Here is a 113,755-nt window from a genome sequence, read left to right as displayed (position 1 = left end):
ACCGCCATCTGCGGATCCGACCTGCATCTGTACGAACTGCTCGGCCCCTACATGCACGCGGGCGACATCGTGGGCCATGAGGCCATGGGCACCGTGCAGGAGGTTGGTTCCGGCGTCTCCCGCGTGAAGGTCGGGGACCGGGTCGTCATCCCCTTTAACGTCTCCTGCGGCACCTGCTGGATGTGCACGCGCGGACTCCAGTCCCAATGCGAGACCACCCAGAACCGCAGCCACGGCAAGGGGGCAGCGTTGTTCGGCTACTCCGAACTCTACGGGCGAATCCCCGGCGGCCAGGCGGAGTACCTGCGGGTGCCCTACGGGGACTATGCCGCCATCGTGGTCGGCAGCGAACTGCCGGACCACCGCTATCTGTTCCTTTCCGACATCCTGCCCACCGCGTGGCAAGGAGTGGCCTATGCCGACGTGCCCGATGGCGGGACCCTCGCGGTGTTCGGGCTCGGCCCGGTGGGGCAGCTGGCGGCCCGCATCGGCGTCCACCTGGGGCACCGGGTCATCGGCATCGACCCGGTGCCCGAACGACGGGCCATGGCCGCCCGGCATGGGGTGGAGGTCCTGGACTTCTCCTCCGGGGTGGCCGGTGAACTCCGGGAGCTGACGCAGCGCGGCCCCGATTCGATCGTCGACGCCGTGGGCATGGAAGCGCATGGTTCGGCCACAGCGAAGACCCTCCAGGAGGCGACGGGGCTGCTGCCCGACAAGATCGCCCAGAAAGCCATGGAGACCGCCGCGGTCGATCGCACCGCGGTGCTGCACACCGCCATCGACGCGGTCCGGCGTGGGGGGACGATTTCGCTCAGCGGCGTCTACTCGGGCAAGGTCACCCCGATGCCCCTGCTGGATATGTTCGACAAACAGATCCAGTTCCGTGAGGGCCAGTGCAACGTGCGCCGGTGGGTCGATGAACTGCTGCCGATGGCCGAGGACCCCGCCGACCCGTTCGGCCTGGATGACCTGGTCACGCACACCGTCCCGCTGTTCCGCGGTCCCGAGCTGTATTCAACGTTCCAGAAGAAGGACGACGGCTGCATCAAGGTGGTGTTGCAGCCCTGACCGCCCGGGTGCCACATGGCCGTGGCCCCACGTTCCCTCGGGGGAACGCGGCGCCACAACGGGCGGGCATCGCCTAGTCGAAGGAAATGAACTCCACCAGGTCCCCGACCCGCTCGCGCGGGTAGCTGCGGGCGATGTCGGCCTGGCTGAGCATGCCCACGAGGTCGTGGCCGTCGATCACTGGAAGCCGACGCAGCTGGTGCTTCTGCATCGTGGAAATGGCTTCCTCAATGTCGTCGTCGGCGCCAATGGTGACGGGCTTGCCCCCGCCGAGCTCGCCGGCCAGCGCCGTGCGGGGGTCACCGCCGGTCGCCAGGCATTTCACCACGATGTCGCGGTCCGTCACGACGCCCTTGAGCCGGTTGTCGTCGCCGCAGATGGGCAGGGAACCCACCTCCAGCTGCACCATCTTCTGTGCCGCCTGCTCAAGGGTCTCGTTCTCGCCAATACATTCGGCGGAACCTGTCATGTAATCTCGCGCAGTTGCCATGTCTGCAACCCTCGTCCGGGGTAGTGTGCGGAGTATTCCAGGACTGGCTCGGGACTCCGGGCTAGCGGGAGACCAGCTTGAAGAACGTGCTGGGCTCCCCGCTGCTCTTCTGCTCCTGGTACAGCAGGGCCAGGTTGGACGCATCGAACTTGTCGAACCAGTCCTCCCAGGAGATGTGCGCCAGCTCGTCCTCTCCGGTCCCGCCAGGGAAGTCGAAACGCAGGATGCCGGGATCGTCGGCGTTCCCGGTGGCGCGCACGCACGCAGGGGTGCCGTCGAGCTTTTCGGCCCACGCACGGATTTCGTCATGGTCCGTTGTGGTGGTGGATTCTGATGACATCTGATCTCCCAACTGCCCCGGGGCTGCCGTGAGGCGGGTATGCGGCCTGAGCGTGTCGGCGCTGTGGTGGTTGTCCGCCACCGCGTGGCGGGATGCCAGCCGGAGCTCTGGAGGGGCGCCGTTTCCGGCTGCCAACACCTTTGACGTTACGGGCGGTGCCCCACGGTGTCCACGAATTGCGTCTCCTCGCAGGCGATGGCGTCCCCGATGCCCCCGGGGGCGGGCAGGCTGGAGAGGTAACCGGCAAATCCGTGCGCGGTCCGGCCCCGGAGCCGGGCGGAGGTGACAACTTGTGGTTCCCCGCTGGACCGTACGGTGGCGCCACAGGCACGAAGCGCCCGGACCAGGCCGACGTCCTCGTTGCCGGGAACCGGCTGGAAACCCCCGGCGTCCCGGTAGGCCGAGGCCCGTACCCCGAGATTGGCCCCGTGGATGTGCGGGTGGCACTCGGCCCGGACATAGGCGGATCGCCACGCGGCGAACCGGGCTGGCCCCAACTCGGCGATGTCGGGTTCAACGGTGCCGACCAGGGCATCGGCACCCGCATCGGCTGCCTCCGCGAAGAGCTCGAGCCAATCGGGAGGGACGCGGGTGTCGGCGTCGGTATTGGCGACCCACCAGCGAGGCAGGGACGGTCCAGGGCAGCCCGCGGTGGCCGCGGCCACCCCCAACGCCCGGGCTGCCCCGACGCAGCGGGCATCGGTGGTGACCACGCTGATCCTCGTGTCCGCTGCGGCTGCCGACGCCGCGATGGAGGCCGAGCCATCGGTGCAGGCATCGAGGACGACGATGAGCCGTGTCCGAAGGCGCTTGTGGTTTTCCGCCCGGTCCATGGCGGGCCGGATGTGCGCCAGTGCGGAGCCGAGCAGCCGTTCCTCGTCATGCACCGGAACAACCACGACGATCCGCTCGAGCGGTTCGACCCTGCTATTCAACGGGCTATTCATCGGTGCCGCCGGGGGAGCGGAGGATTTCGAGCAGGAAGTCCTCTTCGCGGTGGTTGACGATGGTCGTCCATCCAAGCGCATGGGCCAGCTCGTGCGCTTGCACTCCGTCGAGTTCCCATCCGTCGATCGGGTGGAGCCAGTGGCAGAGCAGCAGGTCCCCGCCCGGAGCCAGCGCTTGGGCGGCCGCGTAGAGCAGTTCCTGCCATTCGCTCCGGCCCAGGAAGTAGCCGATCTCGGAGAGCACGACCAGATCGAGCGAGCCCTCGGGCATCCGGGGCCAGCCGGAGGGAAGATCGGCACGCAGCAGGGAGACGTTCCCGACTGCCTCCAGGCGGGTGCGGGCCGCCTCCAACGCGACCTGGCTGGCGTCGATCCCGAGTACGCGGGAACAGCGGCGCGCCAGCTCGGCGGTGAGGACGCCGATCGAGCACCCTGCCTCGACGGCCGCGGCATACTGCTCGCGGGGAAGTGAAGCGAGGGTGATGGCCCGTTTGCGGCGTTCGTAGCTGCTGTCCAGGTAGTCCCAGGGATCGCGGTTCCGGCGGTAGAGGTCGTCGAAGACACTGGCTGCCGAGGTGGAATCCCGTGGTACCGGAGGTGTCCAGCGGAATGTCTCGGCCGGTCGCCGGAAGTGTTCCAGGAACCCCGCACCGAGCAGCACCTCGTCGCCCGGGGCCGGGGAGAGCGCGCTGGTCTGGGAGCGATGTGCGGCGAGGGCATCCTGCTTGGCCTCTTGCGCGCGCGTGTCCAACGGCAGCCTCAGCCAGTGCCGCCACTCCGGATGCATCGGCGTCGCCCAGTGCCAGTACCAGATGGGGAATTCCAGCAGGCCCAGGTGCCGCCGGGCCGCGACCTGTGCTGCGCAGGACCCTGCGGCGTCGTGGTCCGTGTGGGCATCGAAGCGATACGGCGCCGCGAGCACGGTACGCGCGGCGGGCGGACGGCCGGACACCCCGGCGGGTTCGTCGACGGCCGAGGTGACGGCCGACTCGAGGACGTCGGCGTGGCGGGCCAGCCCCCCGTCGGGCAGGCCGAGGTGCTCCCATGACAGGCCGGTCGGATCGGATGCTCCATCGCGCAGCAGCCGCAGGGCGGCATCCAGTTCCCGGGTGCGCAGGGCGGCCAGTTGCCCCGGGGCGTGCGTGGGGGAGCCGGGATGGGAGGCCTCCCCGGCGGATAATACGATGACGTGGACGGTCGCCCCCTCCTGCAGGGCGGTGTGCACCAGACCCGCAGCTCCGAGCGATTCGTCATCGGGGTGTGCCGCGACGACGATGAGCCGTTCCCCGGCCCCCGGCACGACCCCGGCATCCAGCGGCGGCAACCGGCCCGCGCCGGCAGCGGCCCAGGCACTCTCCGGGGTGCCGGAATCCTCATGGCTGAAGGTCACCATGGACAGGTCCCCCCGGCAGGTCCCGCCCCGGAATCCTCCACCAGCAGGCGTCCCAGGGCGGCGTCGTCCCGCGCGGCATGATGCTGGCGGATGTACACCTGGAGATCGGAGACGCGCCGGGCATGTTCGGCATCGAAGGCCAGCGGGCCGGGGCCCATCGCCTGGCCGCAAATGGCCAGCATGCGCTCGCAGAGGGAGGCGATGTGCCCCCGCACCCGGTGGGCCTGGCGCCATCCCACCCGGCCGGTATCGACGGAACGGGCGGCGTCCGCCAGCAGCGAAGCACCGGAGGCCAGCAACCGGTCGGCTTCGCCCAGCCAGGCCAGGGCCAGCTGGTCGGGCTTGCGGCGTCCTGCCGCTGCGTGCAGGCTCCGGAAGAGCCCGACCGCCCCGCCGAACCAGCAGGAGGCGACGGCCAGGGAGCCCCAGGCGAATCCCTCCCGCTGGAGGTACCACCCGGTCTCGCCGACGGGGTGGGCGACGGCGTCGTCGAAGCGGACCGGGCCGCTGGGTACGCCGGACAGGCCGTGGCTGGCCCAGGTCCCGGGCACGGGCACGACGCCGGCCTGGCGCAGGTCGAGCGCGAAAGCCCGCCTGCCATCGGGAACAGTTGCGGTGATGACGGCGGAATCGAGGCTACCGGCAAGCGAGCACCAGGGCTTGTCACCGGAGAGCAGCCAGCTGCCGTCGTCGTGCCCTTCGACTGCGTCCAGCCGCGCTCCGGGGCCCTCGGCGGCGAAGACGCCCCACATAATTCCGGGCTCCCACCCGACGCCGGCCTGGTCGAGGATCGCCGCGGCGTCCAGGTGGGGCTCCAGGGTGCGCGCGGCGGTGAGGTCCAGTGCGGCCACCGAGGCCAGCAGCTGCCATAGCGCGGCGGTTTCCCCGTGTCCGGGAAGCGGCGGGGTGCCCGTCTCCGCCCGGAGGGCGTCCAGTATGGGCGACGGGTCGCCGGCACAGCGTCCTGCCGCTGCCAGCACGGCGGACGCGAAGGCGGTTTCGGGCATGGCGCCAGCGGGGGTGAACTGCACGGTCTGGGGGTCCACGGCAGCCTCCTGCACTCGACGTCTACTCAAACGCCACCTTAGCGGCTGTCGTCTCGGCTGCGGATTCGCCCTCGGAGAGCAGGGCCAGGACCGCCCGGTCCTGCTGACGGCGGAAATCCGCCACCTGGCCCTGTTCGAACAGCGCCACCACCCGCGGGTTGATGTAGGAGGTGCGGGCGATGGCCGGGGTGTTGTGCAACCAGGCGGCGGCATCCTGCACGGCGGCGGTCACCGCTTCCGGGGCGGTGGTCCCCGCGCGGTAGGCCAGGGCCAGGGAGCGGGCGGCGATCACCGTACCCTGCCAGGTGCGGAAGTCCTTGGCGGTGAAGCCATGGCCGGCAATCTCGCCGAGGTAGCCGTTGATGTCCGTGTCGGAGACGCCGTGCCAATCCTTTCGGCGGCCGGTGGCAACGGCGTAGCAGATCGCCGGGGCGGTGCGCGGAGTGTGCGGAATGGCCTCGAAGAACGCGGGTAGCTGCTCGTCCCGCAACACCACGTCCCACTCGCCGGAGGACTTGCCGGTGAAGTGCAGGTGGACGCGGTCGCCCTCCACACGGACGTGGCGGCGTTGCAGCGTGGAGACACCGAAGGAACCGTTCTCCTGGGCGTAGGTGCTGCCGCCGATGCGCAGTCCGGCGTGGTCCACCAGGCGGATCGCCGCGGCCAGTGCCCGATGGCGGGGGTCGCGGTCCTGCTTCAGATCGCGGGTCACGGCGCGGCGGATGGCCGGCAGCGACTGGGCGAAGGAGAGCGAGCGGGTGAACTTTTCGCTGTCGCGGATTTCCCGCCAGCGCGGGTGGTAGAGGTACTGGGTGCGTCCTGCCGCATCCACCCCCGTTGCCTGGATGTGCGCGTTCGGCTCCGAGGCGATCCAGACATCGGTCCAGGCCGGCGGGATGACCAGATCGCGGATGCGCTCCAGCGTGATGGCGGAGGTGATGCGCCGCCCATTGGCCGAGATATATGTGAATCCGCGTCCTGCCTTGCGCCGCGTGATGCCGCCGGTGCCGGGCTGGACGCGCCGGAGCCGCTGGCCCACCTAGGCTCCCTTCTTGGCCGCGGTCCTGGCGCCGGACTCCTGGGAGGCTGGCTTCTTGGCGGTCGACTTCCTGGCCGTCGACTTCTTCTCGGTCGTCTTCTTCTTCGGGCCCGACTTCCGGGAGGAGGCCTTGTCAGGTGCCGCGTCGTCCTTCTTCGCGGCCTTCTTGGCGGCCGGCTTCTTCGTCGCTGGTTTCTTCGAGGCCGGCTTCTTCGCGGCCGGCTTTTTGGCGGCAGCCTTGCCGGAGGTCGAGCGCTTGGTCTCGACGCTGCGCTTCAGGGCCTCCATGAGGTCGATGACATCGCCGGAACCCGAACCTGCCTCCTCCTGCGCCGCCTCCCGGTCGCCGAACGTCGCATCGGTATCCAACGTGTCGCCCTGCTTGAGCTTCTCGTCGATCAGCGTGCGCAACTCGACCTGGTATTCGTCCTCGAACTCCTCCGGGGTGAAGTCGTCGCTGAACTGGTCCACCAGCGCCGCGGACATCTTCAGTTCCTTGTCGCTGATCTTCGTCGTCGTCTTCGTTGCCGGGAAATCGACCTCGCGGACTTCATCGGCCCAGAGCATCGCCTGCAGCACCAGGACCTTGTCGCGCACCCGCAGCAGGCCCAGCCGGGTCTTCTGGCGCAGCGCGAACTTCACCACCGCGGTCCGTTCGGTGTCCTCCAGGGTCTGGCGCAACAACGTGTAGGCCTTCGGCGACTTCGAATCCGGCTCGAGGTAGTAGCTGCGCTCGAGCATCATCGGATCGATCTGCTCGTTCGGGACGAACTGGACGACCTCGATCTCCCGGCTCTTCTCCGACGGCAGCGACTCCATGTCCTCGTCGGTGAGCACCACCGTGCGCTCGCCTTCCTCGTAGGCCTTGTCGATGTGGTCGAAGTCGACCTTCTTGCCGCAGACCTCGCAGCGGCGCTGGTAGCGGATCCGCCCGCCGTCGGCGTCGTGGACCTGGTGCAGGTCCACGTCGTGGTCCTCGATCGCCCCGTAGGCCTTGACCGGCACGTTGACCAGGCCGAAGGCGACGGCGCCTGTCCATATAGCCCTCATGCCCCCAGTGAAGCACCGGCAATGGCAGGTGACCAGCCATCGGGTTGCCGGTGGACGAATCCGCGCGCCGGAGGGACCGGAGCCCGTGCCGGAGGGACTGGCCAAGCAGTGGCACGACGGGCAGAGTGGTGCTGGACGGAAGGGAAGCCCCATGTCACCACGTGCGAACGAGCAGCTGGTCGACGTCTCCGGACGGCGGCTGAAGGTCAGCAACCTCGACAAGGTCCTGTACCCCGAGACGGGGACCACCAAGGCCGACGTCCTGCGCTATCTCGCCGGGGTGGCCCACGTCCTCATCCCGCAGGCAGCCTGGCGCCCGGTGACCCGGAAACGCTGGGTCCACGGGGTGGGAACCGCGGACAAGCCCGGCCAGGTGTTCTTCCGCAAGGACCTGGAGGATTCGGCACCCGAGTGGATCCCGCGCGTGGAGTTCAAGCACAAGGACCACACCAACATCTATCCGCTGGCCAACGAGCCGGGCGTGCTGGCCTGGTTCGGGCAGCTGGCGGCGCTGGAACTGCACGTTCCGCAGTGGCGGTTCACCCCGCAGGGCCAGCAGGGAACCCCGGACCGGCTGGTCCTCGACCTCGACCCGGGGGAGGGCGCCGGGCTGCCCGAATGCGCGGAAACGGCGTTGCTGTGCCGCGACCTGCTGGCGGACATGGGCCTGGACAGCGTCCCGGTCACCTCGGGGTCCAAGGGCATCCACCTCTACGCCCCGCTCGACGGCAGCTACACCTCCGCACAGGTCTCCGAGGTGGCCCACGAACTGGCCCGCGCCCTCGAAGCCGACCACCCCCAGCTGGTGGTCTCCGACATGAAGAAGTCCCTGCGGACGGGCAAGGTGCTGGTGGACTGGAGCCAGAACAACGGCGCGAAGACGACCATCTGCCCGTACTCGCTGCGCGGGCGGTCCCATCCCACAGTGGCCGCGCCCCGGACCTGGGAGGAGATCGAGGACCCGAAGCTGCGCCACCTGGACTACCAGGAGGTCCTCGAGCGGGTGGACGACGGCCTCGACCCGCTGGCCGGGCAGGCCTGGACCGGCAGCACCACCCCCGACCGCTTGGAGAAGTACCGGTCCATGCGCGACGCGTCGAAGACCCCCGAACCGGTGCCCGCGGAGCCGGCATCGGCCCGCGACGGCGAGCCGAGCTTCGTCATCCAGGAACACCATGCAACCCGCCTGCACTGGGATTTCCGGCTCGAGCACTCCGGGGTGCTGGTCTCGTGGGCCGTGCCCAAGGGGCCCCCGCTGGATTCCGGGCAGAACCGGTTGGCCGTCATGACCGAGGACCACCCGCTGGACTACGGCTCCTTCGAGGGCACCATCCCGAAGGGCGAGTACGGTGCCGGCGAGGTCACCATCTGGGACGCCGGGACCTGCGACCTGGAGAAATGGCGTGAGGGCAAGGAGGTCATCGCCGTGCTCCATGGCAGGCCCGACGGCGGACTGGGCGGGGTGCCGCGGCGCTACGCCCTGGTCAACGCCCCTGGCATGGGAGACGAAAAGAACTGGCTGATCCACCTGACGAAGGACCAGCCCGAACCGGGCGATGCCGAGGGCGCCCCGAAAACCACGGAGGCCACGACAACGCCGGAGGACACCGGATCCCGCCGCAAGGCCACGGGCCGGGGGAGCGGGCGCACCTCGACGGCACGCGCCGCCGACGCGGCGCCGGACACCGGGGACCTTCCGGCCCCGATGCTCGCGACCAAGGGCACGACGGCGGACCTCGACTCCGCCGACGACTGGGCCTATGAGATGAAATGGGACGGAATCCGGGCCATCGCCGGGGTGTACGGAGGACGCGTGGCGTTGGCCAGCCGCAACGGCAACGACCTGACCGCCGCCTACCCCGAACTGCAGGAACTCGCAGGGCTCGCCGGGGACGGTGCGGTGCTCGACGGCGAGATCGTCGCTCTGGATGCCTCCGGCCGACCCGACTTCGGCAGGCTGCAGCAGCGGATGAACCTGACCCGCCGCCGCGAGATCGAGGCCATTGCCGCCAAGGTCCCGGTGCACTACATGGTCTTCGACGCGCTGCGGCTGCCGGCCAGCCAAGATGGGAACGGGGACGGGGATGTCCGCCAGCTGATGCGCTCGCCGTACGCCGAACGCCGCGAGGCGATGTTCGACGCGGTCACCGAAGGCGAACACATCCACCTGCCGGTGGCGCACACCGGCAGCCTGGCCGAGGCGATCGGCACCAGCCGGGAACTGCGCCTGGAAGGCATCGTCGCGAAGAAGACCGACGGGCGCTACGTGCCGGGCAAGCACAGCCGCGGCTGGGTCAAGATCAAGCACGAGTCCCACCAGGAGGTCGTTGTCATAGGCTGGCGTGCCGGGGGCGGATCGCGCCAGGGGACCGTCGGGTCGCTGCTGCTGGCCGTGAACGACGACGGTGCCCTGCACTATGCCGGCCGTGTCGGCACCGGGTTTTCGGCCGATGAGCTGGACGAGGCGAAGGCCCGGCTGGGACGCATCACCCGCAAGACCCCTGCCGTCGACGATGTCCCGACCGCGGATCGCCGGGACGTGAGCTGGGTGAGCCCGAAACTCGTGGGCGAGGTCAGGTTCAGCGAGGTCACCGGGGACGGGCGGCTGCGCCATCCGGTCTGGCGCGGCTGGCGGCCGGACAAGGACCCAGGCGACGTCCACTGGGAATGACGGCTCCCGGACGTGACGTCCACCACCACAGGCTGGGCGGCGAACGAATCCATTGCCCGCCACCCGGTGGTGCCATAGCGTGAAAACCGGAAGCACCACCTGTCCACCGGGCAGTCCACGACGACGGAGGCCATTCACATGGAACAGCGCGACCCGAACCCGCAGGACGCAGCCGCCCAGCTGGAGCTGGACAACCCCGTGACCCGCCACCCGAAGATCTCCCCGCCCAAACAGGACCAGCCGGAACCGGGACTGGACACCCGGCTGGAGCCACGCGCCGACCACGGCGAGGACAGCTATGTCGGCACCGGCCGGCTCGTCGGGCGCAAGGCCCTGGTGACCGGAGGCGATTCGGGCATCGGCGCGGCGGTCGCCATTGCCTTTGCCCGTGAAGGGGCCGACGTCGCCATTGCCTACCTCCCGGCCGAGGACGAGGACGCCCGCCACGTGATCTCCGTGATCGAGGCGGAAGGACGGATCGGCGTGGGGCTGGCCGGAGACCTGCTGGACGCCGACTACCGCAACTCACTGGTCGACCAGGCAGCCGAGGCCTTGGGCGGGCTGGACATCCTGGTGAACAACGCCGGCAAGCAGATCGCCATCGAGAAGCTCGAGGATCTGGACGACGAACAGGTCATGCAGACCTTCCAGGTCAACATCCTGGCGCAGTACACGCTTTGCCGGGCCGCCCTGAAGCATTTCCCCGATGGGGCCAGCATCATCAACACCACCTCCGTCCAGGCCTACGAGCCGTCCCCGACCCTGCTGGACTACGCCGCCACCAAGGCCGCGATCAAGGCCTTCACCAAGGGGCTGGCCATCCAGCTCGCCCCCCGCGGCATCCGCGTCAACTCCGTGGCGCCCGGCCCGATCTGGACGCCCTTGCAGGTCTCGGACGGCCAACCCAAGGACAAGCTGCCGAAGTTTGGCCACAACGTGCCCCTGGGCCGGGCCGGGCAGCCGGTGGAACTCGCCCCTGCGTACGTCTTCCTCGCCTCCGCCGAGTCCAGCTACGTGGTCGGGGAGACCCTGAACGTCAACGGCGGCAAGCCGACGCCATGAGCCACGGAACGACGAGGGCGCCCGGACGGCCGGGCGCCCGGCTCGCCACGGTCCTGCTGGCGGCCCTCGCCGTGATGGTCCTGCTCACCGGGTGCGTCACGCAGCAGGGCGGGACCACCGGCAAACTCGGCCGGGCGGCGGCCGAGGTGGAATCCTCGCTCACCAGCGCCGAACTCGGCCTGGACCAGGAGCGCGCGGGTTTGACCCTCCCCGGCGCCGTCGACACCCTGTTGGAGAACATGCTCAAGGACGTCAACAAGGCGGCAGCGAAGATGGGCAAGCTGTCGCCGAAGACCACCACCGAACGCGACCAGCAGCGCCGCGCCCTGGAACTGGCCGGGGAAGCCGAGCAGGCCCTGGCCACGGCCCGCGCGAACCTGCAGCTGCCGGGCACGGCACCGGGAACGTCGGCGGCCTCCGACATCGAGCAGCTGGCGAAGCTGGCTGACACGATCGGGCACGCGACCGAAGGCTGGTCCCGATGAAGCGGCTCATGGGGGTTGCCCTCGGCATCCTGACCGCGATCGGCGGCTTCGTCGACATCGGGGACCTGGTCACCAACTCGGTGGTCGGTGCCCGCTTCGGCATGGGCCTGGCCTGGGTCGTCATCGTCGGGATCATCGGCATCTGCGCCTTCGCCCACATGTCGGGCCGGGTGGCGGCGGTCAGCGGACGGCCACGTTCGAGATCATCCGCGAACGGCTGGGGGCGCGTGCCGCCGGAGCCAACCTGCTGGCCTCGTTCTTCATCAACCTGATGACCGTCACCGCCGAGGTCGGCGGCATCGCCCTGGCCCTGCAACTGGCCAGCAGCATCACCTACCTGGCCTGGGTGCCGGTGGCGGGGTTCTTTGTGTGGCTGGTGGTCTGGCGGGTCAAGTTCAAGATCCTCGAGAACGTGGCCGGCATGCTGGGCTTGTGCCTGGTGGCCTTCGGCGTGGCCCTGTTCCAGCTCGGGCCCAACTGGCTGGAGCTGGCCGGGCAGGCGCTCAATCCCACGGTGCCCGGCAGCGAGAGCCCCTGGACCTACTGGTACTACGCCGTGGCCCTGTTCGGGGCGGCCATGACCCCCTACGAGGTGTTTTTCTTCTCCTCGGGGGCGATCGAGGAGAAGTGGGGGCCCAAGGACGTGGCCCAGTCGCGGATCAACGTCCTGGTCGGATTCCCCCTTGGCGGCCTGCTGTCCCTGTCGATCGCCGCTTGTGCCGCCGTCGTGCTGATGCCCCAGGGGATCACCGTCTCCTCGCTGTCCCAGGTGGTGCTGCCCGTGGCGGAGGCCGGGGGCAAGATCGGCCTGATCGTGGTCCTGGTCGGCATCCTGGCCGCGACCTTCGGGGCGGCGCTGGAGACCACCCTCTCCTCGGGCTACACCCTGGCCCAGTACTTCGGCTGGACGTGGGGCAAGCTCCACCGCCCCGCCGAGGCAGCGCGGTTCCACGTCGCGATGATCGCCACCCTGCTGGTCGGCGTCGCGATCCTGGCCACCGGCGTGGACCCGGTCATGGTCACCGAGTTGTCCGTGGTGTTCTCCGCGGTGGCGCTGCCGCTGACGTACATTCCGATCCTGGTGGTCGCCAACGACCCGGAATACATGGGCGACGCCGTCAACGGGCGGTTCCTGAACGGCCTGGGAACGATCTACCTGGTCATCATCCTTGTCGCGGCCGTCGCGGCGATCCCGTTGATGATCATTACGGGGGCTGGAGCATGACAACCCAGAACACGGCACCGGCCGGCAAGGTCCTGGACGCGGTCCTGCACCTGCTCGACCGGCAGATCTACGACACCGACGGACTCGTCGTGTCCGTCGTCGACGATATCGAGATCTCCCTGCCCGACGAGGGGAAACCCATCCTCCCGGGAGCCCCTGCCCCGGAGATCACGGACCTGCTCATGGGCCCCACGCTGGGGACCCGGCTGTTTGGCGGGCAACCGCCGCTGGAGCGCATGATGCGCATCCCGTGGTCGGATGTCGCCCGGGTGGGAACGGTCCTGGTGCTGCGCAACCGGGCCGAGGGCCTTCCGGTGCGGTGGGTGGAACATTGGCTGCGCGACCACGTGATCGCCCGGATCCCTGGAGGCCGCCATGATCCTGAGTGACCTGCTCGGCTCCGAGGTGCGCGATGCCCAGGGGCAGAAGGTGGGCCTGGTCTCCGACGTGCGTTTCGTCCTGGACGGCCCGGTGGCCGGTTCCGGTTCCATCGCCGGTGCCCGACTGGTGGGCCTCGTCGTCGGGCGACACCGCGCCTCCAGCTTCATGGGCTACGAACGCCGTGGGGTGAACCGGCCGTGGCCGTTGGCCGGGATCCTGGGCCGCCGGGACCGCGCGTCCTTCCTGGCACTGTGGTCCGATATCGAGTCGATGCGGCCCGGCCACGTCGTGCTCCGCGCCGGATTCACCCGCCACGACGCCTCGCTGTAGCCCGAACCGCCTGTTGCAGCGGATCAGCGCGTAGACGGTCAACGGACGGGTCAGAGGGTCCAGCCGGTGATGGCCTCCGCGTCCTCGCCGTGGAGGCGCGTGTGGTCCTTGGCTTCCTCCAGCCGCTTGCCGTACCGGGCCCGCAGCTCCGGGTACCGCTCGTCCAGGCCCGGAACACGGTCCAGGACGTCGAGGGCCAGGTGGAACCGGTCGATCCGGTTGAGCATGGCCATGTCGAAGCCGGTCGTCGTCGTTCCCTCCTCGAGGTAGCCGCGGACATGGAAGTTCTCGTGGTTGGCCTGCCGGTACGTCAGCCGGTGGATCAGCCACGGGTACCCGTGATAGGCGAAGATGACGGGCCGGTCGCGGGTGAAGTAGCGGTTGAAGTCCTCCTCCGTGAGCCCGTGGGGATGGGCCTGGTCGTCCTGCAGGCGCATCAGGTCCACCACATTGACCACCCGCACCCGCACGTCCGGGGCGTCCTCGCGCAGCAGGGCGGCCGCGGCGACGACCTCGGCGGTCGGGACGTCGCCGGCGCACCCCAGGACGACCTCCGGCTCCTGGCCGGCGACTTCGGTGCCGGCGAAGTCCCAGGTCCCGATCCCGGCCGCGCAGTGCTCCCGGGCCTGCTCGAGGGTGAGCCACTGCAGCGCCAGCGCCTTCCCGGCGACGACGACGTTGACGTAGTCCCGGGTGCGCAGCACGTGGTCCATGGTCACCAGCAGCGTATTGGCATCGACCGGGAAGTAGGCCCGCACGACCTCGGGCTTCTTGTTCAGCACGACGTCGATGAAGCCGGGGTCCTGGTGCGAGAATCCGTTGTGGTCCTGCTGCCAGACGTGGGAGGAGAGCAGGTAGTTCAGGCTGGCCACCGGCTGGCGCCAGGGCAGCTCGCGGTGGGACTCGAGCCACTTGGCATGCTGGTTGAACATCGAGTCGACGATGTGCACGAAGGCCTCGTAGCAGTTGAAGACCCCGTGGCGGCCCGAGAGCAGATACCCTTCCAGCCAGCCCTGGCAGAGGTGCTCGCTGAGGACCTCCATGACCCGGCCGGCGCGCGCCAGGTGCTCGTCGACGTCGTACAGTTCCGGTTGCCAGACCTTGTCGGTGGCCTCGTAGACGGCGGAGAGCCGGTTGGAGGCGGTCTCGTCGGGGCCGAAGAGCCGGAAGGTGTGGGGGTTCAGCGTGATGACCTCGCGCATCCAGGCTCCGAGGTTGATCATGGCGCTGCTGCGTTCGGTGCCCGGTGCGGGGACGTCCACGGCGTGGTCGGCCATCGTCGGCAGCACGAGGTCCTCCAGCAGCAGGCCGCCGTTGGCCACGGGGGAGGAGCCCATGCGCAGGCGGGGCGGCGGGGCGAGCCGGACGGTTTCGGGCCGGGGCGCGCCCGCTGCGTCGAACAGCTCGTCGGGGCGGTAGGAGGCCAGCCAGTCCTGCAGGACGGCCAGATGCCCCGGGTCCTCGCGCACGTCGGTGACCGGGACCTGGTGGGCGCGCCAGGTGCCCTCCACCTGGAGCCCGTCCACCACGTCGGGTCCCGTCCAGCCCTTGGGGGAACGGAACACGATCATCGGCCAGGCTGGCTGCTCGGCATCGTGTCGGCCTGCCGTGTCGGAGTGGTCGTCGCGGGCCCGCTGCTGGATCGCCCGGATGTCCGCCAGGCAGCCGTCGAGGGCGCGGGCGAAATCGCGGTGGGCGGCGGCATGGTCGGATGGGTCGGCCACGGTGACCAGACGCGGGGCGTAGCCCAGCCCCTCGAAGTAGCGGCGCAGCCGGTCCTCGGGCATGCGGGCCAGCACCGTCGGGTTGGCGATCTTGTAGCCATTCAGGTGCAGGATGGGCAGCACGGCGCCGTCGTGCACCGGGTCCAGGAAGGCGACGGACTTCCACGAGCCGGCCAGCGGCCCGGTTTCGGCCTCCCCGTCGCCGACGACGCAGGCGCTGACCAGGTCCGGGTTGTCGAACACCGTGCCGAAGGCGTGGGCCAGCGAGTAGCCGAGCTCGCCGCCCTCGTTGATCGACCCGGGGGTTGCGGGGGCCGCGTGGCTGGGGATGCCGCCGGGGTAGGAGAACTGCTGGAAGAGCCGGCGCATGCCCTCCTCGTCCGGGGTGATCTCGGGGTAGATCTCCGTGTAGGAGCCCTCCAGGTAGGTGTTGGCCACGTTCGCGGGCCCGCCATGGCCGGGGCCGGTCACGAAGAGCATCTGCTGCCCGGCGGCGATGATGGCCCGGTTCAGGTGGGCATAGATGAAGTTCAACCCCGGCGTGGTGCCCCAGTGGCCCAGCAGCCGGGACTTGATGTCCTCGGGTTCGAGTCGGCGGCGCAGCAGGGGGTTCCCGCGCAGGTAGATCTGACCCGCGGAGAGGTAGTTCGCCGCCCGCCACCAGCGTTCGAGGTCCTGCACCTCTTCCGGGTCCATCTGCGGTCCGTCGGGCGTGGGGCGCTGGGTGCTCGTCTCCATGCCCGCACTCTACGGGCCACGGCCGGCCGTGTCAGCGTCCTGCGTGGCTGTCCGGCCGGGCTCCTTGCCGTGCCCCGTGCCGTGCCGTGTCGCGAGCCGTGTCGCCCTGCCACGCCGGGGCGCCAACCCGTCGGCCGCAGGTGGGATCGTGGTTCACTGGCAGCAGGACACGATGCGGAAGGGGCCGGGATGGGATCCGAACAGCGGGCCGCAGGCGATGGGTACCACCTGCTGGAACTGCGCATCCACGGGGTCCTGAACACCCCGCCGTACCAGATGCTCGAGACGACGCCCGACCGCGTGGTGGTCAGCCGCGGCGACCGGCTGGCCGGCTTCTCGACCTACCGCACCCCGCGCCCGGCCACCGCACCGCAGGATCGCCGCGTCGAGGCCTACGCCTGGGGGCGGCTGGCCCGCTTCACCGGGGTGCCGGCGCTGGGGGCGATCGGCGACGCTCTGGTCAAGGTCCTGTGGTTCGCCCTGGCGCCGTTCGGCCTAGCCAACACCGCGTATTGGTCGCGCAGCCAGATCGGCACCGGCAGCGTTCCCGACCAGGACGCGGGCACCGGCGGCCAGCACCGGTGGATCGCCCACACGATCAGCACCGGACGCGGGGCCGGGACCATGCGGCTCTACGGCCTGCTGCTCAGCCTGCTGTTCATCACGACGGCGGCCACGGTGGCGTGGGACATGATCGCCCGGCAATGCCTCGATGCGGCCCAGCCTGAGGGCAGCCCGGCCGCGACCTGCCCGGGCGCCGCTACCGTGCTGGCGCCCTTCGCCGGCTGGAGTGGCGGCGCGCGCGAAGCGGTGCTGCTGGTGCTGCCGCTGCTCTCCCTGGCCGCGGTGGTGGTGCTGCCCCTGCTCGGCCGGACCCGCTACCTCACCGGCCCCTCGCGTCCGGGGCGGGTACCGCCGGGCACGGCCCCGGTGACCCCCGGTGCCCCCTTGCTGGCCCAGCGCGATGTGTGGCTGGTCGGGTCCGGGATGGGCCGCTTGCGGCGGATCCATTCCGGGGCGGCACTGTCCTGGCTCGCGGCGATCGTGGCGTTCGACCACTCCGATGCCCTGGGATCCGCCGACGGCCCGACCGGCTGGCATGCGGTGGCCTGGCCGCTGGCCACCGGCGTGGCGGCGCTGCTCACTGTGGGCGGGGCGGTGTGGATCGTGAAGCCACAGGCCCAGGTCGCCGGGGACCGGCCGCGCCGGCACGTGGCCTACCTGGCGGCCGGGGCGCTCGTCCTGGCCGGGGTCATCGGGCTGGGCCTGGCCGATCCGGCCGGGGGACGCGGCGGCCGGGCCGGGGCGATGGCGGCGACGGTCATCGTGCTGGCGGTGGCCCTCGCGCTGGCGGTGCTGCTGGCGCAGTCCGAACAGGCGGCCCGGTCCCTGGGCGGATTCGAGGCCCCGGGGCAGCCCAGCCGGGGGCGCGAGGTGCTGGGGTGGAACGGCAGGGGCCCGTTCGTGCTCGGGTCCCTGGCCGCGGGGTTCGCGCTGCTGCTCTCCTTCGCCGTCGTCCTGGGGGCCGGATGGGTGCTCCGGGGGCCCACACCTCCCTTGGTCTACGTGCTGCAGGGGGCCGGATTCCTGGTGCTGCTGGTCGTGGCCCTGTCGTGGTTGGCGTTGCGCCAGGCCGGTATCCACCGGCGGGCCGTGCCGCTGAAACCGGGACACGTCGCAGCGATCCGGGAGGAGCTGCTCGCACAGGCCGGCCACTGGACCACCGGGCCGATGATCGAGCACGCGGCCGAGGCCGTCTACCGGGCCCGCCGCAAGGCCGCGTTGCTGCGCCGCATGGAGGTGTACCTGGGCTGGCTCGGGTGGGCCGTCTTCGTGGGAATCTGCGTCGGATGGGCCGCGCTCGTCCCGTCGTTGGGCGGTGCCCCGACTGAAACGGGAGGTGCTTGGGGTGTCCTGCGCGCACTCGGGGACCTGGGCCTGTGGGCCGGCATGATCGCCGTCGTCGTCCTGTACCTGCTCTCGCGGCGTTCCGAGGCCAGGCCCCTGGGGCTGCTCTGGGACCTGATGTGCTTCCTGCCCACCCAAGCCCACCCGTTCGGCCCGTCGTGCTATGCCGAGCGCGTGGTCCCCGAAGTGGCGGACCGCATCGTCGACTGGTTTGCCGACACGACGGCGCAGCCCGGACAGGAGCAGCCCGGACAGGAGCTCCGCACCCGGGAGCGGCGCCTGGTCATCTCCGCCCACTCGATGGGGATCGTCCTGGCCGTCGCGGCCCTGTTCCAACTGGGCGCCCGCGGCCTGGCCGAGTCCGACCGGGAGCGGATTGGCCTGCTCAGCTACGGCTGCCAGCTCCGGCGCTACTTCTCCCGTTTCTTCCCGGCGGTGTGCGGCCCGGATGTGCTCTCCTTGGTGCCGTCGGGCCCGCCCTCGGCCACCGCACACGACCCGTGGCCGACTGCCCCCGCCGGGGAGCCGGACGGGAAGGAAGGGACCACCGGGCCAGGACCGGTCCTCGTGCGTCCTGGCTCGCTGGGAAGCGTCATGGGGGACCGGTGGCTGAACCTCTACCGCCCCACGGATCCGCTGGGGTTCCCGGCGCGGTACGTCGGCGGCGGGCCCGGCGCGGACCGCAGGGCGGCCTCCTACCGGGAGCGCGGCTACCAGTTCATCGCTGCCGGTCACGGCCATTACCTCGAATCCGCCGCCTACGTCCGGGCGTTCGCGGACCTGCGGGGCCGGCTGGGGTGAGGGCCGGAGGCGCGGACGTCCCGCCCACGCAGAAGAAGGCGGCCGGGATGCACTCCCGGCCGCCTTCTGCAAAGGTGATCGGCATCGGAGCAATCTTGGGGGGAAAACAGCTCCGATGCCGATGAGACGACTCTAGGGGAGCGGCGGGATCCGCGCGATGGGGAGTTCTCCCCATGCCCGTCGCTGGACTTGCCGGCCCCCCGATGGTATAAGCGCTGGAACTTCACGGTCCGTAGGTTTTCGGCCCCCGTCCAATCCGCCGGCGCCGCGGCTCCGAATGACTCCATGACAGCCCACCCCATCGGGGGACGGGAACCATGGCGGCTCCGGCCGCTCCAGCAAGGAGAAAAGTCATGAAGACCATGAACCGCAAGTATGCAGCACTCTTCGGCCTGCTCGCCGTGGGGTCCCTCAGCCTCAGCGCCTGTGCCGGTGGCAACGACGCCGGATCCGGGGAGTCCTCGTCGATGCCGATGGAGTCCTCCTCGTCCGCCCCCATGTCGGAGTCCTCCGGGTCGTCGTCCTCGGCCATGTCCCAGGACATGGACCCGGCGGCCAACCTCGTGGGCCCGGGCTGCGAGGCCTACGCCAAGATGGTTCCGGACGGAGCCGGCTCCGTCGCGGGCATGGCCCAGGACCCGGTGGCCGTGGCCGCCTCGAACAACCCGATGCTCAAGACGCTCACCAAGGCCGTCTCGGGCGAGCTGAACCCGAAGGTGGATCTGGTCGACACGCTCAACAGCGACGAGTTCACCGTCTTCGCCCCGGTCGATGACGCGTTCGCCGCGATCCCCGAGAAGGACCTCAACGCAGTGGTCGAAGACGCGGACATGCTCACCAAGGTCCTGACCTACCACGTGGTCCCCGGCCAGATGACGCCCGATGAGATCACCGGAACCCACAAGACGGTCGAGGGCGACGAGGTCAAGGTCACCGGCAGCGGCGACGACCTGAAGGTCAACGACGCCTCGGTCATCTGCGGCGGCGTGAAGACCGCCAACGCCACCGTCTACCTCATCGACCAGGTGCTGATGCCGCCGGCCAAGAAGTAGTTGCCGGAAGGGCGATGGCCAACGGGCTCCTGCGGTTGCGATCGCCGGAGCCCGTGGTGCTTCCGTCCCGGGACCCCCGGCGGTCACGGCCAGAACGCGACACGGCCCGGCCGATGGAAGGGTCCTGTTTTCGGCAGGACGCGCGGCATGCAAGACTTGCATCCATGAGATTGCCCTGGGCCAGGACTGCGGACGACCCCGCACCCGCGGACCCCGAGGTGCTCATCCACCGCATCGCCGCCGGCGACCAGGCAGCTTTCGAGGTCCTGTACGACGACGTCTCGCCCCGGGTCTTCGGGCTCATCCTGCGCATCCTGCGCGACGAGTCGCAATCCGAGGAGGTCCTGCAGGAAGTCTTCGTCGAGGTCTGGCAGCAAGCCGCCCGTTTCGACGCGGACCGTGGCCGGGCCGTGTCCTGGATCATGGTCCTGGCCCACCGACGGGCCGTCGACCGCGTGCGGGCCAGCCAGAGCAGCCGGGAACGCGACCTGCGCGAGGGCATCAAGGGATTCGAGGAAAGCTACGACGACGTCCAGGACACCGTCGAGGCCCACCTCGAAGGAGAACGCGTCCACCGGGCCCTCGAACAGCTTTCCGAAGCCCAGCGGCGGGCCATCGAACTGGCGTATTTCGGCGGTTTCACCCACCAGGAAGTGGCCAGGCTGCTCGAGGTCCCCGTGGGAACGGTGAAAACGCGCATACGCGATGGCATGATCAAGCTCAGAGACCAGTTAGGAGTGGCGTGATGGACCGGCAACTGCACCTGCTCACCGGTGCCTACGCGCTCAATGCCCTCGACCCCGCCGAACGCGAGGATTTCGAGAACGGGGCCCTGGCCTCCCAGGACACGCTCCACGAGGTGCGCACCCTGAGCGAAACCGCGGCCCGGCTGGCCGAACAGACCACCCCGGTGGCACCGCCGCCGCGCGTGAAGGCCAACATCATGGCCGCTATCCGCGACACCCCACAACTGCCCGCCACCAGCGAAGCCCCCGCGCACCCGGCCGCCCGGACCCCCCGCACCCCGGAGGCAGGCGCCCCACCCCGCGCGGACGGGGTCGCCGACCTCGACGCCGCCCGCAGGCGCCGCACCGCCCGGACCACCTGGCCCACCAGGATCCTGGCAGGCGCCGCGGCGGCGCTCCTGCTGGCCGCCGGAGCGCTCACCGGCGTGGTCGTGAACCAGAACCAGCAGCAGGATCAGCTCGAGCAGCAGCTCAGGGCCCTGTCGGAACATCAGGAACAGATGCAGCGGATCTTCTCCGCCACCGACATGAAATCGGCGACCCAACGCACGGACGACGGCGGCGAGGTGACCGTCGCCTACTCGGCATCGGCCGGACTGGCCGCCCTGACCACGCGCGGGCTGCCGTCACTGCCGTCCGACAAGGGGTACGAACTCTGGCTCATCGGCGAGGGCGGGGCCACCCCCATGGGCATGCTGGACACGACGGGCACGACGCCGAAGACCACGCTGGTCGAAGGCGCGATGGACCAGGCCACGCACCTGGGCATCACCGTCGAGCCGGCCCAGGGCTCCGAGCAGCCTACGACGGCCCCCATCCTGCTGCAGCAGCTCTAGGCTGCCGGCGCCTCCGGAAAAAACCGGCTCGCTATCCAATCCACGCTCCCCGCGGTTCCGAACTACCGGTGACACACGCCCCGGGGCACAGCCGGGGCGGCGCACCCAAGGAGCCGGACCATGTCCACCACACACACCACCGCCACCCGCCGCACCCACGTCCAGCTGGCGGCCCTCGTCGTCGGGGCAGCCTTCCTGCTGGTCGGCGTGCTCGGCTTCATCCCGGGCATCACCACGAACGTGGGCGAGCTGACCTTCGCCGGGCACCAGTCGGGCGCCATGCTGCTGGGCCTGTTCCAGGTATCGGTCCTGCACAACATCGTCCACTTGCTGTTCGGCATCGCCGGGCTCCTGTTCTCCCGCGGGCCCCTCTCGGCCAAGCGCTACCTGGTCATCGGCGGCATCATCTACCTGGTGCTGTGGATCTACGGACTGCTGATCGGACACGGCAGCCCGGCGAACTTCGTTCCGCTGAACGACGCCGACAACTGGCTCCACCTGGTCCTCGGCGCGGCCATGGTCGCCCTGGGCAGCATCCTGGGCCGCACCAAGGCCTGAGCCGATTCCGCGCATCCGGCCGCGCCCAGGGGATCCCCGGCAGGCCGGATGGCGCGATCATGGAAGCAGGCCCACGCCCGGGGACGGGCGCCGGCCGCCGCAGACCGAGGAAGGCCCATCATGGACACGCACAGCACCACCCCGGAACGCACCGCGGGCGCCGGCCGGAACCGCGGGCCGCTGCGGCAGTGGCGCTTCGCCCTCGCCGGGCTCGTCTCCGCCGCCCTGCTCTTCGGCGTCGCCGAACTCGTGGCAGCCTTCTTCGCCACGGCAGCCTCCCCGATGGTGGCGCTGGGCCAGACGTTCATCGACATCACCCCGCCATGGCTGAAGGACTTCGCCATCGGGCTGTTCGGCACCAACGACAAACTCGCCCTCTTCGTCTCGATGGGGATCGTCGCCGCGCTCGTCGCCGCCGGCACCGGCCTGCTGGCCCGGAACCGCCCCGCGGCGGCCACCGCCGTGATCGTTCTGCTCGGCGTGGGCATGTCGGCCAGCGTCCTCTCCCGGCCGGCCACGGGCGTCCTGGACGTCATCCCGACCCTCGTCGGCACCGTCGCCGGGATCCTGGCACTGCGGTACCTGGCCGGACGTGCCGCCGCCGCGACGGCTGCCCCCGTCCCCGTTGCCCCCGCCCCGTCCGGCCCCGCAGGGCGGGGCGAGCGCCCGACCGGGGCACCGGCGTCGTCCTCCCGGCGCGGTTTCCTGCTCGGATCCGCCGTCGGTGTCGTCGGAGCGGCAGCCATGCTGGCGGGTGGACGGGCGCTCTCGGCCGTCCTCAACACGGCCCAGGCCACCCGCGAGGCGCTGCGGCTGCCGCGGCCGGTCAAGCAGGCCGTCAACCTGCCCGACGGCGTGGGCGCCGAGGTGAAGGGCATGCCGCCTTTCGTCACGCCCAACGGGAAGTTCTACCGCATCGACACGGCCCTGGCCGTCCCGCGCATCGACCCGGCCGGCTGGAGTCTGCGGGTCCACGGCATGGTGGAGGAGGAATTCACGATCACCTTCGACGAGCTGCTGGGCATGGACCTCGAGGAGACGTGGCTGACCCTGACCTGCGTGTCCAACCCGGTCGGCGGCGACCTGGTCGGCAACGCCAAATGGCTTGGCTACCCGCTGCGCAAGATCCTGGAACGCGCCCGTCCACAGCAGGGCGCAGATATGGTCCTGTCCACCAGCATCGACGGCTTCAGCGCCTCCACCCCGCTGGAGGTCCTCAGGGACCAGCGCAACGCGCTGCTCGCCGTGGGCATGAACGGAGAACCGCTGCCCCTCGAACACGGCTACCCGGTGCGGATGGTCGTCCCGGGGCTGTATGGCTACGTCTCGGCCACCAAGTGGGTCGTGGACCTGGAGGTCACCCGCTTCGCCGACAAGAGCGCCTACTGGACCACCCGGGGCTGGTCCGACCACGGCCCCATCAAGCTCGCCTCCCGCGTCGACGTCCCGCGCGCCTTCGCGACCGTCGCCCCGGGAACCGTGCACCTGGGTGGCACCGCCTGGGCGCAGACCACCGGGATCAAGGCCGTGCAGGTCAAGATCGACGACGGCGAGTGGCAGGACGCCGACCTGGCGGCCGAGGCCACCGTCGACACCTGGCGCCAGTGGTCCTTCCACTGGCAGGACGCACCGGAGGGAACCCACTCGGTCACGGTCCGGGCCATCGACGCCGACGGCATGGTCCAGACCGCCGAACGTGCCGACCCGGTACCCAACGGGGCCAGCGGCCTGCAGCGGCTGCAGTTCACGGTCGGCTGAGCCCCTGCCCGCGGCCACCGCGGGGGCGCCAGCAGGATCCGGCCCTAAAGCATTGACCTGCGTGGGACAGTGCATAGGCTGGAGGAACGACCTGCCGAAAGGAGTACCTGATGGCCGACAGGATCAAGGACGAGCACCTCTACGAGGAACTACGCGACGAAGGGAACTCGAAGCAGAAGTCCGCGCGGATCGCCAACGCGGCAGCGCGGGATGGTCGCGATGAGGTCGGCGAACGCGGCGGCGAATCCGGAAGCTACGAGGACTGGACCGTCGAGGAGCTGAAGGACCGGGCCAAGGAAATCGGACTGACCGGATATTCCGACCAGAAAAAGGACGAGCTGATCAAGTCCCTGCGGAACTCCTGAACGTTCCAACGATTCGAGTGTAGGGAGAGGCCATGTCAGAACACCACAGTTCCCGCTGGCCGCGGGACACCAAACCGGCGGGGATGAAGCTCGCGCTCTTCGGGGCCGTCGTCATCGTCGTCTTCGGTGCCTACCTCGTGGTCCAGGCGTTCAAACGCGCGCCCCTGGACAGCCCCGTCTGGCTGGGCGTCATTCTGGGCGTCGTGATGCTGGCCTACGGACTCTACCGCCGCATGCGCGGTCCCGGCGCCCTGGATTTCCCCGAGGAAGGTGGCACGAATGTCGACAACAAATGAACCGACCCCCTCCGGCAACGGACCGGCGGACGACCAGGCGGCCACGCCTGACCCGTCGTACCTCGGAACTGACGAGGCAACCGGCGGACACGAGGAGGAACACCACACCTTCGCCGGCTCCGCCGACGGCGAGCTCGTCGATGTCGGCGAGGACGGCGAGACGATCCGCACGCTGGACGAGCGCCAGACGCCTGACGGCAGCGGAAACGACGCCGACGATCCGGACCAGCGCCCCGATGACGATGGGCAACGCTACGACGCCGGCTGACCAGGCCGCCTGATCGGGCCGCCTGACTTGGCCGCCTGACCACTCCGGCGAACCTGCCGCAGACCGCCGTCCCCTCGTACTGGGGGCGGCGGTTTCCGCGTGGGGGACCGCCGTCCCGGACTTCCCGGCGGGTGCCGGAACGGCCCGGCCGCGGTGCGGTCGGCCACCCCGGGCAACACACCGCGCAAGAGGTGTCTGTGGCGCAAAACGCATTCAGGGCATAGTCTCAGGGCCAGGGCCCGATCGGACCGGTAGAGTTCGGGCACCGCCGACGTCGACGGGGAGGCTCGAGCAGATGCCAGAACAATCGAACCGCAGCGGCTTGCGGCGCGGCGCACGCCGGGCAGGGGTCGCAGCGGCGGCGCTGGCCCTCCTGCTCTCCGGCTGCGGGCCGGCCGATTCGACGCCGGTGCTCACTTGGTACATCAACCCGGACGACGGTGGCCAGGAGGCCATTGCGCAGAAGTGCACCGCGGCAGCCGACGGAAAGTACCGGATCCAGACCACACTGCTTCCCTCCGACGCCGCCGCCCAGCGCGAACAACTCGCCCGCCGGCTCGCGGCCGGGGACACCTCGCTGGACATCATGAGCCTGGATCCGCCGTTCATTCCCGAACTGGCCGAACCGGGCTTTCTGGCACCCGTGCCCGAGGACACCGCGCGCAAGACCACCGAGAACACCCTCGACGGCGCCCTCGCCGGGGCCAAATGGAAGGACACGCTGGTCACCGTCCCGTTCTGGGCGAACACGCAGATCCTCTGGTACCGCAAGTCCGTTGCGCGGGACGCCGGACTGGACATGTCCCAACCGGTGACGTGGGACCAGCTCATCCAGGTCGCGCAGGACCAGGACAAGTACCTCAGCGTCCAGGGCGCCCTGGCCGAGTCCATGACCGTGTGGGTGAACGCCCTGGTCGAATCCGGCGGCGGGCATATCGTGGAGAACCCGGAGGCGCCGGCGGACCAGATCCGGCTCGGACTCGAATCCGAGGCGGGGCGCAAGGCGGCCGAGATCGTCTCCACGATCGGCAAGAAGGGGCTGGGCGGGCCGGGCCTGCCGACCCAGGCGGAGAACGAATCGATGCTCCAGTTCCAGGGCGAGAAGGGATCGTTCATGGTCAACTGGCCGTTCGTGTGGCCGGCGACAAAGGCCAGCGTCGAGGCCGGCACACTGGAGAAGTCGCTCTTGGAGGACATCGGCTGGGCGCTCTACCCGCGCACCGACGCCAACCGGGAGTCGCGTCCGCCGCTGGGTGGCATCAACCTCGGCGTCGGCGCCGCCAGCAGGCACCCCGACCTGGCGTACGAGGCCATCGAGTGCATCGTCACCCCCGAACACCAGGTCGAGTACTTCGTGACCAACGGCAACCCACCCTCGGATTCGACGGCCTACGACGATCCGTCCATCAAGGAGAAGTTCCCGATGGCAGAGACGATCCGGCAGTCGCTGCGGCAATCGGCCCCGCGGCCGCAGACCCCGTACTACAACGAGGTCTCCACCGGGATCCAACAGCACTGGGCGCCGCCGTCGGGGGTCGACCCGGACACGACGCCGAAGGAGACCACCGACTTCATCATCGAGGTCCTGCGAGGGGAGAGGCTGCTATGAGGCGATCGGGGATGAGGCGATCGGGGATGAGGCGGTCCAGCACGGCGGTGCCGGTCCTGACCGGGGAGGTGCGGCCATGAGCACCTCCGTGGGGACCCGGGCGGGCCAGCGCAGGCGGGCACCCGCCGTCGTCCTCTCCGAACGGCGCCGTGCCGAACGCCGTCTGGGATGGTGGCTGGCCGGACCCGCGTTCGTGGTCATGCTGCTGGTCACGCTGTATCCGATCCTGCAGGCCGTTTGGGACTCGCTGTTCAACTTCCGGCTCACCGCCCCGGAGGACAAGAGCTTCATCGGGCTGAAGAACTACGGGGTGATCCTGACCGATTCGCTGTTCTGGCGGGATCTGGGCGTCACCTCGCTGATCACGGTCATCACCGTGGTGGTCGAGCTGGTGCTCGGCTTCGCGCTGGCGCTGGTGATGCACAAGGCGCTCAAGTCGCTGCGCGGCTTCGTGCGCACGGCCATCCTGGTGCCCTACGGCATCATCACCGTGGTCTCCGCCTTTGCGTGGTTCTACGCCTTCGACATCAACTCGGGCTTCGTCAACAACTGGTTCGACTGGGTGCCGGGCATCGGCCCGGACCTGAACTGGTTCGCCGACACGTGGACGTCGCTGTTCGTGATCATGGCCTCGGAGATCTGGAAGACCACCCCGTTCATCTCGCTGCTGCTGCTCGCCGGCCTGGCCCAGGTCCCGGACGAGCTCACCGAGGCCGCGGAGGTCGACGGGGCGACCTGGTGGCAGCGCATGCAGCGGGTGATCCTGCCGAACATGAAGGCCGCGATCATGGTGGCCGTGCTGTTCCGGGCGTTGGATGCCTTCCGCATCTTCGACAACGTGTTCATCATGACCAACGGCGCCTACGGCACCGAGGTGCTCTCGCTGCTGGCCTACCGCACCTCGATCGGCCGGCTGGAGATCGGGCTCGGCTCGGCGGTGTCCGTGCTGCTGTTCCTGTGCGTGCTGGTCATCTGCTTTGTGGCGATCAGGCTGTTCAAGGTCGACCTCGCCGGATCCCAGGGAGGCAAGTGATGAAAGCGACCACCGCCAAGACGCGGATCATCTGGATCCTCATCACGATCGTCGTCGCGGTCTACGCGCTGTTCCCGGTGTTCTCGATCCTGGCGACCTCGTTCAAGGAACCCAGCGACCTGTCCAACGGCAAGCTGCTGCCCACCGAGTGGTCCGGGGTCAACTACGAGCAGATCCTGGTCGGCGACGCCCAGGAGCTGTTCCTGACCTCGCTGCGCAACTCCATCGGCATCACACTCATCGCCACGGCCATCGCCGTCGTGCTGGCCACGCTGTGCGCCTACGCGATCGCCCGGCTGGACTTCCCGGGCAAGAAGCTGGTGCTGACCACGGCCCTGGCCGTGTCGATCTTCCCGGTCATCTCCATCGTCACCCCGCTGTTCAACGTCTGGCGCACCATCGGGCTCTACGACACGTGGCTGGGGCTGATCATCCCGTACCTGTCGCTGACGCTGCCGATCTCCATCTGGACGTTGGCGGCCTTTTTCCGGCAGATCCCGTGGGAGCTCGAGCAGGCGGCCCAGGTGGACGGGGCGACGGCCTGGCAGGCGTTCCGCAAGGCGATCGTCCCGCTGGCCGCGCCGGGGGTGTTCACCACGGCGATCATCGCGTTCTTCATCGCCTGGAACGACTTCGTCTACGGCATCTCGCTGACCTCCACCGAGGCGGCCCGGCCGGTGCCGGCGGCGCTGGCGTTCTTCACCGGCGCCTCCCAGTTCGAATCACCCACCGGCGCGATCTCCGCGGCCGCAATCATCGTCACCATCCCGGTGGTGCTCCTGGTGCTGGGCTTCCAGCGCCAGATCGTCTCCGGGCTGACCCAGGGCGCGGTCAAGGGCTGAGGCCCTGGCCCGAGAAAGCAGAGGACATCCCATGGCATCGATTTCGCTGAAGAACCTGGTCAAGAAGTACGACGACGGGTTCCCGGCCGTGAACGACGTCTCCATCGACATCGCCGACGGGGAGTTCGTGATCCTCGTCGGGCCCTCGGGCTGCGGCAAGTCCACGCTGCTGCGCATGATCGTCGGGCTCGAGGACATCACCAGCGGGGACCTGTACATCGACGAGAAGCGGGTCAACGACAAGGCACCGCGCGACCGCAACCTGGCCATGGTCTTCCAGAACTACGCGCTCTACCCGCACCTGACGGTGTTCGAGAACATCGCCTTCCCGCTGCGCCTGGCCAAGGGCAAATTCCGGGAGGAGGACGTGCAGGAACGGGTGCGGGCCGCAGCGACGACGCTGGAGCTGACCGACCACCTCGAGCGCAAGCCGGGCAACCTCTCCGGCGGCCAGCGCCAACGCGTGGCCATGGGCCGGGCGATCGTGCGGCAGGCCGACGCCTTTCTGTTCGACGAGCCCTTGTCCAACCTGGACGCCAAGCTGCGCGGGCAGATGCGCGCGGAGATCTCGCAGATGCAGCGCCGGTTGGGGACCACCAGCGTCTACGTCACCCATGACCAGACCGAGGCCATGACGCTCGGGGACCGGGTGGCGGTGCTCAAGAAGGGCGAGCTGCAGCAGATCGCGTCCCCGCGGGAGCTCTACGAACAGCCCATCAACCTCTTCGTGGCCGGGTTCATCGGTAGCCCCTCGATGAACTTCCTGCCCGCCACCGCCGAGGGCACCACGTTGAAGACCCCGATCGGGGACATGGCCGTGCCCGAGGCGCTGGCCGCCCGCGCCGCCTCCCGGGACGTGGTGTTGCTGGGCATCCGCCCGGAGTACTTCGAGGATGCCAGCCTCGTGGAGGAATCCAAGCTGGATCGCGGCACGGTCTTCAGCGCCGAGCTCAGCCACACCGAATGGCTGGGCAACGAGCAGTACGGCTACATCCACTTCGAGCCCTCGCCCGAGGTCAAGGACCTGCTCGACGGGCTGGCCCGGGACCTGGACGCCGACGAGCTGCGCCCGCAGGTCGTGGTCACCCTGGACGCCGCCAGCCGGATCCGCGGCGGACGCACGGCCGAACTCTGGCTGGACACCCGCCGGCTGCACGTCTTCGACCCCGCGACGGGGGAGAACCTGACCCGCGACGCCGAGGCGGGGGCGGCCCTGACCGAGGAGGCGAACCGCGAACGCGCCGAGGAAATCGAGCGGGCCAGCCGGGAGGCCGCCGAAGCCGGCTGAGCGGCCCCTGAGCGGGGCGCCCACCAGGGCACGAGTGCCCTTGTGGTCCCCCTCGGTCCGGCCTACGGTGGGAGTACCCATCCGGCTCGCCCGGGGCCGGATCGGCTTTCGAAGGAGAGGGTCATGGGGTACGCGAAAATGGCGGACGGCCACCAGGGGATGATGTCGACCCACCACCGCATCCAAGGCGGGGCGATGGCCACCGGAGGACTGCTGGTCCTGCTGATCTGCGCGACGCTCAATGCCGCGGTCATGGGCAACGGGGACACGGCGGGGTCCCTGTGGGTCGGGGTGCTGATCGGGCTGTACATGGTCGCCTACGGCATCGTGAAGCGACTGAGCCTGACATTCCTGCCGCGGCCCGAATCCGATCCGGGCAGCGGCCGGGAGCACAGCCGGGCCGATTAGGCCCGTCAACCGGCCGGCCAGTGACCGGCTGCCCTTGCGGGAATAGAACACCCTCCCACGCGGTTTTATATGCAAACGCATTGAACCGAGTGGGAGGAAGTCGTTATGGCCACATCAATCGTCGTCATTTCCGGAGGGCTGGGAACGCCCTCGACATCGCGCATGCTGGGCGACCAGCTGGGCCGGGCCGCCGCCGAGGCGCTGGCCGCCGACGGCGTGGAGGCCGAGGTCTCCGTGATCGAGCTGCGCGACATGGCGGTGGACATCGCCACCACCATGGTCGCCGGGTACGCCCCGCCGCGGCTGGCCGAGATCATCGAGCAGGTCGGTGCGGCCGATGCGCTGGTCGCCGTGAGCCCGGTCTTCACCGCCTCGGTCAGCGGCCTGTTCAAGTCGTTCCTGGACGTTCTGGACCCCACGGCCCTCGATGGCAAGCCCGTCCTGCTGGCCGCCACCGGCGGCTCGGCGCGCCACTCGATGGTGATCGACTACGTGATGCGCCCGATCTTCAGCTACCTGCGGGCCACCGCCGTGCCCACCGGCGTCTTCGCCGCCCCCGAGGACTGGGGCGGGGACACCGGCAGCGGGCAGCTGGCCGCCCGCGTCGCCCGGGCCGGTGCGGAACTGGCCCGCGCCGTGCAGGGGACCTCGGTCTCGGCGGCACGCCCGGACCCGATGGAATCGCTGCCCTTCGAGCAGCTGCTGGCCAACATCGAGCCCACCGGCTAGCTCTGTCGGCGGCCGGATCCGGCGTGCGGATCCGGCAGCGGAAAAGCGTGAGGGGCGGACCGAATGGTCCGCCCCTCACGTCTTCTCAACGGCTGGCGCCAGGCGCGCCCGCTGGCCCATGCGGCCCTTGGGCCGGGTCCGCGAGCCAATCCAGCACCGCCGTCGTGCCTTATTTGCCGCTGAAGCCGTCCTTGATGTCCTTCGCGGCGTCCTTGACGTGCTCGCCGGCCTGCTTCGCGCCGGCGCTGGCCTGGTCGCCCGCGCCCTCAGCCTGCAGGCTCTCGTTGTCGGTGGCGTCGCCAGCGGCTTCCTTGGCCTTGCCGGAGAATTCCTCGGCCTTGTTCGAGATCTTGTCGTCGAGTCCCATTGCGCATTCCTTTCATCGGTACTGCTCAATTGGCGGTTCGCCAGAACCGTCGTGCTGATCGGCCAACTAGCCGTGCACGGTGCTTTAACGCTAACGACGTGCGCTGGATCCGTCTAGCGACCGGTACCGCCGGGCGCGGCCCCGGCAGGAGTGCCCGAGATGCGGGGCCGCCATGGCGCCGATGCAGGCGCCTTCCCGGAGAATCCGGAGGGCCTATGACCCTCGTCACGCATTGGATCGTATACGATGTGAGGACGAGAGGGGACCGACGGCACCGCACCGGGCCGCCACCGCCCACAGGACCAGGAAGGCTGGCATCGACATGCTCAACGACGAGACCATCACCTCCATCGCGGACGAACTGGTGGAGGCCGGCCGCAGCCGCACGCCGGTGAAGCGGCTCACCGCCCGCTACCCGGAGATGACGATCGAGGACTCCTACAAGGTGCAGGGCCTCTGGCGCCAGCGCAGCGAGGCCAACGGGCGCCGTCTGGCCGGCCGCAAGATCGGTCTGACGTCCCGCGCGATGCAGGCGGCCACCGGGATCACCGAGCCGGACTACGGGATCATCTTCGACGACATGGTACTGGAGAACGCCGCGGTCATCGACTGGAAGCAGTACACGCACCCGCGGGTGGAGGTCGAGCTCGCGTTCGTGCTCAAGGACGACATCACCGGTCCCGGCGCGACGATCTTCGACGTGCTGCGCGCCACCGAATACGTCGTCCCCGCCCTGGAGATCCTGGACTCGCGGATCGAGATGGAAGGCCGGACCATCGTGGACACCATCAGCGACAACGCCGCGATGGGGGCCATGGTCATCGGCGGCCGCCCCGTCGCCCCCGACGCCGTGGACCTGCGCTGGGTCTCGGCCATCCTCTACAAGAACCAGGTGGTCGAGGAGACCGGCGTCGCCGCCGGCGTGCTGAACCACCCCGCCTCCGGGGTCCACTGGCTGGCCAACAAGATCGCCCCGCACGGCGACGGGCTCAAGGCGGGGGAGATCATCCTCGCGGGATCCTTCACCCGCCCGATGTGGGTCAACGCAGGCGACACCGTCTTTGCCGACTACGGGGAACTGGGGACGATCACATGTCATTTCGCGTAGAGCCCGATCCGTCCTTCCGCGATGCCCTGGCCGCGGCCAATCGCCCGCTGGCCGGGATCTGGGTCTGCTCGGCCTCCCCGCTGGTCGCCGAGATCTGCGCCGGTGCCGGGTTCGACTGGCTGTTCATCGACGCCGAGCACTCGCCGAACTCCCCGGAGTCGGTCCTGGCCCAGCTGCAGGCCGTGCGCGGCTACCCGGTGGTCCCCGTGGTGCGCCCGGCGGTCAATGACACGGTGCTGATCAAGCAGTACCTCGACGTCGGGGCCCAGACCCTCATCGTGCCGATGGTCCACACCGCCGAGGATGCAGCGGCGGCCGTGGCCGCGGTGCGCTACCCGCCCCTGGGCGTGCGCGGGGTCGGCTCGGCGCTGGCCCGCTCCGCACGCTGGAACCGGATCCCCGGCTACCTGGGCCGCGCCTCGGAGACGATCACGTTGATCGTTCAGGTGGAATCGGCCGAGGCCGTGGCCAACGCCGCCGACATCGCGGCCGTGGACGGGGTCGACGGGATCTTCATCGGCCCCTCGGACCTGGCCGCCTCGATGGGCGTCATCGGCCAGCAGGACCACCCCGAGGTGGTCGCAGCCGTCAGCACCACCATCGCCGCGGTCAAGGCCGCCGGCAAGTTCGTGGGGGTCAACGCCTTCGGCGAGGCCACGGCCCGGGCCTACATGGATGCCGGCGTCGATTTCGTCGGGGTCGGGGCCGACGTTGCCCTGCTCGCCCGCGGGACCGAGGCGCTGGCGGCGAAGTTCGTCCCCGACGAGGCTGCCGCCGAAGGCGGAGACGCCCCCGCCAGCTACTGACCCGGGCCGCGGCGGCGCCGGTCTCAGACGGTGCGGCCGCCGAAGTCCTCGGCGATCCGTGCCGCCGCCTCCTGCAGCACCGGCACCAGATCGGCCTCGACGTCGGGGGCGTCCCGGCGGCCGGACTGGATCGAGACGTTCAGTGCGGCGATGACATCGTCGCCGCGGCGCACCGGGACGGCCAGCCCGCGCAGGCCGACGTCGAGTTCCTGCGAGACGAGCGACCAGCCGCGGGCGCCGACGGCCTCGATCTCCGCGCGCAGCTTCTCCACGCTGGTGATGGTGTTGGAGGTGTAGCCGACCAGCTCGGCCCCGGCAAAGAAGCGTTCGCGCGCGGCCGCGGGCAGTGCGGCGACCAGCACCCGGCCCATCGAGGTGCCCCAGGCCGGCAGCCGGTTGCCCAGGTTCACGGTCACGCTGTGCAGGCGCGGGGCGGCTACCCGGGCGATGTAGATGACGTCCTGCCCATCGAGGGTGGACAGCGTCGCCGTCTCGTCCAGCCGGTGCGCCAGCTCGGTCAGGTGCGGCCGGGCGATGTCGGGCAGGCTCAACGAGGACAGGTAGCTGGCGCCCAGGTCCAGCACCCGCGGGGTCTGCGTGAAGGCCGTCCCATCGGTGCTCAGGTAGCCCAGGTCGGTGAGCGTGAGCAGGAACCGGCGGGCCGCCGCCCGGGACATCGAGGTCGCCGTCGCCGCCTGCGAGACGGTCAGCGTCGGTTGGGCCGAGGTGAACGCCAGCAGGATCTGCAGCACCTTGTCCGCCGACTTCACGAAGTAGTCGGGCACCGCGTCGTCGGTGTCGGCAATCATGGCATCCTCGCTCGTCGTCGTGATGTATCAGCCCGCCCGCAGCCGGTTGTGCTCGAACTGTGAGGCCAGGCGGACCGGCGCGTTGGGGGCACCGTAGCCATCGTACCCATCGAGGCGCTGCACGACCTCCAGGAACAGCCGGCCCACGGTCCCGGTGTAGAAGTGCAGGAACGCGCCGTGCTCGTCGCGGTCGTAGAGCAGCTGCAGCCCGCGCAGCGTCGCCAGCATCCCCTCCTCGAGCCCGAAGCGCGCGGCCAGGTCCTCGTAGTAGTTCTCCGGGATCGGCAAAAACTCCATGCCCGATGCCGTCGCTCGCCGCGCCAGGGCCACGATGTCGGTGGTCGCAAACGCCACGTGTTCGGCATAGGGATGCCGGCCGTCACCGTTCCCGCCGCCGTCCAGGGCCTGCGGGACCAGGTTCAGCGCCAGCCGCACGGCCCCGTCGTCGCTGCGCATGACCTGGCTGCGGACCAGGCCCAACGGGCTGGGGACCTCGGTGGCCGGGCGGGTCGAGAGCCGCAGCGCCGATTCGTAGAACAGGACCGCCTCGTCGAAGGCCTGCCACGGTTGGGCCAGGTTCACGTGGTCGATCCCGGTGACCAGGCACGACGCCGGATCCCCGCCGGCGCCCTCGTCCTGACCGGTGCCCGCTGCCCGGTCCGCGGCCGCCGCACCCGCGCCGCCGAATTCGTCGGCCCAGGCCGGTTCCGCGGTGTCGGCGCCGAAGAAGACCTCGGTGCCGTCGGGGGCGAGGACCCCGCGCAGCACGGCCTCGTCGGCGGTGTTCTGCCGGGGGACCGGTGCAGCCCGCAGGCCACGCGCCCGTTCGATGCTGGTGTCCGGGTCCGCGACCTGGAAGCCCAGTGCCGAGATCGATGCCGCGGCGCCGGTGGCACGTTGGCCGTTGATGACGATGCGGGCCGCGCCCTGCGTCCACAGCTGGACCAGTTTGCGCCGGTGCTGGCCCACGAAGGCGAAGCCCAGGTGGGCGAGCAACGCTGCGACGGATTCGGCGTCGTCGGTGCGGATCTCGGCGAAGTCCATGCCGGTCGGCGCCGCGGCCGGGGCGAGGGTGGCCAGCCGCATCGGGAACCGGTCCGCCGCGGCGTCGAGCCGGGCCGCGGTGCGGTCCTGCAGCCACAGCAGCGAGCGCATCGCGTCGATGGCGGTGCGCTGGACGTTGGACTGGCGGAAGGTGTCGTTGAAGATCTCCAGTGACACGGCGCCGTCGTACCCGCTGTGCACCAGGTGGGCCATGAAGCCGGCCAGGTCGAATCCGCCCTGGCCGGGGAAGAGGCGGTAGTGCCGGCTCCAGGAGAGGATGTCCAGCGAGAGGACGGGGGCGTCGGCGAGCTGGACGAAGAAGATCCGGGACGGATCGAGCTCGGCGATCGCGGCGGGGTCGTCGGCACGCGAGAGGATGTGGAAGGAGTCGAGGCACGTGCCCACCGCCGGGTGGTCCGCGAGTTCGACGATGCGGTAGGCGTGGCGGTAGGTGTTGACGTACCGGCCCCAGGCCAGGGCCTCGTAGGCGAGCCGGATGCCGTGGCGTTGGGCCAGGTCGCCCAGGCGGCGCAGCTGGTCGGCGGCCACGGCGTCGTCGTCGATGGTGGCGGTGCCGACGTTGCTGCAGACCAGCATCGTGTCGATGCCCAGCCGGTCCATCAGCGCGAACTTGGCCTCGGCGCGGCGCAGGTTGGCGGCCAAGGTCGCCTCATCGACGCCCTCGAGGTCGCGGAAGGGCTGGTACAGATCCAGGGTCAGGCCGAGCCGGTCGGCCAGGGCCCGGATCTCCTCCGGGGACATCGGGCTGACCACCAGGTCCTGCTCGAAGATCTCGATGCCGTCGAAGCCCGCCCGGGCGCAGGCCAGCATCTTCTCCTCCAGCGTTCCGGAGAGGCAAACCGTGGCGATGGAAGTCCGCATGGCCTAGAGCCCCTGGCCGATCAGGTCCAGGAAGTGCGCGCGCATCGCCGTGGCATCGGGTTCGATGCCGGTGATGTGGGCGAAGGCACCGACGGCCTGCCCGACGGCCATGTGCCCGCCGTCCAGCGTGCGGCAGCCGAGGGCCGCGGCGGTGCGGATCAGCTCGGTGTCGACCGGGCGGTAGATGACGTCGGCGACCCAGTGGCGGGCCTGTAGGGCGGCGGTGTCCAGCGGCAGGCCGGGGTGCTGGTGCATGCCGATGGGCGTGGCGTTCAACAAACCGTCCGCGGCGGCGAGCAATCCCGGGACCTCGTCCGGACCGTGGGCGGTGACTGAGGCGTGCGGGAAGTGCCCGGCCAGTGCGGTGGCGCGGTCCGCGCAGCGGGTGGCGTCGGTGTCCACCAGCGCGAGATGGCAGGCGCCGGCGTCGAGCAGGGCATAGGCGACCGCCGAGCCGGCACCGCCGGCCCCGAGCTGCACGACGCTGTCGAGGGTGGCATCGGGCAGGCCGGTGCGCAGGGCGAAGCCGAATCCGGAGAAGTCGGTGTTTTCCCCGTGGAACCTGCCGTCGCGGATCAGCACGGTGTTCACCGCGCCGAGGCGTCGGGCGTGGTCGGAGAGCGAGTCGAGCTGGTCGATGACGACCTGCTTGCAGGGGTGGGTGATGTTGAAGGCGTTGAAGCCCAGGTCGCGCCCGGCGCGCAGCAGGTCCCCGACGGCCGTCGCGTCGCGGCCCAGGGTGAGCAGGTCCACCGGGCGGTAGACGTAGCGCAGGCCGTGCGCGTCGGCGGCGGCCTCGTGCAGGGCAGGGCTGAGGGACGGCTCGACGCCCTCGCCGATCAGGCCGACCAGATAGGACTGTTCGATGGTGCTCAACGCTTCTACCTCGCTGGGGATGGGACGGCGCCACCGTTGGCGGTGATCTGGCTCCTATCCTAAACCCGTGTACGTAAAACGTACAGTTGTGCGTTATCCGTACGCTATGGAGCGTGGCTGTCTCCACGGCGGTCAATCGTCCCCGACCCGGAGGCGAAGACTCGGCTCGGCATGTCGTCGACCACCAGGCCTCGACTCTCCGTCTCCGGCCCGCATATCCGTGGGGCCGCATTGAACTGGTCCCCGCGTGCACCTTGACGGCTTCATGAACCGTGCCACGCGGGCAACAGTGGACCACGACGACGGATCAGGCAAAGCGGGCGTGCCGGCTGCGGGCCTTGACGTTGATGGCCCGCTCGTAGTGCACCAGCAGCTCCTCGCAGACCGAGGCCCAGGAACGCGCCTGCACCGAGGCCAGCGCCGCCGCCGCGAAGGCCGCGCGTTTGGCGTCGTCATGGGCCAGGTCGGCCACCCGCTCGCGCAGTCCGGCCAGGTCCCCGGGGCGGTAGAGCCAGCCGGTGCGGGAGGAGTCCACCAGGTCGAGCGGCCCGCCGCGTCCGACGGCGATGGCCGGAAGGCCCGAGGCCATGGCCTCCTGGATGGTCTGGCAGAAGGTCTCGGATTCGCCGGGGTGCACGAACAGGTCCAGGCTGGCCATTATCGTGGCCAGCTCCTCCCCGTCGAGGAAGCCGGCGAAATGCGCACCGGGCAGACGCCGGCGCAACGTCTCCTTCAGCGGGCCGGAGCCGACGATGACCAGCCGTGTCCCGGGCAGGTCGGAGAGCACGGCCAGGTCCGCGACCTGCTTCTCGGTGGCCAGCCGGCCCACATAACCGACGAGTCGCTCGCCGTCCGGGGCCAGTCGGGACCGCAGGCCGGCATCGCGCCGGGCGGGGGAGAAGCGCTGCGTGTCGACCCCGCGCCGCCACATCCGCAACCGCGGCACCCCGGCCTGCTGCAGTTCGGCCAGGGAATGGCGGCTGGGGACCAGGGTCACCGTGGATGCCTGGTGCATCGCCCGCACGTGGTTCCACAACACCGGCTCCAGCCACGGCACACCGTAGCGGGCCGCGTAGGCCGGCACCTGGGTCTGGTAGACCGACACGAGCGGAAGCCCCAGCTGCCCGGCGGCCTGGATGGCCCGCCAGCCGAGCACGAACGGGCTGGCCACATGCACCACATCGGCGCCGAACCCGGCGATCAACCGCCGCAGGCGTGCCACGGTTCCCGCGGCGACCCGCACATTGGCATACCCGGTCAACGGCAGCGAGGGCAGGCGCACCACGGTGAAGCCCTCGACCCTGTCGACGTCGGTGCGGGGCACCGTCCCCGTGTGGTCCCCGCCGGTGCCGCCGGCCGGGGCGATGGCCATCGCCTCGTGGCCGGTCCGGCGCAGGTGCGCCAGGACCTGGAGCACCGAGTGGGTGACTCCGTTGAAGTGCGGGAGGAAGGACTCTGCGACCACGACGACTCTCACACCCGATAGCCTGTACCGTCGGCGTGAGCGGCGGCTGAACCGCGGATGTCGTGCCGGTGAATCCCGGCAGTCGTGCAGCCGGCACCGAGGGGGCACCGCCGTCGTGCATCGGTCCCGCGTCGCGTCGTTCGCCCCGATCGGGGGCGGCAGGTGGCACGATTGAGACGATGAAAAAAGCGCAGCAGCCCGGCCCCGGCCAGGCACGGACCACCGGGAAGACGACATCGCGCGGCCATGCGGCCGTGGACTCCCTGCGGCATTCCTGGCGCGAGGGCATCCCCATGCCGCTGTGGCTGCAGGGGGCGCTCGAGTTCATCCAGTGCGCCTTCTTCTCGGCCGTGCTGGTCGTCGTGCCGCTGCTGGCCGTCTGGTTCACCGGCGGCTTCGCCGCCCGGACCCTGGATTCGGTGTTCCGCATGTGCGGGCAGGTCTGGCTGCTCATCCACGGCGTCCCGCTGGAGCTGAACCTCTCCGCAGGGGAGGGGTCGCCGGCCATGGTCACTGGCCTGCTGACGTTCACACCGCTGGGGCTGACGCTCATCCCGTTCTTCCTGGCGTGGCGGTCGGGCCGGCGCATTGCCCGCGCCTCCTACACCGACCAGCTGTGGCAGGGCATCGCCGGTGCGTTGTGCGCCTACCTGTTGGTGGGATTGGTGACAGGATTCGCGGTGCCCACCGAGGAGGTCGGGGTCAACCTGGGGGCCGCGTGCCTGATCCCGCTGATCCCCGCCGGACTCGGGGTGATCGTGGGCGCCCGGCGCGAGGCCGGCTCGTGGGGCCGGCTCATCGGGGTGGACTTCGCCGCCTGGATCGCCAGGACGAGCCAGCATTCACGCTGGGCCGGGTCGTACCTCTGGTCGGTCATCCGGGCCGGGCTGGTCGGCTACGCCGCGGCCTTTGGGCTGGCCGCACTGGGCCTGACCGCCACCCTGGGCCTGCACTGGCTCGAGATCTCGAACATCTACCAGCAGCTCCAGCCGGGCCCGGTCGGCGGAGCGGTCCTGACGCTCGCACAGCTCGGGATCGCCCCGAACCTGGCCCTGTGGGCGCTGGCCTGGATCAGCGGCGGCGGCGTCGCCCTCGGCACCGGGAGCACGCTGGGCCCGCTGGGAACCGCCGTCGGCCCGCTGCCGGCGATGCCGGTGCTCGGGGCCCTGCCCGCCGGGGACCTGCACTCGGCCTGGTTGTTCATGCTCCTGCCCGTGCTCGCCGGGCTCCTGGCCGGCTGGTGGTTCCTGCGCGAGGGCGAAAACCACTTCGAGGACTGGCTCTCCATCCGGCTGAAGGTCCGCTGGGCATCGCTGGCCCTGTCCACCCTGCTGCTGGGGGTCTTCATCGGCGTCGTCGCCGGCCTGGTCTCCCTGCTGGGCAGCTGGCTTGCCGGCGGGTCGCTGGGCATCGGGCGCCTCACCGAGCTGGGGCCGGACCTGTGGATGACCGCGGTGCTGCTGGCCGGCGAGGTCGGGATCGGCGTTGTCATCGGATACCTGGTCGCCCCGTTCCTGGAGCGCGACCCCGTCCTGGAGGACTGAGGTCCTGGACGCCTGAGGCACCCACCGGGTCCCGCCGCGGGGACCAGGTGGGGTCCGGCCCGGGGCCGGCTCAGGCCCCGACGTCGTGCAGGTGGTGGGCGATGTCGTGCCAGGCATAGCGGCCCAGCGTCTGGACCGTGAAGGCGGCCCCGTTGCCGCGCATCCCCTGCCGGTGCAGGTCGCGCTTGAGCACCGCATCGAGGGCGTCGGCCAGGCCGCGGCCCGCCGCCGCGAGCTGGGTCGCCACCACGCGCGGTGACTGGCCGGCATAGTCGTCCTCCACCGCGGTGGCGTCCTGGTCCCAGTCCGGGAAGGTCGGCTCGTCCTCCTGGTGCATCAGATCCAGCCGGTAGTGCATCACCTTGAACACATCGCGCACATGGGCCGCATACTCCAGCGGGCTCCACACGCGCGGATCGGGCCGGAGGGCCACGTCCTCGCGTTGCAGCACGGCGGCCCAGCGCGGCAGCGACGCCCGGATGGCCGACGCGATGTCCTGCGGGCTCATCGCCGTGGCGTCCGTGCCGCATTCCGCGCAGGCCCGGTCGAGCGTCCAGGTCCAGTCCTTGGTGTCGGGAACCGGCTGCGCGCCGTGCTGGTCGGGGCCGGGCTGGTCGAGGCTCATGATCCGATGACTCCTTGGAAGGTGGAGAGCTTCTGCTCGTAGTCGTGCTTGCATTGCGCCTGGGAGCGCGCGGTCACGGTGTCGGCCAGGCACTGCTCGTATTCGGCGGTCGGCTGGTAGAAGACGACCTGCGTCGAGGTCGAGAGGGTGAACAGCAGGCACGCCAGCGTGGCCAGCGGGATGGTGACCCGCAGGACCCCGGGCAGCTTGCGGCGGATGACCTTCACCGAGGCGATGACCCCGCAGACCACACCGGCCATCCCGAAGACGACGGAGGCGATCTTCCAGGGCAGGGCCACGGAGGAGAAGAGGTAGGCCAGCAGCACCAGCAGCACGACGGCGCGGATCCAACCGACCACGGAGGCCATCCGGGCTGCGGCGTCTTCTTCGGGTGCGGGCATGTCATTAGCCTAGTCGCGCCGGTCCCGGCGCCTAAACTGGCTGGATGCGCATCGTCGTCCTCGTCTCCGGAACCGGTTCCAACCTCCAGGCCGTCATCGACGCCGTCGCCTCCGGGGGACTCGATGTCGAGATCGCCGCCGTCGGAGCCGACCGACCCGGAACCGGCGGGGTCGCGCGGGCCGCGGCCGCCGGGATCGAGACCTTCGAGGTCCCCTTCCGCGACTACGCCGACCGCGGCGACTGGAACCATGCCCTGACGCTGGCCTGCCGCTTCTATCAGCCGGACTTCGTGGTCTCCTCGGGCTTCATGCGGATCGTTGGCGAGGAGTTCATCGACGCCTTCGAGGGCACCTACATCAACACCCACCCCGCGCTGCTGCCCGCCTTCCCCGGCGCCCACGGCGTACGCGACGCCCTGGCCTACGGGGTGAAGGTCGCGGGGTGCACCGTCCACATCGCCGACGCCGGCGTGGACACCGGCCCCATCCTGGCCCAGCGGGCCGTCGAGGTGCTCGATGGCGACACGGAGGAGTCCCTGCACGAGCGGATCAAGGTCGCCGAGCGCGCCCTGCTGATCGAGACATTGGCCGGGCTCGCCGCCGCGGCTCGCTGACAGGGCACGACGGCGGGACCCGGCAGGGCGGTCCCACCACCTTCCCCGGTGGCGGCACCCAGCCCGCCGGGGCTATTGCAGCCCGGAGTCCGGATCCGGCAGCTGGTAGACCTGTTGGACGTCGACCGAGGCGACCCCGTCCAGCGCCTGCAGCGATGCCCGCTGGTCGCCGTCGGCGGTACCGGTGACGATGGCCAGGGCCTCCAGAACCCGCTCGACCGTCATGCCCGCAGCGCGCAGCCGCTCGGCGACCTCCCCGGCCCGGCCCGCATAGGCCTCGGAGACGGTGACGGTGATCCGCTCGATCATGCCGGCGCGCCGCCCTCGTCCGGGGGAGCAGGCCGGCGTTCCCCGCCTTCGCCCGGGTCCGGGTCGGTCGGGGTGGCCTGCGGCGCGCGGACCAGGCCCGCGCCGACATCGGCCGAGGCGGCATCGAGGCGTTGGCATCCCTGCACCAGCTCGGCCCATAGCTCCCGTCCCCGCAGGCCGGTGGTGGCGGCCAGCAGGGCAGCGACGCCCGCCGCGTGCGGGGTGGCCATGCTCGTGCCGCTGATCGTGCTGTAGCGCTGGGGCATCGGCCAGGACGAATAGACGTCCACACCGGGGCCGGCCACATCCACCTGCCCGCCCTCGTTCGCCCCGGAACGGGCTGAGAAATCGGCGATGTCCAGACGCTGGTCCACGGCCCCGACCGCCATGATGTAGGGGCTGTTCGCCGGGGTGCCGACGAACCCCGGGTTACCCGCCGAACGCTCGGCGTTGTTCCCGGCCGCCGCAATGATCAGCGTTCCCCGGGCCAGGGCACGCTTGCCAGCGGCCACATAGGGCGGATGGACCTCGGCGACATCGGCGCCGAGCGACATCGACACGACGGCGCATCCCTGGGAGATGGCCCAGTCGATCCCGGCCAGGATGCCGGCGTCGTCGCCGGACCCTGAGGAGCCGAGGACCTTGCCGGCATAGATGTCCGCCGCCGCGGCCACACCGAAACCGCGGCCGGAATCCACCTGCCGCGGTCCACAGGAGGTGCCGATGCAGTGGGTGCCGTGGCCGTGGCCGTCCTGGGCGTCCTCGCCGTCGACGAACGACTCCGTGACCACGGTCCGGTCGGCAAAATCCGGGTGCCCGATGTCGAAGCCGGTATCGAGCACCGCGACCTTGATGCCTTCGCCGAGCGCGGGGCTGGTGTCGGCGCCGACGGCCTGCAGGCCCCAGGTGAAGTCGTCGGTATCGGCGAAGGCCGGGGCAGGTGCTTGCGCATCGGCGTCGGTTCCACCGCCGCCAGTGCCGGCGCCCGCATCGGAACGGTGCCGTCCGGGCGAGCCGGCGTCCAGGACGTGGTGGACCAGTTCGGGGTAGATCTCGACGCCGCGGCGTTGATCGACGGACCGGGACCGCAGCGTTTCGAGCTGGGCGTCCTCGGCGGAGAGGACGGCGATACCCAACTCGGCGAAATACAGGCCCTGGGCACGGTGCGCCGCCTCGGCCCGGGTGGAAGGGGAGGCCGGTCCGGCCAGGTCTCGGGTGTCGGCCACCTCCGTCAGCCCGCAGTCCGCCAGCAGGCCAGCGGGGTCGGAGTCGTCCTCGGCGAAGACCGCGATGTAGCGGCCGGTGCGCTCGGGGTTTCCGTGGGGAAGTCCTGGATCCAACATAATGCGGCCTCCATTCTCAGTGCCCGGGACCGACCCCGGTCACGGCCAGTGTAACGGCGGGCCACGGCCGGGGGAATGGCGCCCGGGAAGCGATGGGCTTCCGCGGTGGGCGGCAGGTCAGCGCAGGACGGCCCCGCGGGTTTCCGGTGCCCGCAGGCCCATCCACGCCACCGCGAGCAGGACCAGGGCACCGGCGGCCAGGAATGCGTTGGCCAGTCCGAACACGGGCCAGAGCCAGGCGAAGACCAGCGGGCCGAACCCGGCTCCGAGCCGGCTGAAGGTCGAGGCCCAGCCGAAGCCGGAGCCGCGCAATTCGGTCGGGTAGAGCTCCGAAATGTAGGCGTAAAGGACGGGGATCGCGACCTGGATGACGAATCCGAACACCAGCAACCAGGCCACCGCGATGCGCGGCTGCGACAGGGACAGGGCCACCAGCACCAACACGACGGCGGCCAGCGGCGCGCTGATCCCCAACAACCACTTGCGGCCCACCCGCTCGACGAGCAGCGCTGCGACCGCCACACCAGCCAGGCCGACCGCAGCCATTCCGGCGGTGCTGAACAGGGCGGAGGACCCGGCCATGCCGGCATCGAGCAGGATCGACGGCATCCAGGTCAGGGCCAGGTAGTAGACCAGCAGCACGGTCAGGAACAGCGCCCAGGCAATGGAGGTGATCTGCCAGTTGTAGGCCCAGACACGGCGCAACTGGTCGAACCACGAACCGGCCGAGAGGGTGGGAACGTGCGTGGTTTCGGGCAGCGTGTACGGTTCCTCGGGCGCGCCTGTGCGCCGGACCAGGTCGTCGATGACGACCGAGGCCTCGCGTCGGCGTCCGGCCTGGACCAGGAAGAGCGGCGATTCGGGGACCGAACGGCGGATCCAGAAGACCAGCAGGGCCGGCAGGACCATGACCAGCAGGATCAGCCGCCAGTTTCCGGTGCCGGCCTGGATGAGCGCCGAAACGAAGAAGGCAGCCGCAGCCCCCACCGGCCACCACCCGTCCATGGCCGTGAGGACCCGGCCGCGTTGCCGGGCCGGGGTGAACTCGCCGACCAGCGCATAATCCACCGGGATGCATCCGCCCAGGCCCACCCCGGCCAGGAAGCGGCACGCGGCGAAGAAGACGAAGTTCGGGGACAGGGCCCCGGCGACCGTGAACAGCGAGAAGACCAGCAGGGTCCAGGTGAAGGCGCGGCGGCGGCCGATCCGGTCGGCAATGGTTCCCCACAGGAAGGCACCCAGCGCCATCCCGATCAGGTTCGCGGTGCCCAGCCAGGCCGCCGTCGTGCGTTCGAGCCCCCATTCCTGCATGACCAGGGGGATGAGGGCGCCGTTAAGCGTGACGTCCCAGGCGTCGAACATGAAACCGAGCCCGCCGATGATGAAGATCCTGCCCTGGACACCCCACCTCCAAGGCAGGTCTTGGACGATCTCGTCCCCGGAGCGCAGGGTGCGGTACTCGTTCATGGCGCAGTGGTCCTCTGGGGTCTTCGAGCCGGACGATGGCGGGGAGGCAGGTGCGGCCGCGTGCTGCAGGGCCAGCCCCGGTCCCAGATGAGCCGCCGGCCCCATGGGCCGGGAGGACATGAATGCCGGTGGCGCGTGGCCAAGGACTACCATGGGTGGCGATCACCACACATCTGACGCGCATTCGGTGCGCGCCTGAAGGGACACCACACATCATGGCAGAGGAAACCAGGCAGAGCGGCATTGAGCTCGAGCCTCCCAAGAAATGGAAAATCATCGGCCCCGGCCTGGTCGTTGCGGCCACCGGCGTCGGTGCGGCGGACATGGTCTCGACCCTGGTCGCCGGCTCGAAGTTCGGGTACGCGCTGCTCTGGGCGCTCGTCATCGGCGTCATCCTGAAGATCGTGCTCGTCGAGGGCGCCGGTCGGTATTCGCTGGCCTCGGGCAAGACCATCTTCGAGGGGTGGCGGACCCTGGGCCGCTGGCCCGTCTGGTACTTCGGCCCCTACATCATCATCTGGGGCTTCCTCTACGGCGCCTCGGCCATGGCCTCCACGGCCCTGCCACTGGGTGCGCTGTTCCCGGATGTCCCGCGCTGGATCTTCGCCGTCGGCACCGGGCTGGCGGGCTTCCTGCTGGTCTGGTTCAACCGGTACTCCGTGTTCGAGAAGATCACCGCCGTGCTCGTGGGCCTGATGTTCATCACGATCGTGGGCTTGGCCATCATCGCGGTGCCCGACTTCCCGGCCATGCTGGCCGGTCTCGTCCCGCGCCTGCCGCACGGATCCGTCCTCTACACCCTGGCCCTGGCCGGCGGCGTCGGCGGCACGATCACCCTGGCGGCCTACGGCTACTGGCTGCGCGAGAAGGGCTGGGTCAAGCCCGGCTGGATGCGCGTGATGCGCATCGACAACACGATGGCGTACGTGATGACTGGCATCTTCGTGATCTCCATGATGATCGTCGGCGCCGAGGTCGTTGCCGCAGCAGGTGTCACCCTGGATGCCGGTTCCAAGGGCCTGATCGACCTGAGCGACGTGCTCAAGGAAAAGTACGGCACCTTCATCGGCAACGCATTCCTCGTCGGCTTCTTCGCCGCGGCCTTCTCCTCCGTCATCGGCGTGTGGAACGGCGTCTCGCTGATGTTCGCGGACTTCTGGGGCAACATCCGCGGCAAGGGCTCGAACCACCCGGATTCCCAGGCCCACGGCAAGTACTTCCGCTTCTACATCCTGTGGCTGACGTTCCCGCCGATGCTGCTGCTCCTGCTCGGCAAGCCGATCGCGCTGGTCCTGGCCTACGGCGTCCTCGGTTCGCTGTTCATGCCGTTCCTGGCCATCACCCTGCTGCCGCTGCTGAACACCCACCGGGTGCCGAAGGAATGGCGCAATCGCTGGCACACCAACACGGCCCTGGTCATCACCGCGGTGCTGTTCATCTGGCTCGGGATCTACCAGCTGGTCACCACCATCCTGGAGAACATCTGATCCCCAGGCGTTTCGACGGGCGTCGGACGGACCCGCAAGCGGTCCGCTCCGGCGCCCGTCGCCATTCCCGCCGCCACTCCGGACCGGGGCCTTATCAGCGGCGCCGGACGGAGGTAGGCTCTGGTCATGGGAGTGGATTGGACGGCTTTGGAAGAGGCAATCCGGCGATCGGCATTGCGGCAGGCTCGGGACGTGATCGAGCATCATCCCGACCATGTGTTCTATGCGGTGGCCTTCGACGGGGTGTCCACCGAACCGAGTGGGCGGGTCGAACTGCCCGTCCTGGCCCTGAACTCCGAGCAGGCGCTCGTCCGGGACCGCGGTCCCGTGGAGGAAGCCGACCACGTCGTCGACGAACCCGTGGAATACCAGGAAGACGGCGAGGGGCCGGACCCGCTGAACCTCGGCAACGACGATGACGATGACCGGGACGACGACGATCAGCCCGACGAAGAATCAGACGACGATGACGATGACGGCTTCGACGTCGACGGGGAACTGCAGCGCCTGGAAGAAGAGGGACAGGCCACGGAAACCGACTCCAGCTACTATTCCGCGCGCTGGAACCCGCCGGATTGGCACTGGTGCTCCATGGAGCTCTTCGACGAATCCGCAGCGGAGCTCTGGAGCCAGGCGCTGACCCGCGTGGCCGAAACGGCGGGATGGGAACCAACCATCCGCCGCTACTACGAAGTCCTGCTCTCGGTGATCGCGAGCCTGCGCGCGGAATTGGCCGAAGGGCCGAACGCCGACATCGTCGCCTTCGTCTCCGACGACGACCACGCCGACGCCCTGTTGCGGCGCTGCCTGACGCCCGAACAGCTCTCGCGTCATTTCCCCGACCTCGTCTCCTGAAGGGCTCCGGCAGACCGGTAGAGTTGGGGTGACCCCACCCCGAGATTCCAGGGAGTTCCTTGTGAGCCAAACCGTCCTTGATCGCGTCCCCCTTCGCCGAGCACTCATTTCCGTCTACGACAAGACCGGGCTCGAGGACCTGGCACAGGGCCTGCATGCCGCGGGCGTCTCCATCGTCTCGACGGGTTCGACGGCGTCGAAGATCGCTGCGGCGGGCATCCCGGTAACCGAGGTCTCCGAAGTGACGGGCTTCCAGGAATGCCTCGACGGGCGCGTCAAGACCCTGCACCCCCGCGTGCACGCCGGCATCCTGGCCGACCGCCGCCTCCCGGAGCATGTGCAGCAGCTCGCCGACCTGGGCATCGAGCCCTTTGACCTGGTCGTGGTCAACCTCTACCCGTTCGTGGACACGGTGAAGTCAGGGGCCGGCCAGGACGAGGTGGTCGAGCAGATCGACATTGGCGGGCCTTCGATGGTCCGTGCCGCCGCGAAGAACCACCCGTCGGTCGCCGTCGTGGTGGATCCTGCGTCCTACGGGGACGTCATCGGGGCCGCCCAGTCCGGCGGCTTCGACCTGAAGACCCGCCGCCGACTGGCGTCGCTGGCCTTCGCGCACACCGCCGCCTACGACAACGCCGTCGCCAGCTGGACCGCCGCGCAGTTCGGCGACGAGGAGGCGCCCGCCAAGTTCCCGCCCTACGCCGGGGTGGCCCTCGAACGTGCCGAGACGCTGCGCTATGGGGAGAACCCGCACCAGCCAGCCGCCCTGTATGTCGACGCCTCGGCACCGGCCGGCATCGCCCAGGCCGAACAACTGCACGGCAAGGCGATGAGCTACAACAACTACACCGACGCCGATGCCGCCCTGCGCGCCGCGTTCGACTTCACCGACCCCGCAGTCGCCGTGGTCAAGCACGCCAACCCGTGCGGCGTCGCCGTGGCCACCACCGGAGCTGAGGACCCGATCGCCGACGCGCACCGCAAGGCGCACGCCTGCGACCCGGTCTCCGCCTACGGCGGGGTCATCGCTGCCAACCGCACCGTCACCGCGGGCATGGCCGAGACGATCCGCTCGATCTTCACCGAGGTCGTCATCGCCCCGGGCTTCGAACCCGCCGCCCTGGAGATCCTCACGGCCAAGAAGAACATCCGCCTGCTGCAGCTGCCGGCCGGCTATGAACGCGACGGCGTCGAGTACAAGCAGATCTCCGGCGGCATGCTCCTGCAGGCCTCCGACCGGGTCGACGCCGACGGCGACGACCCGTCCAACTGGACGCTGGCTGCCGGGGACGCCGCCGATGAGGCGACGTTGGCGGATCTGGTCTTCGCCTGGCGCGCCATCCGGGCCGCGAAGTCCAACGCCATCCTGCTGGCCCGCGACGGTGCCACGGTGGGCGTGGGCATGGGCCAGGTCAACCGCGTGGATTCCTGCCGCCTGGCCGTGGAGCGTGCCAACACGCTCGGGGTGGCCGTCGAGTCCGACGTCGACGCCGCCGGGGGAGCCTCCGGTGCAGCAGCCGGGGCCTCCTCGCCCGAACGCGCCCGCGGCGCCGTCGCGTCCTCGGACGCGTTCTTCCCCTTCTCAGACGGACTGCAGATCCTCATCGACGCCGGCGTGAAGGCCGTCGTCCACCCCGGGGGCTCCATCCGCGACGAGGAGGTCGTCGCCGCCGCGCAGGACGCAGGCATCACGATGTACTTCACCGGAGCGCGGCACTTCTTCCACTAGAAGACGGGCAGCGACGCCTCCGTACCAGCGCGGCGATGGCCGGTTCCCCGGTGAGGGGAGCCGGCCATCGCCGCGTGGAGGGCCGAACACGATCGGGAAGATCATCTGCACGGGCGATGCCCGTCGACGTCCGGGGCGCCTATGGTGGGAAGACCATGTCCATCAAGGGGGGAGCCGGTGAACACCATGACCGTCCAGTTACTTGCCGCGGCCGAAACCGCGGGTCAGGACCGAGGCAACCTCCTGGTGGGGCTGGTGATCGGCATCGTGGCCGTCATCGGCGCCATCTGCTGGCTCGCCTACCGGTACCGCGTGGCGCGCCGTCCGGCGCCCTCGCGCTCCGAGCACGAAACGCTGCGCGAGGTCCATGGCCAACGCCCGGAGCAGAAGGCCGTCCAGGACGAGACAGACGTGAAATACCTCAGACGCAGCGGGTTCTAGCGGGGCCTACGCCCGGGCCGTCAGCACCTGGTGTGCCAGGGCCGAATCAGGATCCAACCACGGGAGCATGGCGGCGCCCTCGAGGGAGGTGGCCAACGGCTCGCGGACCTCGAGGTGGGGCCATTCCGCGGCCAACCGCGCGGTGAGCTGGGAGCGGATCCGGTCCCCCCGCAGCACGCCACCCAGGAAGCAGACTGCCGGGGCCTCCGCCTGGTCCTCGCCCACCCGGCGCAGGCCGGTGGCCACGGCCAGGGCGAGCTCCTCGGCGGCGGCGTCGCAGATGCCCCGGGCCACCTCGTCCGTCTCCGCCAGCCGGGCGACGTGCGCTGCGTAGGAGGCGGTGCGGCGGATGCGGTCAGGGTCGCGTTGCAGGTCGACATAGGCCTGGGAGAGGTCGGGGAAGTCGGCCCCCACAACGTCGGTCAGAGCCGTGGCGGGCCCCCGCCCGTCGAACGCGCGCATGACAGCGACGAGGGCCTCGCGGCCCAGCCAGTAGCCGCTGCCTGCATCGCCCATGATGTAGCCCCACCCATCGATGCGCACCACCTCGGCGGCACCCACGGCCAGGGTCACCGAGCCGGTGCCGGCCGCGACCACTGCGCCGCGCGAGTCACCCAGGGCTCCCAGGTAGGAACTAACCGAATCGTGGACCAGACGCACGGTCGAGGTGCCGAAGCCCGCAGTGGCCGCGAGCAGTGCCGGGGCCAGGCCCTCCCCGTCGGTCAGGCCAGACAAACCCGCCGAAACGGTGGAGAAGGCCAGGCCCGAAGCCGCCCGGGCCTGGCCAACGACGTCGGCGATCTGCGGGGCCAGCGGCCGGTGGGTGAGGATCCCGCGGGATTCGTAGACCGGCAGGCCGTCCCAGACGGACCCGTCCGCACGGCGCACCTGGGCGCGGATGCCCGTCTGCCCGCCATCGATTGCCAGTGCTGCCTCGGGCATGTCGCCGTCCTCCTGTTGGTGCGCAGGACGCCGCTCCGGCGCCTGCAACATCATACCGGCAGCCGGAGGGGCTGTGAGGTTGCACACGTGGCGACCCTGCCGCCCGCGGAATGTGGGCAGCGGCACATTTGATGGCCTGGGGCAACGGGTAGGGTGGCGGTGACCGGCACCACGTCCGTCACCCGTACGACCATCACGACCCACTGGAGCAGCCATCATGAAGTTCCCCCGCGCCCTCGGCACCGGCATCGCCGTCGCGGCCGCCGCCCTGACCCTGGCCGGATGCGCCGCCGACGAGCCCGCCGCCGACGCCTCCTCCTCGTCCGCCACGGCCGTCCAGGCCCCGCCGACCAACGCCCAGATGAAGGCCGAGGGTGCCGACGGCCTCTCCGCCACCACCTACTACTACTACGAAGCCGTCAGCTACGCCCAGCAGACCGGCAAGACCGAGCAGATGCTCGCCGTCACCGACGACTGCGCCCAGTGCACCGAGACCGCCGACGCCATCGCCAAGGTCTACGCCGACGGCGGCAGCATCGAGGGCGGCCAGCCCAAGCCCCAGGACGTCGCCCCCGTGGGCGCGGTCGACGAACAGGGCGAACTGAGCGCCGTCGTCCCGTTCATGCAGGACGCCCAGAAGACCCTCGACGCGGACGGCAAGGTCGTGGACGAGACCGAGTGGGACGCCGACGGGACCACCTACACGGTCACCGGACGCTACGCCGACGGGCAGTGGAAGCTCACCTCGCTCAAGGAGACCCCCGACGCGAAGGCACCCGACGCCGGGTAGCCCTCTGGGGACCGGTTTCCCCGGGCACGACGCCGGGTGCCCGCGCCTTCCGTGGCGCGGTCACCGGCGTCGTCGCATCCGGCCGTGGAATATGGGCCGGAGGGGCCTCTCGGGTAAGTTGGAGTCGTTGAGATCATCACGTTGATCTCCCCACACCGTTGACCTTCAGGGAGATGCCCCGCCCATGGCAAAGATTATCTACACCCACACCGACGAAGCCCCGATGCTGGCCACCTACTCCTTCCTGCCCGTCGTGGAGGCCTTCGCCTCGACCGCCGGCGTGGACGTCGAGACCCGCGACATCTCGCTCGCCGGCCGCATCATCGCCGTCTTCGGTGACTTCCTGACCGAGGACCAGCGCCAGCCGGACGCGCTGGCCGAACTCGGCGCCCTGGCCAAGACGCCCGAGGCGAACATCATCAAGCTGCCGAACATCAGCGCCTCCATCCCGCAGCTCAAGGCGGCCATCGCAGAACTGCAGTCCCAGGGCTACGCCCTGCCGGACTACCCGGACAACCCCTCCTCCGACGAGGAGACCGACATCCGCTCTCGCTACGACCGCATCAAGGGGTCCGCCGTGAACCCCGTCCTGCGCGAGGGCAACTCCGACCGCCGCGCGCCGCTGTCGGTGAAGAACTACGCCCGCCAGAACCCCCACACCATGGGCGCCTGGACCGCCGACTCCAAGACCAACGTGGCCACCATGGACGGCGGCGACTTCCGCTCCAATGAGAAGTCCGTCGTCATGGCCGACGACGACCAGCTCGAGATCCGCTTCACCGCCGAGGACGGCACCGTCAAGGTCCTGAAGAAGGCCTTCCCCGTCCTGAAGGGCGAGGTCATCGACGGCACGTTCATGTCCGCCGCCAAGCTGGACGCGTTCCTGGCCGCCCAGGTCGCCCGTGCCCAGGACGAGGGCGTGCTCTTCTCCGCCCACCTGAAGGCCACCATGATGAAGGTCTCGGACCCCATCATCTTCGGGCATGTCGTCAAGGCCTTCTTCCCCGACCTCTTCGCCACCTACGGCGACGACCTCGAGGCCGCCGGACTGAGCGCCAACAACGGACTGGCTGCCATCCTCGGCGGGCTCGACGAGCTCTCCGACTCCGTGCGCGACGGCGTGAAGTCCGCCATCGAGAAGGGCCTCGGCGAGGGCCCGGCCCTCGCGATGGTCGACTCGGACAAGGGCATCACCAACCTGCACGTGCCCTCGGATGTCATCGTCGACGCCTCCATGCCGGCCATGATCCGCACCTCCGGGCACATGTGGGGCGCCGACGGCGGCGAGCACGACACCCTGGCCGTGCTGCCGGACAGCTCCTACGCCGGTGTCTACCAGGCGGTCATCGAGGACTGCCGCGCCCACGGCGCCTACGACCCGACCACCATGGGCACCGTTCCCAACGTCGGGCTGATGGCCCAGGCCGCCGAGGAATACGGCAGCCACGACAAGACCTTCGAGATCGCCGCGGCCGGCACCGTCCAGGTCGTCAACTCGGCCGGCGAGGTGCTCATCGAGCACAACGTCGAGCAGGGCGACATCTGGCGTGCCTGCCAGACCAAGGACATCCCGATCCGCGACTGGGTCAAGCTGGCCGTCACCCGCTCCCGGGCTTCGCAGACCCCGGCGGTGTTCTGGCTCGACGAGACCCGTGCCCACGACCGGAACCTGATCGCCAAGGTCAACGAGTACCTCGGCGACCACGACACCGAGGGCCTGGTCATCAAGATCATGTCCCCGATGGAGGCCACCGCCTACACCCTCGAGCGCATCCGCCGCGGCGAGGACACCATCTCGGTGACCGGCAACGTGCTGCGTGACTACCTCACCGACCTGTTCCCGATCCTGGAGCTGGGCACCAGCGCCAAGATGCTCTCCGTGGTCCCGCTGATCAACGGCGGCGGCCTGTTCGAGACCGGTGCCGGCGGCTCCGCCCCGAAGCACGTCCAGCAGTTGGTCAAGGAAAACCACCTGCGCTGGGATTCGCTTGGCGAGTTCCTGGCCCTGGCCGTGAGCTTCGAGCACCTGGCCACCTCCACGTCCAACGCCCGTGCCCAGGTGCTGGCCGACACACTGGATGCGGCCACCGGCACGTTCCTGCTGGAAAACAAGTCGCCCAAGCGCAAGGTCGGGGAGATCGACAACCGCGGCAGCCACTTCTACCTGGCCATGTATTGGGCCCAGGAGCTGGCCAAGCAGGAGCAGGACGCCGAACTGGCCGCCTCCTTCGCGGAGATCGCGAAGGACTTCGCCACGAACGAGGACGCCATCAACGCCGAACTGCTCGGCGTGCAGGGCTCCCCGGTGGAGCTGGGCGGCTACTACCGTCCCTCCGACGAGGCGGCCACGAAGGCCATGCGTCCGTCCGCCACGCTGAACCGCGTGCTGGACACCCTGTCCCGGAAGTAGGGCGGTCGCCGGGATAGCCGGCTGACACGGCACGACGACGGCGCGTCGCCCGGTGGTTCCCACCGGGCGACGCGCCGTTTACCGCGCAGGGTGTCCGTTGCTCTATTCCTGGAGACGGTGGCACCCCTAGATTGGGCACATGACACTGAAATTGGGCATGGTCACCGTCGACACCACCGACGCCGTCGCGCTGGCCGGCTGGTGGGCCGAGCAGACCGGGGCGGCGATCACGCAGGAAAATGACGGCTGGTTCGTGGTGCTCGAAGGCGGAGGGCTGCCGGTGATGCTCTCCTTCCAGAAGGTCGACCACCCGACCGCCGGAAAGAACCGGATCCACCTCGATCTCGGAGCGGACGACCTCGACGCCGAAGTCGACCGCCTGCTCGCTGCCGGGGCCACCCTCATCGGGCGACGGGGTGACGAGGCGTTCCGTTGGGTCACCCTCGCGGACCCCCAGGGGAACGAGTTCGACGTGGCCCAGCAGGACTGAGCGGGCCGGACCACCGCGTCAGCCGGATGCCAGCGTGGGGGCAGCGGCACTCCCGGGTATGCCCATGACGCCGAAACGAATTCGACGCGGCCCAGCACTAGACTCTTCCCCATGACTTTGACATGGGGCCAGACGCAACCCAGCCTGAAGATCGCGACACGGGCCGGCGAACGGCTGGTGCTGCGTCCGTGGAACCAGCACGACGCCGACGCCGTCTACCGTGCGTGCCAGGATCCGGAGATCGTGCGATGGACGCGGGTACCCCACCCCTACACCCGGGAACATGCGCTGTCCTATTCGACAGCGTCGGAAACCAGCTGGCAGGAACACACCGGTGCCGCCTACGCAGTCGCCGACGAAGCCACCGACGGTGTCCTTGCCGCCTGCGGTCTGGTGGACGTCAACGAGGAGGACTGCGTAGTTGAAGTGGGCTATTGGGTGGCACCCTGGGCCCGCGGTCGGGGCGTCGCCACCGCGGGCACCCGGGCGTTGTCCGGATGGGCGCTGCGCGACCTGGGAGCCCAACGCGTCAGCCTTGAAGCGGCCGTCGGAAACCTCGGGTCCCAACGGGTGGCGCTCAACGCGGGCTTCACTCGCGAAGGCGTCCAACGCTCCAAGGCCGAGCGTTTCGGGGAACGCCACGACATGGTGCTGTTCTCCTTGTTGCCCGGCGAAGCGCAGACCTGAGCCGACCGCGTACGATCGGCAGGGTCAGTCTGCCAGCGTGGGGGAAGCGGCCAACAGGGCCCGCGTGTAGTCGTGCCGTGGATCGGCGAAGACCTCCTCGGTGGCGCCGCTCTCGACGATCCGTCCGCCGCGCATGACGGCCAACTGGTCGCTTACATGGCGGACGACGGCCAGATCATGCGAGATGAACAGGTAGCCCAACCCCAGCCGGGCCTGCAGATCGTCCAGCAGGTCCAGGATCTGCGCCTGCACCGACACGTCCAGGGCCGAAACCGGCTCGTCGCAGATCAGCACGCGCGGCCACGGTGCCAGGGCCCGGGCGATCGCCACCCGCTGACGCTGCCCGCCGGACAGCGTGGACGGGTGCCGTCCGGCCAGGGCCGGATCCAGGCCCACCAGCTCCAGCAGGGACGCGACATCGGCGGCGCCTCGGGTCTGGCCAGCCGCGGCCGCGAATAGCGCATCGGCCAGGATCGCCCCCACCCGGCGCCGGGGGTCGAAGGAGCTCAGCGGGTCCTGGTAAATGGCCCCGAGCTGCGTCCTGCGGGGGCGCCGGGCCGCTTCGGGCAGTGGCACCCACGGCTGGCCGAAGAGCGCGACCGAACCGGACTCCGGGGACTCCAGACCCAGCAGGATCCGCGCGGTCGTGCTCTTGCCCGAGCCCGAGGCGCCCACCAGGCCGAGCGTGCGGCCCGCCTCGACGCGCAGGCTGACATCGTTGGCGGCATGCAGGATGCCCCCGCCGGGTACTTCGAAGGTGCGCACCAGGTTGCGGGCCTCCAGGACCGGCGTGCCGGTGGACGGCGCAGGCCCGTGCGGCTGGTCGTGCGATGCATCGGGCCGGGGGGCCGGCGCGCTGTCATGGACCGTCGAGAGCCGGGTACCCCGCGGGCGGCCGGCGGGGACGGCACGCAGCAGCATCCGCGTGTACTCGTGCTGCGGCGCGGTGAGCAGCTGCTCCGTGGGTCCTTGCTCGAGGATCCGCCCACCGCGCATGATGGCCACCCGGTCGGCCACCGAGGAGACGACGGCCAGGTCATGGCTGATCAGCAGCAGCGACGAACCGCCGGCCCGCAGTCCGGCCAACAGGTCCAGGACCTGCGCCTGGGCCTCGGCATCGAGTGCCGTGGTCGGTTCGTCGGCAATCAGCAGGTCGGGGTCCAGGGCCATGGCCGCGGCGATCAGCGCCCGCTGGCGCATGCCCCCGGACAGCTCGCCGGCGCGCCGACCCGCGTCACCGGCGGCCAACCCCATCGACTCCAGCAGGCCGGTGGTCTTCGCCGCCCGCGTGGAGGGCGGGAGCCCGGTGTGCAGGCGCAGCGCGTCGTCGATTTCGCGTCCGACGGTCCGCAACGGGTCCAGCGAGACCAGGGCGTCCTGCAGGACCAAGCCGATCCGTGATCCGCGCAGTCGGCGCCAGGCCCGCTGGCCGGCCGTCGAGAGGTCGGCCCCGTCGAAGTCCAGGGTGCGGGCGGTGACGCGGGCGCCGCGGCCGGCCAACCCCAGCAGGGCGCGGGCGGTCACGGATTTGCCGGAGCCGGATTCGCCGACCAGCGCGAGGCATTCGCCGCGTCCGATCTGCAGCGACACGTCGTGGACGACCGCGGCGTTGCCGAAGCCGACGTCGAGCCCGTCGACCCGCAGCAGGGGTGCCGCGCTCATGCGGCCACCGACCGGCGTTGCAGGGCCCGGCCCAGCACCGTGCTGGACGCGGCCGTGGCCACGATGGCCAGCCCGGGGAAGAACGTCATCCACCAGGCGAAGCCCAGGTAGGTGCGCCCGGCGGCGAGCATGGCCCCCCATTCGGGTGCCGGCGGGGCCTCGCCCAGGCCCAGGAAGCTCAGCGCCGAGGCCCACACCACGGCCTGCCCGATGCCCAGCGTCGCCAGCACCATGACCGGGCCCAGCGCGTTGGGCAGCAGGTGCCGGGCGAGGATCCGGGCGGGGGAGTGGCCCAGCACGCGGGCCGCCTCGATCATCGGCGAGCTGCGCAGCGACCTGACCTGCGAGCGGATGATCCGGGCGTAGCCCGGGGCGGTGGACAATCCGACGGCGACGATGGTGGTGGCCACCCCTGGCCCGGCCAACGCGATGAACACCAGGGCCAGCAGCAACCCGGGCAGGGCGAGCAGCACCTCGACGACGCGCCCGACCCCGGCATCGAGCCGGCGCCCGCCGAGCCCGGCCGCCAGGCCGAGCAGCAGCGCCAGCCCCAGCCCCAGGCCGGTGGCCGCCGCCCCGATGAGCAGCGAGGGCCGCGCCCCGTGCACGATGCGCGAGTAGATGTCGCGCCCGGACTCGTCGGTGCCCAGCCAGTGGGCGGCCGATGGGGCGTTGAAGGCGGCCGCGGGATCGATCGCCAGCGGGTCCGTCGGTGCCAGCCAGCCCGGCGCCACGGCGGCGAGCAGCAGGAACAGGGCGGCCAACGCGGCGAGAGCCGGCAGGACGGCGCCCGCGCCGGGCCGGAACGACCGCAGCCGGGTCCGGCGGGCCCGGAGGGAGCGCAGGCCGAGGCCACGCCGGGAACTGGACCGGGTGGGGGAATCGTGCATGCCGCTCACCGCTCCCTGATCCGCGGGTCGATGGCGCGCTCGGCCAGGTCGGACAGGGCCATGACCACCACGTACGCAAGCGCCGAGACCAGCGCGACCCCGGTGACCAGCGGGACGTCGCGTAGGGTCACCGCCTGGAGCAGGGTGCGGCCCAGGCCCGGGCGGGCGAAGATCGATTCGACGACGACGGCGCCGGAGACCAGCGACCCCAGCGCCCACCCGGACAGGGCGACGCCGGGCAGGGCGGCGTGGCGCAGCGCATGGCGCAGCACGACGCCGGCCTCGGACTCCCCGCGGGCCCGAGCCGAGAGAGCGAAGGGCGAGGTCATGGCGGTGAGCATCGACTCGCGCATCACCTGGCCCAGGAACCCGGCCAGCGGCAGGGCCAGCGTCACGATGGGCATGACCAGCCCGGCGGCGCTGCCGTTGCTCACCGGCGGCAGCCAGCCCCAGGCGGTGGAGAAGAGCAGCACCAGCACCGAGCCGAGCCAGAAGTGCGGCACGGAAGCCGCCGCGATCTCCAGCGCCGAGCCGACCACTGCCGCGCCCCGCCCGCCGAGGCCGGACCAGAGCGCCAGCCCCAGCGCCAGGACCCATGCCAGCACCCAGGCGCCGGCAGCCAGGGCCAGCGTGCCGGGCAGCTGCTCGCCGAGCAGCTGGGCGACGGGGACCTTCAGCGCATAGGAGGTGCCCAGGTCGCCGGTGGCCAGCCGACCCAGCTGGGAGAGGTACTGCACCCACAACGGCTCATCGAGCCCATACTCGGCGCGGGCGGCCTCGAGCGCCTCGGCGGAGGCCTGCGAGCCGGGCCCGCCCATGATCGCCTCGGCCGGGTCGCCGGGGATCAGCCGGATGGCCAGGAAGATCAGCGTCGCCACGGCCCAGAGCACGAACACGGCCGAGCACACCCGGCGGGCCAGCCAGGCACCGGCGGCACGCCACCGCCCCGCGGGCACGACGGCGGTGCCCCCCGGGTGCGGGAGGCCGCCCTCCGCCCGGTCCCCGGGGTCTGGCTCTCCCGGGGAGGGGCCACCGGGGAGACCGGGCAGTGCCTGCTCTGCCATGTGCCGCCGTCGTGCCTAGTCCCGGGCCAGCCAGGTGTCGTGGAAGACCGGGGAAGCCACGGCGGTGGTCGCCCCGACCCCGTGCAACTGGCTGCCGTAGAGGAAGTGGTTCTGCTGGTCGTAGAGCGGCAGGATGTAGTACCCCTCCAGCACGATCTGCTGGGCCCGGGTGTACTGGTCCTTCCGCTCGGCCTGGTCGGTGGTGGCGCTGGCGGACTCGAGCAGCGCGTCCAGCGTCGGGTCCTTGACCTGGGAGTGGTTGGAGAAGTAGCCCGAGGGCGCCGGGACGGTGTTGGAAGTGTGGAAGAGGGTGCGCAGCACGTCCGGGCCGACCTTGGTGTAGGGGGCCGAGACCAGGTCGTACCGGTTCTCCCCGAGCACGCCGTACCAGCTGGAGAGGTCCAGCAGGTTCAGCTTGACCTCGAAGCCGGCCTCCTTGGCGGTGGCCTGCAGCTGCTGGAAGAGCGACTGCTCGGCCGGGACGGACTGGTTGGTGCTCACCGGGAAGGCCAGGGTCAGGCGCTTGCCGTCCTTCGTGCGGTAGCCGGCGGCATCGCGCTGGTCCCAGCCGGCCTCGTCGAGCAGCCGGTTGGCCACGTCCAGGTCCCGTCCGAAGAGCGAGGGGTCGGAGTAGCCCATCGGCTCGACGCTGGACAGCGCCGAGTAGGAGCGCTTGGCGGTGTCGAAGAACAGCGAGGAGATCCCGTCGTCGACGTTCACGGCGCGGACGAAGGCCTCGCGGACCCGTTCGTCGTTGAAGGGGGCCTTGGAGGCGTTCAGCTCGATCCGGTTCGAGGCGCCCGGGCGCGGGGCGTCGAGGTGGCCGATCGCCTCCGACCCCTCGGCGGCCTTGATCGTGTCCGGCTGGGCGTTGTCGATCATGTCCACGGTGCCGGCCTGCAGGGCCGCGTAGCGGGTGGCCGCCTCGGGGATGAACTTCCAGGTGATCCCCTCCAGGTAGGCGGGGCCGTCGTGTCCGGCGCCGGGGACCGGGGGCGTGTAGTCCTCGTTGCGGACCAGCTCGACCGAGTCCTGCTTGGTCCACGCGGCGACCTCGAACGGGCCCGTGCCCACGGGCGAGGCGCAGTTCTCGGCCTGGCTGCGCTTCAGCGCCTTCGCCGATTCCATGGCGACCCACGGCATGGAGAAGGACTCGAGCAGTGCGGCGTCGGGGGAGGAGAGGCCGATCTCCAGCGTGGTGTCGTCCACGACGTCCATGGTCTTGATCTTCTCCACGGCCAGGTAGCCGGTGGAGGAGGCGGTGTCCGGGTCCTGCAGGTGCGTGATGTTGGCCTTGACGGTGGCGGCGTCGAACGCGGTGCCGTCCGTGAAGGTGATCCCGTCGCGCAGCTTCAGCGTCCAGGTCAGCCCGTCGTCGGAGACCTCGGCGCCGGAGGCCAGCCACGGGACGATCGCCCCGTCGTCGTCCTTGGTGTACAGGGTCTCGAGGTACTGCCCGGCGAGCAGCGCCTGCGGGTAGTTCCCGCCCACGTGGGGATCCAGGCAGGTCGGCTCCGCGTCGCCCGAGGCGTAGACCAGGGTGCCGCCGCTGACGGGTTCGGCTGCCGCCCCGGTGTCCGCGGCGCCGCCGCCTCCGGAGCCGGCACAACCGGCCAGCACGAGCGTGGTGGCGAGCAGGCCGGCGGCAATGGCTGCCGGGCGTGCGGAACGGGGGGCTGCGGGCATGGTGGTTTCCTCGACGGTGCTGGGGGCCGGTGCCCGTGCTGGCGGGCCCCGGCGGTGCGGTGGAACGGTGGCGTGGTGCGTGGACGCGGCGGTGCGCGGCGCCCCCACCAGCCTAGTGCAGTCGGGCCGGTGGTGCCGTGGCGCCGGTCATGCCCGGCTCGACGCGCGCGGGGCCGGGCGGTCGCCGGAAGGTCACAATTAAACGCGCGGTCGGCCGGTTTGGAAACATGTTGCCCATGCCAACCACTCCAGCACCGCACGACCGCCCCACGCCGGCGGAAACCACGTCACCGGACGCCCGACAACAGCCCCCGGTGGACCCGGGCGGGCCACGTGGAGGGGACCCGGGCGGGGAGCGCAGCGCCCGCGTGGCCGTCACGCTCTTCCCGCTGCTGATCCTGGCCGGGGGAGCGGTGGCGCTGTTCGTCCCGGAACCTTTCCTGGGCTGGGCGGCGTTCATCAACCCCGGGCTGATGGTGATCATGTTCGGCATGGGCCTGACGCTCACGCTGCCGGACTTCGCGCTGGTGGTGCGCCAGCCGCTGCCGGTGCTGCTGGGGGTCATCGCCCAGTACGTCATCATGCCGCTGGTGGGCCTGGGCGTCTCGACGGTGCTGGGCCTGTCGCCGGCGCTGGCGGCCGGGGTCATCCTGGTCGGCTGCGCCCCGGGCGGGACCGCCTCGAACGTGGTCACCTACCTGGCCAAGGGCGATGTGGCCCTGTCGGTGACGATGACCAGCGTCTCGACCCTGATCGCCCCGGTCTTCACCCCGCTGCTGACCTTGTGGCTGGCCGGGCAGTACCTGCCGGTCGATGCCGGGTCGATGGCCGTGTCGATCGTGCAGATCGTGCTGGTCCCGGTCGTGCTGGGCCTGGTGGTCCGCGCCCTGGTCCCGCGCGTGGTCACCGCCGTGTTGCCGGTCCTGCCGTGGGTCTCGGTGCTGGCGATCACGTTCGTGGTCATCGCCGTGGTCGCCGGCAGCGCCGCGGCGATCTTCAGCGCCGGGCTGCTGATCCTGGCCGCCGTCATCCTGCACAACGGGCTGGGCTACCTGCTCGGCTACGGCGCAGCCAAGCTGTTCCGGCTGCCGATCCCCTCGCGCCGGACCATGGCGATCGAGGTCGGCATGCAGAACTCCGGGCTGGCCGCCGGCCTGGCCAAGACGTACTTCGCCCCGGAGGCCGCCCTGCCCGGCGCCGTGTTCTCCGTCTGGCACAACGTCTCCGGCGCGATCCTGGCCGCCATCTGGCGGCGCAGCAGCGCCCGCACCCGGTAGCCGCCGGCCCCGGGCACGACAAGGAGGGCGTGCGACGGCGGGATGTCCCGCCGTCGCACGCCCTCCTGGGTGGGTGCTTCCGGTGCTACTTGCTGGTGATCGGGCCGAGCACCGGATCGTTGACGTAGGCTTCCTTGACGTTGGCCTTGGTCACGATCTGCGGCTCGAGCAGGTAGGCCGGGACAACCTTGACGCCGTTGTCGTAGGACTCGGTGTCGTTGACCTCGAGCTCCTTGCCCTGCTGCAGGTCCTTGACCATGGTCACCGCGTGGTCGACCAGGGCGCGGGTGTCCTTGTTGATGGTGGAGTACTGCACGCCCTTCATGATCGACTTCACCGACTCGACCTCGGAGTCCTGGCCGGTGACGACCGGGATGTCCTTGCCCGAGGCTTCGACCGAGGTCAGCACGGCGCGGGCCAGGGTGTCGTTCGGGGAGAGCACGCCGTCGATCTTCTTGGAACCGGTGTAGGTGCCGGTCAGCAGGGTGTCCATGCGCTTCTGCGCGTTCTCGGCCTTCCAGTCCTGGGTGACGGCCTGGTCGAACTTCACCTGGCCGGAGGCGACCTTGAGCGTGCCGTCGTCGATCTTCGGCTGGAGCACGTCCATGGCGCCGTCGAAGAACACCTTGGCGTTGGCGTCGGTCGGGGCACCGGCGAAGAGCTCGATGTTGTACGGGGCCTCGCCCTTCTTCTCCTTCAGCCCGTCCAGCAGGGCCTGGCCCTGGAGCTGGCCGACCTTGAAGTTGTCGTAGGCCACGTAGTAGTCGACGTCGTTGGTGTTCAGCAGCAGCCGGTCGTAGGCGATGACCGTGGCGCCGGCCTCCTTGGCGGCCTTGAGCTGGTTGCCCAGCTGCTTGCCGTCGATGGCGCCGACGACGATGACCTTGGCGCCCTTGGTGATCATGGCGTTGATCTGGTTCTGCTGTTCGGCGACGCCGCCGTTGGCGAACTGGACGTCCGGGTTGAAGCCGGCCTCCTTCAGGTCCTTGTTGAACAGGTTTTCCGCCAGGACCCAGTTCTCGCTGGTCTTCTGCGGCAGTGCGACGCCGATGGTCGCCCCCTCGTCGAATCCGGCTGCGGAGGATTCCGCACCGGCCTCGGCCCCGGCGTCCTGCCGGCCGCAACCGGTCAGCGCCAGTGCGGCGATCGCGGTGACCGCCGCGAACTTGGTTGCCATGCCCATGAATTTCATTGGTTTCCCTTTTCTGGTGTGAGTGGGTGGAGCGGGAGGATTTCAGGCCCCGGTGGGGATCTTTTCCTGGGCGGCTTCAACGGCGTCCGCCTGGGGTTTGTTCTTGGTGAGCAGCCCGCGGGAGAGCATCCCGGTGATGGACGGCTTGCCCTGGGACTTGTTGTAGACGTCGAAGGCGACGGCGGCCAACAGCACCAGGCCCTTGATGATCTGGGTGGCGTCGGCGCCCACGCCGAGCAGTTGCAGGCCGTTGTTCAGCACGGCCATGACCAGGCCGCCGATGATGGATCCGACGACGGTGCCGACGCCGCCGGTGACCGCCGCCCCGCCGATGAACACGGCAGCGATGGCGTCGAGCTCCCACATGACGCCATCCGAGGGGCCCGAGGCGGTGGAGCGGCCGACGAAGATCATTCCGGCCAGGCCGGCCAGGATGGCCATGTTCATCATGACCAGGAAGTTCACCTTCTTCGAGCGCACGCCCGAGAGCTCGGCGGCGTGGCGGTTGCCGCCGACGGCGTAGATGTGGCGGCCGATCACCGTGCGCGAGGAGATGAACCCGTAGATGAGCACCAGTCCGATGAGGATGATTCCGGGGATCGGCAGGGAGGTTCCGGGACGGCCGGTGGCGAAGAGGTAGGTGGCGTAGAGGATGGCGGCACTGACCAGGGCCAGCTTGGTGACCTGCACCCACACCGGGGGCACCACGGCGCCGAGGCGGGCGGCCTTGGCCCGGCCGCGCACGCCCAGGTAGACCACCAGGGCCACGGTTGCCAGGCCCAGCAGCAGCGTGAGGTTGTTGTAGCCGGTGACCGGGCCGACCTCGGGCAGGTACCCGGCGCCGATGTACTGGAAGTCCTCCGGGACCGGGATGGTGTTGGACTTGCCGACGAACTGGTTCAGCCCGCGGAAGAGCATCATGCCGGCCAGGGTCACGATGAAGGCCGGGATCCCGACGTAGGCCACCCAGAAACCCTGCCAGGCGCCGATGACCGCGCCCAGGGCCAGGCCGACCACGACGCCGGCCCACCAGGGAAGGTCCCATTCGCGGATCGCCAGGGCAACCGTGATGCCCACGAATGCCGCGATGGATCCCACGGAGAGGTCGATGTGGCCGGCGATGATGACCAGCACCATCCCAATGGCCAGGATGAGGACGTAGGCGTTGCCGTTGAGCAGGTTCATGAGGTTGCCGGAGGTCAGGGTCACGCCTTCGGTCATGATCTGGAAGAAGACCACCAGTGCCACCAGGGCGAAGATCATGCCGAATTGGCGGGTGTTGCCGCCAAAGAGCTGCTTGATCGCGTTCATTGTTTGTTCCTTGGTTCGCGGTGCGGGTGCGGGGGACAGGGGGCGCCGGCCGGGTGTCAGGCGGGGATCCGGTTGGAGGTCATCAGGCGCATCAGATGCTCCGGGCTGGCCTCGGCGCGGTCGACGACACCGGTGATGGCGCCCTCGAAGATGGTGTAGATCCGGTCCGAGAGCCCGAGCAGTTCGGGCAGTTCCGAGGAGATGACGATGACACCCTTGCCCTGGTTGGCCAGTTCCTGGATGATGCCGTAGATCTCGAACTTCGCGCCGACGTCGATGCCGCGCGTGGGCTCGTCCAGGATCAGCAGGTCCGGCTGGGTGAACATCCACTTGGCCAGCACCACCTTCTGCTGGTTGCCGCCCGAGAGCTTGTTGACGCCCTCCTGGACCGACGGGGTCTTGGTGCGCAGCGTCTGCCGGTAGTGTTCGGCAACCTCGAATTCACGGTTCCGGTCCACGACGGAGCGCGGGCTGATCTCCTTGAGGTTTGCCGCGACGGTCGTGGCCTTGATGTCGTCGAGCAGGTTCAGCCCGAGCGTCTTGCGGTCCTCGGTGACGTAGCCCAATCCGGCATCGATGGCCTGGGCGACATTGCGCAGGACGACGTCCTTGCCCTCCAGGGTGATGGTCCCGGAGAGGAACTTCCCGTAGGAGCGGCCGAAGACCGAGCGGGCGAGCTCGGTCCGGCCGGCGCCCATGAGCCCGGCGAACCCGACGATCTCGCCGCGTCGGACGAAGAAGCTGGAGTCCTTGCAGACCAGCCGGTCCGGGATCTGCGGGTGGGCGACGTTCCAGTGCTTGACCTCGAAGAACGTTTCGCCGATCTGGGGCGTGTGGTGCGGGAAGCGCGACTCCAGGGTGCGTCCCACCATGCCCTTGATGATGCGGTCCTCGTTGACGCCGTCCCTGGCGACGTCCAGGGTCTCGATGGACTGGCCGTCGCGCAGGATGGTGATGGAATCGGCGATCTGCTCGATCTCGTTGAGCTTGTGGGAGATCATGATCGAGGTGATGCCCTTGCCCTTGAGTCCGCGGATCAAATCCAGCAGGTGCTGGGAGTCGGATTCGTTCAGTGCCGCGGTGGGTTCGTCGAGGATGAGCAGCTTCACCGACTTGTTCAGGGCCTTGGCGATCTCGACCAGCTGCTGTTTGCCGACGCCGATCTCCTTGATCGGAGTGTCCGGGGAGTCGGAGAGGCCGACGCGGGCGAGCAGCTCCATGGCGCTGACCCGGGCGGCGGCCCAGTCGATGATGCCGAACCGGGTGGGTTCGTTGCCCAGGAAGATGTTCTCCATGATGCTCAGCTCGGGGATCAACGCCAGTTCCTGGTGGATGATCACGATGCCGGCCTGCTCGCTGGCGTTGATGCCGCGGAAGGACTGGGCGGCTCCCTGGAAGTAGATGTCGCCCGTGTAGGTGCCGTGTGGGTAGACGCCCGAGAGGACCTTCATCAGGGTGGACTTCCCGGCGCCGTTCTCCCCGCAGATGGCGTGGATCTCGCCGGCGCGCACCTCGAGGTTGACGTCGGCCAGGGCCTTGACGCCGGGGAACTCCTTGGTGATGGATCGCATCTCCAGGATGTTGGGCTGCTGGTGCCCGGTGGTGGGTGTGTGCATGGTGCCCTGGGGCCTTCCGGTGGTGGTGGCGGGTGTTCGGGAACGGGGTGGCCAGCCGATCGGCGGGCCGGCGCCCATCAGGGGGCGCGGATGCCCACATGCTGGAAGGCCAGGGCGGCGGCTCCGAGGGCCTCGGCCCGGTTGCCCAGGGACGACATGACCAGCGTCGTGCTTTCGCCGACGACGGGGACGGCGTGGCGCAGCAGGCCGCGGCGGATGGGGTCCAGGAGCAGGTCGCCCAGCCCGGCCAGGGGGCCGCCGACGACGATGACCTCCGGGTTGAGCAGGTTGGCGATGTTGCCCAGCGCCTGGCCGACGGCCATGCCGGCGTCGTCGACCACCCTTACGGCTGCCGTGGCGCCGGCGCGTGCCTGCTCGACCACGTCCTCCGCGGTCTCGGGCGGCGAGGCCGAGCGGGAGAGCAGGTTGATCATGACCGTGGTGGAGGCGACGGTTTCCAGGCAGCCTCGGTTGCCGCAGCGGCAGGCGGCCCCGTGCTCCTGGACGGTCGCGTGGCCGATTTCGCCGGTGATGCCGACGTTGCCGTAGTAGGGGGAGCCGTTGATGATCAGCCCGGCGCCGATGCCGGAGCCGATCTTGATGAAGACCAGGTTCTCCAGGCCGTTGTGCGGACCCCACGTCACCTCGGCCAGGGCGCCGAGGTTCGCGTCGTTGTCCACCACCACGGGCAGGTCCAGGGCTTCCTCGAGGCGCTCCTGGATGTTGAGGCCGACCCATTCGGGAAGGATCGCCCCCTGGGCGACGGTCCCGGACCGGCGGTCGATCGGGCCGGGGATGCCGACGCCGGCCCCGATGAGGGCACTGGGGCCCAGGCCGGTGTTGGCCAGCAATTCGGTGATGAGGTCGGCGGCGGCGGCGATGCCGTCCTCGGAGCGGTGGCCCAGGGGCAGGATCACGGTCTTCTCGGCCACGATCTGGTAGTTCAGCGAGGCGAAGACCACGCGCAGGTGGCGGCGGCCGAAGTCGATGCCGATGGCGATGGCCCCGTCGCTGATCAGCTTAACGTTCAGGGCCCGTCGTCCGGAGCTGGTCGTGGGCTCGGTGGTGACCAGGCCGGCGGTCTGCATGAACTTGACGATGTTCGACACGGTGGCCGTCGACAGGCCCGTCTGGCGGGCCAGTTCGGCTTGGGTGGACGGGCCGGCCAGCAGGCAGTCGATGATGCGCTGCTGGTTCAGGTGGCGCAGTGCCGACTGGGAGCCGGGGCTCTTGCGCGTCGTCCGTGACGCATCTCTCGTTTCAAGCACGAAAAGTAGTCTGCAACACATTTGACTTGGCGTCAAGAAGTGAACGCATAAATCCCGAGATCTCGGATTTGGGCTTTTGAAGTTACCTCAAGGTGAAGGCCGTGGGCGCCGGGCCGACGCCGGGGCGGTCACGGCAGGGGCCACTCGTGGACCGGCCCTGACCGGTGCATGTGCTCCCAGTAGAGCCGGGTCATCTCCTGCAGCGCATGGCGTCGGTCGAGGCCGTGGGATTCGAGCCGGTCCAGCGCCGCGATCTGCCACAGCGCACCGTTCTGTTCGGTCCCCGCCCGCTCGCGCAGCACGTCGAGATAACGCGCGGCGACCGCATCGTCAACGCCCACGTCCGCCAGGCCCTCGGCGGCCAGCGGCAACAGATGGCGCACGATGAGTTCGGAGACCGGGATCTCGCCGACGCCTGGCCAGTACACCGTCGCGTGCAGGCCGTTGCGCGCGCAGGCCATGAAGTTCTCCGCCGCCGTTCCGAACGCCATCCGGGACCAGAGGGGGCGTTGGGCGGTGCGCAGCCGGCGGACCAGGCCGAAGAAGAACGCGGCGTTGGCCACCGTGTCCAGCACGCTCGGTCCGCCGGGCAGCAGCCGGTTCTCCAGCCGCAGGTGCGGCAGCTCCCGCCCCGGGTCGTAGATGGGGCGGTTCCAGCGGTAGACGGTCCCGTTGTGCAGGCGCAGCTCGTGCAGTTGGGGAGCCCCGGCCCGGGTCTTCTCCGGTCCGCGCTTGGCCAGCTCGGGCAGCAGCGCCGGGAAGTACCGGACGTTCTCCTCGAACAGGTCGAAGATCGAGGTGATCCAGCGTTCGCCGAACCACACCCGCGGCCGCACGCCTTGTGCCCGCATCTCCGGGGCGCGGGTGTCGATGGACTGCTGGAACAACTCGATGCGGGTCTCGTGCCAGAGGACCTTCTCCAGGAACACGGGGGAGTTGGCGGCCAGGGCGAGTTGGGGCCCGGCGATGATCTGGGCGGCGTTCCACGCCGGGGCGAATTCGTCCGGGCTGAGCTGGACGTGCAGCTGGACCGAGGTGCAGGCCGCCTCCGGGGCGATGGTGGGGGCATAGAAGCGCAGGTGTTCGCGCCCGGAGATGTCGATCAGCACGTCCTCGCCCCGGGCTTGCAGCACGGAGGTGTTCAGTGCCGCATAGCGCTTGCCTGCGCTCATCCATTGCTCGTCCTGGAGTTGCTCGCGCCGCAGGGTGGGCAGGATGCCGGTCATCAGCAGGTCCACCCCGGCCTCGTCGGCCCGCGCGTCGGCCCTGTTGAGCTGGTCGCGCAGGCTCTCCTCCAGTTCGCGCAGGCCGCGCCCGGCCACCTGCAGGGCCGGGTGGTTCAGCTCGATGTTGAAGGCGCCGATCTCCGTCTGGAAGGCCTCGTCGGCGATCGACTCGAGCACCGCGGCGTTGCGCATCGCCGGGGTGAAGTCGCCGTTGGCCAGGTTCAGTTCCAGTTCCAGCCCGATGGTCCCGGACGAGGCGAAATGGCCCTCGGCCAGGAACGCCTCGAAGGCCTCGAGGTTCTGGTTCAGGCGCTCCCGGTAGGTGGTGCGTTGCGCCCGCGTGAAGGTTTTTTTGCTGACTTCTGCTCCCATGACCCGAGGGTACTGGCGCGCCGCGGCGGTGTATACGGGTGGGGCGTGCGGGTTTGCCGGGGGCGGCGCGGGATGCGCAGGAGGGTCAGCGGATCCGGTCGTTGAGGTAGCTGACCCCGAGCTGGTTGCGTGCGCCGTCGAGCAGGCGCATGGTGTCCACGGAGTCGGCCCAGCTCATGGTCGGGGATTCGAACAGGCCCTGCTGGATGCAGCGGGTGGCCTCGCGCAATTCGTAGACGTAGTTCCGGCCCACCGGTTCGAATCGCTCGGTGCGTGCGGGGCCTTCGGCCGGGTGGACCTCGAAGAACGACGGGTTGTTCAACGGGGCACCGGTCCGCAGCCAGCCCTTGCTGCCGGCGATGACCGCCTCGCGCGGACCGGCGCCGGTCAGTGAGCACATCAGCTGTGCCTGGGCACCCGAGGCATAGCCCAGGGTGAGGGACTCCTGGGTGTCGACCCCGTCGTCGTTCAGGACCCCCACGGCCTGGACCGAGCGGGGGAAACCGAGGACCCCCAGCGCCCAGGTCAGCGGGTAGACGGCCAGGTCCAGCAGGGCGCCGCCGCCGGCCGCGGGATCCCAGAGCCGCCAGGCCGGGTCGTAGGGGGCGGGGAAGCCGAGGTCGGCCCGGATCCAGGCGATCTCGCCGAGCTCGCCGGAGTCCACGACCTCCAGCGCCCGGTGCACTGCCGGAAGGAACCGGGTCCAGACCGCCTCCATGAGGAACACGCCGTGCTCGCGGGCGAGTCCGACCAGTTCGAGGGCCTCGGCGGCGTTGATCGTCAACGACTTCTCGCACACCACGTGCTTGCCGGCGGCCAGCGCGGCCCGGGCGACCTCGAAGTGCTGCCCGTGCGGGGTGGCGATGTAGACGGCCTCGACCGCCGGGTCGCCGAACATCAGCTCGTGCCCGGTCCGGCCGCCGTCGTCCCCGTACGAGGAGGCGAAGCCGTGTTCGGCGGCGAAGGCGGCGGCCCGGTCGGCCTGCCGGGAGCTGACGGCCTGCAGCACCGAGTCCTCGAGCAGGGCCAGGTCGCCGGTCACCGTGGCCGCGATGCGCCCGGTGGAGACCACGCCCCACCGCACGGGCCGTCCCGTGGCGGCCAGCGGGGATACGGCATCGGGTGCCGCACACGGCGGGGTAGGGAAGCGCAGGCTCATGCCCCCCAGCTTGGCATGGCCCCCCGGGCCCGGCAAGGAACGGACCGGGATCAGCCGGCGTTGGCCAGCCGGTGCTTGTCGGACAGGACCAGGTAGTGCTCGGTGTTGGTGCGCAGCCCGGCGACCTCCGCGTCGGTGAGTTCGCGCCGGACCTTCGCCGGGACGCCGGCGACCAGCGAGCGCGGCGGCACGACGGTGCCCTCGAGCACCAGCGCCCCGGCGGCGACCAGCGACTGCGCACCGATCTCGGCGCCGTTCATCACGGTGGCGCTCATGCCCACCAGGCAGCCGTCGCCGATGGTGCAGCCATGGATGACGGCCGAGTGGCCCACGGAGACGCCCGCGCCCACGGTGGCCGGGAACCCGGCGTCGGCATGCACGACGACGTTGTCCTGCAGGTTGGTCTCGTCGCCGATGCAGATGGGGGCGGAATCCCCGCGGACCGAGACGCCGTAGAAGGCGCTGGCGCGCTCGCCGAGCTCCACGTCGCCGGACAGCGTGGCGGTGGGGGCGGTGAAGGCCGACGCGGCGACCTTCGGGGTCTTCGAATCGATCGTGATGATGTAGGTCATGGACCCGAGTCTACAAAGACCGGCGCGGGCCGCTTCAGTTGAAGACGACGGTGCGTCGCCCGTCGAGCAGGATGCGCCGCTGGGCCGCCCACTGCACCGCCTGGGCCAGCGTGCGGCCCTCGACGTCACGGCCCATGGACACGAATTGGCCCGCCGTCTTGGCGTGGTCGACCCGGATGACCTGCTGTTCGATGATCGGGCCCTCGTCCAGGTCGGCGGTCACGTAGTGCGCGGTGGCCCCGATCATCTTCACGCCTCGGGCATGGGCCTGGTGGTAGGGCCTGGCCCCCTTGAAGGAGGGCAGGAACGAGTGGTGGATGTTGATCGCCCGGCCCGCCAGCTCGCGGCACAGCCCATCGGAGAGGATCTGCATGTAGCGGGCGAGGACCACCAGCTCGATGTCGTGTTCGCGCACCAGCCCGAGCAGCTTCGCCTCGGCGTCGGGCTTGGTTGCGGCCGTGACCGGCAGGTGCAGGAAGTCCACGCCGTAGAACTCCGCCATCGGTGCCAGGTCCGGGTGGTTGGAGACGATCAGCGGGACCTCGATGGGCAGCGAGCCGGCGCGCTGCTGGAACAGCAGGTCGTTCAGCGCATGCCCGGCCGTGGAGCACATGATGAGCGTGCGCAGCGGCTGCGCCTCGGGGTGGACGGCCAGGGTCATGGAGAAGCGGGCCGCCACCGCGTCCAGGGGCGCGCGGACCGCGTCGATCCCGGCCGCGGTGGAGACGGCCACGCGCATGAAGAACCGGTCCGACTCGGGGCTCTCGAATTGCTGGGACTCGGTGATATTGCACCCGGTCTCCAGCAGCGCACCCGAGACGGCGTGCACGATGCCGGGCCGGTCGGGGCAGGAGAGGGTCACGATGTACTGGTGGCTGGTCACGGACCCTAGCCTATCGCCAGCGCCTCAGGGACCTGTGGTGCCGGCGGTGCCGCTGTCCGCACCGAGCGCAGCGCGACCAGTGCCGCGGCCCGTCCCGCGCGGGTGGCGCCCAGCGTGGAGGCCGAGGCCCCGTAGCCGACCAGGAACAACCGGGGTTCGCGCACCACGGTGACCGCATCTGCTGCCATGCGGATCCCGCCGCCGGCCTCGCGCAGCCGCAGCGGGGACAGGTGGTCCAGGGCGGCCCGGAAGCCGGTGGCCCAGAGCACGGTGTCCAGCTCCGCCGTCGTGCCATCGGCGAAGACCGCCCCGCCGGGCACCAGCCGCTGCAGCGGGCCGCGGGAGGCCAGCACCCCGGCCTCGATCCCTGCGCGGTACTGGCCGGTCAGCGGCAGCCCGGTCTCGGAGACCACGCTGCGCGGCGGCAGCCCGGCCCGGGTGCGGGCGTTGACCCGCTCCTCGACCCCGCGGCCCCACTCCGCGTCGAAGGCGGTGGAGGTCCAGTCCGGTGCCCTGCGGGTCGACCACACCGTGGAGGCCCCGGCGGCGTCGAGCTGCAGCAGGAACTGCACCGCCGAGGTCCCGCCGCCGACGACCAGCACGCGCTCGCCGGCGAAGTCCGCGGCGTCGGTGAAGTCGTGGGTGTGCAGCTGGCGGCCGCCGAAGTCCGCGCGTCCGGGGTACGCCGGCCAGTAGGGCCGGTCCCAGGTGCCGGTGGCGTTCACGACCGCCTCCGCTCTCCAGGTGCGCCCGTCGGTGGCCCGGACGACCAGGCCGTCTGCGGGGCCACCGGCCTGAGCGGGGGTGCGCGTGATGGACGCGACCCGGACCGGACGCACGACGGCCAGGCCGAAGTGGTGCTCGTACTGCCCGTAGTACCGCGAGACGACGGCGGAGGCCGGCTCGCGCGGATCGGGTGTGCCCAGGGGCAGGCCCGGCAGGTCGTGCAGGGCATGGGCGGCATCGAAGGTCAGTGAATCCCAGCGGTGGCGCCACGCCCCGCCGGGGCCGTCATTGGCGTCGAGCACCACGAAGTCCGTCCCCGGGCGCAGCCCCCGGCGCGCCAGGTGATAGGCGGCGCTGAGCCCGGCTTGTCCGGCCCCGACGACGATGACCTGCATCCATCCTCCTGCTTGAAGCCTCAACTAATGGGGGAACGGGCGGGAGGGCGCGCGTATTCCCGGGCGCCGATGTCACGGCCGGCAACCACCAGGGCACGGCAACCACCACGGCCCGGCAACCGCCGGAACCCGCTCCCGGACGGGCCGCACCGAGCGCGTAAACCTTCGATGCGCCCCGGCCCGGCTCGGTTAGCATGGGAAGGCCGCGACTGGCGTTTAAGTGGAGGACCACAGGGGAGCGGCAGCAGGACCCACCAACGGATCGCGCGCCTGGACCCGGGGGCCAGCGATGCGGCATGCGCCGTCGTCGTGTCCCAGACCGACAACTATCCCCGCAGCAGGAGAAGATTTCGTGAGCAGAGAGAACACCGTCACCAACCAGCCGCTCTCGGAGGTGGACCCGGAGATCGCCGCGGTCCTCACCGCCGAACTCGGCCGCCAGCGCGACACGCTGGAAATGATCGCCTCGGAGAACTTCGCCCCGCGCGCCGTCCTGCAGGCCCAGGGCTCGGTGCTGACCAACAAGTACGCCGAGGGCTACCCGGGCCGGCGCTACTACGGCGGCTGCGAGCACGTCGACGTCGCCGAGAACCTGGCCCGCGACCGGGTCAAGTCCCTCTTCGGCGCCGCCTACGCCAACGTCCAGCCGCACTCCGGGGCCTCGGCCAACGCCGCCGCCCTGGCCGCGATGATCAAGCCCGGAGAGAAGATCCTGGGCCTCTCGCTGGCCCACGGCGGCCACCTCACCCACGGCATGAAGCTGAACTTCTCCGGCAAGCTCTACGAGGTCGCCGCTTACGAGGTCGAACCCGACACCTTCACCATCGACATGGACAAGCTGCGCGCCCAGGCCATCGCCGAAAACCCCCGGGTCATCATCGCCGGCTGGTCCGCCTACCCGCGCCAGCTCGACTTCGCCGCGTTCCGCTCCATCGCCGACGAGGTCGGGGCGCTGCTCTGGGTCGACATGGCCCACTTCGCAGGCCTCGTCGCCGCCGGGCTGCACCCTAACCCCGTGCCCTACGCCGACGTCGTCACCTCCACGGTGCACAAGACGCTCGCCGGACCGCGCTCGGGCCTGATCCTGACCAACGACCCGGAGCTGGCCAAGAAGATCAACTCCAACGTCTTCCCCGGCCAGCAGGGCGGGCCGCTGATGCACGCCATCGCCGGCAAGGCCGTGGCCTTCAAGATCGCCGCGTCTGAGGAGTTCCGCGAACGCCAGGAACGCACCCTGGAGGGCGCGCGCCTGCTGGCCGAACGGCTCAGCGCCGAGGATGTTGCCGCGCGCGGGGTCTCCGTGCTCACCGGCGGCACCGACGTCCACCTGGTCCTGGTGGACCTGCGCGACTCCGAGCTGGACGGCAAGCAGGCCGAGGACCTGCTGCACTCCATCGGGATCACGGTCAACCGCAATGCCGTCCCCTTCGACCCCCGCCCGCCGATGGTGACCTCCGGGCTGCGCATCGGCACTCCGGCGCTGGCCACCCGCGGATTCGGCGCCGCCGAATTCACCGAGGTCGCCGACATCATCGCCACCGCATTGCGCGACGGGGCGGGCGCCGACACGGCCGCCCTGGGCGCCCGCGTGCAGCAGCTGGCCGCCGACTTCCCCCTCTACGCCGAATTGGAGCAGTGGTAACCATGGCAGAACGTGCCCAAGTACTCGACGGCAAGGCCACTGCGGCCGCCATCAAGGCAGAACTGACCGAACGCGTCGCCGCCCTGGCCGAACGCGGCATCACCCCGGGCCTAGGCACCATCCTGGTCGGTGACGACCCGGGCTCGAAGTGGTACGTCGGCGGCAAGCACAAGGACTGCGCCGAGGTCGGCATCACCTCCATCCGCATCGACCTTCCCGAGGACACCACGCAGGACGAGCTGCTGGCCAAGGTCCGCGAGCTCAACGAGAACCCGGAGTGCACCGGCTACATCGTCCAGCTGCCGCTGCCGGCGCACATTGACCAGGACACCGTGCTGGAGGCCATGGACCCGGCCAAGGATGCCGACGGCCTGCACCCGATGAACCTGGGCCGGCTCGTGGCCAACGTCAACCGTCCGATGGAGTCCCCGCTGCCGTGCACCCCCAAGGGCTGCGTGGAGCTGCTGGCCCGCCACGACATCGACCTCAAGGGCAAGGACGTCCTGGTCGTCGGCCGCGGCGTCACCATCGGCCGCCCCATCGGGCTGCTGCTGACCCGCAAGTCCATCAACGCGACGGTCACCCTGGCCCACACCGGCACCACCGACCTGGCGGACCACCTGGGCCGCGCCGACGTCGTCATCGCCGCCGCCGGGTCCCCGCACATGATCAAGGCCGCCGACCTGAAGCCCGGCGCGATCGTCCTGGACGTCGGCGTCAGCCGCGTCGACGACGGATCCGGCAAGGCCAAGGTCACCGGTGACGTGGACCCGGCCGCCTACGACGTTGCCTCGTGGATCTCGCCGAACCCCGGCGGCGTGGGCCCGATGACCCGCGCCATGCTGCTGGCCAATGTCGTGGAGTCCGCCGAGCGCCAGGCCGGCTAACGACCCGCCACCCGGCGAGGACCAGCGGGGCCCGGGAACCACGTGGTTCCCGGGCCGCGCTGCCGTCCCGGCCGGGCCCTCCCGACCTCCCGGTGCCCCTACACTGCAGGGAGTACGACGGCGGTGCCCGGCTACCGCCGTGGGCGGTGCTGCGGGGGACGGGCCTCGGATGACCGGGAGCCTGTCCCGAACGGGGCCGAGATGGTAGACAGGCGGTGTAAGTCCTGAACCATCCACCCATCAAGGGGGTTAGATCACATGGACACCGCACAGATCATCTGGATCATCGTCGCCATCGTGGTGGTGCTGATCATCATCGGCATCATCGCCCGGGTCGCGGGAGGCAAGAGAAAGGACCGCAACCGCGAGGAAGCCGGACGGATCCGGACGGAGGCCCAGGAAGGCCACCTCGAGGCCCGGGAACGTGAGAATGCCGCCCAGCGCGCAAAGGCCGACGCCGACGCCGCGGAGCTGAAATCCCGCGAACGCGACGTCGAGGCCCAGCGGCTGCAGACGCAGGCCCAGGACGCGCAGGTCGCCGCGGAGCGCAAGCGCATGGAATCAGACAAGCTGGGTGCCTCGGCTGCCGAACGCCACCAGGAATCCGCGGACGGGTTGCGCCGGGCCGAGAAGCTGGACCCCGACACCGGGCGCGGCAACGAGCGCCCTGAACGCCGGAGCGACGGCCGGGTCGATGGCGGACCAGCCGGCGGCGGGCCCGCCCCGGGTGGCCGAAACGATGACGGCGGGCCGCGGGCCGAAGCCGCCGGGGAACCGGTGGCCGGAAACCACTCGGATGCCTATGGCGACCGCGCTGGCCAGGCAGACACCGGGCGCACGGAAGCCCCGCCGGCCGCCGGGGACCCGCTGGCGATGGATAGCCCTGATGCCTACGGTGACGCCGCAGCCCAGCGCACCGACGGGACCGCACACGGTGACCAGAAACGCGACGTGGATCCGGGTGGCGACCCGCAGAGCCGGCACGGTGAGGATCCCAAGCACCGCGACCAGGGCTGACCTGCCTGGCGCATCCGATGCGGCGGGGTATTCCGGCACCAGCCGGGGTGTCCCGCCGCCGTCGTATCCGGTCATTGACAGGGGATGCACAGCAATGGTGCGTAGTGTGGGTAGTCAAGGAGCCATTGTCTTTGGGTCCTGCGGCGTCACCGCCGAGAACTTCGCTCAGTAGGGAGTTGCCCATGAGCACTCAAGCCTTTTCCGCCACCTCCACATCCCCGACGACGAAAGCACCGCCGCGCCGCAACGCCGGCGCCCGGAATTTCAGCCTGCTGAAGAACCGTGTCGTCGACGCGGGCCTGATGCGGCGCCGGCGGGGATACTACCTCGGCGTCGTGATGCTGTTGACCCTCTTCCTGGCCGCAGCCGTCACGGGGTTCACGCTGCTCGGCGACAGCTGGTTCCAGCTGTTCGTCGCCGGCGCCCTGGGCATCATCCTGACCCAGTTCGCGTTCCTGGCCCATGAGGCCTCCCACCGCCAGGTCATGGAATCCGGTCCAGCAAACGACCGCGCCGGCCGGATTCTGGCCAACGCCGTCGTCGGCATCAGCTACCAGTGGTGGATGAACAAGCACACCCGGCACCATGCGAAGCCGAACACCGTCGGCAAGGACCCGGACATCGAGCAGGACACGATCTCCTTCCAGCCCGAGGACGCCGCAGCGCGCACGGGGCTCATGGCCTGGTTGACCCGCCGCCAGGGGTACCTCTTCTTCCCGCTGCTCACGATGGAGGGCCTCAACCTCCACATGCAGTCGATCAAGTACCTCTTCTCCGGCAACAAGGTCAAGGCACGCAAACGCGAATTGACGACGATCGGGCTGCGTCTGGCCATCTACCTCGCCGCGATCTACATCTTCCTGCCCTGGGGGATCGCCAGCGCGTTCGTCGGTGTGCAGCTGGCCGTCTTCGGCATCTACATGGGTGCCTCGTTCGCCCCCAACCACAAGGGCATGCCGCTGATTCCCAAGACCTCGACCATCGACTTCTTCAGCCGCCAGGTCCTGACCAGCCGGAACATCGTGGGCAAGACGTCCTTCGGGACCCGCATGCTCACCGGCGTCTTCGGCGGGCTGAACTACCAGGTCGAGCACCACCTGTTCCCGAGCATGCCGCGGCCGCATCTGCGCGAGGTCAGCGTCATGGTCCGGCAATACTGCCAGGAACTCAAGGTGCCGTACACCGTCGCCTCGGTCGGCGCCTCCTACGGCCAGGTGGTCCGGTACCTGAACACCGTGGGGCTCTCGGCACGGGACCCGTTCGACTGCCCGATGGTCACGGAGTACCGCCCGCACTAGAAGCGGTGATTGATTTGTGCCAACCACTGCTAGGCAGTAGAGTGCGGTTGTGCGACAGACCACATCCCGTCCGACAGTGATCGCCGCCGACCAGCTCACCAAGCGGTACGGCGACTTCACGGCAGTCGACGCCATCTCCTTCGAGGTCCCCGCGGGGGAATCCTTCGGCCTGCTCGGACCGAACGGCGCCGGCAAATCCACCACCATGCGCATGATCGGCGGGGTCTCCCAACGCAGCGGCGGCACGCTGCGCATCATGGGCCTGGACCCCGAGGAGCAGGGCCCGGAAGTCCGGGCCCACCTCGGAGTGGTCCCGCAGGAGGACAACCTCGACCAGGAGCTCAAGGTCAGGGACAACCTGATCGTCTACGGCCGCTACTTCGGGCTCCCACTGTCCTACCTGCGCCCCAAGGCCGACGAGCTGCTGGACTTCGCCCAGCTCACCGACAAGGCCGACGCCCGGGTGGAGGACCTCTCCGGGGGCATGAAACGCCGGCTGACCATCGCCCGCTCGCTGATCAACGACCCCCGCGTGCTGCTCCTGGACGAACCGACGACCGGCCTGGACCCGCAGGCACGCCACATCCTCTGGGACCGGCTGTTCCGGCTCAAGGAACGCGGCGTCACCTTGGTGCTCACGACCCACTACATGGACGAGGCAGAACAACTCTGCGATCGGCTCATCGTGGTGGACAAGGGCCGGATCATGGCCGAGGGGTCACCGGCGGAGCTGATCCGCCAGTACTCCACGCGGGAAGTGCTCGAACTGCGCTTCGGTGCCGACCGCAACGCCGGCGCCGCCGACGCGGTCGAGGGGATCGGGGAACGGATCGAGGTCCTGCCCGACCGGCTGCTGGTCTACGCCCACGACGGCGAGGCAGCCCTGGAAGCCGTCGGCAACCGCGGCCTGTCCCCGTTGACCTCACTGGTGCGCCGATCCTCGCTGGAGGACGTGTTCCTCCGGCTGACCGGGCGGAGCCTCATTGAGTAGCCACGACGTGGGAAGCCACGACCCTGGATCCGCCGGGCCCGTCCAGCCTTCCGCCCGGGAGCCCGGGGAGGCATCGGCGTCGTCCCCGGCGCCGGGGCAGGGCCCGGCCTACCTGAACTCGAACTTGGCGGCGCACCCGCCGCTGGCCAGCGCCGCCAAGGCGCGCCGCTTCGGGACCTGGTACCTGGCCGAGCAGCACCTGCGCGGCATGAAGGGCTATCTGGACATCGTCATCGCCTACTCGGTGGGAAACCCGCTGGTGTACCTGTTCGCGATGGGCATCGGGCTGGCCTCGCTGGTCGACTCGAACAACGCCGGCGGAGCCTTCGACGGGGCGAGCTACCTGCAGTTCATCGCCCCCGCGCTGCTGGCCTCGGCCGCGATGATGACCGCCGCCGGCGAGTTCACCTACGCGGTGATGTCCGGCTTCAAATGGTGGAAGACCTACTACGGGCCGTTGGCCACGCCGGTGACGCCCGAGCAGATCTGCCAGGGGCATGCGCTGGCCGTGACGCTGCGCATCGTGGCGCAGAGCGCGGTCTACCTGGTGATCGTGCTGTTCTTCGGTGCGGCCACCAGCGGGTGGGCCTGGGCCACGATCCTCACCGCCTCCCTGGCCGGGGTCGCCTTCGGGCTGCCGCTGATGGCGTACTCGGCGACGGTCACGGTGGAAAAGGGCCAATTCGCCCTGGTCCAGCGGTTCATCGTCATGCCGTTGTTCCTGTTCTCCGGGACGCTGTTCCCGCTGTCGACGCTGCCCTGGTTCCTGCAGTGGATCGGCTGGATCTCCCCGGTCTGGCACGCCACCGAGCTGGGTCGTGTCCTCTCATACGGCTATGCCGAACCCGGCTGGCTCTCCGTCGTGCACGTGCTCTACCTGCTGGTCCTGGCCGGCGGGGGACTGCTGCTCGCCCGGCGCGTCTACGCACGACGGCTGGAGGGTTGAGATGAGCCTGGTGAAGGATGCGGACCTCGAACTGACAGCCGACCGGCGGCCCCTGGCCTCCCTCTACTCGCGCAACGTGCGCGCAGTGATCGTCCGCGGCCTGGTGGCGACCAAGACGTCGAACGCGGCCATCATGATCTCGGGGTTCGTCGAGCCGGTGCTCTACCTGCTCTCGATGGGCATCGGCCTGGGCGCCCTCATCGGCACCGTCCAGGGCCCCGGCGGAACGGAGATCAGCTATGCCGCGTACATCGCCCCGGCATTGCTGACCGTCTCGGCCATGAACGGGGCCCTGTACGACTCCACCATGAACGTCTTCTTCAAGATGAACTACGCCAAGCTCTACCAGAACATGCTCTACACCTCGTTGGGGCCGCTGGATGTGGCGCTGGGGGAGATCTTCCTGGCCCTGCTGCGAGGGTTCCTCTACGCCACCGGCTTCACCATCGTCATGGCGGCCATGGGATTGGTCACCACCTGGTGGGCGCTGCTGATGGTCCCGGCCTCGGTCCTCATCGCCTTCGGATTCGCCTCGATCGGCATGGGCATCACCTCCTACATCCGCACCTTCCAGCAGCTGGACTGGGTGACGTTCATCATGTTGCCGATGTTCCTGTTCTCGGCCACGTTCTACCCACTCACCGTCTACCCGGAGCCGATCCAGTGGGTGATCCAGGCCCTGCCGCTCTGGCACGGAGTCGAGCTGCTGCGCCAGCTCTCGGTGGGCGCCTTCGGCTACATGACCGTCGTCCACGTGCTCTACTACGTGGTCATGGTCGCGGTGGGAATGGTCCTCACCACCCGCCGGCTGCGGGCTCTGTTCCTGAGGTGAGATGGGGCAGCAGGGGCCGCGACAGGTAGTCTGTTCCACAGCAGAACCCAAGGAGGAGCCGTGATCGGCAGTTGGCATGCGGTCGTCATCGACTGCGAAGACACGGAAATCATGGCCGATTTCTACGAACAGGTCCTCGGCATGGTGCGGGTGCAGCATGACGACGACGGATGGATCACCATCGGGGACGCCCCCGACCGCCCGGCGATCGCATTCCAGCGGGTGGAGGGCTACCAGCGGCCCGAATGGCCTGGCCAGACCCACCCGCAGCAGGAACACCTGGACATCCGGGTCGACGACCTGGATGTCGCCGAGGAGGCGGTGCTCAAGCTCGGGGCCACCTCAATCAACACCGGCGGCCAGAACTACCGGGTCTACCTGGACCCCCAGGGACACCCCTTCTGCCTCGTCACCTGGTGAGCCCGCCGGGCCGTCCGGCGGCGCCCTCCCGGCCGGGATGCGGCGCCGGGCGGTCATCCTCGGCGGCACCGGCGTGCTCAGGTGGGCAATCGCCGCCCGTTTGGCGCGCGCCGGCTGGTCCGTGGAGGCCATCGGCCGCACGCTGGCCCATCTGCCCGCGGAACTGGCCCGCTTCGGGATACGGTTCAACGCCGCGGACCGGCACGACCCGGCAGCCTCCCAGCCGCGCACCCGTTTCCAGCAGGACGGTACTTCCGCACATTCCTCGACTACGCCGCAGAGGACCGGTTCCTCCGATCGGCGCCGTGACCGTGCGTGGCCACCGACGGCCGCCGACGGCCCTTGGCGGCGTCGTCTTGCGCTGTCCTGCTGTTCGCCCACGGTAAACGCGTACCGGGAAGACCGCGCAGTTTGGGATACTGGAGGACATGGAACCCATCGGCATGGCCCGCCCCGCCTCGGATAAAAAGATCACCCTCAAGGCCAGCACGCTCTCGCTGGCCGTGATGGTCACCGTATTCCTGGTGGCGGTGGTCTTCGCCGCGAACCAGAACGACGTGATCGGCTGGATCGTGGCCGTCATCTCCTTCGCCTGGCTGCTATTGGCCGCCTTCCTGGTGTTCGGGCTGCGCCGCGGCGCCCGCAAGGTCAGCAGCCACCTGAAAAACGCGTCGGCCTCGATGGCGGCCCGCGCACAGCAGCCCGGGGCTTCCGAGACCGTCGTCGTCGACGAGGGGACCCGCACGCGCGACTTGAAACTGGACCACTCGTTCAAGATCGTCCAGGTCCAGGCCGGGGTCATCAAGGAACACCTCGACACCCCGGGCGACGAGGCCCGCGGCATGGTGGACCGCGCCCTGGAGACCATCGAGATCACCGCCCACAACGCCCGCGACATGATGAAGCCCTCGGATGGAAGCGCCCCGCTCTCGGGCGAGGTCATCGACTGACCGATCTTGGGTAAGCTGGATCGGGTGAGCACAGCAGCGGAAACGAACCACAGCAAGAACGCCGGCGCAGTGCGCGTCGCCTCCGTCAACCTCAACGGCATCCGGGCCGCCTACAAGCGCGGCATGGCCGATTGGCTGGCCGAGCGCGACGTCGACATCCTGACCCTGCAGGAAGTACGCGCCCCCGACGCCATCGTCCGCGAGCTGCTCGGCGACGACTGGCACATCCTGCACGCCGAGGCCGAGGCCAAGGGCCGGGCCGGGGTCGCCGTCGCCTCCCGCGTCGCCCCCACGGCCACGCGCGGGCACATCGGCGAGGACTACTTCGCCACCTCCGGCCGCTGGGTCGAAGCCGACTTCGACCTGGCCGGGAAAAACCTCACGGTCGTTAGCGCCTACGTGCATTCCGGCGAGGTCGACACCCCGAAGCAGGAGGACAAGTACCGCTTCCTGGACGTCATGACCACGCGGCTGCCCGCCCTCAAGACGCTTGCCGACCACGTACTGGTGACCGGCGACCTGAATGTCGGCCACACCGAGCGGGATATCAAGAACTGGAAGGGCAACGTGAAGCGGTCCGGCTTCCTGCCCCAGGAACGGGCCTACTTCGACCGGTTCTTCGGCGAGGAGATCGGTTACCACGATGTCGCCCGCCGCCTGGCCGGTGACGTCGACGGTCCCTACACCTGGTGGTCCTGGCGGGGGCAGGCCTTCGACAACGACACCGGCTGGCGCATCGACTACCACATGGCCACCCCGGAGCTCGCCGCCCTCGCGCACAACCCCGTCGTTGACCGGGCGCCGACCTACGCCTCGCGCTTTTCCGACCACGCACCGCTGGTCGTCGACTACCAGTTCTAGGAAGACCACACCATGACCGAACTCCTGAACCCCGAGGGCCACCGGCCCCGCGTCCTATCCGGGATGCAACCCTCAGCCGACTCGCTGCACCTGGGCAACTACCTGGGCGCCCTCGTCAACTGGGTCAAATCGCTGGACGAGTACGACGCCTTCTTCTTCGTCCCCGACATGCACGCCATCACCGTCGGACACGATCCCGCGTCCTTGCGCGAACGCACGCGCACGACGGCGGCGCAGTACATCGCTGGCGGCATCGACCAGGACGCGGCCACCTTGTTCGTGCAGTCCCACGTGCCGGAGCACGCCCAGCTGGCCTGGGTGCTGAACTGCATCACCGGTTTCGGCGAGGCCTCGCGCATGACGCAGTTCAAGGACAAGTCGGCCAAGGGCGGGCAGGACTCGGTCAGCGTCGGCCTGTTCACCTACCCGGTCCTGATGGCTGCGGACATCCTGCTCTACCAGCCGCACGCCGTGCCGGTCGGCGACGACCAGCGCCAGCACGTCGAGCTCGCCCGCGACCTCGCCCAGCGCTTCAACCACCGCTTCGGCGAGACGTTCCGGGTCCCGGAACCCCTCATCCAGAAGGAGGGGGCGCGGATCTACGACCTGCAGGATCCTCGGTCGAAGATGTCCAAGTCCGCGGCCAGCCCCAACGGCCTGATCAACATCCTCGATGACCCGAAGGTCATCACCAAGCGGATCAAGTCCGCGGTCACCGATGCCGACACCGTCATCGCCCACGACCGGGAGGGCAAGCCGGGGGTGACGAACCTGCTGGAGATCCTCTCGACCATCACCGGGAAAACCATTGCCGATCTCGTCGAGGAGTACGAGGGCAAGATGTACGGACACCTCAAGGTCGACGTGGCCGACGCCGTCGTCGCCCGCGTGGAGCCGATCCGGCGCCGGACGCTCGAGCTGCTCGATGATTCCGCCGAGCTCGACCGCCAGCTGGCGGTCGGCGCCGCACGTGCCCGGGAGATCGCCACCGCCACGCTGGACGCCGTGTATTCGAATGTGGGCTTCCTGCCGGCCGTCTCCCAGGCTGCGCCCCGGGACCTGGCGGTCGGCGACGGCGAGAGCGTGCGCTAGCGCATGGTGCTTCCCGAGCGGGGAACCGGCGTCCCCGGGGCCGAGCGCCCCGGGGACGAGGGAGTCAGCGTCGGGGTGGTCATCCCCTTGCCCGAACCCCTGCGCTCCCAGTTGCGCGAGGAGCGGGCCTCGCTCGGTGATCCCGTGGCCGGAAGCATCCCGCCACACATCACGCTGGTCACCGGGGCGGTGGCCACCGATTGGGTGGCGGTACGCGAACACGTGCGGAACGTGGCCGCGCGTGCCGGGTGCTTCCGGCTCAGCCTGCGTGGCACGGCTAGCTTCCGGCCGGTGACGAACGTGGTGTTCCTGCAGGTCGAGGACGGGTTCGACGAATGCGTCTCGCTGCACCGGGCTTTGCAGGCCGGGCCCCTGAGCCCGACCGCGGAATTCGACTTCCACCCGCATCTGACGATCGCCCACGATCTGCCCCAACGCCAGCTGGATCTCGCGTTGGAACGCCTAGAAGGCTACGCCGCCGAATTTCCCGTGGATAGAATCGGGTTGTTTGAACACGACGCCGATGGCCTGTGGGCCCTCCAGGAGGAATTGATCCTTGGCCAAGCCCGACAAACGCATAACTAGCCGCACCATCGCCCAGCGAGGCCGAGCCGCCGCGCTTTCAGGTACGGACCTTCCCGGCGGGTCCGCCGAGGCCGCCGCCGTGAACTCCCCGCTGGACCGGGCGGCTTTGCGCGTGGAGCGGTTGCACAAGCGCACCGCGTTGGGCCGGACACGGCGCGAGGAACAGGGGGTGGCCAAGGTCGCACTGGCGGCGCTGGGCGCCTTCCTCGGGTGGCTGAACTCGCTTAAGCTCATGCGCGTGTTCACGCTCTACGGACAGCGCCATGGCCCGCTGATGGCTGCGGGCAGCGCCTACAACATGTTCTTCTCCGTCGCGGCCCTGCTCGTCGCCGGATTCTCCATCTTCGGGATCATCGCCAGCGGGAGCAAGGACCTGCAGGACCTGGTGGTGGAAACCGTCGCGAAGAGCACCCCGGGGCTAATCGACACCGGGAACGGGGGACTGGCCAAACCCGAGACGCTCTTCCAATCCAGGGGGTTCGGCTGGACTTTGGTGATCTCCACGGCGACCATGCTGTTGACCTCTCTGGGCTGGATCGCCGGGCTGCGCGAGGGGATGCGCGGCGTGTACGGGTTGAACCAGCTGCGGTTGAACGCGGTCGTGGTCAAGCTGCGCGACCTTGGCGTGCTGGTCCTCCTGGGCCTGTGCCTGGTAGTGACCACCGTCGTCGGGTTCCTGGCCGGTGGATTCATCCATGTCGTCATCGACTTCCTCAAGATCGAGTCGGTGTTCGCGATTGGTCTGACCCAGGTCGCCAGCCTGCTGGTCATGCTCCTGCTGGACGCGCTGGTGGCGGTCATCCTGTTCCGGCTGGCCTCGGGGATCAACATGCCACGCTGGGCGATGCTGCAGGCCGCCCTCCTCGCCGGCGCCGGCTCGTCGATCCTGCGCTACTTCTCCTCCGAGCTGCTGGGCAGCGTGACAAGGAACCCGCTGCTGGCCTCCTTTGCTGTGATCCTCGGGCTATTCGTCTGGTTCTACCTGCTGAGCCAGGTCTACCTGATCGCCACCGCATGGGGCGCCGTGGCGACCGCAGACATCGAGGCGGCTGTCCGCCGCGGGAACAGGCCCACCCTGCGCGCTCGCGCGAACCAGTTGCGGGAGCTCCACGGGCCGGTGCGCGAGGAATCCGGCTGGCCGCAAACCCGTCCCTGACTCGCCACCCCGCGCCTACCCGGCAGCGGCGGACCCCGGTTGGCTCCACGACTGGCACCCGATAGGCCATCCATGACGCGCCATGACGTGCGACAGGGCGCCGTCACCCCGGTGAGACGGGGTGACAGCGCCCTGTGCGGTAGTGACGGCCGGGGCCGCAGGAGGCTAGACGGAGCGGGCCAGGATGGCCTGCTTGACCTCGGAGATGGCCTTGGTGACCTGGATGCCACGCGGGCACGCCTCGGTGCAGTTGAAGGTGGTGCGGCAGCGCCACACGCCTTCCTTGTCATTGAGGATCTCCAGGCGCATGTCGCCCCCCTCGTCACGGGAGTCGAAGATGAACCGGTGGGCGTTCACGATCGCGGCCGGGCCAAAGTACTGGCCGTCGGTCCAGAACACCGGGCACGACGAGGTGCAGGCTGCACACAGGATGCACTTGGTCGTGTCGTCGTAGCGTTCCCGGTCCTCGGGGGACTGGTAGTGCTCGGCGGCCGGCTCGTGGCCCTTGGTGATCATGAAGGGCATGATCTCGCGGTAGGACTGGAAGAACGGCTCCATGTCCACGATCAGGTCCTTCTCGACCGGCAGGCCCTTGATGGCCTCGACCGTGATGGGCTTGGACGTGTCCAGGTCCTTCAGCAGCGTCTTGCAGGCCAGGCGGTTGCGGCCGTTGATGCGCATGGCATCGGAACCGCAGACGCCGTGGGCGCAGGAGCGGCGGAAGGACAGCGAGCCGTCGATCTCCCACTTCACCTTGTGCAGGGCGTCCAGCACGCGGTCCGTGCCGTACATGGTCAGCGCGTAGTCCTCCCAGGTGGCCTCCTCGGAGAACTCCGGGTTGTAGCGGCGCACGCGCAGGGTGATGTCGAACTGCGGGATCTCCCCGCCGCCACCGACACCGGGGGCCAGATCGACCTTGGATGCTGGTTCGGGAACTTCGCTGCTCATTAGTACTTACGCTCCATCGGCTGGTAACGGGTGAAGATCACGGGCTTGGTGTCGAACCGGATGCCCTGGATGCCCTCCATTTCCGCGGAATCGTCCTTGTAGACCATCGAGTGCTTCATGAAGTTCTCGTCGTCGCGGTCCGGGAAGTCCTCACGGAAGTGGCCGCCGCGTGATTCGTGGCGGTGCAGGGCGGAGACGGACATGACCTCGGCCAGGTCCAACAGGAAGCCGAGCTCCACGGCTTCGAGCAGATCCAGGTTGAAGCGCTTGCCCTTGTCCTGGATGCTGATGTTCTTGTACCGCTCGCGGAAGCCCTTGACGTCGGCCAGGGCCTTCATGATGGTCTCCTTGGTGCGGAAGACCTGCATGTTGGCGTCCATGGTGTCCTGGAGTTCCTTGCGGATCGCGGCGATGCGCTCGGTACCGGTACCGGTGCGCACGACGTCGAGCAAGGCCTCCGTGTCGGCGACCGGGTTCTCCGGCAGCTCGACCCAGTCGGCCGTCTTGGAGTACTCGGCGGCGGCGATGCCCGAGCGCTTGCCGAACACGTTGATGTCCAGCAGGGAGTTCGTGCCCAACCGGTTGGAGCCGTGGACGGAGACGCAGGCGACCTCGCCGGCGGCGTAGAGGCCCGGGATGGTGAATTCGTTGTCCTGGAAGACCTCGCCCTTGATGTTCGTCGGCACGCCGCCCATCACGTAGTGGGCGGTCGGGAAGACCGGCACCGGCTCCGTGTAGGGCTCGACGCCGAGGTAAGTGCGGGCGAACTCGGTGATGTCCGGGAGCTTCGCGTCGATGTGGGCCGGTTCCAGGTGCGTCAGGTCCAGCAGGACGTAGTCCTTGTTCGGGCCGCAGCCGCGGCCTTCGCGGACCTCGTTGGCCATCGACCGGGCCACAATGTCACGCGGCGCCAGGTCCTTGATGGTCGGGGCGTAGCGTTCCATGAACCGCTCGCCCTCGGAGTTGCGCAGGATCGCGCCCTCGCCGCGCGCGGCTTCGGAGAGCAGGATGCCCAGGCCGGCGAGGCCGGTGGGGTGGAACTGGACGAACTCCATGTCCTCCAGCGGGATGCCCTTGCGGAAGGCGATGCCCATGCCGTCGCCGGTGAGGGTGTGGGCATTGGAGGTGGTCTTGAAGACCTTGCCAGCGCCGCCGGTGGCCAGGATGACCGACTTCGCCTGGAAGACATGGATCTCGCCGGTGGCCAGATCGTAGGAAACGACGCCGGCGATGCGCTTCTGCAGGTAGGTGGTGCCGTCCTCGCGGGTGGCCTCCTCCTCGACGGTCAGCATGTCGAGCACGTAGTACTCGTTGTAGAACTCGACGTTGTGCTTGACGCAGTTCTGGTACAGCGTCTGCAGGATCATGTGGCCGGTGCGGTCTGCGGCGTAGCAGGAGCGGCGGACCGGCGCCTTGCCGTGGTCGCGGGTGTGGCCGCCGAAGCGGCGCTGGTCGATCTTGCCCTCGGGCGTGCGGTTGAACGGCAGGCCCATCTTCTCCAGGTCGAGGACCGCCTCGATGGCCTCCTTGGCCATGACCTCGGCTGCGTCCTGGTCAACCAGGTAGTCGCCGCCCTTGACGGTGTCGAAGGTGTGCCACTCCCAGTTGTCTTCTTCGACGTTGGCCAGGGCAGCGCACATGCCGCCCTGTGCGGCCCCCGTGTGGGAACGAGTGGGGTAAAGCTTGGTCAGCACGGCCGTGTGGGCGCGCTGGCCGGACTCGATGGCAGCACGCATGCCTGCGCCACCGGCGCCGACAATGACGACGTCGTACTTATGTACCTGCATACCGGATGCTCTCTCTTCTTTGAATCTTGTTTTCGGCGAAGCTCGCCGGGACTACTGGCAGACCGCGAGGGTGGAGCCCGGGATGCACGGATCGAAGGTGAAGATCACCAGGGTGCCGAGGATGATGATGGCCGCGGAGCACAGCATGAGCACCAGCTGCAGCCAGAACCGCGGGCGGTCCTTCTCCACGTAGTCGGCGATGATCGTGCGCACGCCGTTGGTGCCATGCAGCATGGCCAGCCACAACATGGCCAGGTCCCAGAACTGCCAGAGGGGGCTGGCCCACTTGCCGGCCACGAAGCCGAAGTCGATGGCGTGCACGCCGTCGCCGACCAGCAGGTTCACGAAGAGGTGCCCGAAGATCAGGATGACCAGCAGGACACCGGAGATGCGCATGAACAGCCACGCCAGCATCTCGAAGTTGCCGCTCTTGGACTTGGAGCGGGTGTACTTGGGGTCGATGCGCCCCGTGCGTGGTGCAACGAATTCTGTGGTTGCCATGGCTTAAAGACCTCCGAAAGCGAGGGACAAGTGGCGGATCCCGAAACCGACGACGGCAACGACCCACACGATCAGCACGCCCCAGAGCATCTGCCGCTGGTACTTCGGCCCGGACTTCCAGAAGTCAACGAGGACGAGGCGCAGGCCGTTGAAGGCGTGGAACATGATCGCAGCGACGAGACCGAATTCCCCGATGGCCATCAACGGGTTTTTGTACGTGCCGATCACTGCGTCGTAGGCACCGGGGGAGACCCGCACCAGGGACGTATCGAGCACGTGCACCAGAAGAAACAAGAAAATGACGACACCGGTGACCCGATGCCCTACCCAGGACCACATGCCTTCGCGGCCGCGGTAGAGGGTGCCTGACGATGTCTTCGACACTGAATTAACCTCCATGCATCGCAAGGGCGTTCGTGTGGCGTGCACACAAAAGATTGGCGCCGGTGCGTAAGCGTTCCTAGCCTGATCCTAGACCACAGGGGACTCTCAGGCTTCTTCTTTACCCTACCCTTGTGGCGAGCCTCACGTTGTCTGTGCTGACGTGGCGTATCGCCCGGAATCCTGCGGAAAATACGTGACGTTTGCGTGTGGTAAATCGCGCTGCGGCTCCCGCGATTCCGGCCGGTGATCGCTTAGTGTTGACTCATGAACGAAGACCTTCTGGCCCGGTTCCACGGCGTCATCCCCGCAGGCGGAGTCGGGACCCGGCTGTGGCCCCTCTCGCGTGCGGCAGCCCCCAAGTTCCTCCACGACCTGACCGGTTCGGGGACGACGCTCATCCGCGCGACCTATGAACGGCTCCTGCCGCTGGCCGACCATCGCATCATGGTTGTCACCGGGCAGGCACACCGCGGGGCCGTCCAGGCCCAGCTGCCCGAACTGGAGGAGTCGAACCTCGTCCTCGAATCCGAGCCGAAGGACTCTGGCGCCGCCATCGGGCTGGCCGCCGCCATCCTGCACCGCCGGAACCCCGACATCATCATGGGCTCCTTTGCCGCGGACCAGGTCATCGGCCCCGTGGAGGTCTTCCAGGAAACGGTGCGCGAGGCAATCCATACGGCGGCCACCGGCAAGATCGTCACCATCGGGATCAAGCCGGTGTCGCCGTCGACCGCTTTCGGCTACATCCGGGCCGGACAGGCGCTCCAGGTGGAGGGCGCACCCAGCGCGACCTCGGTGCTCGAATTCGTGGAGAAGCCGGACGAGGCGGTTGCCCAGGGGTATGTGGACAGTGGCGACTACCTCTGGAATGCGGGCATGTTCGTGGCCCCCGTGTCGTTGATGCTGAAGCACCTCGAGCGCAACGAGCCAGAGCTGCATGCCGGCCTGATGGAGATCGCCGCGGCCTGGGACACGGATGAACGCGACGCCGTGAAGCAGCGCATCTGGCCGGACCTGCCCAAGATCGCCATCGACTACGCAGTGGCCGAACCGGCCGCCGCGGTCGGCGATGTGGCCATGATCCCCGGGGACTTCACCTGGGACGACGTGGGGGATTTCGCGGCCATCGGGCGGCTCAACCCGGCCAGCGAGGCCACGAACCTCACGGTCCTGGGGGAGGGCGCGCGGGTCTACGCCGACCAGGCCTCGGGCGTCGTGGTCTCCGACACCCACCGGATGATCGCGCTCATTGGCATCGAAAATGTTGTCGTCGTCGATACCGGGGATGCCCTGCTGGTGACCACCAGCGACCATGCGCAGTCGGTGAAGAAGGCCGTGGAGGCGCTCAAGGCGTCCGGGGACGTCGACGTCCTGTAGGCCGTCCCGGTCTGCGCCGGCCCGGCGCACCCGCCGCGAAAGGCCGTGCGGGCGGCGCAACAACTGCGTTGCGAACTCGGATCTTGCCTGCCGTTCGTCGTAGGGTCGTGCATGTGACTCGAGAACCAGCGCAGCAATCGTCCCATCCCGCCATCGGGCCCTGGCTGGCACCGCTGCTGCCCCAGCTGATCGGTTTCCGCCGCGACGTGCACGCCAACCCGGAACTGTCCTTCCAGGAGTTCCGGACCACCGAACGCATCACCGCGGCGTTGCAGGCGGCCGGACTCGAACCGCAGCCCTTGGAGAGCACCGGGCTCTTCGTGGACATCGGCGACGGCGACATCCGCCTGGGCCTGCGCGCCGACATCGATGCCCTGCCGATCCTGGAGGAAACGGGCCTCGACTACGCCTCCACGCGCAACGGCGTCTGCCATGCCTGCGGCCACGATATCCACACCACCGTGATGCTGGGCGTGGCCCTGACCCTGGGCCGCATGCATGCCGCCGGGGAACTGGGAGGGCGCATCCGCATCATCTTCCAGCCAGCGGAGGAGACCATGCCCGGAGGCGCGCTGAGCGTCATCGAGCAGGGAGTGCTGGAGGGCGTTCCGCGGATCCTGGCGCTGCATTGCGAGCCGCGGGTCGACGCCGGAATGATCGGCACCCGCATCGGCGCGATCACCAGTGCCAGCGACACGATCAAGATCGAACTCACCGGCCGCGGCGGACACACCTCCCGCCCGCACCTGACCGAGGACCTGGTCTTCGCGTTGGCCGAGATCGCCGTGAACGTCCCGGCCGTGCTGAACCGCAGGATCGATGTGCGCAGCGCCGTATCGGTGGTCTGGGGGCAGATCCACGCCGGCTCGGCCCCGAACGCGATCCCGGCCGCCGGCTACATGGCCGGGACCATGCGCTGCCTGGATGGTGCGGCCTGGGAATCCGCGGGGACGCTGCTGGACGAGGTGGTCCGGCAGGTTGCGGTTCCCTACGGCGTCGACGTGAAGCTCGAGCACACGCGGGGGGTGCCCCCGGTCGTCAACGCCGAGGCCGAAACGGACCTGATCGAACGCGCCGCACGGGCCGAGATCGGTTCGACGTCGATCGTGCTCACCCCCCAGTCCATGGGAGGGGAGGATTTTGCCTGGATGACGCACAAGATCCCGGGTGCCATGATGCGCCTGGGGACCAGGGCGCCGGGCGGGGAGACCTACGACCTACACCGGGGGGACTACATCCCCGACGAGCGCGCGATCGAAACCGGCGTCCGGGTCATGGCCGCCGCCGCCTTGCGGGCCATCGACGGTGGACAGGACGCCTGAAACGTCTACTTGTTGGTAACAAATAGTCAACAATATTGACGTGTCACAGGCATGTGGTGGCCGGGCCGCCGTCGGCGGCGCTACTGTATTGCCCGTCACGTCTTCCTGCCTTGGGAGGGCGGACGCGGTTGGCTCCCTTTCGTGGCAGGATGTATCGCCCGGGCCCGGAGGGACGGACCCGATGCACCACTCGTCACTGGAGGAAACTTGAAGAAGCCACAGCGCACCCTGAAGCGCTCCACCGGCCAGCTCGCTGCCGTCCTGGGCGTCTCCGCCCTGGTCCTGACCGCCTGCGGAACCGCCCCCGAGGCCACTGAGACGGCGGCCGCCTCGACCCACCCGGGCGCCGCCGACTACACCGGCTGCATCGTCTCGGACTCCGGCGGATTCGACGACCGCTCGTTCAACCAGTCCTCCTACGAAGGCCTGATGAAGGCCAAGAAGGAACTGGGCATCAAGACCAAGGAAGCCGAATCCCAGGCAGCCACCGACTTCGAGCCGAACCTCAGCTCCATGGTCAAGAGCGGCTGCGACCTGACGGTCACCGTCGGGTTCCTCTTGGCCGATGCCACCAAGAAGCTGGCCAAGGCCAACCCCGACGCGCACTTCGCGATCATCGACGACAACTCGATCGACGCCGAAAACGTCAAGCCCATCATCTACGACACGGCCCAGGCAGCGTTCATGGCCGGCTACCTGGCCGCCGGGACCACCGAGACCGGCAAGGTCGCCACCTACGGCGGCATGAACATCCCGACCGTGACCATCTTCATGGATGGCTACTACGAGGGCGTGCAGTACTACAACGAGCAGAAGGACGAGGACGTCAAGGTCCTGGGCTGGAACGCCGACAAGCAGAACGGCACGTTCACCGGGGACTTCGAGAACCAGGGCAAGGGCAAGACGAACACGACGAACTTCATCAACGAAGGCGCCGATGTCATCATGCCCGTGGCCGGCCCCGTGGGCCTGGGCACCATCGACGCCGTCACCGAGGCCAACGCCAATGGCAAGGACGCCAAGGTCATCTGGGTCGACTCCGACGGCTACAACACCGTTCCCAACGGCAAGGAATACATCCTCAGCTCGGTCGTCAAGCTCATGGGCGAAGCCGTGGACAAGGTGGTCACCGCGGACGTTGACGGGAACTTCGACAACGCACCCTACGTCGGCACGTTGGAAAACGAGGGCGTTGCCCTGGCCCCGTTCCACGACTTCGACTCCAAGGTCTCCGACGAGATGAAGTCTGAACTCGACCAGATCAAGGCCGACATCATCTCCGGGAAGATCGAGGTCGACTCCCCGTCCAGCCCGAAGTAACCGGCACCCGGTTGCCGCCGGCGGCCCATGGGCTCCCGGCGGCGTTTCCGGACAGCGCACGCCGTCCAGCTCCCACACCCGATGCGGTGGGCTGGGCGGCGTGTGCCTGCCCACCGCCCGGCTTTCGCGACTACGCTGGGTCCGACGGTCTCCACGACCTGTGATATCCGCGGCCACGGCGTGCCCGGACAAGAAGGGAAATAAGGTAACGGCGTGAAACTGGAACTCCGCGGAATTACCAAGAAATTCGGGTCCTTCACGGCCAACGACGACATCACCGTTGTCGTCGAACCCGGCCAGGTCCACTCGCTGCTGGGTGAGAACGGGGCGGGCAAGTCGACGCTGATGAACGTCCTCTTCGGCCTGTACGAGGCCACGGCCGGCCAGGTCCTCATCGACGATTCCCCTGTCCGGTTCAACGGCCCCGGCGACGCCATGGCCGCGGGCATCGGCATGGTCCACCAGCACTTCATGCTCGTCCCGGTGTTCACGGTCGCCGAGAACGTGGCCCTGGGCGACGAGGCCACCCGGGGCGCCGGCGTGCTGGACATGGAGGCGACCCGCCGCAAGATCCGCGAGATCTCCGACCGGTTCGGCTTCCACGTCGACCCCGATGCCCTCGTCGAGGACCTTCCCGTGGGCGTCCAGCAGCGGGTGGAGATCATCAAGGCCCTCGTGCGCGAAGCCAAGGTCCTGATCCTGGACGAGCCCACCGCGGTGCTCACCCCGCAGGAAACCGACGAGCTGCTGAACATCATCCGCCAACTGCGCGACGCCGGCACCTCGGTCGTCTTCATCTCCCACAAGCTGCGCGAGGTCAAGGAGATCTCGGACGTGATCACCGTGATCCGCCGCGGCAAGGTCGTCGGAAACGCCGAACCGAGTGCCTCGGCGGCCGAACTCGCCTCGCTGATGGTCGGCCGGTCCGTGAGCCTGAGCCTGGACAAGGAACCGGCCACCCCGGGCGAACGGACCTTCACCGTCGAGGACCTCACCGTGCTGGCCGACAACGGCCAGGTCCTGCTCGATGGCGTCGGGTTCTCGATCTCGAAAGGCGAGATCCTCGCGGTCGCCGGCGTGCAGGGCAACGGGCAGACCGAGCTCACCGAGGCCATCATGGGCCTGCTGGACCACACTTCGGGACGGATCACGCTCGAGGGGCAGGACCTGCTGGGGCGCAGCGTCAAGTCGATCATCAACGCTGGGGTCGGCTTCGTCCCCGAGGACCGCAGCACCGACGGACTGGTGGGCACCTTCACCGTCGCCGAGAACCTGGTCCTGAACCAGTACGACCGGCCGCCGTTCGCCCGCGGGATGAACATGCGCGGAACGGTCATCGCGGAGAATGCCGACGCGAAGATCGTCGAATACGACATCCGCACCCAGGGCGCCCAATCCGATGCGGGCACGCTCTCGGGCGGCAACCAGCAAAAAGTCGTCATGGCCCGCGAGCTCTCCCGGCCGCTGAAGCTGTTCATTGCCTCCCAGCCGACGCGCGGCGTCGACGTCGGCTCCATCGAGTTCCTGCACCGCCGCATCATCGCCGAACGGGACGCGGGGACCCCCGTCCTCATCGTCTCCACCGAACTGGACGAAGTCGTCGAACTGGCCGACCGCATCGCAGTGCTCTACAAGGGCCAGCTGGTCGGCATCGTCCCGGGCGACACCCCCCGCGATGTCCTGGGCCTGATGATGGCCGGGGCCTCCGCCGACGAGGCCGGAGCCACCGCCGGCGATCCCGCCCAGCCCGCTGCCACCGCCGTCGACACCCCCGCGGCCAACCAAGAAGAGGAGCACGGGAATGAGTGATCCCGCGAACCTGCCGGACCGAGACCCAGCGTCCACCGACAACCCGACCCAGCCACCGCCGCAGGATTCGGTTCCCGGCGGTGCGGCGGCCGGGAACACTCCGGCCCAGCTGGCGGAGGCCGCGCCGCGTGAACCGGGGGCATCGCTCATGCACCGGATCACCACCGGCAACGGCCTGGTCTCCGTCCTGGCCATCCTGCTCTCCCTGATCGTCGGCGCCATCCTGATCGCGGCCACCGACGAGCGGGTGACCTCCACGGCCAGCTACTTCTTCGCCCGGCCCACGGACATGCTCTCGGCCATCTGGACCTCGGTCTCGGATGCCTACGGCGCGTTGTTCCGCAGCGCCATCTTCAACACCCAGGCCGACGGGTTCGCCAACGCGATCTACCCGTTGACCGAGACCCTGACGGTCGCCACGCCGCTGATCCTGGCCGGCCTCGGCGTTGCCCTGGCCTTCCGCGTGGGCCTGTTCAACATCGGCGGCCAGGGACAGATCATCCTCGGCGCGATGCTGGCCGGCTGGGTCGGGTTCACGCTGGACCTGCCCGCAGGGATCCACCTGCTCCTGGCAGTTGTCGCCGGCATCGTCGGCGGGGCCATCTGGGGTGGCATCGCCGGGGTCCTGAAGGCCAAGCGCGGCGCCCATGAGGTCATCGTGACCATCATGCTCAACTACATCGCGGTCTACCTGCTGCTCTACGCGCTGACCACCCCGGGCTTCCAGCGCCCGGGCTCGAACAACCCGATCAGCCCCGAGATCCACCAGTCGGCGGCCTACCCGCTGCTGTTCGGCAGCGGCTACCGGCTGCACCTGGGCTTCGTGGTGGCCCTGCTGGCGGTCGCGTTCGTCTGGTGGCTGCTCAACCGCTCCACCGCCGGCTTCGAACTGCGTGCCGTGGGGGCCAACCCGCAGGCCGCCCGCACCGCCGGCATCAACGTCCCGCGCGCCTACATCACTGCCATGGTCCTCGCCGGTGCCCTGGCCGGACTGGCCGGAACCGCGCAGATCTCCGGTACCGAGCGCTCCCTCTCCGGCGACATCGCCGCCAGCTTCGGCTTCGACGCGATCACGGTGGCCCTGCTGGGCCGCTCGAACCCGATCGGGACGCTCTTTGCCGGCCTGCTGTTCGGCGCCCTGCGCGCCGGCGGCGTCGGCATGCAGTCCAACACCGGCATCCCCATCGACATCGTCCTGGTCGTGCAGTCGTTCATCGTGCTGTTCATCGCCGCCCCGCCGCTGGTGCGCTCGATCTTCCGCATCCACACCGGCCAGAAGAAGAGCAGGAAAGCCACGGCGCGCACCGCCAAGGCGGGAGGAGCAGCGTGAGCACCGCAACCACAACACCGGCATCCATGGCCCGTGCGGCCGCCCCGGCCATCCGCAGCTGGGGCGGACCGGCCGCCCTGGCGGTCCTGGCCGTCATCGCGTTGCTGGGCTTCGCCATCGGCAGCCCGCACGAGACGGCGCGTTTCCGGATCTCCCGCGACTCCGATGCCCTGAAGGTCCCCGACGTCGTGCTGGGCACGACGGTGGTGGGCTGGATCACCGCCGTCGTGCTCCTGCTCCTGGCGGCCTATGCCTTCCAGCTCACCTCCCGGGGCCGGCGCCTGCCGCGCTGGCTCGTTCCGGCCTTCGCCGCCGTGTGGGTCATCGCGTTCCTGGTCTGGGTCATCGGCAGCGCCAACAACCCCAGCGTCTACTTCTCCGGCCTCATCGCCGGATCGTTCACGCTGGCGATCCCGCTGATCTTCGGCTCGCTTTCCGGCGTGCTCTGCGAACGTTCGGGGGTCATCAACATCGCCATCGAGGGCCAGCTGCTCGCCGGTGCCTTCGGGGCGGCGATCGTCGGGTCCATCACGCAGAGCCTGCTGGCCGGCGTCCTGGCCGCCATCGTGGCCAGCGTGGTTGTCTCGATGGTGCTGGCCGTGTTCAGCATCAAGTACCTGGTCAACCAGGTGATTGTCGGCGTCGTGCTCAACGTGCTCGTCGCGGGCCTGACCAGCTTCCTGTTCTCCACCGTGATGAAGAGCGACTCGGCCCTGTTCAACGCGCCGCCGAGCTTCCACAACATCCGCATCCCCGGGCTGGCCGAGATCCCGATCTTCGGCCCGATCCTGTTCGACCAGACGATCCTGGGCTACGGCATGTACGTGGCCGTGTTCCTGGTGTGGTTCGGCCTGTTCAAGACCCGGTGGGGCCTGCGTGTGCGCGCCGTCGGCGAACATCCCAAGGCCGCCGACACAGTGGGCATCCGGGTGAACGCCATCCGGTTCTGGAACGTCACCCTCGCCGGCGTCGTGGCCGGTGTCGGCGGCGCATTCTTCACCCTGGTCACCTCCTCGTCCTTCAACAAGGAAATGACCGCCGGACAGGGCTTCATCGCCCTGGCGGCGCTGATCTTCGGGCGCTGGAACCCGATCGGGGCGTTCTTCGCCGCCCTGCTGTTCGGGTTCTCGCTGAACCTCTCGTTCGTGCTGACCATCCTGGGCACGCCGGTCCCGAGCCAGTTCATGCAGATGCTGCCCTACGTGGTCACCGTCTTCGCCGTCGCCGGCCTGGCCGGCAAGTCCCGGCCCCCGGCCTCCAACGGCATCCCCTACGTGAAGGAGTAACCGGCCATGAGCACAGGCACGCCGTCGTCGCCGCTGTCCGAGGCGGACTGGGAACGGCTGCGCACCGCGGCCACCGAGGCCATGGCCCACGCCTACGCCCCGTATTCGCAGTACCCGGTAGGAGCCGCGGCCCTGACCGAGGACGGACGGCTGGTCAGCGGCTGCAACGTGGAGAACGCCGCCTACGGGGTGGTCCTCTGCGCCGAATGCACGCTTATCGGCGAACTGCACATGACCGGCGGAGGACGGCTGCGGGCGTTCTACTGCGTTGACGGGCAGGGCTCGATCCTCATGCCCTGCGGGCGTTGCCGGCAGCTGCTGCACGAACACCGCGGCCCCGACCTGGAGCTGATGACCACCAGCGGGATCAGGACCATGGACCAGGTCCTGCCCGACGCCTTCGGCCCGGAGGACCTGCTCCGCTAGCCCGCACACCCGCACCGCCACCTTCGACGAAAGGCCCAGCATGAGCACCGAGAACTTCGACGCGGTCGACATCATCCGCATCAAGCGCGACCGCGGCACGCTCACGCCCGAGCAGATCGACTGGACCATCGACGCGTACACCCGCGGGGTCATCGCCGAGGAGCAGATGGCCGCGTTGAACATGGCGATCCTGCTCAACGGGATGGACCGCGCCGAGATCTCCCGCTGGACGACGGCGATGATCAACTCGGGTGAACGCATGGACTTCTCCGCGCTGCGCACCCGGGAGGGCGCCGTGAAGCCGACGGCCGACAAGCACTCGACCGGGGGAGTGGGGGACAAGATCACCCTGCCGCTGGCCCCGCTGGTCGCCGTCTTCGGCGTTGCCGTCCCGCAGCTCTCCGGCCGCGGGCTCGGGCACACCGGGGGAACCCTGGACAAGCTCGAGGCCATCCCCGGCTGGCAGGCCTCGCTGTCCAACGCGGCCATGATGGACCAGCTGGCCGACTGCGGCGCGGTGATCTGCGCCGCCGGCTCCGGACTGGCACCGGCCGACAAGAAGCTCTACGCGCTGCGCGATGTGACCGGCACCGTGGAGGCCATCCCGCTGATCGCCTCCTCGATCATGTCCAAGAAGATCGCCGAGGGCACCGGCACCCTCGTCCTCGACGTCAAGGTCGGCTCCGGCGCCTTCATGAAGGACGAGGCCGACGCCCGCGAACTGGCCCGCACGATGGTGGGCCTGGGCACCGACGCGGGAGTACGCACCGTGGCCCTGCTGACGAACATGGCCACCCCACTGGGGCGGACCGCCGGCAACGCGATCGAGGTGGAGGAATCCGTGGAGGTCCTCGCCGGCGGCGGCCCCGCCGACGTCGTGGAGTTGACCGTCAAGCTGGCCGAGGAGATGCTCGCCGGGGCCGGGGTGCATGACGCCGATCCCGCGGCCGCCCTGGCCGACGGCCGCGCCATGGACGTCTGGAACCGGATGATCTCCGCCCAGGGCGGGGACCCCGCGGCCCCGCTTCCGGTCGCCCGCGAATCGGAGACCGTCTACGCCCAGGCCGACGGGGTGCTCGCCGAGCTCGATGCCCTCTCCGTGGGCGTCGCCGCCTGGCGCCTCGGTGCCGGCCGGGCCCGCCGGGAGTACCAGGTCCAGGCCGGGGCCGGGGTGCGGATGCACGCCAAACCCGGCGACGTGGTGCGCCGCGGGCAACCGCTGATGACGCTGCTGACCGACACGCCCGACCGGTTCGCCCGGGCGCTGGAGGCCCTGGAGGGGGCGACGACGATCGCCGCGGAGGGAAGCCGCAGCGGCCAGCGGCTCATCCTGGACCGCATCGCCGAATAGCCGCACCGGCGGCGTCTCCTCAGGGATGACCCCCGCTCATCCCTGAATCATCCCCTGGTCGGACGGCAAACCGCCCGCCGCGGGGTCAGAATGGAACCATCGCCCCGCTGATGCCGGGCGGGACCCTGCCGGCCCGGCCCCGGTACGGTGCCACCCCAGCCGAGGGACTTGCCCCATGGAGATCATCAACGAGGCCATCCTCCACGCCTCCACCGCGTGGTGGATCCTGCCCGTGCTCTTCCTGTTCTGCACCATCGACGGGCTGCTCCCGCTGCTGCCCAGCGAGACGCTGATCGTCGCGCTGGCCAGCGTGGCCGTGGCCTCGGGCATCCCGAACATCTTCCTGCTGGGACTGGTCGGATCGGCCGGGGCCATCCTCGGGGACCAGATCGCCTACCGCTGCGGCCGCCGGATCGGGCTGGAGCGCTTCCGCTGGATGCGCGGCGCCCGGGCGCGGAAGTCCTTCGCCTTCGCCCGGCGCGAACTCGAGCGGCGCGGGGCACTGCTGATCTTCACCGCTCGCTACATCCCCGTCGGCCGCGTCGCCGTGAACTTCACCGCCGGCGCCACGAACTTCTCGCTGCGCCGCTTCACGCTGCTGGACATCATGGGCTGCCTGACTTGGGGTGCCTACTCTGCGACCATCGGCGCGGTCGGCGGCCACTGGATGAGCGACAACCCGCTGCTGGGTATCGGCCTGTCCATCGCCATCGCCCTGGTCCTGGGTTTCGTTGTCGACCGCGTCGTCAATGCCGTGCTGCGCCGGCTCGGGCGCGAGGAACCGCTTCCCGAACCCGAGCTGGTCCCGGCCGGGGCCGACGCCGACCGGTAGGCGCCGCGGACCGGGTCCTGCCGGCGACCCCGGCGACCGGGGCGCAGGGCGCAGGGCGCGCGGCGTGCCGGTTCCGCTGCCCCCGGGCGCCCAGTACGCTGGGGTACGTGACTGAAGAGCTGATCCACACCGCCTATGACCCCGACTTCGACTTCCGCAGCCTGCCCAAGGTCTCGCTGCACGACCACCTCGACGGCGGGCTGCGCCCCGCCACCATCATCGAACTCGCCGCCGCGGCCGGGCATGAGCTGCCGGCCACCGAACCGGCAGCCCTGGCCGAGTGGTTCCGCGAATCGGCGGACTCCGGTTCGCTGCCGCGCTACCTCGAGACCTTCGACCACACCATCGCCGTGATGCAGACGCGCGAGAACCTCGCCCGCGTGGCCCGCGAATTCGTCGAGGACCTCGCCGACGACGGCGTCGTCTACGGGGAAGTGCGCTGGGCCCCCGAACAGCACCTGGCCGGCGGGCTGAGCCTGGACGAGGCCGTCGAGGCGGTCCAGGAGGGCCTGGAAGCCGGCGTCGAAGCCGTCGAGGCCAGTGGCCGTCCCATCCAGGTCGGGCAGCTGGTCACCGCGATGCGCCACGCCGACCGCGGCGTGGAGATCGCCGAGCTCGCCCTGCGCCACCGCGACCGCGGGGCCGTCGGCTTCGACATCGCCGGGGCCGAGGACGGCTTCCCGCCCTCGCGCATGGCCGCGGCCTTCGACCTGCTGGCCGAGAACTTCTTCCCCGCGACCGTGCACGCCGGCGAGGCCGCCGGAGTCGACTCCATCGCCGACGCCCTGCTCACCGGCCGGGCCCAGCGCCTGGGCCACGGCGTGCGCATCGCCGAGGACATCGAGGTCCAGTTCGGCGGCACCGACGACGACGGCTCCGAGGTCGCCGAGGACACCGGCCTGGTCACGCTCGGCCCGGTGGCCAACTGGGTGCGCGACCGCGGCATCGCCCTGGAGGTCTGCCCGTCGTCGAACCTGCAGACGGGGGCCACCGCCGCCTTCGGCGAGGGCATCGAGTCCCACCCGATCGACCTGCTCTACCAGACCGGGTTCACCGTCACCATCAGCCCGGACAACCGGCTCATGAGCGGCACCAGCCTCTCGGACGAGTTCGAGCTGCTGGTCGAGGCCTTCGACTACGACCTCGACGACCTGCTCGAGCTCACGCTCAACGCCGCCGAAGCCGCCTTCCTGCCGCTCGAGGAGCGCGAGGCCCTGGTGGAGTACATCAACTCCACCTACAACGGGCTCTCCGACGACGGGGACACGGACGACGACGAGGCCTGACCCGCGCATGGACCAGCGCCACGACACGCCGTCCACCGACACGCCGTCTTTCGGCGCACCGGGGGAGCCGCAACGCCTGCTGGGCATCATTGCGGACCTCCGGCGGCACTGCCGGTGGACGGCGGCGCTGACCCACGCCTCGCTGGTGGAGTACCTCGTCGAGGAGTCCTACGAGCTGCTCGAGGCCATCGAGACCGGAGCCGACGAGGCCGAACTGCGCGGCGAACTGGCCGATGTGCTGTACCAGCTGGTGCTGCACTCCGCGATCGCCGCCGAACGCGGCGCCTTCGACTTCACCGACGTCGCCGCGCACCTGAGCGAGAAGATGATCCGGCGCAACACCCACGTCTTCCATCCCGACGGCAGCCTGCGCGACTCCTTCCCCGAATCCACCACGGAGATCATCGCCTCCTGGGACGCCGCCAAGCGCGCCGAAACCCCCGCACGCACCGACCCGTTCTCCTCGCTGCCGCGGCACCTGCCCGCCCTGGCCCTGGCCGACAAGGCCCTGGACCGGGCCGCGCGCTGGACCGGGCACGACGGCGGTGCCCCCGAGGCTCCGCAGGCGTCACCCGGTCCCGTCCCGGTCCCCGAGGACGTCCCGGGCACCCCGGGCACCCCCGGCGCGGCAGCCGGGGACACCGTCCCCGGGACCGAGGAGGAGCTCGGCGCCCTGCTGTTCGGCATCGTCGCGGCAGCCAGGTCTCGCGGACTCGACGCCGAGCGCTCGCTGCGCACCGCCGTCGTGCAGTACATGACGGCGCCACGACCCACATCCCCCGGGGGAACCGGCACACGCTAGGCTGGAGCGCGAGGCAACGTGCCCGCGCTTCCCGTGCCGGGCCCGGCCCCCTACCCACCGACGAAGGAGCACCTTCCATGGCCCTGATCGACGCCATCCACGCCCGCGAGATCCTCGACTCGCGCGGCAACCCCACCGTTGAAGTCGAAGTCCTGCTCTCCGACGGCTCGCTCGGCCGCGCCGCAGTGCCCTCCGGCGCCTCCACCGGCGCCTTCGAGGCCGTCGAACTGCGCGATGGCGACAAGAACCGCTACCTGGGCAAGGGCGTCACCAAGGCGATCGACGCGGTGATCGACACGATCCAGCCCGCCCTGATCGGCCAGGACGCCACCGACCAGCGCGCCATCGACCAGATCATGGGCGACCTCGACGGCACCCCGAACAAGGCCACGCTGGGCGCCAACGCCATCCTGGGCGTCTCCCTGGCCGTCGCCTCCGCCGCCGCGGAGTCCTCCAACCTGCCGCTCTACCGCTACCTGGGCGGGCCGAACGCCCACGTGCTGCCGGTGCCGCTGATGAACATCCTCAACGGCGGCTCCCACGCCGACTCCGACGTGGACATCCAGGAGTTCATGGTCGTGCCCGTCGGCGCCTCCACTTTCTCCGAGGGCCTGCGCATGGGCGTGGAGGTCTACCACGCGCTGAAGTCCGTGCTCAAGGAGCAGGGCCTGTCCACCGGGCTGGGCGACGAGGGCGGCTTCGCCCCGAACCTGCCCAGCAACCGCGCCGCCCTGGAACTGATCACCGAGGCGATCAAGAAGGCCGGCTTCCTCCCCGGCGAGGACGTCGCCCTGGCCCTGGACGTGGCCTCCTCCGAGTTCTTCGAGAACGGCACCTACCAGTTCGAGGGCGCCTCCAAGACCGCAGCCGAGATGAGCGACTACTACGCCCAGCTGGTCGCCGACTTCCCGCTGGTCTCCATCGAGGATCCGCTGGACGAGGACGACTGGGAGGGCTGGAAGACCCTCACCGACGCCATCGGCGACAAGGTCCAGCTGGTGGGCGACGACCTGTTCGTCACCAACCCCGAGCGCCTGCAGCGCGGCATCGACGCCGGCACCGCGAACTCGCTGCTGGTCAAGGTCAACCAGATCGGCTCGCTGACCGAGACCCTGGACGCCGTCTCGCTGGCCCAGCGCAGCGGCTACACCACGATCACCTCGCACCGCTCCGGCGAAACCGAGGACACCACGATCGCCGACATCGCCGTGGCCACCAACGCCGGGCAGATCAAAACCGGCGCCCCGGCCCGCTCCGAGCGCGTGGCGAAGTACAACCAGCTGCTGCGCATCGAGGAGGAGCTCGGCGATGCGGCGGTCTACGCCGGAAAGTCGACGTTCCCGCGTTTCACCGCGTAACGCCGGACCGCAGCGCGTAAGGTTCTGAGGGGAGCCGCCGGATACCGGTGGTTCCCCTCAGGCCGTTCGCGGCCGCCCGGGCACCGCCCGGCCCATCCGTCCACCCGAGCAGACCGGCAGGAGCTTCATGGCCACCCGACGCCCCAACATGCCACGAGTCCGACCGGCCGGGAGCGCGTCGCGGCCGGAGGCCACCACCCCCTCGGGCCCGGGGGCCGCGGGGGAGGGCGACCGCTCCGCTGCCGGCAGCGCGTCGACCGGACCATCCGCCCCGAGCCGGGGGACCGGACCTGCCGCCGTGAACCGCAGCAAGGTCGTCCCGCTGGGCGCCGCCCCGGGACACGACGGCGGATCCAGCCCTGACTCGCCGGGCACCGCACCCACGGCCCGGGCGACGGCGACGCCGGCCTCCGGCAGAAAATCGGCGGGGAAGCCAGTCGGGAAGCCTGCGGGGAAGCCTGCGGCCCAGAAGTCGTCCGCCGCGAAGCCGACGGCCGGCAAGCCGACCGCGGCGAAGCCTGCCCCGAAGTCGTCCGCGGCGAAGCCGGGAACCCGCACCCCGGCCACGAAGCGGCCTGCCACCAAGCTCGCCCGGGGTCCGCAGGAAAAGCGCCTGCGCGAGCGCGCCGAGCTGTCCGGGGCCATCCGCTCGGGAACCGGCTCCGGGACGCGCCCCGCCGAACCCGCACCAGCGGCCGCCGAGGAGTCCTCCCCGGTCCCGGCCCGCGCCTTTTCCGGGCGCATGCTCGCCCTGGCGGTCATCCTCGCCGTGGTCACCATCCTGTTGCTGCCCAGCGTCGGGACCTACATGGACCAGCGTGCGGAAATCGCCCAGCTGCAGGCCTCCATCGCCGAGAAGCAGCAGAAGCAGGCCGACCTCAAGACCCAGATCGCCCGGTGGGACGATCCGGCCTACGTCAAGGCGCAGGCCCGCAACCGCATCAACCTCGTCATGCCGGGCGAGAAGAAATACATGGTGATCGGCGCCACCGGCGACGACTCCGCCGTCGAACCGCAGAGCGCGGGCGATGTCCGCACCGACCTGCCCTGGGTCGACTCGCTCTGGGACACCGTTGTACGCTCGGCCACCGACTGACCATTCACCCCCGAAGGAGCATCCGTGGAGCACCCCGCCCCGCGCCATGAGGCACTGGACGCCGAACAACGGGTCCCCACCCCCGCCGACCTGGACACGCTGAGCCGCCAGCTCGGACGCCCGGCGCGCGATGTGGTGGAGATCGGCGCGCGCTGCATCTGCGGCAACCCGCTGGTGGCCACCACGGCCCCGCGGCTGGCCTCCGGCATCCCGTTCCCCACCACGTTCTACCTCACCCACCCCGTCATCACCTCGGCCGTCTCGCGCCTCGAGGCCGCCGGCACGATGGCCGAGATGACCGAGCGGCTGGGGCACGACACCGAGCTGGCCGCTGCCTACGCCGCCGCACACCGCGACTACCTGGTCGCCCGCGACGCCGTGGGCGTGCGGACCGGCATCGGCGCCGTCCCCGAAATCGACGGTGTGTCGGCCGGTGGCATGCCCACCCGGGTGAAGTGCCTGCACGTGCTGGTCGGCCACGCCCTGGCCGCCGGGCCGGGCGTGAACCCGCTGGGCGACGAGGCCATCGCCGGCATCGCCGAATGGTGGACCCCCGGGCACTGCTCCTGCGCGGGGGCCTGGGACACCGACGCGCCCGTCCCCGACCGGGACCGCAGCCGGCACGTGAAGACCCAGGCCGAGGACCCCGCAGTCAAGAAGGCCCGCCGCGCCGCGGCCCGGCAGGCCCGCCAGCAGGATCCTGACACGAACCCGGATGCGCCGACCGAGGGGGGCCGGGCATGAGGGTTGCAGCCATCGACTGCGGCACCAATTCCATCCGCCTGCTGATCGCCGACATCGTCGACGACGACGAGGGCGCCCGGCACCTGCTCGACGTCACCCGCCAGATGCGCATCGTCCGGCTCGGCCAGGGGGTCGACGCCACGGGCATGCTGGCTCCCGAGGCCCTGGAGCGCACCTTCGCCGCCCTGGACGAGTACGCCGCGCTGATCGGCGCCCACGGCGCCCAGGCCGTCCGTTTCGTCGCCACCTCCGCCACCCGCGACGCCGGCAACCGCCAGGCGTTCATGGACGGCGTCCAGGCCCGCCTCGGCGTCGCCCCCGAGGTGATCGAGGGGTCCGAGGAGGCGGAGCTGAGCTTCGCCGGCGCGGTCTCGGTCCGGCCGCCGGCCGACGACGAGGACATCCTGGTCGTCGACCTCGGCGGAGGCTCCACCGAATTCGTCGTCGGAAACGCCGCGGGCGTCCGCGGCGCCGTCAGCATCGACATGGGGTGCGTGCGCTATAGCGAACGCTTCCTCACCGACGACCCGCCCACCCCCGCGCAGATCGAAGCCGCCGAGGCCGAGGCCAACCGGCAGATCGACTCCGTCCTGGACGCCCTGCCGATCCAGGACGTGGACCGCGTCGTCGGCGTGGCCGGGACGATCACCACGGTGACCGCCCACGTCCTGGACCTGCACAGCTACCAGCCCGAGGCCATCGACGGCACCGAGCTGCCCATCGGCGTCGTTGAGGCCGCGGCCAGCGAATTCCTGGCCTTTTCCCGCCAGCGCAGGGCACAACTGCCCTATATGCACCCCGGCCGGGTCGACGTGATCGCCGCCGGATCGCTGATCTACCGGACCATCCTGCTCCGGGTCGCCCAGGCCACCGGGAACCGGGTGCGCACCGCGGTGGCCAGCGAGCACGATATTCTTGACGGCATTGCCCTTGGGTTGGCGCGGCCCTGAGTCCCGCCAGCCCAGCGGCAAACCGCCGTCGTACCCCCGGAAGGAACCGCCCGTGAGGCCACGTGTCCTCAATGCCGCTGCCGCCGCGGCCGCCGTCCTGCTGGCGGCCGGGTCGCTGCTGGTTGCCGCGCCCGCCGCCCAGGCCGACCACATCCGCGACAGCGAATACTGGCTGGACGACTACGGGATCAAGCAGGCCTGGAAGGTCTCCAAGGGCGAGGGCGTCACGGTCGCGGTCATCGACACCGGCGTCGCCGCATCGCACCCCGACCTCGTCGGAACCGTCGTGGGTGGCCAGGACTTCTCCGGGGCCGGCAACGCCAACGGGACCGAGCCGATTGGCGCGCTGCCCGAACACGGGACGCTGGTCGGCACGCTGCTGGCCGGGCACGGCAACAACGCGGAGGCGATCGCCAAGGCCAAGGCCGAAGCCGAAAAGCAGGAGATCGCCTGGAAACGGGCCGTCGAGGACGCCAAGAAGGCCGACGAGGATCCGCCGGAGAAGCCCGAACCGGTCGAGATCCCCGAGCCCGGCCCGGGGCCTGACGGGGTCATCGGCGTCGCACCGGAGGCCGACCTAATCTCCGGTTCGCTGTGGCTGGGCTCAGAGAACCCCGGAGGCGTGCCGGTCAGCCAGCAGGTCCCGCGCGCGGTGAAGTGGGCCGTGGACCAGGGCGCCCAGGTGATCAACATGTCACTCGGCTCCACCACCCCGAGCTGGCCCACCAGCTGGGACGACGCCTTCCAGTACGCCGAAGCGCACGACGTCGTCATCGTCGCCGCCGCGGGCAACCGCGCCGGAGGCATGCAACAGGTCGGTGCCCCGGCGACCATTCCCGGCGTGCTCACCGTCGCCGGGGTCGACAAGGACGGCAAGGCCAGCTGGGACTCCTCCACGCAGGGGATCAGCATCGGCGTCGCCGCCCCGGCGGACCCGCTCGTCGGCGGGCTGCCCGACGGCGGGTACGCCGACTGGTCGGGGACCTCGGGCGCGGCCCCGCTGGTCTCGGGCGTGGCCGCGCTGATCCGCGCGAAGTACCCCGACCTCTCCGCAGCCAACGTCATCCAGCGGATCCTTGCCACCGCGAAGGACGCCGGAAAGCCGGGCGTCGACAACCTCTACGGATACGGCCTGCTCGACGCCGAGGCCGCCTTGACCGCCCAGGTCGCCCCGGTGGAGGCGAACCCGCTGGGGACCATCGACGAATGGATCCGCGTGCACCGCCGCGGCGAGCCGGCCGCAGCGAGCCCCTCGACCCCGCGTGCCACCCCGGAGGCGAAGTCGACCGTGCCGCCGGTTGCCGCGCCCCAGCCCGTGGCCCCGGCCGATCCGGGTGGGGCACTGCCGGCCGTCCTGGTCATCGGCTTCGGATCGCTCGCGGTACTGGTCATCGTCGGCGGCGCCGTGCACGTGGCCCTGGTACGACGGCGGAACCGGGCCGTGCAGGCCGCCTCCGCGGGCACCATCGCGGCGGGGGAATGGAACGCCCCGGAGGGCGATCGCGACCCCTTCGACGATCTTCCCGAAAGTAGATAGTGAAGACTTTCACATAAGGGGAGGGCGCGTTACGATGGGTGCATGGCAAACACTCCTGAACTGTCCGATCGCCCGCGCATCCTCGTCGTCGGCGGTGGCTACGTCGGCTTGTACGTTGCACTGAAGCTGCAGAACAAGGTCAAGGCCCATGGCGGGGTCGTCACCGTGGTGGACCCGCTGCCCTACATGACCTACCAGCCGTTCCTGCCGGAAGTGGCTGCCGGCCAGATCGAACCGCGCCACGCGATCGTCTCGCACCGCACCCACCTTGACAACGCCGAGCTGATCACCGGACGCGTGACCTCGGTGGACCATGCGAACCGCAAGGCGGTCATCGCGCCGACGGACGGCGAGCCGTTCGAGCTCGGCTACCGCGACGTCGTCATGGCCGCCGGCGCCATCACCAAGACCTTCCCGATCCCCGGCCTGGCCGAACAGGGCATCGGCCTGAAGACCATCGAGGAAGCCGTCGCCCTGCGGGACAAGGTCCTCGAGCGCATCGAGAGCGCCTCCCTGATGAGCGACCCGGCCGAGCGCCGCCGCGCGCTGACCTTCGTCGTCGTCGGTGGCGGCTTCGCCGGCATCGAGACCATCACCGAGATGGAGGACCTGGCCCGCGCCGCCGTGGCGAAGACCAGCCGCATCGAGCAGGACGAGGTCCGCTTCGTCATGGTCGAGGCCATGGGACGCATCATGCCGGAGGTCACCGAGGAACAGGCCAAGTGGGTCGTGGAGCACATGCGCTCGCGCGGCATCGAGGTCATGCTCAACACCTCGCTGGCCAAGGCCGAGGGCGGCAAGCTCGAACTGATGAACATGCCGGACAAGACCCCGGGCGAGAGCTTCGAGACCGACACCCTGGTCTGGACCGCCGGCGTCCAGGCCAACCCGATGATCCGCTCGACGGACTTCCCGATCGAGCAGCGCGGCCGCGTGCGCACCGGCACCGATCTGCGCATCACCGGCGACGACGGCCCCATCGAGGGTGCCTGGGCCGCCGGCGACATCGCCGCGGTCCCCGACGTCACCGGCGGCCTGCCGGACGGCACCTGCGTTCCGAACGCCCAGCACGCCGTCCGCCAGGCGAAGCTGCTGGCCTCGAACATCTACGCCACCCGCTACGGCGTGGGCCAGGTCCGCGACTACGAGCACAAGAACCTGGGTGCGGTCGCCGGCTTCGGCACCGGCAAGGGCGTAGCCAAGATCATGGGCGTGCAGTTGCGGGGCTTCCCGGCCTGGGCCGCGCACCGCGGCTACCACGGGATGGCGATGCCGACCTTCGAGCGCAAGTACCGCGTGGTCAGCGACTGGGTCGCCAGCCTGCTCTTCCGCCGCGACACCACGCAGATCCGCGACCTGCAGGACCCGCGCCGCCAGTTCGTCGAGGCCGCCACGCCGAAGCCCAAGCCGGCCGAGAAGTCCTCGGACAGCTCGGACAAGTCCGGCGACAAGCAGGAATCCGCAGCCAAGTAGCAGCGGACTCCACCACAGCCGCGCCCGCCAGGCCAGCCTGGCGGGCGCGCCTGTGTGTTGTGCCGGAGCGGGGAACGGGTTCTTGTAGGATTTATCCTCGGGCCCCCATAGCCCAATTGGCAGAGGCAGGAGACTTAAAATCTCTGTGTTGTGGGTTCGAGTCCCACTGGGGGTACTCCACATCCCGTCGGCCCTCCGTGGGAGGGCCGGGGGAGCAGCACCTAGTCCTGCCGGGAGGGCGCCGGCGTCCGGACGTCGTCCGGACCCGACAGGTCCATCCCGCGCAGCGGCACGATCCGCGACCCGGTGGCCAGCCGGTGGGCCAGCCAGAGCGCCAGGAAGATCGGCACGCCGATGTAGGAGGAGAGCACCTCCATGCCCCGGCCGGCCAGTACCGCCTGGTAGTTCTGTCCGGCGATCACCAGGATCAGCACCGCGAAGGCCACCAGCGGTCCGACGGGGAAGAAGGCGGCCCGGTAGGGCAGCTCCGCGACGGTGTGCCCCTGGGCCAGGAACCCGCGCCGGAACCGGTAGTGCGAGATGGCGATTCCCGCCCAGACGATGAAGCCGCACAACCCCGAGACATTCAGCAGCCAGGCGTAGGCGGCGCCCTGCCCGACGATGGCGCTGAGGAATCCGAACAGCCCCACGGCCGCGGTGGCCAGCAGGGCATGCATCGGCACCCCACGCCGGTTGGCCCGGCCGAAGATGGCCGGTGCCTTGCCGTCGTGTGCCATGGCGTAGAGCATGCGGGTCGAAGCGTAGAGCCCGGAGTTGCCGGCGGAGAGGATCGCGGTGAGGATGACCGCGTTCATCAGGGCCGCGGCAAACGCGATGCCGGCGTGTTCGAAGACCAGGGTGAACGGGGAGGCCGCGACGTCGGCCTCGCCGGAGGCCAGCAGGCTGGGGTCGGTGAACGGGACCAGGCAGCCGATGATCAAGATCGCCCCGATGTAGAAGAGCATGATGCGCCAGAAGACCGAGCGGATGGCCCGGGGCACCTCGCGGCGCGGGTTCCTGGCCTCGCCGGCCGCCACTCCCACCAGTTCGGTGCCCTGGAAGGAGAACCCCGCGATCATGAACACCGAGATGATCGAGGCAAATCCGCCATGGAAGACATCGCCTGAATCCTGCCAGTTGCTGAAACCTGGGGAGCTGCCGCCCATGACGCCGAAGATCATCAGGGATCCGGCGATGAGGAAGACGACGACGGCGACCACCTTGATCAGCGCCAACCAGAACTCGCCTTCACCGAAGGCCCGGGCCGAGAGGGCGTTCAGTCCCGTCAGGAGCCCCAGGAACACCCCGGCCCAGACCCACCCCGGCACCCCGGGTAGCCAGAAGTCCATGATGATCCCGGCGGCGACCAGTTCGGCCGCCACGGTGATGGCCCAGTTGAACCAGTAGTTCCAGCCGATGGCGAACCCGAACGAGGGGGAGACGAACCGGGCGGCATAGGTCTGGAACGACCCGGCCACCGGGATCTTGGCCGACATCTCGCCGAGGGACTGCATGAGCAGGAACACCATCAGCCCCACGGCCGCGTAGGCGACCAGTGCGCCACCGGGGCCGGCCTGGGCGATCGTGCCACCGGAGGCGACGAACAACCCGGTACCGATGGAACCGCCGATCGCGATCATCTGCAGGTGGCGGCTGCTCAGGCCGCGCTTGAGGCCGTTGCCCCCGGAATCCTCGACCGGGGCACCCGGCGCGGGGGCACCGCCGTCGTTCCCGGTGGAGGTGCCGGTGCCAAGCCGCCGTGTTGAACGGTAATCGGGTGCCAGCGGCTCCCAGTTCGGCGGTCTCACGCGGCACCGTCGGCAGATCGTGTGGCAGCCGGGGCGTTGCGGGTTGTTTGGTGGGCCACAGGCACGGGAAGGGACGACCTTACTCTCGAATGTTCCGGGGCATCGCTGTTCGGTGCCCCGAAGCCGGTCCCGGAGGTGGGCCGGTCCGGTCCGCCACGGTGCCGAGGGCGCGTGCGGGACCGGGCTGCCGCGCGGCTCCCGGCCCGTCGCCAGCCTGTGGGAGGGTTCACCGGCCGAACGGCACCCTCCCTTATGACGCGGATCCCTCGCCACCGGCGACCCGGCCGGGTTGCCGGTGCGGCGCCCGCGTCCGGCGGTCCGGGCCACCGTGGCCACGGGGGCCGCGCTGATAGGCTGGCCGGGTGACTTACGAGATTGAGATCGGCCGTGGAAAACGCGGCGTGCGCGCCTATTCGCTGGACGATGTGGCCGTCGTCCCCCACCGCCGCACCCGGGATCCACAAGACGTGTCGGTGAACTGGCAGATCGACGCCTACCAGTTCTCCAGCCCGATCATCGGCGCCCCGATGGATTCGGTCATGAGCCCGGCCACCGCCATCGCGTTGGGCCGGCTCGGCAGCCTGGGCGTGCTGAACCTCGAGGGCCTCTGGACGCGCTACGAGGACCCGGAACCGGTCCTGGCGGAGATCACCTCGCTGGAGACCGAGCGCGCTTCCGACCGGACCCTGGGCGCCCACGTGAACCCCGCGGTCACCGCCCGCCTGCAGCAGCTCTACCAGGCGCCGATCCAGCCCGAGCTGATCACCTCCCGCCTGGCCGAGATCCGCGACGCCGGTGTCACCGTGGCCGGGTCCCTGACCCCGCAGCGCACGCAGGAGTACTACCGCACCGTCCTGGACGCCGGGGTGGACATCTTCGTCATCCGTGGCACCACCGTCTCCGCGGAGCACGTCTCGCAGAACCAGGAGCCGCTGAACCTCAAGCAGTTCATCTACGAACTCGATGTCCCGGTCATCGTCGGCGGCGCCGCCGGCTACACCCCGGCCCTGCACCTGATGCGCACCGGCGCCGCAGGCGTCCTGGTCGGCTTCGGCGGCGGCGCCGCGGCCACCACCCGCCGTGCCCTGGGCATCCAGGCGCCGATGGCCACCGCGATCTCCGATGTGGCAGCGGCACGCCGGGACTACCTCGACGAGTCCGGCGGCCGCTACGTCCACGTCATTGCAGATGGCGGCCTGGGCACCAGCGGGGACATCGTCAAGGCCATCGCGATGGGAGCCGACGCCGTCATGCTCGGCAGCGCCCTGGCCCGCGCCGAGGAGGCCCCGGGCCGCGGCTGGCACTGGGGCGTGGAGGCCCACCACGGCAACAGCCCCCGCGGCGACCGCGTCCGGGTGGGTACCGTCGGCCCGCTCGAGGAGGTCCTCTACGGGCCATCGCGCCATACGAATGGCACCTCGAACCTCGTCGGCGCCCTGCGCCGGGCGATGGCGACCACCGGCTATTCCGAGCTCAAGGAGTTCCAACGCGTTGACGTCGTCGTCTCGCCATATGAGGCTGGATGACATGACACAACGCGCGCAGCAGGACGGAACCGGGGAAGCCGCGACGCGTGGGGTGCTCGATCCGGGCTCCCGGGCCGCGTCCTTGGAGTGCCTGCGCCGCTCCGGCACCGACCCCGAGGCGGAACTCGACCTGCTGATCATTGGCGGCGGCGTCGTCGGCGCCGGGGCGGCGCTGGACGCGGCGACACGCGGCCTGAAGGTCGGCATCGTCGAAGCAAGGGACTGGGCGGCAGGGACGTCCTCGCGATCGTCCAAGCTGATCCACGGTGGGCTGCGCTACCTGGAAATGCTCGACTTCGCCCTGGTGCGCGAGGCCCTGCAGGAGCGCGGGCTGCTGATCGACCGCATCGCCCCGCACCTGGTCCGGCCGGTGCCCTTCCTCTACCCGCTGACCAAGCGTTTCATCGAACGCCCCTACGTCGGGGCCGGCATCGCGCTGTACGACGGGATGTCCATGGCGTCCGGACACAGCCGCGGGGTGCCGTTCCACCGGCACCTGAGCCGGAAGGGGACACTGCGCAGCGCCCCCAGCCTCAAGGACGACGCCTTCGTCGGCTCGATCCGGTACTACGACGCCCAGGTCGACGACGCCCGGCTGGTCCTGGACCTGGTCCGCACGGCGGCGCACTACGGCGCCGCGGCGGCCAACCGGGTCAAGGTCGTCGACTTCGCGCGCGAAGGCGAGCGGGTCGTCGGCGCCCGGCTGGAGGACCAGGAGAGCGGCGACGCCTTCGAGGTCCGGGCCAAGCAGATCGTCAACGCCACCGGCGTCTGGACCGACGAGACCCAGGACCTGGTGACCGACCGCGGCCAGTTGCGCGTCAAGGCCTCCAAGGGCGTGCACCTGGTCGTGCCCCGTGACCGGTTCCAGTCCACGGTGGGGCTGATCCTGCGCACGGAGAAGTCAGTGCTGTTCGTGATCCCCTGGGGTCGGCACTGGATCATCGGCACCACCGACACCGCATGGACCCTGGACAAGGCCCACCCGGCGGCCTCCAGCGAGGACATCGACTACATCCTCGAGCACGTCAACCAGGTCCTCAAGCGCCCGCTGACCCGCGAGGACGTCGAAGGCGTCTACGCCGGCCTGCGCCCGCTGCTGGCCGGAGAAAGCGACTCGACCGCCAAGCTCTCCCGCGAACACGTCGTGGCGCACCCCGTCCCCGGCCTGGTCGTCGTCGCCGGGGGCAAGTACACGACCTACCGGGTCATGGCCCGGGACGCGGTGGACGAGGCAGTGCGCTCGATGGACCAGAACGCCCCGGCCTCCTGCACCGAGACAATCCCGCTGCTCGGCGCCGAGGGCTACCGGGCCGCGTGGAACACCCGGCACCGCATGGCCAGGTCCTCCGGCCTGCACGTCGCGCGCGTCGAGCACCTGCTCGGCCGCTACGGTTCCCTGGTCCCGGAGGTGCTGGCCCTGGTCGCCGCGGACCCGGAGCTGGCCCGCCCGCTGCCCGGGGCCGAGGACTACCTGGCGGCCGAGGTCGTCTACGCCACCACCCATGAGGGCGCCCGCCACCTGGAGGACGTGTTGACCCGCCGCACCCGGATCTCCATCGAATCCTGGGACCGTGGCGTCGCGGCGGCCCCGGTGGCCGCCGGGCTCATGGCGCCGCTGCTGGGCTGGAGCCGGGCGCAGACCGAACGCGAGGTCGCGTTCTACCAGGCCAGGGTGGCCGCCGAGCGTGCCAGCCAGGAACAGCCCGACGACGAGTCGGCCGACGAGACCCGATTGAACGTCGAAGACATTGTCCCCGTCCGCGACTGAGCCCGAGCCGGAGCTGACGACCCCCGGGCTGGTCGTCCTCGAGATGGCCGTCGCCGACCGCCAGGAGGCCGTCCGCCTGCTGGCGGGCCGGCTGTTCGACGCCGGCCGGATCGATGACCTCGAGGGCTTCATCGGGGAAGTCAATGCGCGCGAGCACCAGCTGGCCACCGGCCTGCCCGGCGGGATCGGGATGCCGCATGCCCGGACCCTCCACGCCGAGGCGGTCTCCATCGCCGTGGGCATCACCGCGTTCGGGCACTCGCTGGACTTCGGGGCCGCCGACGGCCCCGCCACGGTGGTCCTGCTGCTGGCCACCCCCGCCGGAAGCTATTCCCTGCACCTGCAGGTCCTGGCCACCCTGGCCCGCAGCCTGTCGAAGCAGGCCTTCCGGGAGTCCCTGCGCCGCGCCTACGACGCCGAGGTCATCGCCGATCTGGTCAATTCCACGGTCGACTTCACCGACCTGTAGGCGCTGCCCGGGCCCACCGGCACCGCCCGTGGGCGAGCCGCGGACCGGGTCCCGCTAGCCGGTGCTGCGGGGCTCGAAGCCGGGATCGGTGATGAGCAGGCCGTCGATCCGCCGCGAACGGTCCAGGGCGAGTCGCCCGTCGAGGATCCCGTCGGCGAACACCAGCGAGCAGTGCACCACCCGCAGCGTCCCATTGCGCCGGATGGTGGCGGCCGTCATCCGCTGGTAGGCGCCGAACGAGGCGATGCACCCGTTCCAGACCGCGGCCAGGTCCGGCTCCGTGACCTGCACGGCCATCCGCGCGGT

The 113,755-nt window shown here is 69.8% G+C and carries 107 protein-coding genes and 1 tRNA gene (2 of these 108 cut by a window edge); 70 read left to right on the top strand and 38 right to left on the bottom strand.

Annotated elements, in window-relative coordinates:
• Positions 1–1,071, top strand: partial view of an alcohol dehydrogenase catalytic domain-containing protein gene (locus AB8M85_RS07530; RefSeq protein WP_372698155.1) — the 3' portion only. Its footprint begins 102 nt before the window's first position; the window shows 1,071 of its 1,173 coding nt (coding positions 103–1,173); the start codon falls outside the window, past its left edge; it ends in the stop codon at positions 1,069–1,071.
• A gap of 73 nt (positions 1,072–1,144) precedes the next feature.
• Here AB8M85_RS07530 and AB8M85_RS07525 read toward each other — a convergent pair whose 3' ends face one another.
• The 7 genes from AB8M85_RS07525 to AB8M85_RS07495 form a co-directional block, all read right to left on the bottom strand.
• Entirely contained in the window at positions 1,145–1,561 is a 417-nt protein-coding gene (locus tag AB8M85_RS07525; RefSeq protein ID WP_372698154.1) for a CBS domain-containing protein, read from the bottom strand.
• A 61-nt stretch (positions 1,562–1,622) separates the two neighbouring features.
• A complete protein-coding gene (locus AB8M85_RS07520; RefSeq protein ID WP_372698153.1) occupies positions 1,623–1,901 on the bottom strand; it encodes a hypothetical protein in 279 nt (92 codons plus the stop codon).
• A 146-nt stretch (positions 1,902–2,047) separates the two neighbouring features.
• Positions 2,048–2,836: a glycosyltransferase family 2 protein gene (locus tag AB8M85_RS07515; protein ID WP_372698152.1), complete on the bottom strand. Its 789-nt coding sequence runs from the start codon at positions 2,834–2,836 to the stop codon at positions 2,048–2,050.
• Between the two features lie 4 nt (positions 2,837–2,840).
• Positions 2,841–4,241, bottom strand: a complete 1,401-nt coding sequence (locus AB8M85_RS07510) for a PIG-L family deacetylase (RefSeq protein ID WP_372698151.1) — start codon at positions 4,239–4,241, stop codon at positions 2,841–2,843.
• Entirely contained in the window at positions 4,235–5,287 is a 1,053-nt protein-coding gene (locus AB8M85_RS07505) for an acyl-CoA dehydrogenase (RefSeq protein WP_372698150.1), read from the bottom strand. The genes AB8M85_RS07510 and AB8M85_RS07505 overlap by 7 nt, the downstream gene beginning before the upstream one ends.
• A 22-nt stretch (positions 5,288–5,309) precedes the next feature.
• Positions 5,310–6,326, bottom strand: a complete 1,017-nt coding sequence (locus tag AB8M85_RS07500; protein ID WP_372698149.1) for a DNA topoisomerase IB — start codon at positions 6,324–6,326, stop codon at positions 5,310–5,312.
• The gene (locus tag AB8M85_RS07495) at positions 6,327–7,376 is read right to left on the bottom strand and encodes a Ku protein (protein WP_372698148.1); all 1,050 of its coding nucleotides are present in this window, start codon (positions 7,374–7,376) and stop codon (positions 6,327–6,329) included.
• A gap of 151 nt (positions 7,377–7,527) precedes the next feature.
• On the opposite strand from AB8M85_RS07495, the gene AB8M85_RS07490 reads away from it, so the two are divergent.
• The 7 genes from AB8M85_RS07490 to AB8M85_RS07460 all read left to right on the top strand — a co-directional run bounded on the left by AB8M85_RS07490 (position 7,528) and on the right by AB8M85_RS07460 (position 13,530).
• Positions 7,528–10,047 (top strand): ATP-dependent DNA ligase, encoded by a 2,520-nt coding sequence (locus AB8M85_RS07490; protein ID WP_372698147.1) that lies wholly within the window; start codon positions 7,528–7,530, stop codon positions 10,045–10,047.
• Positions 10,048–10,185: 138 nt separating this feature from the next.
• Positions 10,186–11,109 (top strand): SDR family oxidoreductase, encoded by a 924-nt coding sequence (locus AB8M85_RS07485; protein WP_372698146.1) that lies wholly within the window; start codon positions 10,186–10,188, stop codon positions 11,107–11,109.
• Positions 11,106–11,594, top strand: a complete 489-nt coding sequence (locus tag AB8M85_RS07480; protein ID WP_372698145.1) for a hypothetical protein — start codon at positions 11,106–11,108, stop codon at positions 11,592–11,594. Before AB8M85_RS07485 ends, AB8M85_RS07480 begins: the two co-directional genes overlap by 4 nt.
• Entirely contained in the window at positions 11,591–11,866 is a 276-nt protein-coding gene (locus tag AB8M85_RS07475; protein ID WP_372698144.1) for a hypothetical protein, read from the top strand. Before AB8M85_RS07480 ends, AB8M85_RS07475 begins: the two co-directional genes overlap by 4 nt.
• Positions 11,797–12,819, top strand: coding sequence for an NRAMP family divalent metal transporter (locus AB8M85_RS07470; protein WP_372698550.1), 1,023 nt, complete (start codon positions 11,797–11,799; stop codon positions 12,817–12,819). The genes AB8M85_RS07475 and AB8M85_RS07470 overlap by 70 nt, the downstream gene beginning before the upstream one ends.
• Complete coding sequence (locus AB8M85_RS07465; RefSeq protein ID WP_372698143.1) at positions 12,816–13,208, top strand: PRC-barrel domain-containing protein; 393 nt, start codon at positions 12,816–12,818, stop codon at positions 13,206–13,208. The genes AB8M85_RS07470 and AB8M85_RS07465 overlap by 4 nt, the downstream gene beginning before the upstream one ends.
• A complete protein-coding gene (locus tag AB8M85_RS07460; RefSeq protein WP_372698142.1) occupies positions 13,195–13,530 on the top strand; it encodes a PRC-barrel domain-containing protein in 336 nt (111 codons plus the stop codon). Before AB8M85_RS07465 ends, AB8M85_RS07460 begins: the two co-directional genes overlap by 14 nt.
• Positions 13,531–13,580: 50 nt before the next feature.
• Here the strand turns inward: AB8M85_RS07460 and AB8M85_RS07455 are convergent, their stop codons facing one another.
• On the bottom strand, positions 13,581–15,992 hold the full coding sequence (locus AB8M85_RS07455) for a phosphoketolase (RefSeq protein ID WP_372698141.1): 2,412 nt from the start codon (positions 15,990–15,992) through the stop codon (positions 13,581–13,583).
• A 189-nt stretch (positions 15,993–16,181) separates the two neighbouring features.
• On the opposite strand from AB8M85_RS07455, the gene AB8M85_RS07450 reads away from it, so the two are divergent.
• The 15 genes from AB8M85_RS07450 to AB8M85_RS07380 all read left to right on the top strand — a co-directional run bounded on the left by AB8M85_RS07450 (position 16,182) and on the right by AB8M85_RS07380 (position 30,489).
• On the top strand, positions 16,182–18,701 hold the full coding sequence (locus AB8M85_RS07450; RefSeq protein WP_372698140.1) for a hypothetical protein: 2,520 nt from the start codon (positions 16,182–16,184) through the stop codon (positions 18,699–18,701).
• Positions 18,702–19,054: 353 nt separating this feature from the next.
• Entirely contained in the window at positions 19,055–19,753 is a 699-nt protein-coding gene (locus tag AB8M85_RS07445; protein ID WP_372698139.1) for a fasciclin domain-containing protein, read from the top strand.
• A gap of 164 nt (positions 19,754–19,917) precedes the next feature.
• Entirely contained in the window at positions 19,918–20,499 is a 582-nt protein-coding gene (gene sigK / locus AB8M85_RS07440) for an ECF RNA polymerase sigma factor SigK (protein ID WP_372698138.1), read from the top strand.
• The gene (locus AB8M85_RS07435) at positions 20,499–21,335 is read left to right on the top strand and encodes an anti-sigma factor domain-containing protein (RefSeq protein WP_372698137.1); all 837 of its coding nucleotides are present in this window, start codon (positions 20,499–20,501) and stop codon (positions 21,333–21,335) included. Before sigK ends, AB8M85_RS07435 begins: the two co-directional genes overlap by 1 nt.
• A gap of 120 nt (positions 21,336–21,455) precedes the next feature.
• Entirely contained in the window at positions 21,456–21,893 is a 438-nt protein-coding gene (locus tag AB8M85_RS07430; RefSeq protein WP_372698136.1) for a DUF4383 domain-containing protein, read from the top strand.
• Between the two features lie 120 nt (positions 21,894–22,013).
• Positions 22,014–23,651: a molybdopterin-dependent oxidoreductase gene (locus AB8M85_RS07425; protein ID WP_372698135.1), complete on the top strand. Its 1,638-nt coding sequence runs from the start codon at positions 22,014–22,016 to the stop codon at positions 23,649–23,651.
• A 110-nt stretch (positions 23,652–23,761) separates the two neighbouring features.
• Positions 23,762–24,016 carry a Rho termination factor N-terminal domain-containing protein gene (locus AB8M85_RS07420; protein WP_372698134.1) on the top strand — a complete coding sequence of 85 codons (255 nt, stop codon included), beginning with the start codon at positions 23,762–23,764 and terminating at the stop codon, positions 24,014–24,016.
• Positions 24,017–24,048: 32 nt separating this feature from the next.
• Entirely contained in the window at positions 24,049–24,312 is a 264-nt protein-coding gene (locus AB8M85_RS07415) for a hypothetical protein (RefSeq protein ID WP_372698133.1), read from the top strand.
• On the top strand, positions 24,296–24,580 hold the full coding sequence (locus AB8M85_RS07410) for a hypothetical protein (protein ID WP_372698132.1): 285 nt from the start codon (positions 24,296–24,298) through the stop codon (positions 24,578–24,580). The genes AB8M85_RS07415 and AB8M85_RS07410 overlap by 17 nt, the downstream gene beginning before the upstream one ends.
• Positions 24,581–24,875: 295 nt before the next feature.
• Positions 24,876–26,189 carry an extracellular solute-binding protein gene (locus AB8M85_RS07405; protein ID WP_372698131.1) on the top strand — a complete coding sequence of 438 codons (1,314 nt, stop codon included), beginning with the start codon at positions 24,876–24,878 and terminating at the stop codon, positions 26,187–26,189.
• A gap of 76 nt (positions 26,190–26,265) precedes the next feature.
• Positions 26,266–27,222 carry a carbohydrate ABC transporter permease gene (locus tag AB8M85_RS07400; RefSeq protein ID WP_372698130.1) on the top strand — a complete coding sequence of 319 codons (957 nt, stop codon included), beginning with the start codon at positions 26,266–26,268 and terminating at the stop codon, positions 27,220–27,222.
• Entirely contained in the window at positions 27,222–28,064 is an 843-nt protein-coding gene (locus AB8M85_RS07395) for a carbohydrate ABC transporter permease (RefSeq protein WP_372698129.1), read from the top strand. Before AB8M85_RS07400 ends, AB8M85_RS07395 begins: the two co-directional genes overlap by 1 nt.
• Before the next feature lie 31 nt (positions 28,065–28,095).
• A complete protein-coding gene (locus AB8M85_RS07390; protein WP_372698128.1) occupies positions 28,096–29,352 on the top strand; it encodes an ABC transporter ATP-binding protein in 1,257 nt (418 codons plus the stop codon).
• Between the two features lie 123 nt (positions 29,353–29,475).
• Positions 29,476–29,760: a hypothetical protein gene (locus tag AB8M85_RS07385; protein ID WP_372698127.1), complete on the top strand. Its 285-nt coding sequence runs from the start codon at positions 29,476–29,478 to the stop codon at positions 29,758–29,760.
• 105 nt (positions 29,761–29,865) lie between these two features.
• Positions 29,866–30,489, top strand: a complete 624-nt coding sequence (locus AB8M85_RS07380) for an FMN reductase (protein WP_372698126.1) — start codon at positions 29,866–29,868, stop codon at positions 30,487–30,489.
• Between the two features lie 169 nt (positions 30,490–30,658).
• On the opposite strand, the gene AB8M85_RS07375 is transcribed toward AB8M85_RS07380, so the two are convergent.
• Positions 30,659–30,856: a CsbD family protein gene (locus tag AB8M85_RS07375; RefSeq protein ID WP_372698125.1), complete on the bottom strand. Its 198-nt coding sequence runs from the start codon at positions 30,854–30,856 to the stop codon at positions 30,659–30,661.
• A gap of 322 nt (positions 30,857–31,178) precedes the next feature.
• Between AB8M85_RS07375 and hpaH the strand changes: the two genes are divergently transcribed.
• Positions 31,179–31,964, top strand: coding sequence for a 2-oxo-hept-4-ene-1,7-dioate hydratase (hpaH, locus tag AB8M85_RS07370; RefSeq protein WP_372698124.1), 786 nt, complete (start codon positions 31,179–31,181; stop codon positions 31,962–31,964).
• Positions 31,949–32,770, top strand: a complete 822-nt coding sequence (locus tag AB8M85_RS07365; protein ID WP_372698123.1) for an aldolase/citrate lyase family protein — start codon at positions 31,949–31,951, stop codon at positions 32,768–32,770. The genes hpaH and AB8M85_RS07365 overlap by 16 nt, the downstream gene beginning before the upstream one ends.
• 23 nt (positions 32,771–32,793) lie before the next feature.
• Here the strand turns inward: AB8M85_RS07365 and AB8M85_RS07360 are convergent, their stop codons facing one another.
• The 4 genes from AB8M85_RS07360 to AB8M85_RS07345 form a co-directional block, all read right to left on the bottom strand.
• The gene (locus AB8M85_RS07360) at positions 32,794–33,579 is read right to left on the bottom strand and encodes an IclR family transcriptional regulator C-terminal domain-containing protein (RefSeq protein ID WP_372698122.1); all 786 of its coding nucleotides are present in this window, start codon (positions 33,577–33,579) and stop codon (positions 32,794–32,796) included.
• A 27-nt stretch (positions 33,580–33,606) separates the two neighbouring features.
• A complete protein-coding gene (locus tag AB8M85_RS07355; RefSeq protein WP_372698121.1) occupies positions 33,607–35,505 on the bottom strand; it encodes a bifunctional sugar phosphate isomerase/epimerase/4-hydroxyphenylpyruvate dioxygenase family protein in 1,899 nt (632 codons plus the stop codon).
• A 3-nt stretch (positions 35,506–35,508) separates the two neighbouring features.
• Complete coding sequence (locus AB8M85_RS07350) at positions 35,509–36,381, bottom strand: shikimate dehydrogenase (RefSeq protein WP_372698120.1); 873 nt, start codon at positions 36,379–36,381, stop codon at positions 35,509–35,511.
• Positions 36,382–36,688: 307 nt separating this feature from the next.
• Positions 36,689–37,858, bottom strand: coding sequence for a glycosyltransferase family 4 protein (locus tag AB8M85_RS07345; protein ID WP_372698119.1), 1,170 nt, complete (start codon positions 37,856–37,858; stop codon positions 36,689–36,691).
• Between the two features lie 281 nt (positions 37,859–38,139).
• Between AB8M85_RS07345 and AB8M85_RS07340 the strand changes: the two genes are divergently transcribed.
• On the top strand, positions 38,140–39,390 hold the full coding sequence (locus AB8M85_RS07340; protein ID WP_372698549.1) for a DUF6350 family protein: 1,251 nt from the start codon (positions 38,140–38,142) through the stop codon (positions 39,388–39,390).
• Between the two features lie 70 nt (positions 39,391–39,460).
• On the opposite strand, the gene AB8M85_RS07335 is transcribed toward AB8M85_RS07340, so the two are convergent.
• Positions 39,461–40,015, bottom strand: coding sequence for a DinB family protein (locus AB8M85_RS07335; RefSeq protein ID WP_372698118.1), 555 nt, complete (start codon positions 40,013–40,015; stop codon positions 39,461–39,463).
• On the bottom strand, positions 40,012–40,416 hold the full coding sequence (locus tag AB8M85_RS07330) for a hypothetical protein (protein ID WP_372698117.1): 405 nt from the start codon (positions 40,414–40,416) through the stop codon (positions 40,012–40,014). Before AB8M85_RS07330 ends, AB8M85_RS07335 begins: the two co-directional genes overlap by 4 nt.
• Before the next feature lie 44 nt (positions 40,417–40,460).
• Between AB8M85_RS07330 and purN the strand changes: the two genes are divergently transcribed.
• Complete coding sequence (purN, locus tag AB8M85_RS07325) at positions 40,461–41,030, top strand: phosphoribosylglycinamide formyltransferase (RefSeq protein ID WP_372698116.1); 570 nt, start codon at positions 40,461–40,463, stop codon at positions 41,028–41,030.
• A 72-nt stretch (positions 41,031–41,102) separates the two neighbouring features.
• On the opposite strand, the gene AB8M85_RS07320 is transcribed toward purN, so the two are convergent.
• From AB8M85_RS07320 to AB8M85_RS07310, 3 genes are all read right to left on the bottom strand, one after another.
• A complete protein-coding gene (locus AB8M85_RS07320) occupies positions 41,103–41,339 on the bottom strand; it encodes a hypothetical protein (protein WP_372698115.1) in 237 nt (78 codons plus the stop codon).
• The gene (locus AB8M85_RS07315; RefSeq protein ID WP_372698114.1) at positions 41,336–42,682 is read right to left on the bottom strand and encodes a S8 family serine peptidase; all 1,347 of its coding nucleotides are present in this window, start codon (positions 42,680–42,682) and stop codon (positions 41,336–41,338) included. The genes AB8M85_RS07320 and AB8M85_RS07315 overlap by 4 nt, the downstream gene beginning before the upstream one ends.
• Before the next feature lie 117 nt (positions 42,683–42,799).
• Positions 42,800–44,149: an MFS transporter gene (locus AB8M85_RS07310; protein ID WP_372698113.1), complete on the bottom strand. Its 1,350-nt coding sequence runs from the start codon at positions 44,147–44,149 to the stop codon at positions 42,800–42,802.
• Positions 44,150–44,364: 215 nt separating this feature from the next.
• Here AB8M85_RS07310 and AB8M85_RS07305 point away from each other — a divergent pair, with 215 nt between their 5' ends.
• The 4 genes from AB8M85_RS07305 to AB8M85_RS07290 all read left to right on the top strand — a co-directional run bounded on the left by AB8M85_RS07305 (position 44,365) and on the right by AB8M85_RS07290 (position 48,661).
• Positions 44,365–45,636, top strand: a complete 1,272-nt coding sequence (locus AB8M85_RS07305) for an Nramp family divalent metal transporter (RefSeq protein ID WP_372698112.1) — start codon at positions 44,365–44,367, stop codon at positions 45,634–45,636.
• Between the two features lie 192 nt (positions 45,637–45,828).
• Positions 45,829–46,491, top strand: coding sequence for a DUF4303 domain-containing protein (locus AB8M85_RS07300; protein WP_372698111.1), 663 nt, complete (start codon positions 45,829–45,831; stop codon positions 46,489–46,491).
• A gap of 61 nt (positions 46,492–46,552) precedes the next feature.
• Positions 46,553–48,220 carry a bifunctional phosphoribosylaminoimidazolecarboxamide formyltransferase/IMP cyclohydrolase gene (gene purH, locus AB8M85_RS07295; RefSeq protein WP_372698110.1) on the top strand — a complete coding sequence of 556 codons (1,668 nt, stop codon included), beginning with the start codon at positions 46,553–46,555 and terminating at the stop codon, positions 48,218–48,220.
• 177 nt (positions 48,221–48,397) lie between these two features.
• Positions 48,398–48,661: a hypothetical protein gene (locus AB8M85_RS07290; RefSeq protein ID WP_372698109.1), complete on the top strand. Its 264-nt coding sequence runs from the start codon at positions 48,398–48,400 to the stop codon at positions 48,659–48,661.
• Between the two features lie 6 nt (positions 48,662–48,667).
• Here AB8M85_RS07290 and AB8M85_RS07285 read toward each other — a convergent pair whose 3' ends face one another.
• Positions 48,668–49,603 (bottom strand): N-acetylglucosamine kinase, encoded by a 936-nt coding sequence (locus AB8M85_RS07285; protein ID WP_372698108.1) that lies wholly within the window; start codon positions 49,601–49,603, stop codon positions 48,668–48,670.
• 217 nt (positions 49,604–49,820) lie between these two features.
• Between AB8M85_RS07285 and AB8M85_RS07280 the strand changes: the two genes are divergently transcribed.
• The 4 genes from AB8M85_RS07280 to AB8M85_RS07265 all read left to right on the top strand — a co-directional run bounded on the left by AB8M85_RS07280 (position 49,821) and on the right by AB8M85_RS07265 (position 53,980).
• On the top strand, positions 49,821–50,393 hold the full coding sequence (locus AB8M85_RS07280) for a DUF6318 family protein (protein ID WP_372698107.1): 573 nt from the start codon (positions 49,821–49,823) through the stop codon (positions 50,391–50,393).
• A 184-nt stretch (positions 50,394–50,577) separates the two neighbouring features.
• Positions 50,578–52,803 (top strand): NADP-dependent isocitrate dehydrogenase, encoded by a 2,226-nt coding sequence (locus AB8M85_RS07275; protein ID WP_372698106.1) that lies wholly within the window; start codon positions 50,578–50,580, stop codon positions 52,801–52,803.
• Between the two features lie 139 nt (positions 52,804–52,942).
• Entirely contained in the window at positions 52,943–53,293 is a 351-nt protein-coding gene (locus AB8M85_RS07270; protein WP_372698105.1) for a VOC family protein, read from the top strand.
• A 111-nt stretch (positions 53,294–53,404) separates the two neighbouring features.
• Positions 53,405–53,980 carry a GNAT family N-acetyltransferase gene (locus AB8M85_RS07265; protein WP_372698104.1) on the top strand — a complete coding sequence of 192 codons (576 nt, stop codon included), beginning with the start codon at positions 53,405–53,407 and terminating at the stop codon, positions 53,978–53,980.
• Positions 53,981–54,004: 24 nt separating this feature from the next.
• On the opposite strand, the gene AB8M85_RS07260 is transcribed toward AB8M85_RS07265, so the two are convergent.
• Genes AB8M85_RS07260 through AB8M85_RS07245 form a run of 4 tightly spaced genes read right to left on the bottom strand, consistent with a single transcriptional unit; the run spans position 54,005 to position 59,282 of the window.
• Positions 54,005–55,642, bottom strand: a complete 1,638-nt coding sequence (locus AB8M85_RS07260) for a dipeptide ABC transporter ATP-binding protein (protein ID WP_372698103.1) — start codon at positions 55,640–55,642, stop codon at positions 54,005–54,007.
• Complete coding sequence (locus tag AB8M85_RS07255; RefSeq protein ID WP_372698102.1) at positions 55,639–56,532, bottom strand: ABC transporter permease; 894 nt, start codon at positions 56,530–56,532, stop codon at positions 55,639–55,641. Before AB8M85_RS07255 ends, AB8M85_RS07260 begins: the two co-directional genes overlap by 4 nt.
• 5 nt (positions 56,533–56,537) lie before the next feature.
• Positions 56,538–57,596, bottom strand: coding sequence for an ABC transporter permease (locus AB8M85_RS07250; RefSeq protein WP_372698101.1), 1,059 nt, complete (start codon positions 57,594–57,596; stop codon positions 56,538–56,540).
• 15 nt (positions 57,597–57,611) lie between these two features.
• Positions 57,612–59,282, bottom strand: a complete 1,671-nt coding sequence (locus AB8M85_RS07245; RefSeq protein ID WP_372698100.1) for an ABC transporter substrate-binding protein — start codon at positions 59,280–59,282, stop codon at positions 57,612–57,614.
• A 236-nt stretch (positions 59,283–59,518) separates the two neighbouring features.
• On the opposite strand from AB8M85_RS07245, the gene AB8M85_RS07240 reads away from it, so the two are divergent.
• Positions 59,519–60,559 carry a bile acid:sodium symporter family protein gene (locus tag AB8M85_RS07240; RefSeq protein ID WP_372698099.1) on the top strand — a complete coding sequence of 347 codons (1,041 nt, stop codon included), beginning with the start codon at positions 59,519–59,521 and terminating at the stop codon, positions 60,557–60,559.
• Positions 60,560–60,644: 85 nt separating this feature from the next.
• On the opposite strand, the gene AB8M85_RS07235 is transcribed toward AB8M85_RS07240, so the two are convergent.
• From AB8M85_RS07235 to AB8M85_RS07195, 9 genes are all read right to left on the bottom strand, one after another.
• Positions 60,645–61,742, bottom strand: a complete 1,098-nt coding sequence (locus AB8M85_RS07235; RefSeq protein WP_372698548.1) for a substrate-binding domain-containing protein — start codon at positions 61,740–61,742, stop codon at positions 60,645–60,647.
• 51 nt (positions 61,743–61,793) lie between these two features.
• Positions 61,794–63,062, bottom strand: coding sequence for a multiple monosaccharide ABC transporter permease (gene mmsB, locus AB8M85_RS07230; RefSeq protein ID WP_372698098.1), 1,269 nt, complete (start codon positions 63,060–63,062; stop codon positions 61,794–61,796).
• Positions 63,063–63,118: 56 nt separating this feature from the next.
• Positions 63,119–64,678, bottom strand: coding sequence for a multiple monosaccharide ABC transporter ATP-binding protein (gene mmsA / locus AB8M85_RS07225; protein ID WP_372698097.1), 1,560 nt, complete (start codon positions 64,676–64,678; stop codon positions 63,119–63,121).
• Between the two features lie 77 nt (positions 64,679–64,755).
• Positions 64,756–65,967, bottom strand: a complete 1,212-nt coding sequence (locus AB8M85_RS07220; RefSeq protein ID WP_372698096.1) for an ROK family transcriptional regulator — start codon at positions 65,965–65,967, stop codon at positions 64,756–64,758.
• Positions 65,968–66,074: 107 nt separating this feature from the next.
• Entirely contained in the window at positions 66,075–67,544 is a 1,470-nt protein-coding gene (locus AB8M85_RS07215) for a glutamate--cysteine ligase (protein ID WP_372698095.1), read from the bottom strand.
• 85 nt (positions 67,545–67,629) lie between these two features.
• Complete coding sequence (locus AB8M85_RS07210; RefSeq protein ID WP_372698094.1) at positions 67,630–68,703, bottom strand: Gfo/Idh/MocA family protein; 1,074 nt, start codon at positions 68,701–68,703, stop codon at positions 67,630–67,632.
• A 50-nt stretch (positions 68,704–68,753) separates the two neighbouring features.
• Positions 68,754–69,275 (bottom strand): gamma carbonic anhydrase family protein, encoded by a 522-nt coding sequence (locus AB8M85_RS07205; protein ID WP_372698093.1) that lies wholly within the window; start codon positions 69,273–69,275, stop codon positions 68,754–68,756.
• 34 nt (positions 69,276–69,309) lie between these two features.
• Complete coding sequence (gene purU, locus AB8M85_RS07200) at positions 69,310–70,158, bottom strand: formyltetrahydrofolate deformylase (protein ID WP_372698092.1); 849 nt, start codon at positions 70,156–70,158, stop codon at positions 69,310–69,312.
• 5 nt (positions 70,159–70,163) lie between these two features.
• The gene (locus AB8M85_RS07195; protein ID WP_372698091.1) at positions 70,164–71,279 is read right to left on the bottom strand and encodes an FAD-dependent oxidoreductase; all 1,116 of its coding nucleotides are present in this window, start codon (positions 71,277–71,279) and stop codon (positions 70,164–70,166) included.
• 352 nt (positions 71,280–71,631) lie between these two features.
• Between AB8M85_RS07195 and glyA the strand changes: the two genes are divergently transcribed.
• The 13 genes from glyA to AB8M85_RS07130 all read left to right on the top strand — a co-directional run bounded on the left by glyA (position 71,632) and on the right by AB8M85_RS07130 (position 83,956).
• A complete protein-coding gene (gene glyA, locus AB8M85_RS07190) occupies positions 71,632–72,921 on the top strand; it encodes a serine hydroxymethyltransferase (RefSeq protein ID WP_372698090.1) in 1,290 nt (429 codons plus the stop codon).
• Positions 72,922–72,923: 2 nt separating this feature from the next.
• The gene (locus AB8M85_RS07185; protein WP_372698089.1) at positions 72,924–73,808 is read left to right on the top strand and encodes a bifunctional methylenetetrahydrofolate dehydrogenase/methenyltetrahydrofolate cyclohydrolase; all 885 of its coding nucleotides are present in this window, start codon (positions 72,924–72,926) and stop codon (positions 73,806–73,808) included.
• 258 nt (positions 73,809–74,066) lie between these two features.
• Complete coding sequence (locus AB8M85_RS07180) at positions 74,067–74,825, top strand: hypothetical protein (protein ID WP_372698088.1); 759 nt, start codon at positions 74,067–74,069, stop codon at positions 74,823–74,825.
• Between the two features lie 182 nt (positions 74,826–75,007).
• Positions 75,008–76,123 carry a fatty acid desaturase gene (locus AB8M85_RS07175; RefSeq protein WP_372698087.1) on the top strand — a complete coding sequence of 372 codons (1,116 nt, stop codon included), beginning with the start codon at positions 75,008–75,010 and terminating at the stop codon, positions 76,121–76,123.
• 49 nt (positions 76,124–76,172) lie between these two features.
• Positions 76,173–77,114 (top strand): ABC transporter ATP-binding protein, encoded by a 942-nt coding sequence (locus tag AB8M85_RS07170; RefSeq protein WP_372698086.1) that lies wholly within the window; start codon positions 76,173–76,175, stop codon positions 77,112–77,114.
• A 112-nt stretch (positions 77,115–77,226) separates the two neighbouring features.
• Positions 77,227–78,060, top strand: a complete 834-nt coding sequence (locus AB8M85_RS07165) for an ABC transporter permease (RefSeq protein ID WP_372698547.1) — start codon at positions 77,227–77,229, stop codon at positions 78,058–78,060.
• A gap of 1 nt (position 78,061) precedes the next feature.
• Positions 78,062–78,892, top strand: coding sequence for an ABC transporter permease (locus tag AB8M85_RS07160; protein ID WP_372698085.1), 831 nt, complete (start codon positions 78,062–78,064; stop codon positions 78,890–78,892).
• Between the two features lie 60 nt (positions 78,893–78,952).
• The gene (locus tag AB8M85_RS07155; protein WP_372698084.1) at positions 78,953–79,312 is read left to right on the top strand and encodes a VOC family protein; all 360 of its coding nucleotides are present in this window, start codon (positions 78,953–78,955) and stop codon (positions 79,310–79,312) included.
• A gap of 428 nt (positions 79,313–79,740) precedes the next feature.
• Positions 79,741–80,262, top strand: coding sequence for a hypothetical protein (locus AB8M85_RS07150; RefSeq protein WP_372698083.1), 522 nt, complete (start codon positions 79,741–79,743; stop codon positions 80,260–80,262).
• A gap of 15 nt (positions 80,263–80,277) precedes the next feature.
• The gene (locus tag AB8M85_RS07145) at positions 80,278–81,123 is read left to right on the top strand and encodes an exodeoxyribonuclease III (protein ID WP_372698546.1); all 846 of its coding nucleotides are present in this window, start codon (positions 80,278–80,280) and stop codon (positions 81,121–81,123) included.
• A gap of 12 nt (positions 81,124–81,135) precedes the next feature.
• Positions 81,136–82,215 carry a tryptophan--tRNA ligase gene (gene trpS, locus AB8M85_RS07140; RefSeq protein WP_372698082.1) on the top strand — a complete coding sequence of 360 codons (1,080 nt, stop codon included), beginning with the start codon at positions 81,136–81,138 and terminating at the stop codon, positions 82,213–82,215.
• Positions 82,216–82,218: 3 nt separating this feature from the next.
• A complete protein-coding gene (locus AB8M85_RS07135; RefSeq protein ID WP_372698081.1) occupies positions 82,219–82,800 on the top strand; it encodes a 2'-5' RNA ligase family protein in 582 nt (193 codons plus the stop codon).
• On the top strand, positions 82,772–83,956 hold the full coding sequence (locus tag AB8M85_RS07130) for a YihY/virulence factor BrkB family protein (RefSeq protein ID WP_372698080.1): 1,185 nt from the start codon (positions 82,772–82,774) through the stop codon (positions 83,954–83,956). The genes AB8M85_RS07135 and AB8M85_RS07130 overlap by 29 nt, the downstream gene beginning before the upstream one ends.
• Positions 83,957–84,121: 165 nt before the next feature.
• Here the strand turns inward: AB8M85_RS07130 and AB8M85_RS07125 are convergent, their stop codons facing one another.
• Genes AB8M85_RS07125 through sdhC form a run of 4 tightly spaced genes read right to left on the bottom strand, consistent with a single transcriptional unit; the run spans position 84,122 to position 87,591 of the window.
• On the bottom strand, positions 84,122–84,904 hold the full coding sequence (locus tag AB8M85_RS07125) for a succinate dehydrogenase iron-sulfur subunit (RefSeq protein WP_372698079.1): 783 nt from the start codon (positions 84,902–84,904) through the stop codon (positions 84,122–84,124).
• Positions 84,904–86,691 (bottom strand): succinate dehydrogenase flavoprotein subunit, encoded by a 1,788-nt coding sequence (gene sdhA, locus AB8M85_RS07120; protein WP_372698078.1) that lies wholly within the window; start codon positions 86,689–86,691, stop codon positions 84,904–84,906. The genes AB8M85_RS07125 and sdhA overlap by 1 nt, the downstream gene beginning before the upstream one ends.
• 51 nt (positions 86,692–86,742) lie before the next feature.
• Entirely contained in the window at positions 86,743–87,192 is a 450-nt protein-coding gene (locus tag AB8M85_RS07115; RefSeq protein ID WP_372698077.1) for a succinate dehydrogenase hydrophobic membrane anchor subunit, read from the bottom strand.
• A gap of 3 nt (positions 87,193–87,195) precedes the next feature.
• Positions 87,196–87,591 (bottom strand): succinate dehydrogenase, cytochrome b556 subunit, encoded by a 396-nt coding sequence (gene sdhC, locus AB8M85_RS07110; RefSeq protein WP_372698076.1) that lies wholly within the window; start codon positions 87,589–87,591, stop codon positions 87,196–87,198.
• Positions 87,592–87,840: 249 nt separating this feature from the next.
• Between sdhC and AB8M85_RS07105 the strand changes: the two genes are divergently transcribed.
• From AB8M85_RS07105 to AB8M85_RS07020, 18 genes are all read left to right on the top strand, one after another.
• Positions 87,841–88,953, top strand: a complete 1,113-nt coding sequence (locus AB8M85_RS07105; protein WP_372698075.1) for a mannose-1-phosphate guanylyltransferase — start codon at positions 87,841–87,843, stop codon at positions 88,951–88,953.
• A gap of 113 nt (positions 88,954–89,066) precedes the next feature.
• Positions 89,067–90,275 carry an amidohydrolase gene (locus tag AB8M85_RS07100; protein WP_372698074.1) on the top strand — a complete coding sequence of 403 codons (1,209 nt, stop codon included), beginning with the start codon at positions 89,067–89,069 and terminating at the stop codon, positions 90,273–90,275.
• Between the two features lie 207 nt (positions 90,276–90,482).
• The gene (locus AB8M85_RS07095) at positions 90,483–91,595 is read left to right on the top strand and encodes a BMP family protein (RefSeq protein WP_372698073.1); all 1,113 of its coding nucleotides are present in this window, start codon (positions 90,483–90,485) and stop codon (positions 91,593–91,595) included.
• A 213-nt stretch (positions 91,596–91,808) separates the two neighbouring features.
• A complete protein-coding gene (locus tag AB8M85_RS07090) occupies positions 91,809–93,404 on the top strand; it encodes an ABC transporter ATP-binding protein (RefSeq protein ID WP_372698072.1) in 1,596 nt (531 codons plus the stop codon).
• Positions 93,397–94,734, top strand: a complete 1,338-nt coding sequence (locus AB8M85_RS07085) for an ABC transporter permease (protein WP_372698071.1) — start codon at positions 93,397–93,399, stop codon at positions 94,732–94,734. The genes AB8M85_RS07090 and AB8M85_RS07085 overlap by 8 nt, the downstream gene beginning before the upstream one ends.
• Positions 94,735–94,760: 26 nt before the next feature.
• Positions 94,761–96,020 (top strand): ABC transporter permease, encoded by a 1,260-nt coding sequence (locus AB8M85_RS07080; protein ID WP_372698545.1) that lies wholly within the window; start codon positions 94,761–94,763, stop codon positions 96,018–96,020.
• 6 nt (positions 96,021–96,026) lie between these two features.
• Entirely contained in the window at positions 96,027–96,446 is a 420-nt protein-coding gene (locus AB8M85_RS07075; protein ID WP_372698070.1) for a cytidine deaminase, read from the top strand.
• A gap of 40 nt (positions 96,447–96,486) precedes the next feature.
• The gene (locus tag AB8M85_RS07070; protein ID WP_372698069.1) at positions 96,487–97,797 is read left to right on the top strand and encodes a thymidine phosphorylase; all 1,311 of its coding nucleotides are present in this window, start codon (positions 96,487–96,489) and stop codon (positions 97,795–97,797) included.
• 175 nt (positions 97,798–97,972) lie between these two features.
• Positions 97,973–98,629: a DedA family protein gene (locus AB8M85_RS07065; protein ID WP_372698068.1), complete on the top strand. Its 657-nt coding sequence runs from the start codon at positions 97,973–97,975 to the stop codon at positions 98,627–98,629.
• A 107-nt stretch (positions 98,630–98,736) separates the two neighbouring features.
• Entirely contained in the window at positions 98,737–99,915 is a 1,179-nt protein-coding gene (locus AB8M85_RS07060) for an adenosine deaminase (protein ID WP_372698067.1), read from the top strand.
• Positions 99,916–99,922: 7 nt separating this feature from the next.
• The gene (locus AB8M85_RS07055) at positions 99,923–100,717 is read left to right on the top strand and encodes a MazG nucleotide pyrophosphohydrolase domain-containing protein (RefSeq protein WP_372698066.1); all 795 of its coding nucleotides are present in this window, start codon (positions 99,923–99,925) and stop codon (positions 100,715–100,717) included.
• A 77-nt stretch (positions 100,718–100,794) separates the two neighbouring features.
• Complete coding sequence (gene eno / locus AB8M85_RS07050) at positions 100,795–102,075, top strand: phosphopyruvate hydratase (protein ID WP_372698065.1); 1,281 nt, start codon at positions 100,795–100,797, stop codon at positions 102,073–102,075.
• Between the two features lie 298 nt (positions 102,076–102,373).
• Positions 102,374–103,171: a septum formation initiator family protein gene (locus tag AB8M85_RS07045; RefSeq protein ID WP_372698064.1), complete on the top strand. Its 798-nt coding sequence runs from the start codon at positions 102,374–102,376 to the stop codon at positions 103,169–103,171.
• A 24-nt stretch (positions 103,172–103,195) separates the two neighbouring features.
• Entirely contained in the window at positions 103,196–103,915 is a 720-nt protein-coding gene (locus AB8M85_RS07040; RefSeq protein ID WP_372698063.1) for a DUF501 domain-containing protein, read from the top strand.
• Positions 103,912–104,865: an exopolyphosphatase gene (locus AB8M85_RS07035; protein ID WP_372698062.1), complete on the top strand. Its 954-nt coding sequence runs from the start codon at positions 103,912–103,914 to the stop codon at positions 104,863–104,865. Before AB8M85_RS07040 ends, AB8M85_RS07035 begins: the two co-directional genes overlap by 4 nt.
• Positions 104,866–104,917: 52 nt before the next feature.
• A complete protein-coding gene (locus AB8M85_RS07030) occupies positions 104,918–106,402 on the top strand; it encodes a S8 family serine peptidase (RefSeq protein ID WP_372698061.1) in 1,485 nt (494 codons plus the stop codon).
• Between the two features lie 42 nt (positions 106,403–106,444).
• On the top strand, positions 106,445–107,875 hold the full coding sequence (locus tag AB8M85_RS07025) for an NAD(P)/FAD-dependent oxidoreductase (RefSeq protein ID WP_372698060.1): 1,431 nt from the start codon (positions 106,445–106,447) through the stop codon (positions 107,873–107,875).
• A 101-nt stretch (positions 107,876–107,976) separates the two neighbouring features.
• Positions 107,977–108,050, top strand: a tRNA-Leu gene (locus AB8M85_RS07020).
• A 46-nt stretch (positions 108,051–108,096) separates the two neighbouring features.
• On the opposite strand, the gene AB8M85_RS07015 is transcribed toward AB8M85_RS07020, so the two are convergent.
• Positions 108,097–109,536, bottom strand: coding sequence for an amino acid permease (locus AB8M85_RS07015; RefSeq protein WP_372698544.1), 1,440 nt, complete (start codon positions 109,534–109,536; stop codon positions 108,097–108,099).
• Between the two features lie 509 nt (positions 109,537–110,045).
• On the opposite strand from AB8M85_RS07015, the gene AB8M85_RS07010 reads away from it, so the two are divergent.
• Genes AB8M85_RS07010 through AB8M85_RS07000 form a run of 3 tightly spaced genes read left to right on the top strand, consistent with a single transcriptional unit; the run spans position 110,046 to position 113,449 of the window.
• Positions 110,046–111,209 (top strand): GuaB3 family IMP dehydrogenase-related protein, encoded by a 1,164-nt coding sequence (locus AB8M85_RS07010; RefSeq protein WP_372698059.1) that lies wholly within the window; start codon positions 110,046–110,048, stop codon positions 111,207–111,209.
• Position 111,210: 1 nt separating this feature from the next.
• Entirely contained in the window at positions 111,211–112,980 is a 1,770-nt protein-coding gene (locus AB8M85_RS07005; RefSeq protein ID WP_372698058.1) for a glycerol-3-phosphate dehydrogenase/oxidase, read from the top strand.
• Positions 112,961–113,449: a PTS sugar transporter subunit IIA gene (locus AB8M85_RS07000; protein ID WP_372698057.1), complete on the top strand. Its 489-nt coding sequence runs from the start codon at positions 112,961–112,963 to the stop codon at positions 113,447–113,449. Before AB8M85_RS07005 ends, AB8M85_RS07000 begins: the two co-directional genes overlap by 20 nt.
• 54 nt (positions 113,450–113,503) lie before the next feature.
• On the opposite strand, the gene AB8M85_RS06995 is transcribed toward AB8M85_RS07000, so the two are convergent.
• On the bottom strand, positions 113,504–113,755 hold the end of the coding sequence (locus tag AB8M85_RS06995) for a DUF3887 domain-containing protein (protein WP_372698056.1). The gene runs 336 nt beyond the window's last position; 252 of the gene's 588 nt are visible here — the last part of the coding sequence; the start codon falls outside the window, past its right edge; the stop codon is at positions 113,504–113,506.

Origin of the sequence: Arthrobacter sp. JSM 101049, assembly GCF_041679245.1 — a bacterium.
GTDB lineage: Bacteria > Actinomycetota > Actinomycetes > Actinomycetales > Micrococcaceae > Arthrobacter_H.
The sequence above is the reverse complement of the archived record's forward strand: the minus strand, read 5'-3'. Positions and strand labels throughout refer to the sequence as shown.

Excerpts from the sequence above, each read along its gene's own strand:
- AB8M85_RS07390 (WP_372698128.1), top strand. The coding sequence starts at position 28,096 with ATGGCATCGATTTCGCTGAAGAACCTGGTCAAGAAGTACGACGACGGG.
- AB8M85_RS07195 (WP_372698091.1), bottom strand. The coding sequence starts at position 71,279 with ATGCAGGTCATCGTCGTCGGGGCCGGACAAGCCGGGCTCAGCGCCGCC.
- AB8M85_RS07260 (WP_372698103.1), bottom strand. The coding sequence starts at position 55,642 with ATGAGCGCGGCACCCCTGCTGCGGGTCGACGGGCTCGACGTCGGCTTC.
- AB8M85_RS07220 (WP_372698096.1), bottom strand. The coding sequence starts at position 65,967 with ATGTGTTGCAGACTACTTTTCGTGCTTGAAACGAGAGATGCGTCACGG.
- AB8M85_RS07215 (WP_372698095.1), bottom strand. The coding sequence starts at position 67,544 with ATGGGAGCAGAAGTCAGCAAAAAAACCTTCACGCGGGCGCAACGCACC.
- AB8M85_RS07330 (WP_372698117.1), bottom strand. The coding sequence starts at position 40,416 with ATGCCCGCACCCGAAGAAGACGCCGCAGCCCGGATGGCCTCCGTGGTC.
- AB8M85_RS07035 (WP_372698062.1), top strand. The coding sequence starts at position 103,912 with ATGAGGGTTGCAGCCATCGACTGCGGCACCAATTCCATCCGCCTGCTG.
- AB8M85_RS07280 (WP_372698107.1), top strand. The coding sequence starts at position 49,821 with ATGAAGTTCCCCCGCGCCCTCGGCACCGGCATCGCCGTCGCGGCCGCC.
- mmsA (WP_372698097.1), bottom strand. The coding sequence starts at position 64,678 with ATGCACACACCCACCACCGGGCACCAGCAGCCCAACATCCTGGAGATG.
- AB8M85_RS07335 (WP_372698118.1), bottom strand. The coding sequence starts at position 40,015 with ATGAGCCTCGACCAGCCCGGCCCCGACCAGCACGGCGCGCAGCCGGTT.
- AB8M85_RS07270 (WP_372698105.1), top strand. The coding sequence starts at position 52,943 with ATGACACTGAAATTGGGCATGGTCACCGTCGACACCACCGACGCCGTC.
- AB8M85_RS07285 (WP_372698108.1), bottom strand. The coding sequence starts at position 49,603 with ATGCCCGAGGCAGCACTGGCAATCGATGGCGGGCAGACGGGCATCCGC.
- AB8M85_RS07085 (WP_372698071.1), top strand. The coding sequence starts at position 93,397 with ATGAGTGATCCCGCGAACCTGCCGGACCGAGACCCAGCGTCCACCGAC.
- purN (WP_372698116.1), top strand. The coding sequence starts at position 40,461 with ATGCGCATCGTCGTCCTCGTCTCCGGAACCGGTTCCAACCTCCAGGCC.
- AB8M85_RS07375 (WP_372698125.1), bottom strand. The coding sequence starts at position 30,856 with ATGGGACTCGACGACAAGATCTCGAACAAGGCCGAGGAATTCTCCGGC.
- AB8M85_RS07430 (WP_372698136.1), top strand. The coding sequence starts at position 21,456 with ATGTCCACCACACACACCACCGCCACCCGCCGCACCCACGTCCAGCTG.
- AB8M85_RS07520 (WP_372698153.1), bottom strand. The coding sequence starts at position 1,901 with ATGTCATCAGAATCCACCACCACAACGGACCATGACGAAATCCGTGCG.
- AB8M85_RS07275 (WP_372698106.1), top strand. The coding sequence starts at position 50,578 with ATGGCAAAGATTATCTACACCCACACCGACGAAGCCCCGATGCTGGCC.
- AB8M85_RS07385 (WP_372698127.1), top strand. The coding sequence starts at position 29,476 with ATGGGGTACGCGAAAATGGCGGACGGCCACCAGGGGATGATGTCGACC.
- AB8M85_RS07435 (WP_372698137.1), top strand. The coding sequence starts at position 20,499 with ATGGACCGGCAACTGCACCTGCTCACCGGTGCCTACGCGCTCAATGCC.
- AB8M85_RS07250 (WP_372698101.1), bottom strand. The coding sequence starts at position 57,596 with ATGGCAGAGCAGGCACTGCCCGGTCTCCCCGGTGGCCCCTCCCCGGGA.
- AB8M85_RS07460 (WP_372698142.1), top strand. The coding sequence starts at position 13,195 with ATGATCCTGAGTGACCTGCTCGGCTCCGAGGTGCGCGATGCCCAGGGG.
- eno (WP_372698065.1), top strand. The coding sequence starts at position 100,795 with ATGGCCCTGATCGACGCCATCCACGCCCGCGAGATCCTCGACTCGCGC.
- AB8M85_RS07415 (WP_372698133.1), top strand. The coding sequence starts at position 24,049 with ATGTCAGAACACCACAGTTCCCGCTGGCCGCGGGACACCAAACCGGCG.
- AB8M85_RS07205 (WP_372698093.1), bottom strand. The coding sequence starts at position 69,275 with ATGACCTACATCATCACGATCGATTCGAAGACCCCGAAGGTCGCCGCG.
- AB8M85_RS07160 (WP_372698085.1), top strand. The coding sequence starts at position 78,062 with ATGAGCCTGGTGAAGGATGCGGACCTCGAACTGACAGCCGACCGGCGG.
- AB8M85_RS07445 (WP_372698139.1), top strand. The coding sequence starts at position 19,055 with ATGAAGACCATGAACCGCAAGTATGCAGCACTCTTCGGCCTGCTCGCC.
- AB8M85_RS07310 (WP_372698113.1), bottom strand. The coding sequence starts at position 44,149 with ATGAACGAGTACCGCACCCTGCGCTCCGGGGACGAGATCGTCCAAGAC.
- AB8M85_RS07410 (WP_372698132.1), top strand. The coding sequence starts at position 24,296 with ATGTCGACAACAAATGAACCGACCCCCTCCGGCAACGGACCGGCGGAC.
- AB8M85_RS07150 (WP_372698083.1), top strand. The coding sequence starts at position 79,741 with ATGGAACCCATCGGCATGGCCCGCCCCGCCTCGGATAAAAAGATCACC.
- sigK (WP_372698138.1), top strand. The coding sequence starts at position 19,918 with ATGAGATTGCCCTGGGCCAGGACTGCGGACGACCCCGCACCCGCGGAC.
- trpS (WP_372698082.1), top strand. The coding sequence starts at position 81,136 with ATGACCGAACTCCTGAACCCCGAGGGCCACCGGCCCCGCGTCCTATCC.
- AB8M85_RS07135 (WP_372698081.1), top strand. The coding sequence starts at position 82,219 with ATGGTGCTTCCCGAGCGGGGAACCGGCGTCCCCGGGGCCGAGCGCCCC.
- AB8M85_RS07065 (WP_372698068.1), top strand. The coding sequence starts at position 97,973 with ATGGAGATCATCAACGAGGCCATCCTCCACGCCTCCACCGCGTGGTGG.
- AB8M85_RS07320 (WP_372698115.1), bottom strand. The coding sequence starts at position 41,339 with ATGATCGAGCGGATCACCGTCACCGTCTCCGAGGCCTATGCGGGCCGG.
- AB8M85_RS07360 (WP_372698122.1), bottom strand. The coding sequence starts at position 33,579 with ATGATTGCCGACACCGACGACGCGGTGCCCGACTACTTCGTGAAGTCG.
- AB8M85_RS07070 (WP_372698069.1), top strand. The coding sequence starts at position 96,487 with ATGAGCACCGAGAACTTCGACGCGGTCGACATCATCCGCATCAAGCGC.
- AB8M85_RS07055 (WP_372698066.1), top strand. The coding sequence starts at position 99,923 with ATGGACCAGCGCCACGACACGCCGTCCACCGACACGCCGTCTTTCGGC.
- AB8M85_RS07125 (WP_372698079.1), bottom strand. The coding sequence starts at position 84,904 with ATGAGCAGCGAAGTTCCCGAACCAGCATCCAAGGTCGATCTGGCCCCC.
- AB8M85_RS07240 (WP_372698099.1), top strand. The coding sequence starts at position 59,519 with ATGCCAACCACTCCAGCACCGCACGACCGCCCCACGCCGGCGGAAACC.
- AB8M85_RS07255 (WP_372698102.1), bottom strand. The coding sequence starts at position 56,532 with ATGCACGATTCCCCCACCCGGTCCAGTTCCCGGCGTGGCCTCGGCCTG.
- AB8M85_RS07420 (WP_372698134.1), top strand. The coding sequence starts at position 23,762 with ATGGCCGACAGGATCAAGGACGAGCACCTCTACGAGGAACTACGCGAC.
- AB8M85_RS07340 (WP_372698549.1), top strand. The coding sequence starts at position 38,140 with ATGCCGCTGTGGCTGCAGGGGGCGCTCGAGTTCATCCAGTGCGCCTTC.
- AB8M85_RS07185 (WP_372698089.1), top strand. The coding sequence starts at position 72,924 with ATGGCAGAACGTGCCCAAGTACTCGACGGCAAGGCCACTGCGGCCGCC.
- AB8M85_RS07485 (WP_372698146.1), top strand. The coding sequence starts at position 10,186 with ATGGAACAGCGCGACCCGAACCCGCAGGACGCAGCCGCCCAGCTGGAG.
- AB8M85_RS07475 (WP_372698144.1), top strand. The coding sequence starts at position 11,591 with ATGAAGCGGCTCATGGGGGTTGCCCTCGGCATCCTGACCGCGATCGGC.
- AB8M85_RS07080 (WP_372698545.1), top strand. The coding sequence starts at position 94,761 with ATGGCCCGTGCGGCCGCCCCGGCCATCCGCAGCTGGGGCGGACCGGCC.
- AB8M85_RS07355 (WP_372698121.1), bottom strand. The coding sequence starts at position 35,505 with ATGCGGACTTCCATCGCCACGGTTTGCCTCTCCGGAACGCTGGAGGAG.
- AB8M85_RS07005 (WP_372698058.1), top strand. The coding sequence starts at position 111,211 with ATGACACAACGCGCGCAGCAGGACGGAACCGGGGAAGCCGCGACGCGT.
- AB8M85_RS07380 (WP_372698126.1), top strand. The coding sequence starts at position 29,866 with ATGGCCACATCAATCGTCGTCATTTCCGGAGGGCTGGGAACGCCCTCG.
- AB8M85_RS07400 (WP_372698130.1), top strand. The coding sequence starts at position 26,266 with ATGAGCACCTCCGTGGGGACCCGGGCGGGCCAGCGCAGGCGGGCACCC.
- AB8M85_RS07115 (WP_372698077.1), bottom strand. The coding sequence starts at position 87,192 with ATGGCAACCACAGAATTCGTTGCACCACGCACGGGGCGCATCGACCCC.
- AB8M85_RS07490 (WP_372698147.1), top strand. The coding sequence starts at position 7,528 with ATGTCACCACGTGCGAACGAGCAGCTGGTCGACGTCTCCGGACGGCGG.
- AB8M85_RS07265 (WP_372698104.1), top strand. The coding sequence starts at position 53,405 with ATGACTTTGACATGGGGCCAGACGCAACCCAGCCTGAAGATCGCGACA.
- AB8M85_RS07245 (WP_372698100.1), bottom strand. The coding sequence starts at position 59,282 with ATGCCCGCAGCCCCCCGTTCCGCACGCCCGGCAGCCATTGCCGCCGGC.
- hpaH (WP_372698124.1), top strand. The coding sequence starts at position 31,179 with ATGCTCAACGACGAGACCATCACCTCCATCGCGGACGAACTGGTGGAG.
- AB8M85_RS07075 (WP_372698070.1), top strand. The coding sequence starts at position 96,027 with ATGAGCACAGGCACGCCGTCGTCGCCGCTGTCCGAGGCGGACTGGGAA.
- AB8M85_RS07465 (WP_372698143.1), top strand. The coding sequence starts at position 12,816 with ATGACAACCCAGAACACGGCACCGGCCGGCAAGGTCCTGGACGCGGTC.
- AB8M85_RS07405 (WP_372698131.1), top strand. The coding sequence starts at position 24,876 with ATGCCAGAACAATCGAACCGCAGCGGCTTGCGGCGCGGCGCACGCCGG.
- sdhC (WP_372698076.1), bottom strand. The coding sequence starts at position 87,591 with ATGGAGGTTAATTCAGTGTCGAAGACATCGTCAGGCACCCTCTACCGC.
- AB8M85_RS07425 (WP_372698135.1), top strand. The coding sequence starts at position 22,014 with ATGGACACGCACAGCACCACCCCGGAACGCACCGCGGGCGCCGGCCGG.
- AB8M85_RS07235 (WP_372698548.1), bottom strand. The coding sequence starts at position 61,742 with ATGGGCATGGCAACCAAGTTCGCGGCGGTCACCGCGATCGCCGCACTG.
- AB8M85_RS07480 (WP_372698145.1), top strand. The coding sequence starts at position 11,106 with ATGAGCCACGGAACGACGAGGGCGCCCGGACGGCCGGGCGCCCGGCTC.
- AB8M85_RS07395 (WP_372698129.1), top strand. The coding sequence starts at position 27,222 with ATGAAAGCGACCACCGCCAAGACGCGGATCATCTGGATCCTCATCACG.
- AB8M85_RS07210 (WP_372698094.1), bottom strand. The coding sequence starts at position 68,703 with ATGAGCCTGCGCTTCCCTACCCCGCCGTGTGCGGCACCCGATGCCGTA.
- sdhA (WP_372698078.1), bottom strand. The coding sequence starts at position 86,691 with ATGCAGGTACATAAGTACGACGTCGTCATTGTCGGCGCCGGTGGCGCA.
- AB8M85_RS07365 (WP_372698123.1), top strand. The coding sequence starts at position 31,949 with ATGTCATTTCGCGTAGAGCCCGATCCGTCCTTCCGCGATGCCCTGGCC.
- AB8M85_RS07450 (WP_372698140.1), top strand. The coding sequence starts at position 16,182 with ATGGGATCCGAACAGCGGGCCGCAGGCGATGGGTACCACCTGCTGGAA.
- AB8M85_RS07180 (WP_372698088.1), top strand. The coding sequence starts at position 74,067 with ATGGACACCGCACAGATCATCTGGATCATCGTCGCCATCGTGGTGGTG.
- AB8M85_RS07455 (WP_372698141.1), bottom strand. The coding sequence starts at position 15,992 with ATGGAGACGAGCACCCAGCGCCCCACGCCCGACGGACCGCAGATGGAC.
- AB8M85_RS07175 (WP_372698087.1), top strand. The coding sequence starts at position 75,008 with ATGAGCACTCAAGCCTTTTCCGCCACCTCCACATCCCCGACGACGAAA.
- AB8M85_RS07305 (WP_372698112.1), top strand. The coding sequence starts at position 44,365 with ATGGCAGAGGAAACCAGGCAGAGCGGCATTGAGCTCGAGCCTCCCAAG.
- AB8M85_RS07025 (WP_372698060.1), top strand. The coding sequence starts at position 106,445 with ATGGCAAACACTCCTGAACTGTCCGATCGCCCGCGCATCCTCGTCGTC.
- AB8M85_RS07315 (WP_372698114.1), bottom strand. The coding sequence starts at position 42,682 with ATGTTGGATCCAGGACTTCCCCACGGAAACCCCGAGCGCACCGGCCGC.
- mmsB (WP_372698098.1), bottom strand. The coding sequence starts at position 63,062 with ATGAACGCGATCAAGCAGCTCTTTGGCGGCAACACCCGCCAATTCGGC.
- AB8M85_RS07105 (WP_372698075.1), top strand. The coding sequence starts at position 87,841 with ATGAACGAAGACCTTCTGGCCCGGTTCCACGGCGTCATCCCCGCAGGC.
- AB8M85_RS07495 (WP_372698148.1), bottom strand. The coding sequence starts at position 7,376 with ATGAGGGCTATATGGACAGGCGCCGTCGCCTTCGGCCTGGTCAACGTG.
- AB8M85_RS07525 (WP_372698154.1), bottom strand. The coding sequence starts at position 1,561 with ATGGCAACTGCGCGAGATTACATGACAGGTTCCGCCGAATGTATTGGC.
- AB8M85_RS07510 (WP_372698151.1), bottom strand. The coding sequence starts at position 4,241 with ATGGTGACCTTCAGCCATGAGGATTCCGGCACCCCGGAGAGTGCCTGG.